General features: G+C 71.1%; 99 protein-coding genes, 1 tRNA gene and 5 pseudogenes (2 of these 105 cut by a window edge). 36 read left to right on the top strand and 69 right to left on the bottom strand.

Going from position 1 to position 115,343, the window contains the following annotated elements; all coding sequences use genetic code 11:
* Positions 1 to 387: the 5' portion of an ArsR/SmtB family transcription factor gene (locus EV384_RS06280; protein WP_130330982.1), read on the bottom strand. The gene continues 207 nt to the left of window position 1, outside the view; the window shows 387 of its 594 coding nt (coding positions 1-387); its start codon is at positions 385 to 387; its stop codon lies off the left edge, out of view.
* A gap of 65 nt (positions 388 to 452) precedes the next feature.
* On the opposite strand from EV384_RS06280, the gene EV384_RS06275 reads away from it, so the two are divergent.
* A complete protein-coding gene (locus EV384_RS06275) occupies positions 453 to 1,028 on the top strand; it encodes a dienelactone hydrolase family protein (protein WP_130330980.1) in 576 nt (191 codons plus the stop codon).
* Positions 1,029 to 1,135: 107 nt separating this feature from the next.
* Here the strand turns inward: EV384_RS06275 and EV384_RS06270 are convergent, their stop codons facing one another.
* On the bottom strand, positions 1,136 to 1,543 hold the full coding sequence (locus EV384_RS06270) for a DUF2267 domain-containing protein (protein ID WP_130330978.1): 408 nt from the start codon (positions 1,541 to 1,543) through the stop codon (positions 1,136 to 1,138).
* A gap of 109 nt (positions 1,544 to 1,652) precedes the next feature.
* Here EV384_RS06270 and EV384_RS34700 point away from each other — a divergent pair, with 109 nt between their 5' ends.
* The 5 genes from EV384_RS34700 (at position 1,653) to EV384_RS06250 (ending at position 5,314) form a co-directional block, all read left to right on the top strand.
* Positions 1,653 to 1,805 (top strand): hypothetical protein, encoded by a 153-nt coding sequence (locus tag EV384_RS34700; protein ID WP_165439882.1) that lies wholly within the window; start codon positions 1,653 to 1,655, stop codon positions 1,803 to 1,805.
* On the top strand, positions 1,802 to 2,497 hold the full coding sequence (locus EV384_RS06265; RefSeq protein ID WP_130330976.1) for a YdcF family protein: 696 nt from the start codon (positions 1,802 to 1,804) through the stop codon (positions 2,495 to 2,497). Before EV384_RS34700 ends, EV384_RS06265 begins: the two co-directional genes overlap by 4 nt.
* Before the next feature lie 275 nt (positions 2,498 to 2,772).
* A complete protein-coding gene (locus EV384_RS36675; protein ID WP_278045589.1) occupies positions 2,773 to 2,895 on the top strand; it encodes a hypothetical protein in 123 nt (40 codons plus the stop codon).
* Between the two features lie 1,106 nt (positions 2,896 to 4,001).
* Entirely contained in the window at positions 4,002 to 4,487 is a 486-nt protein-coding gene (locus tag EV384_RS06255) for a hypothetical protein (protein ID WP_130330974.1), read from the top strand.
* A gap of 518 nt (positions 4,488 to 5,005) precedes the next feature.
* Positions 5,006 to 5,314, top strand: a complete 309-nt coding sequence (locus EV384_RS06250) for a tyrosine-type recombinase/integrase (protein ID WP_130330972.1) — start codon at positions 5,006 to 5,008, stop codon at positions 5,312 to 5,314.
* A gap of 267 nt (positions 5,315 to 5,581) precedes the next feature.
* On the opposite strand, the gene EV384_RS06245 is transcribed toward EV384_RS06250, so the two are convergent.
* Entirely contained in the window at positions 5,582 to 6,475 is an 894-nt protein-coding gene (locus tag EV384_RS06245) for an IS982 family transposase (protein WP_130330970.1), read from the bottom strand.
* Between the two features lie 294 nt (positions 6,476 to 6,769).
* Between EV384_RS06245 and EV384_RS06240 the strand changes: the two genes are divergently transcribed.
* Positions 6,770 to 7,372: an SMI1/KNR4 family protein gene (locus EV384_RS06240; protein ID WP_130330968.1), complete on the top strand. Its 603-nt coding sequence runs from the start codon at positions 6,770 to 6,772 to the stop codon at positions 7,370 to 7,372.
* A gap of 185 nt (positions 7,373 to 7,557) precedes the next feature.
* Here EV384_RS06240 and EV384_RS06235 read toward each other — a convergent pair whose 3' ends face one another.
* From EV384_RS06235 to EV384_RS06210, 6 genes and pseudogenes are all read right to left on the bottom strand, one after another.
* The gene (locus EV384_RS06235) at positions 7,558 to 7,905 is read right to left on the bottom strand and encodes an Imm8 family immunity protein (protein ID WP_130330966.1); all 348 of its coding nucleotides are present in this window, start codon (positions 7,903 to 7,905) and stop codon (positions 7,558 to 7,560) included.
* A gap of 187 nt (positions 7,906 to 8,092) precedes the next feature.
* Positions 8,093 to 8,452: a hypothetical protein gene (locus tag EV384_RS06230; protein WP_130330964.1), complete on the bottom strand. Its 360-nt coding sequence runs from the start codon at positions 8,450 to 8,452 to the stop codon at positions 8,093 to 8,095.
* Positions 8,453 to 8,988: 536 nt separating this feature from the next.
* Complete coding sequence (locus tag EV384_RS06225; RefSeq protein ID WP_111135932.1) at positions 8,989 to 9,552, bottom strand: dihydrofolate reductase family protein; 564 nt, start codon at positions 9,550 to 9,552, stop codon at positions 8,989 to 8,991.
* Positions 9,553 to 9,696: 144 nt separating this feature from the next.
* A pseudogene (locus tag EV384_RS06220) lies at positions 9,697 to 9,993 on the bottom strand (IS110 family transposase); the annotation flags it as partial.
* Positions 9,994 to 10,190: 197 nt separating this feature from the next.
* Entirely contained in the window at positions 10,191 to 10,946 is a 756-nt protein-coding gene (locus tag EV384_RS06215) for an HAD family hydrolase (protein WP_130330962.1), read from the bottom strand.
* Positions 10,943 to 11,724, bottom strand: a pseudogene (locus EV384_RS06210) (GntR family transcriptional regulator); the annotation flags it as partial. The pseudogene EV384_RS06210 and the gene EV384_RS06215, both read right to left, overlap by 4 nt.
* A 64-nt stretch (positions 11,725 to 11,788) precedes the next feature.
* Between EV384_RS06210 and EV384_RS06205 the strand changes: the two are divergent.
* On the top strand, positions 11,789 to 12,007 hold the full coding sequence (locus EV384_RS06205) for a hypothetical protein (protein ID WP_130330960.1): 219 nt from the start codon (positions 11,789 to 11,791) through the stop codon (positions 12,005 to 12,007).
* A 480-nt stretch (positions 12,008 to 12,487) separates the two neighbouring features.
* Positions 12,488 to 12,700 (top strand): hypothetical protein, encoded by a 213-nt coding sequence (locus EV384_RS06200; RefSeq protein WP_130330958.1) that lies wholly within the window; start codon positions 12,488 to 12,490, stop codon positions 12,698 to 12,700.
* Positions 12,701 to 12,954: 254 nt separating this feature from the next.
* Here EV384_RS06200 and EV384_RS06195 read toward each other — a convergent pair.
* A tRNA-Thr gene (locus EV384_RS06195) sits at positions 12,955 to 13,031 on the bottom strand.
* A 134-nt stretch (positions 13,032 to 13,165) separates the two neighbouring features.
* Here EV384_RS06195 and EV384_RS06190 point away from each other — a divergent pair.
* Positions 13,166 to 14,902: a metallophosphoesterase family protein gene (locus EV384_RS06190; RefSeq protein ID WP_130330956.1), complete on the top strand. Its 1,737-nt coding sequence runs from the start codon at positions 13,166 to 13,168 to the stop codon at positions 14,900 to 14,902.
* Positions 14,903 to 14,993: 91 nt separating this feature from the next.
* Here the strand turns inward: EV384_RS06190 and EV384_RS06185 are convergent, their stop codons facing one another.
* The 6 genes and pseudogenes from EV384_RS06185 to tmk form a co-directional block, all read right to left on the bottom strand.
* Positions 14,994 to 15,833 (bottom strand): PSP1 domain-containing protein, encoded by an 840-nt coding sequence (locus EV384_RS06185; protein WP_130330954.1) that lies wholly within the window; start codon positions 15,831 to 15,833, stop codon positions 14,994 to 14,996.
* A gap of 305 nt (positions 15,834 to 16,138) precedes the next feature.
* Positions 16,139 to 16,807 carry a hypothetical protein gene (locus tag EV384_RS06180; protein WP_130330953.1) on the bottom strand — a complete coding sequence of 223 codons (669 nt, stop codon included), beginning with the start codon at positions 16,805 to 16,807 and terminating at the stop codon, positions 16,139 to 16,141.
* Positions 16,807 to 17,112: a type VII secretion target gene (locus EV384_RS06175; RefSeq protein WP_130330951.1), complete on the bottom strand. Its 306-nt coding sequence runs from the start codon at positions 17,110 to 17,112 to the stop codon at positions 16,807 to 16,809. The genes EV384_RS06180 and EV384_RS06175 overlap by 1 nt, the downstream gene beginning before the upstream one ends.
* Position 17,113: 1 nt before the next feature.
* Positions 17,114 to 17,443, bottom strand: a pseudogene (locus EV384_RS06170) (YbaB/EbfC family nucleoid-associated protein).
* A gap of 123 nt (positions 17,444 to 17,566) precedes the next feature.
* Entirely contained in the window at positions 17,567 to 18,838 is a 1,272-nt protein-coding gene (locus EV384_RS06165) for a DNA polymerase III subunit delta' (protein WP_130330949.1), read from the bottom strand.
* On the bottom strand, positions 18,838 to 20,991 hold the full coding sequence (gene tmk / locus EV384_RS06160; protein ID WP_278045588.1) for a dTMP kinase: 2,154 nt from the start codon (positions 20,989 to 20,991) through the stop codon (positions 18,838 to 18,840). Before tmk ends, EV384_RS06165 begins: the two co-directional genes overlap by 1 nt.
* A gap of 218 nt (positions 20,992 to 21,209) precedes the next feature.
* Between tmk and EV384_RS06155 the strand changes: the two genes are divergently transcribed.
* Positions 21,210 to 22,418 (top strand): amino acid deaminase/aldolase, encoded by a 1,209-nt coding sequence (locus EV384_RS06155; protein ID WP_130330947.1) that lies wholly within the window; start codon positions 21,210 to 21,212, stop codon positions 22,416 to 22,418.
* A 206-nt stretch (positions 22,419 to 22,624) separates the two neighbouring features.
* Here the strand turns inward: EV384_RS06155 and EV384_RS06150 are convergent, their stop codons facing one another.
* Positions 22,625 to 23,197: a TetR/AcrR family transcriptional regulator gene (locus EV384_RS06150; protein WP_130340285.1), complete on the bottom strand. Its 573-nt coding sequence runs from the start codon at positions 23,195 to 23,197 to the stop codon at positions 22,625 to 22,627.
* Positions 23,198 to 23,419: 222 nt separating this feature from the next.
* On the opposite strand from EV384_RS06150, the gene EV384_RS06145 reads away from it, so the two are divergent.
* Positions 23,420 to 24,727, top strand: coding sequence for a D-arabinono-1,4-lactone oxidase (locus EV384_RS06145; protein ID WP_130330946.1), 1,308 nt, complete (start codon positions 23,420 to 23,422; stop codon positions 24,725 to 24,727).
* A 66-nt stretch (positions 24,728 to 24,793) separates the two neighbouring features.
* On the opposite strand, the gene topA is transcribed toward EV384_RS06145, so the two are convergent.
* From topA to EV384_RS06115, 6 genes are all read right to left on the bottom strand, one after another.
* Complete coding sequence (gene topA / locus EV384_RS06140; protein ID WP_130340283.1) at positions 24,794 to 27,619, bottom strand: type I DNA topoisomerase; 2,826 nt, start codon at positions 27,617 to 27,619, stop codon at positions 24,794 to 24,796.
* 400 nt (positions 27,620 to 28,019) lie between these two features.
* On the bottom strand, positions 28,020 to 28,637 hold the full coding sequence (locus EV384_RS06135; protein ID WP_130330944.1) for a hypothetical protein: 618 nt from the start codon (positions 28,635 to 28,637) through the stop codon (positions 28,020 to 28,022).
* On the bottom strand, positions 28,628 to 29,167 hold the full coding sequence (locus tag EV384_RS06130; protein WP_130330942.1) for a hypothetical protein: 540 nt from the start codon (positions 29,165 to 29,167) through the stop codon (positions 28,628 to 28,630). Before EV384_RS06130 ends, EV384_RS06135 begins: the two co-directional genes overlap by 10 nt.
* A 119-nt stretch (positions 29,168 to 29,286) precedes the next feature.
* Entirely contained in the window at positions 29,287 to 31,647 is a 2,361-nt protein-coding gene (locus tag EV384_RS06125) for a sodium-translocating pyrophosphatase (RefSeq protein WP_130330940.1), read from the bottom strand.
* 317 nt (positions 31,648 to 31,964) lie between these two features.
* Positions 31,965 to 32,399 carry an ATP-binding protein gene (locus EV384_RS06120; RefSeq protein ID WP_130330938.1) on the bottom strand — a complete coding sequence of 145 codons (435 nt, stop codon included), beginning with the start codon at positions 32,397 to 32,399 and terminating at the stop codon, positions 31,965 to 31,967.
* Complete coding sequence (locus EV384_RS06115; protein WP_089011584.1) at positions 32,399 to 32,755, bottom strand: STAS domain-containing protein; 357 nt, start codon at positions 32,753 to 32,755, stop codon at positions 32,399 to 32,401. Before EV384_RS06115 ends, EV384_RS06120 begins: the two co-directional genes overlap by 1 nt.
* 135 nt (positions 32,756 to 32,890) lie before the next feature.
* On the opposite strand from EV384_RS06115, the gene EV384_RS06110 reads away from it, so the two are divergent.
* The gene (locus EV384_RS06110) at positions 32,891 to 35,356 is read left to right on the top strand and encodes a DEAD/DEAH box helicase (protein WP_242623956.1); all 2,466 of its coding nucleotides are present in this window, start codon (positions 32,891 to 32,893) and stop codon (positions 35,354 to 35,356) included.
* Positions 35,357 to 35,531: 175 nt separating this feature from the next.
* Positions 35,532 to 36,110 carry an LURP-one-related family protein gene (locus EV384_RS06100; RefSeq protein ID WP_130330934.1) on the top strand — a complete coding sequence of 193 codons (579 nt, stop codon included), beginning with the start codon at positions 35,532 to 35,534 and terminating at the stop codon, positions 36,108 to 36,110.
* A gap of 82 nt (positions 36,111 to 36,192) precedes the next feature.
* Here the strand turns inward: EV384_RS06100 and EV384_RS06095 are convergent, their stop codons facing one another.
* The 3 genes and pseudogenes from EV384_RS06095 to EV384_RS35810 form a co-directional block, all read right to left on the bottom strand.
* On the bottom strand, positions 36,193 to 36,579 hold the full coding sequence (locus EV384_RS06095) for an Rv3654c family TadE-like protein (protein WP_130330932.1): 387 nt from the start codon (positions 36,577 to 36,579) through the stop codon (positions 36,193 to 36,195).
* Between the two features lie 1,464 nt (positions 36,580 to 38,043).
* Positions 38,044 to 38,997, bottom strand: a complete 954-nt coding sequence (locus EV384_RS06080) for a hypothetical protein (RefSeq protein WP_130330930.1) — start codon at positions 38,995 to 38,997, stop codon at positions 38,044 to 38,046.
* A 188-nt stretch (positions 38,998 to 39,185) separates the two neighbouring features.
* Positions 39,186 to 39,464: pseudogene (locus EV384_RS35810) on the bottom strand (transposase); the annotation flags it as partial.
* Between the two features lie 238 nt (positions 39,465 to 39,702).
* Here EV384_RS35810 and EV384_RS06070 point away from each other — a divergent pair.
* The 3 genes from EV384_RS06070 to EV384_RS06060 all read left to right on the top strand — a co-directional run bounded on the left by EV384_RS06070 (position 39,703) and on the right by EV384_RS06060 (position 42,227).
* On the top strand, positions 39,703 to 40,095 hold the full coding sequence (locus tag EV384_RS06070; RefSeq protein WP_130330928.1) for a hypothetical protein: 393 nt from the start codon (positions 39,703 to 39,705) through the stop codon (positions 40,093 to 40,095).
* Complete coding sequence (locus EV384_RS06065) at positions 40,092 to 41,936, top strand: caspase family protein (RefSeq protein ID WP_130330926.1); 1,845 nt, start codon at positions 40,092 to 40,094, stop codon at positions 41,934 to 41,936. The genes EV384_RS06070 and EV384_RS06065 overlap by 4 nt, the downstream gene beginning before the upstream one ends.
* Before the next feature lie 96 nt (positions 41,937 to 42,032).
* Positions 42,033 to 42,227, top strand: a complete 195-nt coding sequence (locus tag EV384_RS06060) for a peptidoglycan-binding domain-containing protein (protein WP_207232241.1) — start codon at positions 42,033 to 42,035, stop codon at positions 42,225 to 42,227.
* Between the two features lie 329 nt (positions 42,228 to 42,556).
* Here EV384_RS06060 and EV384_RS06055 read toward each other — a convergent pair whose 3' ends face one another.
* On the bottom strand, positions 42,557 to 45,397 hold the full coding sequence (locus tag EV384_RS06055) for a tetratricopeptide repeat protein (protein ID WP_165439881.1): 2,841 nt from the start codon (positions 45,395 to 45,397) through the stop codon (positions 42,557 to 42,559).
* Positions 45,398 to 45,708: 311 nt separating this feature from the next.
* Complete coding sequence (locus EV384_RS35805; RefSeq protein WP_242624439.1) at positions 45,709 to 46,575, bottom strand: 5'-3' exonuclease H3TH domain-containing protein; 867 nt, start codon at positions 46,573 to 46,575, stop codon at positions 45,709 to 45,711.
* Positions 46,576 to 46,818: 243 nt separating this feature from the next.
* Between EV384_RS35805 and EV384_RS34690 the strand changes: the two genes are divergently transcribed.
* Positions 46,819 to 47,220, top strand: coding sequence for a hypothetical protein (locus tag EV384_RS34690; protein ID WP_165439829.1), 402 nt, complete (start codon positions 46,819 to 46,821; stop codon positions 47,218 to 47,220).
* 155 nt (positions 47,221 to 47,375) lie between these two features.
* On the opposite strand, the gene EV384_RS06040 is transcribed toward EV384_RS34690, so the two are convergent.
* Positions 47,376 to 48,476, bottom strand: a complete 1,101-nt coding sequence (locus tag EV384_RS06040) for a phospholipase D-like domain-containing protein (protein WP_130330918.1) — start codon at positions 48,474 to 48,476, stop codon at positions 47,376 to 47,378.
* A gap of 353 nt (positions 48,477 to 48,829) precedes the next feature.
* Between EV384_RS06040 and EV384_RS06035 the strand changes: the two genes are divergently transcribed.
* Positions 48,830 to 49,093, top strand: coding sequence for a DUF2188 domain-containing protein (locus EV384_RS06035; RefSeq protein WP_242623955.1), 264 nt, complete (start codon positions 48,830 to 48,832; stop codon positions 49,091 to 49,093).
* Between the two features lie 414 nt (positions 49,094 to 49,507).
* Here EV384_RS06035 and EV384_RS34685 read toward each other — a convergent pair whose 3' ends face one another.
* The 5 genes from EV384_RS34685 to EV384_RS06015 all read right to left on the bottom strand — a co-directional run bounded on the left by EV384_RS34685 (position 49,508) and on the right by EV384_RS06015 (position 54,356).
* Entirely contained in the window at positions 49,508 to 49,666 is a 159-nt protein-coding gene (locus EV384_RS34685; protein ID WP_165439880.1) for a hypothetical protein, read from the bottom strand.
* 209 nt (positions 49,667 to 49,875) lie between these two features.
* A complete protein-coding gene (locus EV384_RS06030) occupies positions 49,876 to 50,973 on the bottom strand; it encodes an alanine racemase (RefSeq protein WP_242623954.1) in 1,098 nt (365 codons plus the stop codon).
* Between the two features lie 391 nt (positions 50,974 to 51,364).
* Positions 51,365 to 51,874 carry an SRPBCC family protein gene (locus tag EV384_RS06025; protein WP_242624438.1) on the bottom strand — a complete coding sequence of 170 codons (510 nt, stop codon included), beginning with the start codon at positions 51,872 to 51,874 and terminating at the stop codon, positions 51,365 to 51,367.
* Between the two features lie 881 nt (positions 51,875 to 52,755).
* On the bottom strand, positions 52,756 to 53,847 hold the full coding sequence (locus tag EV384_RS06020) for an IS630 family transposase (protein WP_130328966.1): 1,092 nt from the start codon (positions 53,845 to 53,847) through the stop codon (positions 52,756 to 52,758).
* Between the two features lie 311 nt (positions 53,848 to 54,158).
* Positions 54,159 to 54,356 (bottom strand): hypothetical protein, encoded by a 198-nt coding sequence (locus EV384_RS06015; protein WP_130330914.1) that lies wholly within the window; start codon positions 54,354 to 54,356, stop codon positions 54,159 to 54,161.
* 246 nt (positions 54,357 to 54,602) lie between these two features.
* Between EV384_RS06015 and EV384_RS06010 the strand changes: the two genes are divergently transcribed.
* Positions 54,603 to 55,388 (top strand): zinc ribbon domain-containing protein, encoded by a 786-nt coding sequence (locus EV384_RS06010; protein WP_130330912.1) that lies wholly within the window; start codon positions 54,603 to 54,605, stop codon positions 55,386 to 55,388.
* Positions 55,389 to 55,414: 26 nt separating this feature from the next.
* Positions 55,415 to 55,864: a hypothetical protein gene (locus tag EV384_RS06005; RefSeq protein ID WP_130330910.1), complete on the top strand. Its 450-nt coding sequence runs from the start codon at positions 55,415 to 55,417 to the stop codon at positions 55,862 to 55,864.
* Positions 55,865 to 56,148: 284 nt separating this feature from the next.
* On the opposite strand, the gene EV384_RS06000 is transcribed toward EV384_RS06005, so the two are convergent.
* Both EV384_RS06000 and EV384_RS05995 read right to left on the bottom strand, forming a co-directional pair.
* The gene (locus EV384_RS06000; RefSeq protein ID WP_130330908.1) at positions 56,149 to 57,075 is read right to left on the bottom strand and encodes an IS3 family transposase; all 927 of its coding nucleotides are present in this window, start codon (positions 57,073 to 57,075) and stop codon (positions 56,149 to 56,151) included.
* Entirely contained in the window at positions 57,072 to 57,383 is a 312-nt protein-coding gene (locus EV384_RS05995) for a transposase (RefSeq protein ID WP_073836452.1), read from the bottom strand. The genes EV384_RS06000 and EV384_RS05995 overlap by 4 nt, the downstream gene beginning before the upstream one ends.
* 951 nt (positions 57,384 to 58,334) lie before the next feature.
* On the opposite strand from EV384_RS05995, the gene EV384_RS05985 reads away from it, so the two are divergent.
* Complete coding sequence (locus EV384_RS05985; RefSeq protein ID WP_130330902.1) at positions 58,335 to 59,138, top strand: HAD family hydrolase; 804 nt, start codon at positions 58,335 to 58,337, stop codon at positions 59,136 to 59,138.
* Positions 59,139 to 59,216: 78 nt separating this feature from the next.
* Here EV384_RS05985 and EV384_RS05980 read toward each other — a convergent pair whose 3' ends face one another.
* Positions 59,217 to 59,963 carry a Fic family protein gene (locus tag EV384_RS05980; RefSeq protein WP_130330900.1) on the bottom strand — a complete coding sequence of 249 codons (747 nt, stop codon included), beginning with the start codon at positions 59,961 to 59,963 and terminating at the stop codon, positions 59,217 to 59,219.
* A 306-nt stretch (positions 59,964 to 60,269) separates the two neighbouring features.
* Here EV384_RS05980 and acs point away from each other — a divergent pair, with 306 nt between their 5' ends.
* The 6 genes from acs to EV384_RS05950 all read left to right on the top strand — a co-directional run bounded on the left by acs (position 60,270) and on the right by EV384_RS05950 (position 72,350).
* Complete coding sequence (gene acs, locus EV384_RS05975; protein ID WP_130330898.1) at positions 60,270 to 62,234, top strand: acetate--CoA ligase; 1,965 nt, start codon at positions 60,270 to 60,272, stop codon at positions 62,232 to 62,234.
* Between the two features lie 321 nt (positions 62,235 to 62,555).
* Positions 62,556 to 65,342, top strand: a complete 2,787-nt coding sequence (locus tag EV384_RS05970) for an immune inhibitor A domain-containing protein (protein ID WP_130330896.1) — start codon at positions 62,556 to 62,558, stop codon at positions 65,340 to 65,342.
* A gap of 429 nt (positions 65,343 to 65,771) precedes the next feature.
* On the top strand, positions 65,772 to 68,045 hold the full coding sequence (locus EV384_RS05965; protein ID WP_242624436.1) for an immune inhibitor A domain-containing protein: 2,274 nt from the start codon (positions 65,772 to 65,774) through the stop codon (positions 68,043 to 68,045).
* A 374-nt stretch (positions 68,046 to 68,419) separates the two neighbouring features.
* The gene (locus tag EV384_RS05960; protein WP_130340277.1) at positions 68,420 to 70,918 is read left to right on the top strand and encodes an immune inhibitor A domain-containing protein; all 2,499 of its coding nucleotides are present in this window, start codon (positions 68,420 to 68,422) and stop codon (positions 70,916 to 70,918) included.
* Positions 70,919 to 71,132: 214 nt separating this feature from the next.
* Entirely contained in the window at positions 71,133 to 71,279 is a 147-nt protein-coding gene (locus EV384_RS35795; protein WP_242623953.1) for a hypothetical protein, read from the top strand.
* A 138-nt stretch (positions 71,280 to 71,417) separates the two neighbouring features.
* Positions 71,418 to 72,350, top strand: a complete 933-nt coding sequence (locus EV384_RS05950) for an alpha/beta fold hydrolase (protein WP_130330892.1) — start codon at positions 71,418 to 71,420, stop codon at positions 72,348 to 72,350.
* 1 nt (position 72,351) lies between these two features.
* Here the strand turns inward: EV384_RS05950 and EV384_RS05945 are convergent, their stop codons facing one another.
* A complete protein-coding gene (locus tag EV384_RS05945; RefSeq protein ID WP_130330890.1) occupies positions 72,352 to 72,717 on the bottom strand; it encodes a hypothetical protein in 366 nt (121 codons plus the stop codon).
* A complete protein-coding gene (locus EV384_RS05940; protein WP_130330888.1) occupies positions 72,714 to 75,902 on the bottom strand; it encodes an SseB family protein in 3,189 nt (1,062 codons plus the stop codon). The genes EV384_RS05945 and EV384_RS05940 overlap by 4 nt, the downstream gene beginning before the upstream one ends.
* Before the next feature lie 152 nt (positions 75,903 to 76,054).
* Between EV384_RS05940 and mycP the strand changes: the two genes are divergently transcribed.
* Positions 76,055 to 77,260 (top strand): type VII secretion-associated serine protease mycosin, encoded by a 1,206-nt coding sequence (mycP, locus tag EV384_RS05935; protein ID WP_130330885.1) that lies wholly within the window; start codon positions 76,055 to 76,057, stop codon positions 77,258 to 77,260.
* A gap of 110 nt (positions 77,261 to 77,370) precedes the next feature.
* Here the strand turns inward: mycP and EV384_RS05930 are convergent, their stop codons facing one another.
* Both EV384_RS05930 and EV384_RS05925 read right to left on the bottom strand, forming a co-directional pair.
* Complete coding sequence (locus EV384_RS05930) at positions 77,371 to 77,664, bottom strand: WXG100 family type VII secretion target (RefSeq protein WP_130330883.1); 294 nt, start codon at positions 77,662 to 77,664, stop codon at positions 77,371 to 77,373.
* 19 nt (positions 77,665 to 77,683) lie between these two features.
* Positions 77,684 to 78,001, bottom strand: coding sequence for a WXG100 family type VII secretion target (locus EV384_RS05925; RefSeq protein WP_109803084.1), 318 nt, complete (start codon positions 77,999 to 78,001; stop codon positions 77,684 to 77,686).
* A 205-nt stretch (positions 78,002 to 78,206) separates the two neighbouring features.
* Here EV384_RS05925 and eccE point away from each other — a divergent pair.
* The 4 genes and pseudogenes from eccE to rarD all read left to right on the top strand — a co-directional run.
* Positions 78,207 to 80,076: pseudogene (gene eccE, locus EV384_RS05920) on the top strand (type VII secretion protein EccE); the annotation flags it as partial.
* 77 nt (positions 80,077 to 80,153) lie between these two features.
* Positions 80,154 to 80,540, top strand: coding sequence for a phage holin family protein (locus tag EV384_RS05915; protein ID WP_130330881.1), 387 nt, complete (start codon positions 80,154 to 80,156; stop codon positions 80,538 to 80,540).
* Between the two features lie 92 nt (positions 80,541 to 80,632).
* Positions 80,633 to 81,121 carry a GNAT family N-acetyltransferase gene (locus EV384_RS05910; protein WP_130330879.1) on the top strand — a complete coding sequence of 163 codons (489 nt, stop codon included), beginning with the start codon at positions 80,633 to 80,635 and terminating at the stop codon, positions 81,119 to 81,121.
* Complete coding sequence (gene rarD, locus EV384_RS05905) at positions 81,118 to 82,050, top strand: EamA family transporter RarD (RefSeq protein ID WP_130330877.1); 933 nt, start codon at positions 81,118 to 81,120, stop codon at positions 82,048 to 82,050. The genes EV384_RS05910 and rarD overlap by 4 nt, the downstream gene beginning before the upstream one ends.
* A 104-nt stretch (positions 82,051 to 82,154) precedes the next feature.
* Here rarD and EV384_RS05900 read toward each other — a convergent pair whose 3' ends face one another.
* Positions 82,155 to 82,841 carry an anti-sigma factor family protein gene (locus EV384_RS05900; protein WP_130330875.1) on the bottom strand — a complete coding sequence of 229 codons (687 nt, stop codon included), beginning with the start codon at positions 82,839 to 82,841 and terminating at the stop codon, positions 82,155 to 82,157.
* Positions 82,838 to 83,332 (bottom strand): sigma-70 family RNA polymerase sigma factor, encoded by a 495-nt coding sequence (locus EV384_RS05895; RefSeq protein WP_130340273.1) that lies wholly within the window; start codon positions 83,330 to 83,332, stop codon positions 82,838 to 82,840. Before EV384_RS05895 ends, EV384_RS05900 begins: the two co-directional genes overlap by 4 nt.
* A 234-nt stretch (positions 83,333 to 83,566) precedes the next feature.
* Here EV384_RS05895 and EV384_RS05890 point away from each other — a divergent pair, with 234 nt between their 5' ends.
* Positions 83,567 to 85,687: a PhoX family protein gene (locus tag EV384_RS05890; RefSeq protein WP_130330873.1), complete on the top strand. Its 2,121-nt coding sequence runs from the start codon at positions 83,567 to 83,569 to the stop codon at positions 85,685 to 85,687.
* Between the two features lie 77 nt (positions 85,688 to 85,764).
* Here the strand turns inward: EV384_RS05890 and EV384_RS05885 are convergent, their stop codons facing one another.
* Positions 85,765 to 86,547, bottom strand: coding sequence for an IclR family transcriptional regulator (locus tag EV384_RS05885; protein WP_130330871.1), 783 nt, complete (start codon positions 86,545 to 86,547; stop codon positions 85,765 to 85,767).
* Positions 86,548 to 86,701: 154 nt separating this feature from the next.
* Between EV384_RS05885 and EV384_RS05880 the strand changes: the two genes are divergently transcribed.
* Entirely contained in the window at positions 86,702 to 87,880 is a 1,179-nt protein-coding gene (locus EV384_RS05880) for an MFS transporter (protein WP_130330869.1), read from the top strand.
* Between the two features lie 132 nt (positions 87,881 to 88,012).
* Here EV384_RS05880 and EV384_RS05875 read toward each other — a convergent pair whose 3' ends face one another.
* The 25 genes from EV384_RS05875 to paaA all read right to left on the bottom strand — a co-directional run bounded on the left by EV384_RS05875 (position 88,013) and on the right by paaA (position 114,713).
* Positions 88,013 to 89,098 (bottom strand): polyprenyl synthetase family protein, encoded by a 1,086-nt coding sequence (locus tag EV384_RS05875; RefSeq protein WP_130330867.1) that lies wholly within the window; start codon positions 89,096 to 89,098, stop codon positions 88,013 to 88,015.
* Between the two features lie 90 nt (positions 89,099 to 89,188).
* The gene (gene nuoN / locus EV384_RS05870; RefSeq protein ID WP_130330865.1) at positions 89,189 to 90,742 is read right to left on the bottom strand and encodes an NADH-quinone oxidoreductase subunit NuoN; all 1,554 of its coding nucleotides are present in this window, start codon (positions 90,740 to 90,742) and stop codon (positions 89,189 to 89,191) included.
* Positions 90,739 to 92,271, bottom strand: coding sequence for an NADH-quinone oxidoreductase subunit M (locus tag EV384_RS05865; RefSeq protein ID WP_130330863.1), 1,533 nt, complete (start codon positions 92,269 to 92,271; stop codon positions 90,739 to 90,741). Before EV384_RS05865 ends, nuoN begins: the two co-directional genes overlap by 4 nt.
* A 64-nt stretch (positions 92,272 to 92,335) precedes the next feature.
* Complete coding sequence (nuoL, locus tag EV384_RS05860; RefSeq protein ID WP_130330861.1) at positions 92,336 to 94,261, bottom strand: NADH-quinone oxidoreductase subunit L; 1,926 nt, start codon at positions 94,259 to 94,261, stop codon at positions 92,336 to 92,338.
* Positions 94,262 to 94,272: 11 nt separating this feature from the next.
* Positions 94,273 to 94,572: an NADH-quinone oxidoreductase subunit NuoK gene (gene nuoK / locus EV384_RS05855; RefSeq protein WP_130330859.1), complete on the bottom strand. Its 300-nt coding sequence runs from the start codon at positions 94,570 to 94,572 to the stop codon at positions 94,273 to 94,275.
* A 63-nt stretch (positions 94,573 to 94,635) separates the two neighbouring features.
* Positions 94,636 to 95,409 (bottom strand): NADH-quinone oxidoreductase subunit J, encoded by a 774-nt coding sequence (locus EV384_RS05850; RefSeq protein ID WP_130330857.1) that lies wholly within the window; start codon positions 95,407 to 95,409, stop codon positions 94,636 to 94,638.
* Positions 95,406 to 96,047 (bottom strand): NADH-quinone oxidoreductase subunit NuoI, encoded by a 642-nt coding sequence (gene nuoI, locus EV384_RS05845; protein WP_130330855.1) that lies wholly within the window; start codon positions 96,045 to 96,047, stop codon positions 95,406 to 95,408. The genes EV384_RS05850 and nuoI overlap by 4 nt, the downstream gene beginning before the upstream one ends.
* A gap of 1 nt (position 96,048) precedes the next feature.
* On the bottom strand, positions 96,049 to 97,404 hold the full coding sequence (gene nuoH, locus EV384_RS05840; RefSeq protein ID WP_130330853.1) for an NADH-quinone oxidoreductase subunit NuoH: 1,356 nt from the start codon (positions 97,402 to 97,404) through the stop codon (positions 96,049 to 96,051).
* Between the two features lie 61 nt (positions 97,405 to 97,465).
* Positions 97,466 to 99,946, bottom strand: coding sequence for an NADH-quinone oxidoreductase subunit G (locus EV384_RS05835; RefSeq protein ID WP_130330851.1), 2,481 nt, complete (start codon positions 99,944 to 99,946; stop codon positions 97,466 to 97,468).
* Positions 99,946 to 101,259: an NADH-quinone oxidoreductase subunit NuoF gene (gene nuoF / locus EV384_RS05830; protein WP_130330849.1), complete on the bottom strand. Its 1,314-nt coding sequence runs from the start codon at positions 101,257 to 101,259 to the stop codon at positions 99,946 to 99,948. Before nuoF ends, EV384_RS05835 begins: the two co-directional genes overlap by 1 nt.
* A complete protein-coding gene (gene nuoE, locus EV384_RS05825) occupies positions 101,256 to 102,353 on the bottom strand; it encodes an NADH-quinone oxidoreductase subunit NuoE (RefSeq protein WP_130330847.1) in 1,098 nt (365 codons plus the stop codon). The genes nuoF and nuoE overlap by 4 nt, the downstream gene beginning before the upstream one ends.
* Entirely contained in the window at positions 102,350 to 103,675 is a 1,326-nt protein-coding gene (locus EV384_RS05820; RefSeq protein WP_130330845.1) for an NADH-quinone oxidoreductase subunit D, read from the bottom strand. The genes nuoE and EV384_RS05820 overlap by 4 nt, the downstream gene beginning before the upstream one ends.
* The gene (locus EV384_RS05815) at positions 103,672 to 104,406 is read right to left on the bottom strand and encodes an NADH-quinone oxidoreductase subunit C (RefSeq protein ID WP_130330843.1); all 735 of its coding nucleotides are present in this window, start codon (positions 104,404 to 104,406) and stop codon (positions 103,672 to 103,674) included. Before EV384_RS05815 ends, EV384_RS05820 begins: the two co-directional genes overlap by 4 nt.
* Positions 104,403 to 105,083 (bottom strand): NuoB/complex I 20 kDa subunit family protein, encoded by a 681-nt coding sequence (locus EV384_RS05810; protein WP_089011625.1) that lies wholly within the window; start codon positions 105,081 to 105,083, stop codon positions 104,403 to 104,405. The genes EV384_RS05815 and EV384_RS05810 overlap by 4 nt, the downstream gene beginning before the upstream one ends.
* 14 nt (positions 105,084 to 105,097) lie before the next feature.
* Positions 105,098 to 105,463: an NADH-quinone oxidoreductase subunit A gene (locus tag EV384_RS05805; RefSeq protein WP_130330841.1), complete on the bottom strand. Its 366-nt coding sequence runs from the start codon at positions 105,461 to 105,463 to the stop codon at positions 105,098 to 105,100.
* A 135-nt stretch (positions 105,464 to 105,598) separates the two neighbouring features.
* Positions 105,599 to 106,876, bottom strand: coding sequence for a geranylgeranyl reductase family protein (locus EV384_RS05800; protein ID WP_130340271.1), 1,278 nt, complete (start codon positions 106,874 to 106,876; stop codon positions 105,599 to 105,601).
* 133 nt (positions 106,877 to 107,009) lie between these two features.
* Positions 107,010 to 107,240 carry a hypothetical protein gene (locus EV384_RS05795; protein WP_130330839.1) on the bottom strand — a complete coding sequence of 77 codons (231 nt, stop codon included), beginning with the start codon at positions 107,238 to 107,240 and terminating at the stop codon, positions 107,010 to 107,012.
* Between the two features lie 93 nt (positions 107,241 to 107,333).
* Positions 107,334 to 108,044, bottom strand: a complete 711-nt coding sequence (locus EV384_RS05790; protein ID WP_130330837.1) for a demethylmenaquinone methyltransferase — start codon at positions 108,042 to 108,044, stop codon at positions 107,334 to 107,336.
* 167 nt (positions 108,045 to 108,211) lie between these two features.
* Positions 108,212 to 109,432 carry a cell wall anchor protein gene (locus EV384_RS05785; protein WP_130330835.1) on the bottom strand — a complete coding sequence of 407 codons (1,221 nt, stop codon included), beginning with the start codon at positions 109,430 to 109,432 and terminating at the stop codon, positions 108,212 to 108,214.
* A 289-nt stretch (positions 109,433 to 109,721) separates the two neighbouring features.
* Complete coding sequence (gene mqnC, locus EV384_RS05780; RefSeq protein WP_130330833.1) at positions 109,722 to 110,912, bottom strand: cyclic dehypoxanthinyl futalosine synthase; 1,191 nt, start codon at positions 110,910 to 110,912, stop codon at positions 109,722 to 109,724.
* A gap of 88 nt (positions 110,913 to 111,000) precedes the next feature.
* Positions 111,001 to 112,137, bottom strand: coding sequence for a 1,2-phenylacetyl-CoA epoxidase subunit PaaE (paaE, locus tag EV384_RS05775; protein ID WP_130330831.1), 1,137 nt, complete (start codon positions 112,135 to 112,137; stop codon positions 111,001 to 111,003).
* Positions 112,134 to 112,610 carry a 1,2-phenylacetyl-CoA epoxidase subunit PaaD gene (gene paaD / locus EV384_RS05770; RefSeq protein WP_130330829.1) on the bottom strand — a complete coding sequence of 159 codons (477 nt, stop codon included), beginning with the start codon at positions 112,608 to 112,610 and terminating at the stop codon, positions 112,134 to 112,136. Before paaD ends, paaE begins: the two co-directional genes overlap by 4 nt.
* Positions 112,604 to 113,329 carry a 1,2-phenylacetyl-CoA epoxidase subunit PaaC gene (paaC, locus tag EV384_RS05765; RefSeq protein WP_130330827.1) on the bottom strand — a complete coding sequence of 242 codons (726 nt, stop codon included), beginning with the start codon at positions 113,327 to 113,329 and terminating at the stop codon, positions 112,604 to 112,606. Before paaC ends, paaD begins: the two co-directional genes overlap by 7 nt.
* Positions 113,326 to 113,646: a 1,2-phenylacetyl-CoA epoxidase subunit PaaB gene (gene paaB, locus EV384_RS05760; protein WP_130330825.1), complete on the bottom strand. Its 321-nt coding sequence runs from the start codon at positions 113,644 to 113,646 to the stop codon at positions 113,326 to 113,328. Before paaB ends, paaC begins: the two co-directional genes overlap by 4 nt.
* Positions 113,643 to 114,713, bottom strand: a complete 1,071-nt coding sequence (paaA, locus tag EV384_RS05755) for a 1,2-phenylacetyl-CoA epoxidase subunit PaaA (protein WP_130330823.1) — start codon at positions 114,711 to 114,713, stop codon at positions 113,643 to 113,645. The genes paaB and paaA overlap by 4 nt, the downstream gene beginning before the upstream one ends.
* Positions 114,714 to 115,080: 367 nt before the next feature.
* On the opposite strand from paaA, the gene EV384_RS05750 reads away from it, so the two are divergent.
* A protein-coding gene (locus EV384_RS05750; RefSeq protein ID WP_130330821.1) for a hypothetical protein crosses the window boundary here: on the top strand, positions 115,081 to 115,343 show its 5' portion. It continues 691 nt past the right edge of the window; 263 of the gene's 954 nt are visible here — the first part of the coding sequence; the start codon lies at positions 115,081 to 115,083; its stop codon lies off the right edge, out of view.

The following is a 115,343-nucleotide window of genomic DNA, read 5'->3' as shown; positions in this document are numbered from 1 at the left end:
CGCCTCGTGGGCCGGCACCGACTCGGCCGCCGCGACGGACAGGCCGTTGATGCACACGGGCGTCGTCGTGCCGCCCGGGCGCCGGACCACGCCGACGTGGATGGTGCGGCCTGTGCGTCCGTAGAACCGTTCGTCGATGGCGCGCACGCGCCGGGTGCGGACGACGCGGAGCATCCCGGCCTTGAGCAGCACGTTGACGTGGTGAGCGACCGTACTCTTTGGGCGGTCGACGGCCGTGGCCAGCTCGGCCACGGTGGCGGCCCGCTCGAGCACCAGGTCGAGGATCGTGGTCCGCAGCGGGTCGGCGATCGCGCGCAACTGCGCCGGTGTGGACACCTCGACGGTGTCGGGCAGGTCGTAATCCGGGATCTGGGTATTGCTCGACATTTGTCGAACAATCTAAGCTTTTGGAGTGTTCGCGGCAAGATCCCATCCGAGACCGGGGAGACCGCATGGCTGAGGTGTTGTTGTTCCATCACGCGCAGGGCCAGACGACGGGCGTCCTAGCCTTCGCCGACGAGCTTCGCCGAGCCGGGCACACCGTGCACACGGCGGACCTGTACGACGGCCGCACCTTCGAGACGTTGGACGACGGCCTGGCGTACGCCCGGGAGGTGGGCTTCGGCAACCTGCTCGAACGGGGCGTGCGTGCGGCGGACGGGCTGCCCAGCGAGCTCGTCTACGCGGGCTTCTCGCTCGGCGTGCTGCCGGCGCAGAAGCTCACGCAGACCCGGGCCGGCGCGCGCGGGGCGCTGCTGTTCGAGTCCTGCCTCCCCGTCTCGGAGTTCGGGACCGCCTGGCCGGTGGGCGTGCCGGTACAGATCCACGGCGCGGACGCCGATCCCTTTTTCGCCGGCGAGGGTGACATCGACGCCGCCCGGGCGCTCGTCGAGTCGGCCGAGAACGCGGAGCTGTTCGTCTATCCCAGCGATCGGCACCTGTTCGCCGATTCCAGCCTGCCGTCCTACGACGCGGACGCCGCCAAGCTGCTCACCCAGCGCGTGCTCGACTTCCTCGCCGCCCGCTGACAAGGCCCACCGACCACGGCACCCGTACGCCCTCGAAGGTCCTGTGGTCCTGGTCGTACTGCGCCAGCTCAGACAGCCGGTCCGCGACACCTAGCCATACCGCGGCCTTACCGGCGGACCCGTCGCCCGCCCGCATCGGTACCCACCAGTCCGACGACCCCCCGGAACTCGCTCGGGAGCTGGGCCGCCATGCCCTCGAACTCGTCACCCGGGACCGCCTCGCGCAGGGTGGTGAGCACCGCCGGGATCGCGGCCTTGGCGAGCACAACGTCGACACCGGCGCGCGCGCCTACCCGCTGTGCGAAATCTTCGACGCCGAACGGCTCGGCGTGTTCCCGAGGTTTCCGCAGGTGAGCGTCAAGCCCCTCAGGAAGCTGCTTGGCAAGATCCCTAGCCTCGCCTCCGCTGATCCGATCTGCCAATGTCTCCAACGTCGCGCGGGTGATCGCCGTCGCCTGATCGACCGGCACCCCCGACCGCCTGGCCACTGCATCGATGAAATCCTCGTAGCCCACCTGGATCTCCTCTCGGACCGGACCGTCGCCTACCCGCATGCCGATCACTCAAACCGCCCGCGCCCCAGCCGATAGCGACTGCCCGGCACGGATCGGAACGAGCATCCGAATGCCGAACACCGGCGGCCGCAGTTATGAGCCCCTGGCCCAAATTCTCGGCCGGGTTTCGGAGGTGGTCGGGTTCAGGACTGAAACCGGGGCTGGAAAGATGCTGGTTTTGCGCACCGACTTCAACGACGACACGGCCAGGGCGGTTCGATGAATCCCCACAGAGCGACCCCTCGGATCGTGAGGGAAGAGGATCTCGTCGGCTTCACAGCGGGCCAGTTCCTGGAGGTGATGAAAGCCCTCACGGTAATCCTGACCCTGCCCCAGTCAGCCGCCGACCACGTCGACGCACTCGTCATAGCCACCGGTCAGGGCGAAGACTGGCGTCTCACTCATGCGATCCGCACCTGGGAGGCCAACCCGGAGCTCCGCTACCTCCTAGTGGCGAACGGGAACCCGGCCGAAGAGACCTATGTCAAGATCACGCTCGACTACCTGCGGAGCCTCGGCCTCCGTCGCATCAATGGGGTCTACCTCCAAGCCGAGCCGGCCCCCAACACCGGCCTGCAGGCCGCATGGATCGTCCGTCAGGTCCAAGCTCGCGGCATCACAAGCCTCGCGCTCACCGTCTCCCCCTACCACCTGGCCCGCGTCTACCTCACGGTCCTCAAAGCATTCACCAGGAGGGGTATTCGCCTCCCCATCATCCCGCTCCCCGCGGCCGTCCCCCCTGACACACCCGTCCCGGAAACCAGAGCGACCGCCTACGACCTGGTACCCGGGGAAGTCAAACGCATCCTCACCTACATGGACAAAGGATGGGTTGCCACGCCCGAGGAACTACAGCAGTACCTGCAGTGGCTGTGGAGCCATCACACGGCCCTCCTCGTCAGAGCCCCGGTCTGAGGCTCGCAGCCCCCCATTCCATTAGGGCTTCGACTCCCGCTCGAGCTGCCTCGACCTGTCCGTTCACCCCGTTGGTACGTGAGGAGGGCCGGGGATCGGGGCGGAGCCGAGGTCTTCAGGGTCATGGTCGTCCGTCAGTGTGGCCGGCCGGCCCGGCCGATGCCGGCCGGAGGTCGCCAGCAGGCCGCAGCGGCGTCGGGTCAACGTGGCGGTGGCCTTCGCGGAGGCCGGCTGGGAGCTGGTCGAGGGGCCCGAAGAATCACCAGCGTCGGTCGGTGCCGATCCCTCGCTTCCACGTCGACGAGCTGGCCGCGCACGTCGCCGGCAAGGGTCGGGACGCGCTGGTGTTCACGGCGCCGAACGGTGGGCCGCCGCGTAATATCAACTTCCCGCCTTGACGTTGGCGCCCGGCTACGTACACGTCCAGCGTCATCGACCCCGAGGCACCTGGACGCGGTGGCCAATCGGCTGGACGAGGCGTTCGCGGCGCGGGATGCGGACTATTTGCGGACTGGCACCACGAGCGGCGGGATGATCGACCTCGGGAAACGGCGAAGCCCAGGCCGATGACCTGGGCTTCCGTACCGAGCCGCCTGACCGAATCGAACCGCCGACCTAGGCATTACGAGTCGGTTCCGGGGTGCTGGTCTACCGCTTGGTCCTCGCGCCCGCCGTCGTGCCCGGGTTCGCTGTCGTCCGCTCATGCTCGCCGGTTTGGCTGCTCGCTTGGCTGCTCGGCGCAACCGTGGCATCTCGCTAACAGGGCCTGGTCCGTCTGTGCCATGAGCCTCATTCCTCCGGCCAGGAGCGAGGTTCGATCACCCACGGCTGGCCTGGGTTCCTCCGATAGGCCGCGTGACCGAGCGGGAGGCCGGCGAGTTGAGCCACGGATGAGTTCTGCTCGACGACGTGCCTGATACATGTCACGACTACTGCGCCAGGCGTTCGGATCGTTAACGCCGTCGCCGACGATCCAGGAGTTGTCGTCGGTGTGGATCACCTCGCGCGCCGGCTCACTGCCCTCTAGCACCGTGCGTTGGACAACTGCCCCAAGGCTGTCAGGGAACTTGACAGGCCTCCGGCCTACCGCGACGTCTGGCTCTACAGGGGGACGGTGATCGCTAGCTGGGTACGGCCGCGAGAAGGCAGCGCCGAAGGCGGCCGCTAACTCACTTGGCAGCTACTTCTCCGGGGTGCCAGGACCAACCTCGCCACGCTTCAGGTGCTCGGCGTTGCGGTCGGCTTCGCTGTGTGCGTGTGCAGCCGCGGTGCCCGGGTCGGTGGTTCGGCGTCCTTCTGCGTCCTGATACACCTCGCCGCTCTCGAGCGCTTGCTCCTCCTGCCGCCGACTCTCGGGTGTTGTCATGACCACCCAATTACCCTGCCCTTGCACCAGCAAACAGCCGCACCGGCGACAACATCAGACTTGAGCGGCAACACCCGCAACAACATATTGAAGCGGGCGGTGTGGCTACCGGCAAGGCCGTGAGTAACCCTCCTGGCCGTGAGCTTCAACAGCGAAGCACGGAAGGTGCGGGATCCGTCGCTGCCGTACGGGCACCGCGTTCACGCACTCCGCTGCTGCGTGCAGCTCTATCGGCCGCTCGGCTTCCTCGCAATGGACTTCACCGCTGTACGGCGACCAGGTCGATGCGCGGCTCGCCTTGGCGGCGTCTGCGACATTGAGGGCATGGACAACCGTTTCCGCAAGCTGCCGCCGCGGATCGAACCTCGGTACGAGACACACGACGTCTCCGACCCGCCGCCGTTGCCCGACGTGCCCCAGACGATCGGGTTGACGCCGGCTGGCCAGGTCGCGGATTTGGAGCGGCTGGCCATTGCCATCGCCCGCCACCCCGGCCGGACCGGGCCGGCACCCCTCGTCCGCGACCCGGCGCAGCACGGACGGCGTCGCTGGGTGTTGGTCGCCCTCTTCGGCGCCCTTGCACTGGGGATGGTCGCCGTGGCGGTGATGAACCAGACCGGCTGATCGTTCCGGCTCGCTGCCTCACCCGATGTGCCCCACACTGCCAGGAGCGGCCGAGCTGGTTAGCCTCGCCCCGCGCTGCCCGGCCGTTCCGCTGACGTCCAGGGAAGTCCGGCCGAGTGCGGCGGGGTTGACTACTCGCTTGGCTACTCGGATGTCGGCGGCGTCGATACTTGCTGTCTACTCATCGACCTGGTCCTCATCGCCCACGCACGGCAGCAGGCTCCGAGCCCGCACGTGCGCGCTCTGCCTCGCCGGCATACCTTGTTGCGGCGCGGCTCGGAGTGCGAATCATGGACGCCTGCGAGGCAGAGGCGGGACGTAGGTACCCGCCGATCAGACGAGGCATCGCCTGAGTACCGGGGGTACATCCCTCCGAGCCGTGCTTTCGCACAGGGAACCAGCGGATTTGGTCTTCGTCGAGACGAAAACCGCGCGGGCCCGTCGGACATTGCCGCTGCCGCCCACCGTGTTGGCAGCCCTACGCCGCCATCAGGAGCGCCAGGCGGAAGAACGTCTCGATGCCGACAGTTGGGCCGACCCTGGCCTGGTCTTCGCGACCCGCGTCAGCACCCCGATCCATCCACGCAACGACTACCGCTCATTCCGAGATCATCCGGCAAGCCCGCCTCCGGCAGGTCCGGCTGCACGACCTACGGCACACGGCGGCCAGCGTCCTCCTCGCCCAAGGCGTGCCCGCCCGCGTGATCATGGAAATCCTCGGCCGCTCACAGATCAGCGTGACGCTCAACATCCACGCACATGTCGCCCCCGAGATCGCACGGGAAGCGGCGACACGGCTGGAGGGGGCGCTGTGGTCGAGTGAGTGAGGTGGCTGCTCGTTTGGCTGCTCGGCTCTTTAGCGCCATGGAAAAGGCCCAGGTCATGATCGGCGATCTAGCCGGTGACGTGGGCCTTCTCTAGCGCCGCCTGACGGAATCGAACCGTCGACCTACGCATTACGAGATCAAGTTGCCTACCTCGGTCTACCTGCCCAAACCCGGCGTGGCCTGCGGAAATCCCTCTCGGTATCTCTCAGCGTCGGTGGTCGGGGTCCGGCCTCTTGAGGACTAGACGAGTAAGTCCGAACTCCTTGGTTAGTGGTCGTAGGCGATCAGGGACCTGGTGACGGCTTGGCCGGTGGTGCGGTTGTGCCAGATTGCGGCGGTCATCGCGAGGAGGCGTTGCGCGACGCGGACGGCGACGCCTTCGATGCTGCGTCCGCCGTGTAGTTCGAGGTCGAGTTGGCCCTTGAGCGTGTCGTTGACCGACTCGATGAGTTGCCGGATCGGTTTCAGGAGGTGTTCGCCGGGTCGTGGTGTGCGGTTGCGGTAGGACGGGCGGAGCATCCGGACTCCGCGCTCAGCCAGCCAGCGGTCCAACTCGGCGGACACGTAGCCCTTGTCCGCGATGATCAGCAGCCCGGGACGTTGCGAGATCAGGTCCGGGTCGTCTTCAAGGATCGCGGTCAACACCTGCCGTTCATCGATTTTCGGGTTGGCCAGGGCCCAGGTGATCGGCAGGCCGGACGGGGTGCAGACCAGATGCAGGCGCAGGCCCCAGAAGAACCTCGAGTGCGAGGCGCAGTAGCCGTAGCCGGCCCACCCGGCCAGGCCCGAGCGTTTCACCGTCGGCCGGGACCGGCCGCACTCCACCGGGGTCGAGTCGACGACCCAGGCGCCGTCGGTCCACAGGTCGGTGTCCTCGGCGACGGCTCGGATGGCGCGTTTGAGTAGCGGCAGCGCGGCCCGGAGGCGTTTGTTGTACCCGGACTGGCCCGGCAGGTACGGAAACGCGCCAGGTAGGTGACCGGGGACGAACCGCAGCCAGCGGGCCTCGGAACGGACCCCGAGCAGGACCTGCGCCACTGCCAGGGTCAGCAGCTCAGCGTCGGACAACCGCGGTGGCCGTCCGGCCCGGGGCGGCCGTCCCAGCCAGTCATCGATCTTCACGTACAGTGCGGTCAGAAGGGTGTTGAGGTCGGTCGTCACAAACTGATCTTCAACACCCTTCGCCTGTCTGCACAGACCCGAAGGACTTCGGACTTACTCGTCTAGATGAGGACTGATGCCAGTGCGTGCCGCCATCTGATCCGTAGATTCTCAAGACCACTTCGCAGCCATTCGGCAGTGTTCGCGACGGCCTGGTCGCCGTGTGCGCGGGAACTGGATCGGTTCGATCTCGTCCGACCCCGTTCACCCCGGTGGCTCCCACCAGTGGCTCCCAACCCATGCCCTCTAGCAGGGGCCGGCGGAAGCGGGCTCCCTACGCTAGGTTGGTGAGCCATGCCGGGCTCGATCACTCTCCTATGGACGCAGATCGCCGAGTGGTTACGGAAAAGCGCGCCTCTCACGTTCGAAAAGCTCAACCCTCCCGCGGATGACCAGGCGCTGGCTGAGCTCGCCTCAGAATTGGGCACCGAGCTTCCACTTGATTTGGTGGAGCTGCTCCAGAACTTCAACGGTTCCGACGACGGACGAGGTGTCACCGGCATAATCCTGCTTCCGCCGGGCTACTACATGATGGATAGCTCGTGGATCGCTCGCGACACCCGACAGAGAGCGTCAATCTGGGGCGACGCCTGGCGCCCGACCTGGATCGCGTTCGGAAGCGATCTGTGCGGTGGCTGTCTTGTCCTCGATACTCAGCCGCAGCCACTGTATGGGCGGATATTCGAGTTCAACAAGGTCGAAGGCCCGTTCGGTTCGGCGTGGGCCAGCCTGAACGATCTGCTCACGGAGATGTTGGCTTTGCTGGAAGGACGAGCCGCCGGCTTGGCTCACCGAATCCCCTACAACTATCCCCGGGCGCCGGATCCCCTGAAGGCCGTTGTCCAAGACGGGGAATTGGAGTGGGAACGTGGGATAGGAGATTGGATACCGGGGTGAGACCGTGGTTGACGGCCCCACTCCTGATCAGGGCGGGACGGCCTCGGGTTTAGAAGAAGATCGCGGATGGCTGGTCAGGTGGCCTCGCCCCTGGTCAGCCCGTCTGCCGTTGTCGGGCAGCGTCGGCGCCAGCCGACGGTCTTGGCTGTACGGATGGCTGTACCGGTTGCAGGGCCAGCGGTCTGTTAGCCGCGGTAGTCCTCGAACTCCCATAGACCAATCCGGCCGACCTTCTCAGCGAGCTCGGTCCGGCTGGTCGCCTCGACGTTCCCGATCAGCTTGCGCAAGGCTGCCTCGACGGGCGCCGGCGAGAACTCTGCCACGAACAGCCAGTGCCGCCCCACCAGGAAGGGCTGTCGGACCAGTAGGTCGACCAGGGCGGCAGGGGTGCATGCACTCACCTGGTACTGCTCCTCACCTGGCTCCCCTACGACGCCGACGTACACCTCGACCAGTTGCAAGGTGTTCCGAGGATCGAAGGGTTGGTCGGATTCCATGTCCGGGAACCGGACGTGTCGCACTTCCGCACGCATGGAGGCAAGCTACCGCCCGGCCTCACCGACGACACGCGGATTATGAGATCAAGCTGCCCACCCGGACGACCTGGGCGCATGGGGTCCTAGCAGCGGAAAGACCTCTCGACATCTCACACCACTCACCCGCCGTCCGTCGACCTCTTGCGGACTGGATGCGGACCGCACGCCCAACTGACGGCCGGCGCTACTCCTCCGCCGGCAAGTCGTGAAACCACCGCCGAGACGATGCGGGCACCAGCAACAGACCGACGACGACTGACGCACCAACGATCTGCAGCAGGCCTGACCCTTCAGCCTTGGTGATCGCGACGACGCCGTACACAACGCTGGCGGTCGAGAAAACGGTTGTCCAGAACCGGGCCCGCCCGCTACCACGCCACAGGCCGTAAGCCAACGCCAGGAGAAGAAGCACCCCTATCAACCCGCTGGCCATGGATGGACCAGTCGTAAACATCATCGACGCCGGGAGCGCGGCCGCCACGAGCAAAATCACGGAGGCGGCGGCGACCGGCATAGGAACGCGTCGCTGACTTTGCTCGATCATCGGCTCATGGTAGGCGTCGTTCGCCCGGTCCACTAGAACACCGGCCGCCGGCTTCGACCAGGTGCTGGGTCACGTGCCAACAGAGGACCTGACCCGCCTCGGATTTGCCGGCTCTGCCGGCGGCAGCAGGGCTAGTGCGTTAGGGGCTTGGCGGATCTCCTCGTCGGGCAGTCGTAGACCGTCCAGCATCCCCGGACGGGGACAAGGTGGAGCGCCCTACCGGACGGACGACCTTGGCCCCGTCCGGGGAGGCTGGTAGCCCTTGTGGTGCCCGGCGAGGGGATCCGCGGCGGCATCTCTGAGGAGGGCCGGGGTTCGGGGCGGAGCCCCGAGGTCTTCAAAGGCCTTGTCATCCCTCAGCGTGGCCGGCCGGCCCGGCCGATGCCGGCCGGAGGTCGCCAGCAGGCCGGGGCCGGGCCGGCGCGGCCCGCTTGCGGGCCGCCTTGATCTGATAGAGCGGAATTCGGCAGTGTTCGGGCTTGCGCCAGCCCGTCCTTGGGCGGCCCGAAGCCCGGGCCGATCCGAGGTTGGGGTACTCAGCGCCTGGTCTCGTACCTGGTCAGGACCACGCCGTCAGGGAACGTCCGGGTCTCCACCAGGGTCAGGTTCACCCAGTTGTCCAGGGCCGCAAAGAACGGCGTGCCGCCACCTACCAGGACCGGATGGGTGACGATCGCGTACTCGTCGATCAGCCCGTCCCGCATGGCCACTGCGGCGAGTGTGGCGCCGCCGATATCCATGGGGCCGCCGTCCTCGGCCTTGAGCCGGGTGATCTCGGTGACCGCGTCGCCGGTGACCAGGCGGGTGTTCCAGTCGACCGTGCTGGTCGTCGAGGAGAACACCACCTTCGGCATGTCCCGCCAGCGGCGGGCGAACTCGATCTCCGCCGGTGTGGCACCCGGCTGCTGGTCGGCGGTCGGCCAGTGGGAGCTCATCGTCTCCCACAGTTTGCGCCCGTACAGCGCCATGCCTGTCGCCCTCACCCGGTCGGACCACCACTGGAACAGCTCGTCGCTCGGCACACTCCAGCCGAGGTCGTCGCCGGGCGCGGCGATGTAGCCGTCCAGGCTCAGGTTCATGCCGAAGGTCAGTTTTCGCATGGTGTCAGCCTCCCGTGAGTCGGTACTCGGCGTACAGACCAGCACGGCGCGGAAGAATCATCGGTCAGGCCACACCGAGGGTCGGTTCACCACCACGCCAGGACCCCGTAGCGCCAGGACGGCGATACGATCTCCGCACTTATCTCTGCGGGCCTTGCGGTCGGGTCGGTCGACCTCAACCACGGTGACGCCGGCCTGGCGCAACATCCGCGCCAACGCTGCCCCATAGGCGCCGGTGCCCTCGACACCGACCCGCTCCACCCGGCCGAAGCTACGCAGCCACGCCAACAACTGCCGATAGCCGGCCGGTGTGGTCGGGAACGAACGGTCGGCCAGCTGTCGGCCCACCTCGTCCAGCACAGCAGCGTGGTGGGTGTCGCCGTGGGTATCTACGCCGCCGATCGCGACCGGATGCTGCGCCGTGTCTCGTTGTTCGGTCATGCTTGGTTGTGCCGTCCTTTCCGCTCGCACCGGGTGGGCGGCACGCGCCGGTCGGGCGGGCGGACAAGACAGTGATGGGGCCTCTCGCACGGGCTCCTACGAGGTCACGGCGCCCGTCCGGCCGCGTGCACAACAACGGCGCCGAGCAGGCCGACAGATCGGATCCAGGACAGCCGAAGCGTCGGTCAAGCATCGAGTCAGACCCGCTCGGTGCCGCCGAACATATCCTCACTGTCAAGCATGTCCTGCGCTTCTTGGTCAACTAGCGCTCTCGCCAGGTCTGCCATGCCGGCAGTCCCTTCAACGGTCGCTTCCGCCCCTGCCGCAACCAGCAGGTCTCGCTTGCCCGGCTTGTTGGCAGAGCCGATCGACCTCACCCCAGCCGCTAGTGCTCCCTCTACGTCCGCTGGGGAATCCCCCACAAGCACGCACCCTGCCACCTCCGCATCCAAAGCTTGGACGGCCGGCAGAATCGGTGCTGGGTCCGGCCTCATACGGCTTGGGTTGGCGTGAGTTCGGCCAACGATGGTCGCGATGTACCGGGCGAGCCGGTGGGCGACGAGGTAACGCTCGATGGCGGCCGCTGAATTGTTGCTGACGATGGCGATCGGACGGCCAGCCTCGTACGCGGCGACAATGACCTCCCGTGCGTAGGGCGTCGGCTTGGCGCCATCGACCGCGGTTAGCTCAGCCCGGCACAACTCGTTTTCAACGCGCTCCACCAACCATGGCGTGCCGATGGTCGCGGTGAAGCGGAGCACTTCGAGCGGGTCGTCAACGGCTCGGATGTGCCCGGGGATCTCGACGGTGTGCGCGTCAATGACGCGACGCAGCTCGTCCGCGACGGTGAAGTCGGCGAGGGTGGCGAAGACGGCGCAGACCGGACCATCGAAGTCGAGCAGGATCGGCCCGGTGTCGCTGAGGACCTGGGCGACGGTGTATCGCGGGTTCATGGCATGTAGTCGCGAGCAATGGTCGACCACATGGAGTCAAACCACGTGCGGGCCTGGTCGACGTACTGGGACGCGTCGGAGGCATCGTCGTCGCTGACGGCCCGGTGGAAGAGCGTGGCGTCTTTGCCCATCGGGTCGTAGATAGCCACGGGCTGACCTTTGATCATGACGGTGTGCTCTACCACCGGGTAGAAGCCGAAGAAGACTTCGTCGCCGTTGAGGATGTAGAGCTTGAACAACGGCGCTGCTCGGTGTACTCGCACCTCTGCCACGGCGTCCTTGACCAAGCCAAGCTCTCCGAGTTCCCGGACCGCCTCGACAATGGCTTCGGTGTGCCGGCGGGTGATCCGCTCGGCGCGCTCGCGTACGCCGGGCTCGTCGGCCTGCGTCTCGGCCAGGCACGGCAGTGCCATCGGCTCCCTGGTGTCGGGGAGCAGGATGCGGACGGTAATGGACTCGGAGTCAGCCGCCCTGCGCGGATCTTGTCGAGTGGCTCGGTCAGCACTCCGTGCAGGGTCTCGCCGGAGAAGCCAGCGAAATCGATCGTGACGTGGGCAGACTCGAAGACCGCCTCGACATGCGGCCGCAGCCCTACCGGGCGCTCGGTTTGCGCGCGGACAAAAGCGCCGCTGCCCTGGCGGGTGACGATCAGGCGCTCGTCGCGCAGGATGCGCAGCGCGGTCTTGATCGTTTCACGGGCGACGTTGTAGCGCTCGGCCAGGTCGGATTGCGACGGGAGCCGCTCGCCGGGCTCGAACTTGCGTGTACGGATCGCAGCTCAGAACATTGGCGATCTCCCGAATGTCGGCGGATGGCCGGCGGGCAGAGCTGGAGGAAGCGCGATGGCAGTTCCCAACACGATCAAGGTTCCGGTTCCGTTCGATTACGTCTTCCCGCACGGTGCGCTGTGCCTGGGTGTGGAGGCGGTGACGGACTTCGACAAGCGCGGTCAGGGTGATGACCAGGCGGGTGACAAGGACACGGGCGAGCGGCTGTGGGTGGTCAAGGTCGCGGCACGGATGCGGACTATTTGCGGACTGGCACCACGGACGGCAGCGTGATCGACCTCGGGAAACGGCGAAGCCCAGGCCGATGACCTGGGCTTCTGTTCCGAGCCGCCTGACGGAATCGAACCGTCGACCTACGCATTACGAGTCGGCCCCCGGCTGCTGGTCCGCCGCCTGGTCCTCCCGTTCGACAAGGTGCCCCGATCCGTGAGCGTCCGCCGCTGTTCGCCGGTTTGGCTGCTCGCTTGGCTGCTCCGTGCGGTTCTGGGGCGTCACACCGCGTCGCCTCGATACATGTACAAGCTGAGCCGAGGTGGGCTGGCAACAGGGCAGACTGCTCCTGTACTGCTCCGCTTGGTCCAACAGTTACCAGAGGTGTGGCCATGGGTACCAGGCATGTTGGGCGGTACGACGGTAATCGGCATACAACTCACCGCCGGCGCGGCAGTCGCGCAGTGAGTAATTGCTGCCGCGACTACACGCAGCGCGGGGCCCAGCGGTTGCAGGCCTGCTCTCTTCGAAGGGATGACGGTCGTGGCCGATCACGAGGACGAGTGGAGGCGGATCATGGGTGCTCGGCCCGGCCCCGAGGACGGCAATCGCATCATCTTCGGCGGTGAGCTGAGGCTGATGGGCTGCTTCGCCTTTCTCGTGGCGGTCCTGATGCTGACCGGCCCTCGCCCTCCAGTGGGTCGCCCGGCACTGACAGCGGCGGGCGGCGGCATGATGGCGGAATGGCGGCTGTAGAAGCGTGGTTCCTGGGCGGACCGGTCGATGGGAGGCTGATGCCAGTGGAGGTCACGGCCGAAGATCAGCGTGACGCTCAACATCTACGCACATGTCGCCCCCGAGATCGCACGGGAAGCGGCGGCACGGCTGGAGGGGGCGCTGTGGTCGAGTGAGTGACATGTTGGCTGCTCGTTTGGCTGCTCGGCTCTTGAGTGCCATCGAAAAGGCCCAGGTCATGATCGGCGATCAAGCCGGTGACCTGGGCCTTCCTATGGAGCCGCCTGACGGAATCGAACCGTCGACCTACGCATTACGAGTGCGTCGCTCTAGCCGACTGAGCTAAGGCGGCAACGATCGTCAAGTGTACGGCACACCCCCGCCCCGGGCCGAACGGGATCCCCGGGGACCGGGATCCGGACATCGAGGAACGTTCGGTCGTTCGCCGGACAGCGCTCGCAGGCGGGCAGGACTACCCTGCGGCGGGTGAGCGACGATCACGTACCGGAGCAGCAGCCGATCCCCGAGGCGCACCCGGGCGAGCGGGCGGCGCGCCGGCCGCGCAGCAGCGATCCGCTGGAGCTGGGCTTCACTCCGCGCAAGCCGGTGCCGTGGCTGGCGCCGTTCCTGCTGATCAGCACCGGCATCCGTACGCTGCTGGCGATGCTCTTCGGGGCGTACCTGGACAAACGGGAGTTGCAGAACGCGTTCGGCGACGGGATCTTCCGCCAGGTCGGGCCGGACGGCGGGCTCTGGCTGGACTACGTGGCCGACCTGGGCGACGGCTTCGACGCGACCTATTCGGTCGCCTACCTGCTCGCTCAGCCGGAGCTGACGGTGGACGGGCACCGGCTGCCCCGGGCACAGACCCTGGTGATGGGTGGCGACCAGGTCTATCCGTCGGCGTCCTACGAGGCGTACGAGGACCGGTGCAAGGGGCCCTACCAGGCCGCGCTGCCGGTGTCGCCGCCCGAGCGGCCCACGCTCTTCGCGGTCCCCGGCAACCACGACTGGTACGACGGCCTGACCGCCTTCCTGCGGCTCTTCGTCCGCTCCCGGGACCGGCACTTCGCCGGCTGGGGCACCGGCCAGTCGCGGTCGTACTTCGCGGTGGAGCTGCCCGCCGGCTGGTGGCTGCTCGGCCTCGACGACCAGTCCGGGTCGTACCTGGACGACCCGCAGCTCACCTACTTCGACGAGGTGGCCCGCAAGCTCACGCCGCGGTCCCGGGTGATCCTGGCCGTGCCGGCGCCGACCTGGGTCAAGGCCGCGGACCATCCCACGGCGTACGACTCGATCGACTACTTCATCCGTACGATCATCGCCCCGACCGGGGCCCAGGTGCGGCTGCTGGTCTCCGGCGACCTGCACCACTACGCCCGCTACACCGGCCCGGACCGGCAGCTGATCACCTGCGGTGGCGGCGGCGCCTACCTCTACCCCACGCACAAGCTGCCGGAGCGGCTGGAGGCGCCGCCGCGGGACACGCTCGCCCGCCGCGCCAGCCCCACCCGGGAGTACGACCTGATGGCCCGCTACCCCGACAAGGACCGTTCCCGGCGCTACGGCTGGGGCATCTTCGCCCGGCTGCCGTTCCGCAACCCGGGGTTCACCACCCTGATCGGCACGCTGCACACGCTGCTGATGCTGGCCATGGCCGGGGTCACGGCGAACCGGGTGGGCACCACGGAGCAGCGGCTGCTCAGCGTACCGCTGGTGATCATGCTGGTGGTGACACTGCTGAGCGCGGCGTTCTTCGCCAAGCCGCCGAGCGCGGGCGGGAAGCGGCACGCCCGGCACTGGATCCTCGGCGTCGGCCACGGCCTGGCGCACGTCGCGTTGGCCGCCGCGGGCACCTGGGCCTGGTTGGAGCTGCCCCTGTACGACTGGCCGTGGCCGCTGCCCGCGGTCGCCGCGGCGGTCGTCTACGGTCCGGTGATCGGTCTGGTCTCCAGCCAGGTGGTGGCGCTGTACCTGCTGGTCGCGGGGGCGTTCGGGGTGAACGTCAACGAGCTCTTCGCCGGCCAGGGCATCGAGGACTCGAAGTCCTTCCTCCGGATGCGCATCGACCCCGACGGCACCCTCACGCTCTACCCCATCGCCCTGGACAAGGTCTCCCACACCTGGCAGCTCAACCAGGACCAGTCCCCCAGCGCCTCCTGGCTGACCCCCAGGACCCCCCTGACCCCCCACCTCGCCGAACCCCCCATCACCCTCACCTGACGCCCACTCGTGTCGACCAAGAGGTTGCGTCCGGAAGGCGGCCCCGGGCGACGCGAACTTCTTGATCAACCCGCCGAGGGAGCGGGCGGGGTCAGGGGGTGTAGTGCTGGTCGTGGGCCTGGCGGGGGGCGCAGACGGAGGCTCGGCTGCAGGAGCAACGGGAGCCGTCGGCGTCCAGGCGGACCGTGACCGAGTCGCGGGGGACGCTGTGGCCGACGACCTTGCCGTCCCCCTCCGGCGTGGTGACGCGGCTGCCGATCGCCGGCGCGGACTCCTGGAACCGCTGGTAGAGCGGGTGCTCGTACTTGAGGCAGCACATCAGCCGGCCGCACGCGCCGGAGATCCGGAGCGGGTTGAGCGGCAGGTCCTGGTCCTTGGCCATCCGGATGGTGACCGGCTCGAAGTCGTTGAGGAAGGTCGCGCAGCACAGGTCACGGCCGCAGGAACCGATCCCGCCCTGCACCCGCGCCGAGTCCCGGGCGGAGAGCTGCCGCAGCTCGACCCGGCAGCGCAGGGTCGCCCCGAGGTCGCGGACCAGCGAGCGGAAGTCGACCCGGTGCGGCGCGGTGAAGTAGACGGTGGTCCGGTCGCTGCCGGTGTCCGGCGCGCCCAGCACGTGGTCGATCGCCACCACCTTCATCGGCAGGCCGTGCTCCCGGATGAGCCGCTTCGCGGCGACCTTCGCCTCGGCCTTGCGCCGGCGCAGCAGCTCGTCGCGGCGCAGATCCTCCTCCTGAGCCAGCCCGGCCAGCTTGGGGAAGCCGTCGGTGTCCTCGGTGACCCACTGCGCGGCCCAGACGCACTCGGCCACCTCGGGCCCGTCGTCGGTGGGCACCAGCACCCGGTCGCCCACCTGCGGGCGCAGCTCGCCCGGGTCCAGGTAGTAGAGGCGCCCGTACCGGTTGAAGCTGACCGCGCAGAGCATGCCCATGCCCGTCACCCTACGACGCGGCAGGCGCGCCGGCCCGGCCGGGCGTCGCCGGACGGTCACGGTTCGCAGCGATCCACGATCGTCGACTCGACCGACGTACCCCCACCCCCTCGTGCCGTTGATCCTCGCCCGGACGGCTGAATCAGGACCGACACGGGGGACAAACCGCGGCTGAGGGCGTTGAGTGAAGGCAGACCTGCGGGGGGTGCAGGGGAAGGCCACGGCGTCGCCGCCGGAGCCCGGTCACGCCGGCCCGGTGCGCGACGCCGTGGCCCGTGCGCGCCCCGGCCGCCCGTCGACGCGGCTCAGCGCTCGATCCGGGTGGTCCCGCCGTACCGGGGCGCGGCGGCCGTAGGCTCCCGCCAGGTCGTCTCGGCCAGGCTCGGCGACCACTGCCGCAGCAGCGTCTCCGCGCCGTCGTACGCCACGCCGAGCACCGCCAGCACCCGGGTCGCGATCTCGGCCGCCGCGTACGCGCCGGCGGGGTCGGCGGCCCCGCCGGACCGGGTGGCCGCGAGCACGGTGAGCGCCTCGGCGGAGCGCAGCACGTCGGCCAGCGCCCGGGCGAGGGCGAGCCGGCTCCCCTCCACCCACTCGGCCAGCGCGTCGGCGTAACCGGCGGTCGACTCCAGCCGCCCCACCAGGCTCTCCGGCCCCTCGTCGAGGTGCCGGAGCAGGGCCCCGCGCGCCTCGTCGTACGCCGAGGCGGCCGGCCCGGACCAGGCGACCGGATCGGTGAGGGTGGCGCAGGCGTCGTCGTACGCCCGGACGAGCCGGCGCACCGCGTGGCCGGCGGTCGCCAGCGGCGCGGGATGCAGGTCGAGGAAGTCGCGCACGGCGTCGCCGGGGAGCACCTGCATGCGGCGCAGCAGCGGCCAGAGCCGGTGCCCCTCCGGCGCGCCGGCGGCGAGCAGCGCGTCCACCCGGGCGAGCAGGTCGAGGCCCGGTTCGGCGAGGCGGTCCAGGGCGTCCATCAGGCCTCCCCGGTCAGCCGCCGCCGGGCGGTGTCGTCGACGGCGGTGTACCGGTCGGCGGCGCTGCGCAGCGCGTCCGCGGCGGCGGCCAGCCGGGCGGCGGCGGCGCCGGCCTCCCGGGCCCGGTCGTCGGTGGCGGCGGTCCACCGCAGGTGCAGGGCACGGCCGATCTCGCCGGGCCGACCGGACGCCTGGGCACCGAAGGCCGGGTGGGCCGGATCGCTGGCGGTGACGGCGTGGGCGAGGCTGGCCAGGGTGGCGCTCGCCTCGTCCAGGCGGGCGGCCAGGGCGTGCAGGGTCTCCACGTCACGCCCCCGCGAGCGGCCGGTACGCCGCGAAGGTCTCGTTGTGCAGCTTCTCCCGGGCCCACTGCGCGGCGTCGGCGGCGGCGGTCACCGCGGACTGCACGGAGCCGGCGACGTCCCGTGGGTTGCGGGCGTGCAGCGGGCCGAGGAAACGCACGTCGGTGATCCGCCCGCCGGCGGTCACCACCACCTCGACCAGCCCGTCGGGCGAACGGACGGTGACCTCGACCGTCGCCACCGCCTGGTCGAACTCGGCCTACAGGGACTCGATGCGCCGATAGCGCCGCACCGCCTCCTCGATCCAGGCCTCGTCGATCTCCCCGCGTGGCATCGGCGGACTCCTCCCGGCAGACCCTCACTGAGCGTGCCGCCACCGTCACCACGGCACACCGGACCGTACCGCACACGAATCGCGACTGTCGATGCCCTGTGGACGACGGTCGGTGGGGGAGGATCAGCCCTTCCAGAGGGCGAGCATCATCGCCTCCACCGCGATCCGCGGCTTCACGTTCGCCTCGATCGCCGCCCGGCACTCCAGCACGGCCTCCAGCCGGCGCAGCGCCCCCTCGGCGTCCCACTTCTGCGCGCCCGCCCCGGCCAGCGCGGCGGTGTCGGTGTGCACCGGCGCGACCGGCGCCCGCAGCGCCATGGTGAGCGCGTCCCGGTAGAAACCGGCCAGGTCGACCAGGGCCCGGTCCAGGGCGTCCCGCTGGGCCCGGGTGGCCCGCGACTTCTGCCGCTTCTCCAGGTCCTTGAGCTGGCCGGCGGCGCCGCGCATCGCACCGGCCGCGCCGCGGCCGGTGCCGCCCGCGCCGAGCGCGGTCTGCAACGCCGACCGTTCCGCCTCGTCGATCTCGGTGACCGACGCCGCGGCCTCCGCCTCGGCCGCCTCGATCAGCGCGGAGGCGGCGTCGAATGCCGCGCCCACCCCGGTCAGCCGGCGCGGCACCGCGAGCACGGCGTCGCGGCGCTGCCGGGCCTCCGGATCGCGAGCCAGCCGCCGGGCCCGGCCCACGTGCCCCTGCGCGGCCGCCGCCGCCCACTCCGCCACGTCGGGCGCGATCCCGTCCCGGCGTACGAGCACCTCGGCGACCGCCGCCGCCGACGGCTGCCGCAGCGGTACGACCCGGCAGCGCGAGCGGATGGTCACCGAGATGTCGTCCGGGTGGATGGACGGGACGCAGAGCAGGAACACCGTCCGGGGTGGCGGCTCCTCGATCGCCTTGAGCAGCGCGTTGCCGGCCCTTTCGCCGAGCCGGTCGGCGTCCTCGATGATCACCACCTGCCACCGCCGGCCGGACGGGGTGCTGGCCGCCCGGAGCACCAGCGCCCGTATCTCCTTGACGCTGATGGAGAGCCCCTCCGGCACCACCAGGCGCACGTCGGCGTGGGTGCCGGTCAGCGTGGTGTGGCAGCCGGGGCAGGCGCCGCAGCCGGTGCCGTGCGCGCACTGCAACGCGGCGGCGAAGGCGCGGGCCGCCACCGACCGACCGGAGCCGGGCGGCCCCGTGAAGATCCACGCGTGGGTCATCCCGGCGCCGGGTTCCGGCCCGGCCGGACCGGCGGCCTCGTCGGCGTATCCGTCGAGGTCGTCGGGCGCGGACCGGACCGCCCCGGCGGGGGCCGAGGCGGAGGCGCGCAGCAGCGCGGCGGCCGAGGCAGCGGCGCGGCGCAGCGTCTCGACGGCCTCGTCCTGCCCGACCAGGTCGGCGAAGACGTCCGGCATCAGGTGGGGTGCTCCATGGTCACCATCTCCGCGTCGGATAACTCCGGCTGGACCGTGGTGTCCGGCCCGTGCGCCGGGCGCGGGTGCACGATGGCGGTCGGGTCGACCAGGAACTCCTCCACCCGCCGGGTCACCGCGTCGGCGATCTCCTCGACCGGGCGGGACGCGTCGAGCACCAGGTAGCGCTTGGGGTCGGCGGCGGCCAGGTCGAGGAAGGCGTACCGGACCCGCTCGTGGAAGGCGACCGACTCGGCCTCCAGCCGGTCGGCGGCCTGGCTGCGCGACTCGACCCGGGACAGGCCGGTGTGCGGGTCGACGTCGAGGAGCACCACCAGGTCGGGCTTGAGCCCGCCGGTGGCCCACGAGGAGAGCCAGGAGACCTCCTGCACCGGCAGCGTACGACCGGCGCCCTGGTACGCCAGGGACGAGTCGACGTACCGGTCGCTGATCACCACCGCGCCCCGGACCAGCGCCGGGCGGACCACGGTCGCGACGTGGTGGGCCCGGTCGGCGGCGTAGAGCAGCGCCTCGGCGCGCGGCGACGGCGCCTCCGCGCCGGCGGTGTCCAGCACCAGCGAGCGGATCCGCTCCCCCACGCCGGTGGCGCCCGGCTCCCGGGTCACCACCACGTCCCGGCCCTGCTCGCGCAGCCGCTCGGCGAGCGCGAGGAGCTGGGTGGACTTGCCGGCGCCCTCACCCCCCTCGAAGACCACGAAGAGGCCGCTGGAGACGAAGGGCTCGGCCGGCATCAGCGGACGACCCCGGATCGAACCCCAGAGGTCGGCCAGGACCGGCACGCCCTTCTTGTCGTCCATCTGACCGAAGGCGCTGATCCCGGCGAAGATGCCGGCGGCGCCGGCGGCGAGCAGCAGCAGCCGGGTCGAGGAGACGGAGACGCCCAGGTCGGCGATGGTCAGCTTGCGCGAGCCACCGACGCCCACCAGGAGACTGCTCAGCGCGATGGCCAGGATCAGCACCAGCCGGGTGCCGATCTGCACCACCGCGAAGACCCGGCCGCGCACCTCGTCGGCGACCTCGCCGCCGAGCAGCGTGGTGCCGGCGAGGAAGGCCATCCCGGCGCCCGCGCCGACCAGGATCGCGCCGAGGATCGCCATCGACAGGTGAATGGCGAAGGCGAGCACCAGCACGGAGGCGCTGGCCAGCACGATGCTCATGCCGAACCAGCGGCGCCGGGACATGTCCCGGACGATCATCGGGCCGATCCCGATGCCGACGGCCAGACCGATGAAGATGGCGCCGAAGAGCATGTAGAAGGCGGCGTCACCGGCGCCGAGCGAGGCGGCGAAGAACTTGGCCGTGCCGATGACGATGCCGCCGCCGGCGAACGCGCCGAAGATGCCGAGCACCAGGCCGCGGACCAGCGCGGTCTGCCTGATGAACTTCCAGCCCTCGGTGAACTGGCTCATCATGCTCTGCTCGGTGCGTTCCCGCTCGCCGGCCTGGGCCCGGCTGATCTCCTTGATGCCGAACGCCACCACCAGCGCGGTGGCCAGCCGGGAGAAGGCGTTGAACCAGAGCGCGAGCTGGGCCGGCTCGGCCCAGCCGGGGATCTCCCCGTCGGCGAGGCCCCGCACGCTGCGGTCGAGCACCGCCAGGCCGATCGCGGCGGCGATCGGGGTCAGGCCGTAGGTGGTGATCAGCGTGAGCTGGTTGGCGGTCTCCAGCCGGGCCCGCGGGATCAGGTTCGGAACCGCGGCCTCCTTGGCCGGGATCCAGAGGAGGGTGACCGTCTCGATCAGGAAGGTGGCGACCGCCGCCCAGCTGACCACCACCCCCCCGCTGGCGCCGGTGAGCGCGAGCAGCGGGATCGAGGCGAAGAGCAGGAAGCGCAGCACGTCGCAGATGACCATCGTCCAGCGCCGGTCGAACCGGTCGGCGAAGACGCCGGCCACCGGACCGAGCACCAGTGCCGGCAGCAGCCGGACGGCGATCAGGCTGCCGAAGGCGGCGCCCTTCGCGGTGCTGCCGGAGACCTGAGCGGCGGCGAAGACCGACGTGGCGAGCAGGCCGAGCCAGTCGCCGAAGGAGGCCGCGCCGAGCACGATCCAGAGCCGGCGGAACGGCCGGATGCGCAGCACCGAGCGGATCGCGGCGGCGCCGGACCGGTCGGTCTGGCTACCGGGCGACGACACGCCGGGCGACTCGCCGTTCTTCTGGCTTTCGATGGCCGTACCTCCACGTGCCGGCCCAGTGCTGGGCATCCCCGGTGGAACACTCTAGTCCCGGTGGGTAACGGCCCCACCCGCGACATTCGCCTGCTCGCCGAGCCTAGGCCGCTGCCACCACCGACCGCAGCCCGGACAGACGCGAGGGTATTTCGCATTGACGCCCAGACAGTTAGCGTGCAGACGTGGCCACCGAAAGTGACAAACTTCGCGATCGCCTGGATCGGGCGACCGCCCACCTCGACCCGCCGTACGCCGTGGTCGACCTCGCGGCCTTCGACGCCAACGCGACCGCGCTGGTCGACCGGGCCGGCGGCAAGCCGGTCCGGGTCGCCAGCAAGTCGGTCCGCTCCCGGGACCTGCTGACCCGGGCGCTGGACCGGCCCGGCTGGCGGGGGGTGATGGCGTTCACCCTGCCCGAGGCGATCTGGCTGGCCCGGACCGGCGTCTCGACCGACGTGCTGGTGGCGTACCCCACCGCGGACCGGGGCGGCCTCGCCGAGCTGGCCGCCGACCCGGCGCTCGCCGACGCGGTGACGCTGATGGTGGACGGCACCGAACAGCTCGACCTGGTCGACGCGGTGTGCCCACCCGGGCGCCGGCCGGCGCTGCGGGTCTGCCTCGACCTGGACGCCTCCTGGCGACCACTCGGCGGTCGGGTGCACGTCGGGGTCCGCCGTTCCCCGGTGCACAGCGCCCGGGCCGCCGGCGCCCTCGCCGCCGCCGTCGCCGGCCGGCCGGGCTTCCGGCTGGTCGGCCTGATGTCGTACGAGGCGCAGATCGCCGGCCTCGGCGACGCGCCGCCCGGTCAGGCCGTGCTGGGTACGGCGATCCGGGTCGCCCAGCGCGGGTCGTACCGCGAGCTGCTGGCCCGGCGCGCGGCGGCGGTCGCCGCGGTACGCGACCACGCCGACCTGCAGTTCGTCAACGGGGGCGGCACCGGCAGCGTGGCCGCGACCAGCGCCGATCCCGCGGTCACCGAGGTCACCGCGGGATCGGGCCTGTACGGGCCGACGCTCTTCGACGCGTACCGTGCCTGGCGGCCCACCCCGGCGGCCTTCTTCGCCTGCGCGGTGGTCCGCCGGCCGGCACCCGGCCTGGCGACGGTCCTCGGCGGCGGCTGGATCGCCTCCGGCCCCGCCGCCGAGAGCCGGCTACCCCGCCCGTGGCTGCCGGCGGGGCTGAAGCTGCTCGGCCCCGAGGGGGCCGGCGAGGTGCAGACCCCGCTGGCCGGCGTGGCGGCGGCCATCCTGCGGGTCGGCGACCGGGTCTGGTTCCGGCACGCCAAGGCCGGCGAGCTCTGCGAGCACGTCAACGAACTGCACCTGGTGGACGGCGACGTGGTGGTCGCCACCGCCCCCACGTACCGGGGCGAGGGTCGGGCGTTCCTCTGAGCTGCCACCCGACCCTCGGTGCCGGTCGTGCCGCCCGGCGCACCCCGGGCGGTTCCGTTGCTCTTCCCATCCCGGTCGCACCCCGGACGGGTTGTCGTCGCACCTCCCGGTCGCACCCGAAAGGATTTTCGTCGAACCACCCGGTCGCACCCCGGGCTCTGCGCTTCCTGCCACCGGCCGACGCACCACGGACGGCGGCGCCGCGCTCAGTTCGGCTGCGCGACCTCGGCCCGGGCGTCGACCTGGCGGTGCAGGTACTCCCGGATCAGCGCCTTGGCCTCGGCCAGCACCCGCTCGTCGCCCTCGGGCACCCGACGGAACGCCAGCTTGATCAGTGCGTCGGCGGCCTCCACCGCGACCTCCAGGTGGAACCGGAGATCGGGAGCGTCGAGGCCGAAGCGCTCGGTCAGCACCCGGGCCAACTGGTCGGCGATCACGCCGTTGTTGTCCCGCTGCTCATCGAGCAGGTGCAGGTCGACCACGTCGCCGAAGTGCAGGGTACGGAACCCGGGAACAGTGCGGTGCATCGTGATGTACTCGTCGATGCCCGCGTCGACGCCGTCCCACCAGTGGGTCAGGTCGTCGGAGGCGAACCGCTCGTCGAGCCGCTGGAGGTAGGACTCCATCGTGCGCAGGGTCAACGCCTGCACGATCGCCCGCTTGTCCGGAAAGAACTGGTAGACCGACCCGATCGCCACCTCGGCGCGCTCGGCGAGCAGGGTCGTGGTCAGTCCCTCGTACCCCACCTCGTCGACGAGCTCGGCACAGGCGTCCAGCATTCGCTGGACCCGCGCGACACTTCGACCCTGCACCGGTACGCGGCGCAGCGGCCCGGTCGTGGCGGCTGATGTGGACACTCGCCACCCCCCTTCGACGGATGAACATATCTGCACGTCACGAGACCGTGACTACCGGTACAACGAACGGGCCCCGCTTGCGGTATTTACCAGGTACAACGTTCCTGATATGAAGTCAGTTCATATTCATGTCGAGGAGCGTCCATGCCCGGTACGCCACCCGTCTGGTCCAACTGGGCCGGCAACCAGCACAGCACCCCCACCGCCATCCTGCGCCCCCGAAGTGTCGAGGAGGTCACCGAGGCCGTCCGGGCCGCGGCCGCGGCGGGCCGGCGGATCCGGGCGGTGGGCAGCGGGCACTCGTTCACCGGCGCCGCCCTCACCGAGGGGGACCGCCTCGAGCTGACCGAATTGGATAGCGGCGTCACCGTCGACACCGCCCGACGGCTGGTCACCGTGCCGGCCGGGATGACCCTGCACGCCCTCAACGACCTGCTCGCCCGGCACGGCCTGGCGCTGCCCAACCTCGGCGACATCGACGCCCAGACCGTCGCCGGGGCGCTCTCCACCGGCACCCACGGCACCGGCGCCCGCCTCGGCTGCCTCTCCACCTTCGTCACGGCGCTGACCCTGGTCACCGGCACCGGCGAGGTGCTGCGCTGCTCCGCCGACGAGCACCGGGACGTCTTCGCCGCCGCCCGGGTCGGCCTCGGCGCGGTCGGGGTGCTGGTCGAGGTCACCCTGCGCTGCGTCGACGCCTTCGTGCTCCGCGCGCACGAACGGCCGGCGCCGCTGGACGCGGTTCTCGCCGAACTGCCCTCGCTGATCGAGGGGCACGACCACGTCGAGTTCTACTGGTTCCCGTACACCTCCCGGGTGCAGGTCAAGACCAACGACCGGGTGCCGGCCGACGACCGGCCGCTGCCCCGGTGGCGCGGCTGGCTCGACGACGAGTTCCTGGCCAACACCGTCTTCGCCGGGGCCTGCCGGCTCGGCCGCGCCGTGCCGGCGCTGGCCCCCGGCATCAGCGCGGTCTCCGCCCGGGCGCTCACCGAACGCAGCTACACCGGCCGCTCCGACCGGGTCTTCTGCACGCCGCGCCGGGTCCGCTTCGTGGAGATGGAGTACGCCCTGCCCCGGGCCGTCCTGCCCACCGCGCTCGACGCGCTCCGGCGGATCGTCGACGGGCTCCCGTTCAAGGTGCTCTTCCCCGTCGAGGTCCGCTTCACCGCCGCCGACGACATCTGGCTGTCGCACGGGTACGGCCGCGACTCGGCGTACCTCGCCATCCACCAGTACGTCGGCGCGCCCTACGAGCCCTACTTCCGGGCGTTCGAGGAGGTGGCCACGGAGCTGGGCGGTCGGCCGCACTGGGGCAAGCTGCACTGGCGCGACGCGGCCAGCCTGGCCCCCGCCTACCCGAAGTTCCGGGACTTCCTCGTGGTCCGCGACCGCCTGGACCCCGACCGCCGCTTCGCCAACGACTACCTCGACCGGGTCCTCGGCTCCTGAGCGATCCTGGAAGGAAACGGGCCCTCCAGGGGTCATCTCCTTCCAGGATCTCGAACCGAGAGGCGATTACTCCGTGGTGGAGTTCGCCTTCCGGGGGGCGGCCTTCTTGGCCGGGGCCTTCTTCGCGGTGGTCGCCTTGGCGGTGGTCGTCTTCTTGGCGGCCGTCGACTTGGTGGCGGCGGCGGTCTTCTTGGCCGCCGTCTTCTTGGCCGGGGCGGCCTTCTTCGCCGCCGCCTTCTTCGGCGCCGGCCCCTTGGCCCGCTTCTCGGCGAGCATCTCGGAGGCCTCTTCCAGGGTCAGCGCCTCCGGGGTCTGGGCGCGCCGCAGGGAGGCGTTGGTCTCCCCGTCGGTGACGTACGGCCCGAACCGGCCGTCCTTGATGACCAGCGGCTTCTCGGTGAGCGGGTCGTTGCCCATCTCGCGCAGCGGGGGCGCGGCGGCCCGCCGCTGGCGGGCCTTCGGGGCGGCCAGCAGGGCGAGGGCCTCGTCCAGCGTGACGGTGAACATCTTGTCTTCGGAGTCCAGCGAGCGGAACTCGTCACCGCGCTTGACGTACGGGCCGTAGCGGCCGTTGTTGGCGAAGACCTCGACCCCGTCCGGGGCGACGCCGACCAGCCGGGGCAGGCTGAGCAGCTTCAGCGCCTCGTCGAAGGTGAGCGAGTCCGGCGTCTGCGAGCGCAGCAGCGACGACTTCCGCTCGCCGCTGGCCACGTACGGGCCGAACCGGCCGGACTTGAGCACGATCGGCTCGCCGGTCGCCGGGTCGTCGCCGAGCTTCCGCTCGCCCCCGCCGCCGAGGAAGAGCTCGTGCACCTTCTCCGGGGTCAGCTCGTCCGGGGCCACGCCCTCGGGGATCGGGGCCCGGTCGCCCTGGCCGCCGCCCTCCTCGCCCTCCGCCGGGGCCGCCGGCTGCTCGCCGGGCACCGCCCGCTGGAGGTACGGCCCGTACCGGCCGACCCGGACGACGACCTCGCGCCCCTCGTCGTCGGTGAAGAGCGGGATCGAGTTGACGCTGCGCGCGTCGATCTCGCTGACGTTCTCGGTGACCAGCTTCTTCAGCCCGCCGGCGTGGGCGATGGCCCGGTCGCCGGTGCCGTTGGTGCTGCCGAAGTAGAAGGAGGTGAGGAAGTCGACGGCGGCGTGTTCCCCGCCGGCGATCTCGTCCAGCTCGTTCTCCATGCTGGCCGTGAAGTCGTAGTCGATCAGGCGCGGGTAGTGCCGCTCCAGCAGCCCGATCACCGCGAACGCCAGGAAGGTGGGGATCATCGCCTGGCCGCGCTTGGTCACGTAGCCGCGGTCCTGGATGGTCTGCATGATCGACGCGTACGTCGACGGGCGGCCGATGCCCAGCTCTTCGAGGGCCTTGACCAGGGACGCCTCGGTGTAGCGCGACGGCGGCTGGGTGTGGTGCCCCTGCGCGGCCAGCTCGTCGGCGGTCAGCGGCTGGTCCTTGACCAGGGTGGGCAGCCGGCGCTCGGCGTCCTCGGCCTCGGCGTTCTCGTCGTCGCTGGACTCGACGTAGGCGCGGAGGAAGCCCGGGTCGGTGATGGTCTTGCCGGTCGCGCCGAAGTCGGCCTCCTCGCTCGACGAGGAGACCGCGCGGATCCGCACCGAGACGCTGGACCCGACCGCGTCGGTCATCTGCGAGGCGATGGTGCGCCGCCAGATCAGCTCGTAGAGCTTGAACTCCTCGCCCGACAGCTCCTTGGCCACGTCGCCCGGGGTGCGGAAGTTGTCCCCCGCCGGGCGGATCGCCTCGTGCGCCTCCTGCGCGTTCTTCACCTTGCCGGTGTAGCGGCGCGGCTCCGGCGGCACGCTGCGCTCGCCGTACAGCTCGACGATCTGCCGGCGGGCCGCCGCGATGGCGGTCTCCGACAGGTTCACCGAGTCGGTACGCATGTAGGTGATGTAGCCGTTCTCGTAGAGGCGCTGCGCGGTGCGCATCGTCTGCTGCGACGAGAAGCGCAGCTTGCGGGCCGCCTCCTGCTGCAGCGTGGAGGTGATGAACGGCGCGTACGGGCGGCGGCGGTAGGGCTTCTCCTCGACCCGGGTGACCGTGAACGGCCGCCCCTCCAGCCGGGCGGCGAGACCCCTGGCCCCGCCCTCGTCGAGGTGCACGACGCCGGCCCCGGCCCGCACCCGACCGGTGGTCGGCTCGAAGTCCTTGCCGGTGGCGATCCGGTCGCCGTTCAGCGCGATCAGGGTGGCGTTGAAGGTGCGCGGCCCCTCGCCGGCGCTCGCGACGGCCAGGGTGGCCAGGATGTCCCAGTACTCGGCGGTGCGGAAGGCCATCCGCTGGCGCTCCCGCTCGACCACGATCCGGGTCGCCACGGACTGCACCCGGCCCGCCGAGAGCTTCGGCATGACCTTCTTCCACAGCACCGGGGAGACCTCGTAGCCGTACAGCCGGTCGAGGATGCGCCGGGCCTCCTGGGCGTCGACCAGGTCCCGGTCGATCTCGCGCGGGTTGGCCACCGCGGCCTGGATCGCCGGCTTGGTGATCTCGTGGAAGACCATCCGCTTGACCGGCACCTTGGGCTTGAGGGTCTCCACCAGGTGCCAGGCGATCGCCTCGCCCTCGCGGTCCTCATCCGTCGCCAGGAAGATCTCGTCGACCTCCTTGGCCAGCTTCACCAGCTTGTTGATCTGCTGCTTGCGGTCGACGGAGACCACGTAGAGGGCCTGGAAGCCGTTGTCGACGTCCACCCCGAGCCGGGCCCAGGGCTCGCCCTTGTACTTGGCCGGCACGTCGGCGGCGTTGCGCGGGAGGTCCCGGACGTGGCCGAAGCTGGCCTCCACGACGTATCCCGGGCCGAGATAGCCCGAGATCGTCTTGGCCTTCGCCGGTGACTCGACGATGACCAGACGGGTGGTTCCAGCGTTGCTCGGCACGTCTCTCTCCGACCTCACTCCTGCTCCATGCCCCGTTTCGGGCCGTATTGCACCGGCCGGACCACTGGCGGCCCGGACGTCCAACGTAACGCGCCGGCCGCGTTTCGGGTTTCGCGGGCGGTAAACCGGTCGGTACGTGGCGGCCACCGGCCCGGCCGCGCGGACACTCCCGCCGGACGGCGCCACCGTACACCGCGGGTAGGCCACCGAGCGGGCCACTGTGACGATCACGGACCCTCGGCCGATAAGTCACCGGTCCGTTTTCCTGGACAAACCGCCACCCGGGCGGTGTCCGTGATCGGACAGCCGACGGGGGGTTGCGGGCCGGGGCGACGGCCACCGACCGCGCGGGCGGGCACGGGCGTGGAGGCCGCGCCGGGCTCAGGCGGGGGCGCCGGGCTCAGGCGGGGGCGCCGGGCCAGTCGGCCGCCGGCGCGGCGGGTGGGCGGTCACCCACCAGCTCGGCCAGCCGGGCCAGCCGGCGGCGCCCGCTGATCCGGTACGCCGGCCCGCCCGCCCCCGGGTCGAGGAATGCCCCGGGCAGGCCGACCGTGGCCAGCGCCGCCCGCACCTGCGGCCAGCAGGACTGGTCCCCGGCGCCGAGCCGGAGCAGGAAGCCGGGTGGGTCGGCGGCCCCGGCGGCGGCGAGCCAGAGCCGCAGCCGGCGACCGTTGAGGTGGAACCCGGCGGGCGGTCGCTTCACGGCGCCGCGCAGCCAGGCCACCGCGAGCGGGGCCAGGGTGCTGGCGTACGCGGTGCGGACCAGGTGCCGGCCGTCCTCGGTCGGCTCCCAGCTCGCCGGCACCCCGCGCGCGGCCAGCTCGGCCACCAGCACGTGCACCCGCCAGGCGGCGTCGACCACGACCGACAGCCGGGCCGTGCCGCCCATCCGGACCACCTCCCCCGGCCCGGCGAGCAGGCCGGCCAGGTCCGCCAGGGAAGGGTCGGCCGCCTCGGTGCCGAACAGCGAGAGCTGCCGGACCGGGTCGGGGGGTGAGTCTGGTGGCGTCAGCGACACTCCGGGACCTCGTCGAAGGCCTGTTTGAGTTCGGTGGAGCTGAGCTTGCCGGTGTCCAGCGCGCTCGCGTCGTACTCCTTGTTGAGCGTCTCCACCGCGGCCCGGACCCCGTTGTAGAAGGCGGTGGCCTCCCCGGTGTCCAGCCCGTCGATGGTGTCCCGGGCCCGACCGTAGGCGTCCCGCATCTTGCTCAGCGAGGCCCGGAAGCCGGCGGAGATCTCCTCGCCGTGGTCGGTCTCCGGCACCCCGGCCTGCTCGACCTTGCGGCGGGCGGTCTCGCTGGCCTGCTCGGCGCCGGCGAAGAGCCGGACCAGGTTCTCCTTCGCCTGGGCCGGGGTGGTCTGCGCGGTCATCTGCTGCTGGGTGCTGCTGGTCAGCTTGTTGATCTCGGCGCGCCAGGGGGTGAGCGACTCGCAGACCGAGGCCGCCCAGGCCCGGGGGCTGGGACCGCCGCAGCCGGCGAGGACGAGGGCGAGCGTGGCCAGGACCACCGTGAGCTTTCCGGCGGTTGCCGCCCGGCGCGTACGCATGCGAAGCAGCGTACGGCCTTCCGATGGAACTGCCACCGGTCAGGTTTCACCGATGGGACCGGAGAAGCGCGGTTCCCGGCCAGCGTCCGCCGACCGGGAACCGCCGCCCGTCAGGACCCTCAGGCGTTGACCGGCTCGGGACGCTCCTCCGGGCTGTCCGCGCCGGCGTCGGTGCCGGTGCCGGAGTCCGCCATCGCGACGCCCTTGCGCTTGCTGAACACCACCGCCGCGGCGATGATCAGCGCGGCGACCAGGGCGATCGTCACCCGCAGCGGGGTGTTCCGGTCGTCGCCCACGCTCCAGGCCACCACGGCCGGCGCGATCAGCAGCGAGACCAGGTTCATCACCTTGATCAGCGGGTTGATCGCCGGGCCGGCGGTGTCCTTGAACGGGTCGCCGACGGTGTCGCCGATGACCGTCGCGGCGTGCGAGTCGGAGCCCTTGCCGCCGTACGCGCCGTCCTCGACCAGCTTCTTCGCGTTGTCCCAGGCGCCACCGGAGTTGGCCAGGAAGACCGCCATCAGCGTGCCCGCACCGATCGCACCGGCCAGGTAGGACGCCAGCGCGCCCGGGCCGAGGCCGAAGCCGACCGCGATCGGCGCCAGGATGGCGAGCAGACCGGGGGTCATCAGCTCGCGCTGCGCGTCCCGGGTGCAGATGTCGACGACCTTGCCGTACTCGGGGCGCTGGGTGCGGTCCATGATCCCGGGCAGCTCGCGGAACTGCCGGCGGACCTCCATCACCACGGCGCCGGCCGAGCGGGAGACCGCGTTGATGGCCAGGCCGGAGAAGAGGAAGACCACCGCCGCGCCGATGATCAGGCCGACCAGGTTGCGCGGGTTGGCCACGTTCAGCGCGTTCAGGATCTCCGCCGCGGCGTCACCGACCCCGGCATCCTCGTACGAGCTGCGCAGCGTGTCGGTGTACGAGCCGAAGAGCGCGGTCGCGGCGAGCACCGCGGTGGCGATCGCGATGCCCTTGGTGATCGCCTTGGTGGTGTTGCCGACCGCGTCCAGTTCGGTGAGCGTACGGGCGCCGTGCTCGTCGATGTCCCCGGACATCTCCGCGATGCCCTGGGCGTTGTCGGAGATCGGGCCGAAGGTGTCCATCGCGACGATCACGCCGACGGTGGTGAGCAGGCCGGTGCCGGCCAGCGCGACCGCGAAGAGCGAGAGCGTGATGGAGCTGCCGCCGAGCAGGAACGCGCCGAAGACGCCGGCGCCGATCAGCAGCGCCGAGTAGACCGCCGACTCCAGGCCGACGCTGATGCCGGCGAGGATGACGGTGGCCGCCCCGGTCTGCGAGCTCTTGCCGATGTCCTGCACCGGGCGTCGGTTGGTCTCGGTGAAGTAGCCGGTCAGCGCCTGGATCGCGGCGGCCAGCACGATACCGATGATCACCGCGCCGATGGCCACCAGCCGCGGGTTGCGGTCGACGTCGGTCAGCCCCCCCTCCAGCTCGGCGAAGGTCGCCGGCAGGTAGGCGTAGGCGGCGATCGCCACCAGCACCGCGGAGAGCACCGCGGAGATGTAGAAGGCCCGGTTGATCGCGGTCAGACCGTTGCGGTCGGAGGCCCGCAGCCGGGTGATGAAGACGCCGACGATCGCGACGAGCACGCCGACGGTGGAGATGATCAGCGGGAAGACCAGGCCGTCCTCGCCGAACGCCGCCCGGCCCAGGATCAGGGCCGCGACCAGGGTGACCGCGTACGACTCGAAGAGGTCGGCGGCCATGCCGGCGCAGTCGCCGACGTTGTCGCCCACGTTGTCGGCGATGGTGGCGGCGTTGCGCGGGTCGTCCTCGGGGATGCCCTGCTCGACCTTGCCGACCAGATCGGCGCCGACGTCGGCGGCCTTGGTGAAGATGCCGCCGCCGACCCGCATGAACATGGCGAGCAGCGCGGCGCCGAAGCCGAAGCCCTCCAGCACGGTCGGGGCGTCGCCCCGGAAGAGGATGACGACCAGCGCCGCGCCGAAGAGGCCGAGGCCGACGGTGAGGAAGCCGACCACGCCACCGGTCCGGAAGGCGATCTTCATGGCGCCCTCGCGGCCGCCTTCACGCTCCCGGGCGGCGGCGGCGACCCGCAGGTTGGCGCGGGTGGCCAGCCACATGCCCGCGCCGCCGATGAACGCGCTGAACAGGGCGCCCACCACGAAGAAGGCCGACCGGCCGATCTTCACCAGGGTCTCGTTGCCGTCGGTGTCGTGCACCGGCAGCAGGAAGAGCAGCACGACGGCGATCACCACGAAGATCGCCAGCGTCCTGAACTGCCGCAGCAGGTACGCCGACGCGCCCTCCTGCACCGCCCCGGAGATCTCCTGCATGTTGGTGGTGCCCTTACCGGCTGCCAGCACGGCCTTGGTCAAGGCGGCGGCAAAGACGAGCGCCACCAGCGCGATGACCGCGGCGATGACGACGTACGTCGTGTTGGCTCCGGTAAGGGACAGTGCGCCGCCGTCGGCGGCCAAGGTCCCGGACATCTATGTCCTCCTGTACCGAACACTCGCGCCGGCCGTGGAGACGCACGGGCCGACGCCTGGATGCGAACTCGCCAGCGCGCCAACCCACCACCGCGGACCAGCGATGAACACCCATTCCCGCTGGCTGCGAGACGGGTCACTTGCTGACAACCCGGGTACTGTAGCCCTCCGCAGTGTTGGAGGTCACACCGAGGGGGCACCCTGTCTCGATGATCTTCGTCGCTGTGTTATGAGGAAAAATCTGATATATGGGCCGGCCAGCACGACGAGGCCGCGCTCCCGAGCGGGAACGCGGCCGGTGGGGACGAACTGTCAGGTCAGCGGCCGACCGGCCACACCATCCGGACCTCGGTACCGATGCCCTCCTCGACCGGACGGACCTGGAGATCCTCGACGAAGCCGGCGAGCAGGGCGAAGCCGACGCCGGTGGTCAGCGCGTCCTCGCTGAGCGACTCCTTGGCCAGCTCGTCCGGGGGCAGCGCGGCCAGGCCGATGCCGGCCTCGATCGGGGCGCGGTCCACCACCCGCACCGAGTAGGCCCCGGAGTCCGACATCTCCACCAGCACCGGATCGGCCAGGCCGTACTGCCGGTGCAGGGCCACCGCCCGCGTGCACGCCTCACCGATCGCCAGGCGCACCTCGTCGAGCAGGTCCTCGCGTACCCCGGCCCGGCGGGCCACCGCGACGCCGACCAGGCGGGCGGTGCGCACGTGCACCGGGGCGGGCGAGAAGGAGAGCTTGACGGTCGCCATCACGCGCCGGCGCCGGTCGGGTCGGCGCTGATCGCCGCGTCGACCGTGGGGTGCAGGGGAAAGACCTGGTCCAGCGCGGTGATCCGGAAGATCTTGAGCAGCGGCTCCTTGTCGCAGACCAGGGCGAACGAGCCACCGGCCGAGCGGAGCCGCTTGAGGGCGCCGACCAGCACGCCGAGACCGGTCGAGTCGAGGAAGTCCACCCGGCCCAGGTCCACCACCACCCGGCGGGCCCCGCCGTCGATCAACTCCAGGAGCCGTTCCCGCAGGCGCGGTGCGGTGTAGACGTCCACCTCACCGCCGACCTCGAGCACCGTGTGCTCCCCCACGGTGCGGGTCGCCAGCGACAGCTCCATCGGTCCTCCTCGTAGACTCTCCTGGGCATCTAACCATCCCGCCCCCGACCCCCTGGCGGGGTCACCGGCGGAGACTCCCCCAATACCCACCGCCCCGGGTTCCCAATTCCGAACACCAGTGCGAGAGTGCAGGACGTGACCTCCGCCGCCACCGTATCCGCAGGCACCGGCCCCGGGCGACCGCCGGCCGAGCTGCTGCGTCGGCTGCGCACCCGGCACACCGCCGACCCGGTCACCCACGTCGAGCGGGTGCCGGCCCGCGCCGGCGAGCCGGCGCCGTGGCCGGCGTGGACCCCGGAGGAGCTGCGGGCGGCGTTCGCCCGCCGCGGCGTCGTCGCCCCCTGGCGGCACCAGGCCGAGGCCGCCGAGCTGGCGTACGCCGGAGAGCACGTCGTGGTGGCCACCGGCACCGCGTCTGGCAAGTCGCTGGCGTACCAGCTCCCCGCGTTGAGCACGCTCCTCGCCGACCCGCGCGCCACCGTGCTCTACCTGGCGCCGACCAAGGCGCTCGCCGCCGACCAGTTGCGCGCCGTCGCCGGCCTGGAGCTCGACGGCGTACGCCCCGCCTGCTACGACGGGGACACCCCGCGCGCCGAGCGGGAGTGGATCCGCCGGCACTCCCGGTTCGTGCTGACCAACCCGGACATGCTGCACCACGGCATCCTGCCCGGGCACGCGCACTGGTCCGGCTTCCTGCGCCGGCTGGCGTACGTGGTGATCGACGAGTGCCACACCTACCGGGGCGTGTTCGGCTCGCACGTCGCGCACGTGCTGCGCCGGTTGCGCCGGCAGTGCGCCCGCTTCGGTCGTACCCCCGTCTTCGTGCTGGCCTCCGCGACGTCGGGCGACCCGGCGACGGCGGCCGGGCGGCTCACCGGCCTGCCGGTCGCCGCCGTCACGGAGGACACCTCGCCGCGCGGCGGGGTGACCTTCGCGCTCTGGGAGCCGCCGCTGCTCCCGGATTCTTCGGGGGAGGTCGCGGACCTCGCGCCGGTGCGCCGGTCGGCGCTGCGGGAGACGGCGGACCTGCTCGCCGACACGGTCGCCGAGGGGGTACGCACCCTCGCCTTCGTCCGCTCCCGCAAGGGCGCCGAGGTGGTCGCCGCGAACGCCCGGCGCGCCCTGGACGAGGCGGTCCCCGGGCTGGGTGACCGGGTGGCCGCCTACCGGGCCGGCTATCTGCGCGAGGAGCGACGCGAGCTGGAACGCGCGCTGCTCCACGGCGACCTGCTCGGCCTCGCCTCCACCAACGCCCTCGAACTCGGCGTCGACCTGGTCGGGCTGGACGCGGTGCTGATCTGCGGCTGGCCGGGCACCCGGGCGTCACTCTGGCAGCAGGCCGGCCGGGCCGGCCGCTCCGGCGACGAGGCCCTGGCCGTGCTGGTGGCCCGGGACGACCCGCTCGACACCTACCTGGTGCACCACCCGGAGGCGCTGTTCGGGCGGCCCGTCGAGGCGACCGTGCTCGACCCGGCCAACCCGTACGTGCTCGCCCCGCAGCTCGCCTGCGCCGCGGCCGAGGCCCCACTCACCCCGGCCGACCTGGAGCTCTTCGGCGACGGCGCGAAGGAGGCGGTCGACTCGCTCGTCGAGGCCGGCGCGCTGCGGCAGCGGCCGACCGGCTGGTACTGGCGGCACCGGGAACGCCCCGAGGTCGACCTGCGCGGCGAGGGCGGCGCACCGGTCTGCGTGGTGGAGGCGTCCACCGGGCGGCTGCTCGGCACCGTCGACGGCGGCTCGTCGCACTTCCTCATCCACTCCGGTGCGGTCTACCTGCACCAGGGCGTCTCGTTCGTGGTCGACTCGCTCGACCTGGCCGACGGCTGCGCGCTGGTGCACGCGGAGGAGCCGGACTGGTCCACCCACGCCCGGGACGTCACCTCGCTGTCCGTGGTGTCGGTCCGGTCGTACGTGGACGCCGGGCCGGTCGGGCTCTTCCTCGGCGAGGTCGACGTGACCAGCCAGGTCGTGTCGTACCAGCGGCGCCGGATCGCCTCAGGCGAGGTGATCGACACCCGGCCGCTGGACCTGCCGGCCCGTGAGCTGCGCACCGTCGCGGTCTGGTTCACCGTCTCGCCGGAGTCGCTGGCCTCCGCCGGGGTCGAGGTGGCGGACACCCCGGGGGCGCTGCACGCCGCCGAGCACGCCGCGATCGGCCTGCTGCCGCTGATGGCCACCTGCGACCGCTGGGACATCGGCGGCCTCTCCACCGCCGTGCACCCGGACACCGAGGCGCCCACCGTCTTCGTCTACGACGGGCACCCCGGCGGTGCGGGTTTCGCCGAGCGGGCGTACGGGACGGCGGCGGCCTGGCTGCGGGCCACCCGGGACGCGATCGCCGAGTGCGGCTGCGAGTCGGGCTGCCCCTCCTGCGTGCAGTCCCCGAAGTGCGGCAACGGCAACAACCCGCTGTCCAAGTCGGACGCGGTGAAGGTCCTCGACGTGGTCCTCGCCAACCTGCCGCCCGAGGCCGCCGCCCCGGCGGCCCCCGTCCTGCCGATGCCGCCTGCCGGCGACGCTCCCGCAGGCCCGGCCCCGGCCCTGCCGCGCCAGGACGAGCGGGTCCCGGACCACCCCGGCGCGGCGACCGACGCGCCCTGACTCGCTGGGCAGCGCTGGCCAGCCTGGCGCAGGCGGAACGCCGGGAGCAGATGAACGATCGACTCCGCGGCATCCACCAGCTGCTCAACGCCTGGGCGCTGCAGGCGACCATCGAGGGCGGACGCTGAGGGCTCGGCTGTGCGAGACTCCGGCGTTACCCCTCGAAGGAGATCGCATGCAGCTCGACGCCTTGCAGACCCAGCACCAGTTCTTCATCCGCCAGCGGATCCGCATGATGGTCAACCAGTACGAGGTCCGCGCGGTGGCGTCGGACGGTTCGGAGGGCGAGCTGCTCGCGTTCGCGCAGCAGAAGCGGCTCGCCTTCAAGGAGCAGGTGACCATCTACACCGACGACTCCAAGCAGTACCCGCTGCTCGGCTTCAAGGCCCGTCAGCGGCTCGATCTCGGCGCCACGTACGACGTGACCGACCACGCCGGCAACCCGATCGGGCTGTTCCGCAAGGATTTCGCCCAGTCGCTGCTGCGGTCGACGTGGCACGTCGAGCAGGCCGGCCTGCCGCAGATCACGGGCCAGGAGCGGAGCCTGCCGGTGGCGCTGCTGCGCCGCTTCGTCGACTCGCTGTCGTGGCTGCCGTACCACTTCGACTTCGTCGCCGGGGGCCAGCCCGTGTTCTCGGTCGTCAAGAAGTGGGGCCTGCGCGACCGGTACGTGGTGGAGATCCAGAACCCGCAGATCGACCGGCGACTCGTCATCGCCATGGCGGTCGGCCTGGACGCCCTCCAGGCCCGCTGAGCCGCCATCGGTCGGGGCGCGGCAGCTCATCGCGCCCCGACCGACCCGGCCAATAGCGGCCCCGCGGACCGACGCCGGAGGGTCAGCCTCGGATCGGGCCGGCCCGGGAGGTCGCGGTGGCGGTGCGGGTCAGCCAGGGCAGCGGCGTGACCGTGACCTCCGCCGTGACCAGCACGTCCAGCCCGTCGAGGCGGCAGGCGGAGAGCCGTGCGGCGTTGGCGCCGACCAGTTCTCCGGCCCTCCCGCAGGCCGCCGCCTCGCCGTCGAGCGCCCGACCGGCGCCGGCGAGCGCCCCGAAGTCCGCCGCGACCCGGGCCTGCTGCCGTGCCGTCCGGGCGGCGCCGATCGCCGCGCCGAAGAGACCGACCAGCACGAAGGCCAGCCCAACGGCGAGCAGGCAGACCGTGGCACCGCCCCGCTCCGTGGCCGCGCTGACCCGGTTCGCCCGCAGGCCGTCTCCCGCCGTCACGGTAGTGGTGCCGGGGCGCCGGGTTCGACGGCGGCGACCGCGGTGGCGGACACGGTGAGCCGGGGCAGCCGCGCCCCCAGAGTGCGGACCGGAACGTGGACCGTGGCGGTGACGCGGTCACCGGTGACGGTGACCGTCACGTGGGCGCCGGGTGGCGCGTACCGCGCGCCGGCTGTCGTTCCAGGCTCACCTCGGCCCCGTGGGTCAGCGCGCACACCATCGCTGGCAAGGTGGCGAGCCTCCGTCGTGCGGTTTGGCGGGCACTCGTCGACGGCGCCGACGAGGCCATGCACGTAGCGCTGTCACCGACCCAGCTCGCAGCGGCGATCGCAACAGCATCTGGACGACGTCCGGCGAACAGGGCCAACGTCCAGGCCTCCTTGAGATGGCTACAGGAGGCTGGACTGCTGAAGCTCGTCGACCACGGCAACGGCCAGCGCTGCAACACCTACCAACTCTGCATGCCAAAGCCAAGGGGATCAACCCGACCGCAGCGACCCGCGCAAGATCACCGGCTCCAAGCCTTCGACATCCGCGCCAAAGCATGGAGCCCGCAAAGACGCCGCACCTGGCGGGCTGTCTGGCAGGCGATCCTCGCGGCGGCCGACTCAGAGGGCCAATTCGTTGGAGACGTAGCAGAGCTTGCCGACGCGGCAAGCGACAGGCTCGGCATCGACATCGCCGACGAGACAGTTGCCAAGATCCTGCGATGGGGTGTCGCCACCCAGCTAACTGATCAAGCTCGCGGCGGACGCATTCCCCTGTATCGAATTAGGACACAACCTGCAGCGGGCGTACCGGCGCGCCGCCTGACGGCATGCCGTCCAGCGCGGTGACTGCCTATTAGTCCGCCGGAGCAGCCGCCAGGTCAGGTCGAGGCCCTCGTGAGTCGACCCACCTGGCGCGTGTCAGTGCTCAGGCGAAGTGGGCGCTTCTCAGTTGTCCTGGCCGTGGGTCGGGTCAGCTTCTCAGTGGCCGGCCTGGGTGACGTGGGCGATCGCTCGGCGAAGCGCGGACAGCGACACGGGCCGGTCGTTTCTAGTTCGTCAGGCCGAGCTCGATCCACTCGCGGATGAGGATGGATGCCTTGACCCCGGCGTTGTCCGCGGCGGCGTGTACCCGCTGGTCCAAGTCAACGGGCAGGCGTACCCCGCGCATCAGCACCTGGCCGAGCAACCGCTGGCCGCCGCCGTCCTCGCCGGCGGCGCGGCCGCCGTGTGGCGCGATGACACCTGTTCCACAACATCATCGGGCGCCGGTGTTGTGCTGACCGGCCGGCGCTGCCTGTTGGGGCTTCGGCCAGCAAGTACGGCTGGTCGGCCATCGCGTCCCGCACCGCTGTCGTGTACGCCGCCGCCATCGCGGGCGACGCCGCGTTCACCGGGCGCTGCCCGCCCTGTCGGAGGGCAATCAGCTCGTCTCCGCCGGCCTGCGCAGCCGTACCGGCCGCCGACCGCCCCACTGTCAGGGACTCACCACCGGTGGGGCGGTCAGGAACTCCAACTGCACGTGCGGGCAGACCACCCGGAAGTCGCCGGACTGGAAGTCCGCGAACCCGCCACCGTCGTACCCGCCCCACCCGGCCTGCACCCCGACCTCGAACACGGCCACCGCGCCGGCCGGCACCCGGAAGGTGTCGTACGCGAGGTGGGCGGCGCCGGCCACCGGCACACTCTCGTGTCGCCCGGGCCGGCCGAGAAGCTGCCACCCACCGCTGACCGACAGCGATTCCACGTCGTTGACCTGGTCGGGCTGCGGCAGGGGTCGGGTCGGCGGCTGCTCCCACCACTGCAACAGCTCCAGCCGCGCCTGGACGTATCCGGTGCTGTCTCCGATGGTGGTTATGCCCCAGAACGGCGTCCAGAAATACCCGGAGTCCGCCCAGGCGTGCAGGCTGCCGGTGAGCCGCAGCAGCGACCGGACGTCGACCACCACGTCGGTGCCTCCGTCGTTCTGCCACAGGAAGTAGAAATCGACCTCGTCATAGGTGAGGAAGGCGCCGTCGGCGTCGGTGTAGCCGGCCATGGTCGCCCAGCTGTTTCCGGCCTCGATGTGGCCGTCGTACGCCAGCCGGGAGCCCGGGCTGCCCAGCCCCCAGATCAGGAACGGCGTCTCCAGCAGCGTGGAGGTCGGCGTCAGCGGGGGTGGGGCGGTGGCGAGCACGTCCAGCGCCGCCCGGCGGTCCCGGACCCCGCGCCGGAAGGTCTCCTCGGCCTCGGCGAAGTACCGGGCCGCGTCCGGCATCTCGGTGCGGAACGCCCGCTCCAGCGCCTGCTGGTGGCGCGCCTCAAAGTCCGGTCCCGGCCGCACCCGCCGCAGCTCCCGGTTCACGGTCCGCAGCCGGCCGGCGTCGGCGGCGGCACGGGTCTTCTCCGCCGACAACACCCTCTTGAGCTGGTCCACGTCGATGTTCGCCATAGCGGCCCCCTGCCGCCGATGCTCCTCACCGGTGCGGGCGACGTCAATGTCGCCCGGTGCGGCCTCGCGCCGTACGCGAAAAGGCCGCCGGCCCCCTCGCGGGGTCGGCGGCCTTCGTCGTCAGACCGGGGCTCAGCGCTGGTCGGCGGGGACTTAGTCCCGCTCGGCGTAGCCGGTGTAGATCTGCCGCCGGCGTCGTTCCAATCCCGCAGCCTGCGCCAACAGGTCATTCCCGATCCGAAGCCGAGCTCCTGGGGCAGGTACTCCCACGGGATCGCCGTGTAGAGCACGAACAAGATCCCGCACAACACCTTGCGGTCATCCAGGGGCTTGCGGCCCGGGAACCGGTGCCTGCGCGGTGGACGGGGCGGCAGCAGCGGCTCGATCTCAGCCCACAGCTCGTCCGAGACGATCCACGGCCGCTGCTCACCCCTCCTCACGGCTGAGCACCCTAGTCGATCGTCCATCAAGACGAACCCCTAGATCATTCTCAGGAGTTCTCAATGCCGTTGCGATTGCTCTACGGCGGCCTGCGCGGCGGAGCGAGACTTGCCCGCGCCGGGGTCGCCCACCACCAGCAGCTTCCAACGCCGCCTCGTGGCTGTCAGGAATCCGCATCTCTTCAGTCCCTTTATCTGATTGCAGCCGCCACGTCCTGGGTGGACGCTTGCGAAGATATCCGACCGGATCGCAAGAGGTGGGCTGATGGATCGGCAGCTCAACCTTCGCCTGATCGAGGAGGGCGCGAGCGCGGAGCGGCTGGATGCCCTCACCAGCTATCTCCGTCAGGAGCTCCTGCAGCTTGATGTCGATGACGTGCGCCGCCCGTCGACCGCGGACGCACCGCCCGGCGCGCGGGCGATCGACGCGGTAGCACTCGGCGGCCTCGTGGTCACTCTTGGCCGTTCGGCCGCCGCCCTCGGGAACGTCGTCGCCGTGATTCGCAGCTGGCTGTCACGCGGCGACGGGGTCAAGCGCACGGTAAAGATCGAAATCGGTGGCGACACGCTGGAGCTGTCTGAGGTTTCGCAGGCCGAGCAGGACCGCCTGATCACCCTGTTCGTCGACCGGCACAGCACGGGCGGGGGTCGGCCGTGAACGGCCGGCGCAGGGCGCTGATCATCGCCAACGATCAGTACGAGAATGAGGGGCTGCGGCATCTTCTGTCTCCGGCCGCGGACGCCGACGCGCTGGGACGGGTGCTCGGCGATCCGCAAATTGGCGAATTTGACGTGCAAGTCGTACGCAACGAACCGGCGCACGTCATCGGCACGCACATCGAAGACCTGTTCTCCGACGGCCGTCCTGACGACGTTCTCTTGCTGCACTTCTCGTGTCACGGTCTGAAGAGCGAGTCCGGTGAATTGTTCTTCGCCGCGCGCAACACCCGCCCGAACCGGCTCGCGTCCACCGCGTTGTCGGCGGATTTCGTCCAGCGGTGCATGCGCGCCAGCCGGTCCCGCAGCATCGTGCTGCTGTTGGATTGCTGTTACGGCGGAGCCTTCAGTCAAGGCGTGTCGGTCCGGGCGGCCGGCGACGTCAATGTCCTCGACAGCTTTCCGGTTGGCAAGCTGGGCGGTGGTCGTGGTCGGGCAGTGATCAGCGCATCCAGCGCGATGGAGTATGCCTTCGAGGGTGACCAGCTCGCCGATGACCACAGCCCCCGGCCGTCGGTGTTCACCTCGGCTGTGGTGGAGGGCCTCGCCACCGGCGACGCGGACCGCGACCAGGACGGCTGGGTGTCGCTCAACGAACTTTACGACTACGTGTTCGACCGGGTTCGGGAACAGAACCCGCACCAGACTCCCAGCCGGGACGTGGAAATGCAGGGCGAGCTGTACCTGGCCCGGCGTCGCCGCCAGGTCTCCACACCCGCGCCGCTGCCGCCCGAGTTGCAGGAGGTGATAGAGCACCCCCTCGCCCACATCCGCGCTGGAGCGGTGCAGGAGCTGGCGCGCCTGCAGCGCGGCAGACACGCCGGGCAGGCGCTGGCCGCGAAACGCGCCCTGCAACGCCTCGCCGACGACGACAGCCGCGCGGTGGCGGCAGCCGCGGTAGCGGCTCTCGAAGCTGCTAACCAGGATCAGGCACCGGACCCGATTGGAATCTCTCCGAGCGTAGAGGCGGGATCCGCAACGACTGCTGCCGAACGGGCGCCACATCCCCACGAGCCCGACCGGGCCGGACCGGCAGACGTGGCGATCCTGGCACCGGGGACGTCTCCACCTTCCACTCAACCCGGCGTGGCGGGCGCGGTGGACGCCTCTAGCCGCCGTGTGGCCGGCGGCGGACAGCGCCAATTCATCGCCGGGTGGGGGTTTCTTGCGCTGCTTCGGCGCCGTCGTCCCATCTTCCTGGTCGCGGCTGCGATCTTGCTCGCTGCAGCTGCCGCAGCGGCCGCCTTGCTGATTCTGGATCGCAGCGACCACCCCCGAGTAACGGACACCAGACAACAGGACCGATTCAGCGCGACGGCGCCGTGGCGCCTGATCATCCGGGACACGATCTCCGACATGGACAATGGTTGCGACGTCACGGTGATCAACATTGACGGCGGGGAGCCGGTGGTGAAAGTAACCGACGTATACGTGGGAGGTTCGTTCCAGGTGCATGAGACAGGCCAGTTCCGGTGGGAAGCCAACGACCCGGAATGCCTGGTATTTCAGCGGTCCGGGCCCGGCAAGGCGGAACTACCCTTCGTCCCGGAGTACCGTGGCGAGACGGATGCCTTCGACACCACAGGCCCGGTCTCCGTTCAGGTCACAAACTTCAACGGCAACAGCGGATGCGACATCGCGCTGTACGACGCCACGAACGGCCGGAAGCTGGACTCCCGCGAAGCGCGCCAGGGCGGCGGGCCCGTGAGCCTCGACCCCGGGGGGCGGTCCAGCGTCTACGTCAGCAACCGGTACTGCGAAATACGCATATCCGCTGGATAGCCCGAGCCAAGTATGTGCATTGCTCGAGGATTATCTGAACCCGAGCAACGCACCCTCCTGGTCGCACCCCAGCGGGCGGAGCTACGCCCGCCTGTGATGCAGGGCGACGACGTGCGTACCTGGCAGCTCAAGATGAAGGAGCGCGGCTGGCGCATCCGCGCCGACGGGGAGTACGGCAACGAGTCCGAGCGCATCTGTGTGCAGTTCCAGCGCGAGAAGAACCTCGAGGTCGACGGCGTGATTGGTCCGCAGACCTGGCAGGCGACCTGGAACGCTCCGGTGACGCCGTGAACCGTGCCGTCCCGCATCGGCGCATGCATGAGGGGACGGGCAGGGGCCTTGTCCGCAGCCCGCGCCCGGTTCGCCGCCCCTGGTCGGTGACAGGTTGACTCCTGGCCGAGATCCGCGCAGACCAGTACTGCCTGCCGTGGATCCAAAGCTTCGTCCGCTACCAGAGCGATGGCTCCCTCGTCACATGTTGCGTCAACCGGGACGGCCGCAGCACCCCGCTGGGGCGGCACCATCGAACACGCTGACTATTTCTAGGTGACCGATCGCCTCGGTTCGGTCATCGGACTGGTCGGCACCGACGCCATCCCGCATATGCGTCGCCCAGCCCGTCAAACCCTGGGTTGAAGGTCCTCGGGCTCAAGCTTGCACTGCTCGACCCGAGTAGCCTCCTCCTCGCGGTCCTGCTCCCGTAGCAACGAGGCGAGCCTGTCGCGGGTGTCTGGGTCGCCGGCGGCGACCGCGTCCCGCCACACCTGCTCGACCTCCGCCTCCCGACCCTGCTCCCGCAGCAGGGAGGCGAGCCAGTCGCGGGCGTCGGGGGCTCCGGCGGCGATGCCTTCCCGCAACGCCTGCTCAGCCTCAGCCTCCCGACCCTGCTCCCGCAGCAGCCGGGCCAGCTGCACGTGTGCGTCGTGGTCGCCGGCGGTGACCGCGTCCCGCCACACCTGCTCGGCCTCCGCCTCCCGACCCTGCTCCCGCAGCAACGAGGCGAGCCAGTCGCGGGCGTCGGGGTCGCCCGCGACCACGACGCTGTCGCCGGCGTCGGGGTCGCCCGCGGCGATGCCTTCCCGCAACACCTGCTCAGCCTCAGCCTCCCGACCCTGCTGCCCCAACAGCCGGGCCAGCTGCACGTACACGTATGCGCCCCGGCCGCCGGCGGCAATCACGTCCCGCCACACCTGCTCGACCTCCGCCTCCCGACCCTGCTGCCCAAGCAGCCGGACGAGCGGGCCCCGGACGAACGGGTCCCCGACGGCGATGCCGTCGCGCAACACCTGCTCGACCTCCGCCTCCCGGCCCTGCTGCCGCAGTGCTGTGGCGAGCATCTCGCGGGCGAAGGGGTCGCCGGCGGCGATCGCGTCGCGCAACACCTGCTCGACCTCCGCTAGCCGGCCCTGCTCCCGTAGGAGCCGGGCGAGTTCCCAGTACCCGTGGCGGTCGCCGGCGGTGACCGCGTCCCGCCACACCTGCTCGGCGTCGGCCTCCCGGCCCTGCTCCCATAGGAGCCGGGCGAGCTCCCAGTACCCGTAGTGGTTGCTGGCGGCCAGCGCGTCCCGCCACACCTGCTCAGCGTCGGCCCGCCGACCCTGCTTCCACAGCAGGGAGGCGAGCCCGCGGCGGACGGTGGAGTCTCCGGCGGCGATGCCTTCCCGCAACGCCTGCTCAGCCTCCTCCTCGCGGTCCTGCTCCCGTAGCAACGAGGCGAGCCTGTCGCGGGCGTCTGGATCGCCGGCGGCGACCGCGTCCCGCCACAGCTGCTCGGCCTCCGCCTGCCGACCCGGCTCCGTCTCCAGCCGCCGGGCGAGCCACACACGGGCGCTAGTTTCGGGGTCACCGGCGGCTATCGCGTCCCGCAACACCTGCTCGGCCTCCGCCTCCCGACCCTGCCGCCCCAGCAGAAAATGGGCCAGGGTGTCGCGGGCGCCGGGGTCGCCGGCGGCGATGCGATCCCGCAACACCTGCTCCCTATCGGCCTCCCGGCCCTGCTCCCACAGCAGGTTGAAGAGCCCGTGGCTGGCGTCGGGGTCGCCGGCGGTGGCTGCGGCTCGGTACAGGGGTTCGGCGACCGAGCCAAGCCCTCGATTGTGGGCGCTGGTCCCGAGTCGGTTGAGATCGGCCGGGCTGCTGGCGTGCTGGGTCAGGGCCTGCCAAGTGGCGGCGGGTGGAACCACGGCGGCGCGGTGGCGGGTGAGGTGCTGCAGCAGGTAGTCGGCCAGCGTCCAGCCGAGGTTCCGGCGCCGGGCGGGGTCCGGGACGGGCAGCAGCGGCGCTAGCCCTCCACGGGATCGCCCGGCGAGCGCATCGCGGGCCGGCGGGTACCAGCGGTCGTCGGGTTCGATGTGATCCAGGTAGGTGCGGGCGGCGGCGCGCAGCAGGTCCTCTGACAGCGGCGGCAACACTCCCAGCCGCAGCGCGTCGGCAGCAGCATGCACAACAGCCCGCTGATCGGCGGTGGCCTGCTGGTAGCGGCGGATCACCTCCGGCGCGCCGGCGAGGACCTCGGTGACGCCGAACCACTGCTCGGCCACCGCGTCGGCCAGCCGCGGGTCGGACCCGGCGAGCCGGGCAGCACGCCGCCGCTCGTCCTGGTTGAAGCTGTGCACGTTGACCTCGTGGTGCCGGTTGCCGGCGAGCACATCGGCGGCGCCCGGGTAGCGGGGGCCGCGGCGCCCGGTGGCCGGATCGATGTCCTCGGCGCGCAGCTCCCGCACGTGCTCGGGCCACAGCGCCCCCACCAGCACCACCGGTGTCGGGGCGTCCAGTAGCTTGCGGACGGTCGCCGCCGACAGCCCAGCGGCGCCTGCGCTCAGGTACGGGCCGGGAAGGAACCGTTGCAGCTCGTCCAGCCACACCACCAGCCCCGTCCTGGGCAGTTTCACTGTGGCGTCGGCCAGGGTGTTCACCAGCCCGGCCCCGGCCCCCAGGTCGGGGGCCAGCACCGCCCAGTCGCCCAGCTGCTCGGCGAGCAGCTCATACAGCAGCCGGGTCTTGCCGGTGGAGGAGTCGCCAACCACCACCAGAAAGCCACCCTCCGCCGTGGCCCGGCCCAGCCACGACCGCACCTCCTCGGCGATATCCCGCTCCACCCAGGACGGCAGCCGGGAGTCAAGGCCGGTGACAGCGTCCGACGTCGTCGCCGGATCCGCGGGAAGGGCGATGGCCAGATGCACCCGCATCTCCAGCGGATCCATCTCAGACAGCAGCGGCAGCCGCGTCGACCAGCCCAGGTAGCGGCCCAGCTCACCCAGGGCGGCATGGTCCACGTCGGCCCGCGCGCGGCGGCGCGTCGCCCACGGCTGCACCATCCACGTGCCCACCGCCGCCAGCCCCGCGCCAGCGGCCGCCAGCAGCCACGGCGGGCACCACCCCAGCCAGCTCGGCGGCCTGCTCGCCGTCAACACCGCGCCCACGAAAGCCAGCACCGCCAGCGCTACCACCGGCGCGGCCATCAGCCAGCGGCCACGCGGCCTCCACCCGCCGCACATAGTGGAATCATCAACCCACACACCCGGCGGCGCGAAGATGCGGTCGCCTATCAGACCCGCACGCTTCCCGAGATTGCCGGGCCTCGCGAACCCGCGGTAATCGGGTGGCCTCATAGGCATGATCAACCGCGGATCAACGCCGGGTTAGCCATCGCCGAGCGTCGGCACCAACCTTTCAGCGCCCAGGTCAGCGCACCGAGCACTGAACTCTTCGCTGTCAACCGACAGTCGGTCTCCGCCGCCCGCCAGCATCGGTCCAAATCAGGGCAGGAAGCTCACGGCGCCTTCGGATCGCTTGGCAGTGGCGACACACGGTTTCGGGCCCCCACCGACGGCCACCCGCCGGGCGCCGGAGGGTGGCGGTCACACCGTGGCCCGCAGGCGTACATGCGAGCGGGCTCCCCGCAGCCCGGCACGGCGCACTCGAACGGGTACGTCTGGCAGTAGTGTGCGCGGCGGCGGTTGCCGGGCGGCAGGTAGTACTCCCCGACCTGGATGCGCCGCACCGCCCACACCCCGTCGACCAGGACCGCCAAGAGGTCCCCGACGGGGTGTTCGGCGTGGACTAAAATCTCCCCGCCGGTGAGCACCGGCCGCTGACTGTCGTCGAGCTGGGCAAACGGCAGCGCCGCTGCGGCCTCCCGACCGCAGCTGGGGCACACCGGCGACGGGTCGGCGCGCTCCAGCGCCGGCGCGGCGGGCTGGTCGCGCTGGGCCATCGGCAGCGGCCCGGCGTCCTCCGTCAACGGCTCAGGGACGACGGTCGACTGCTCGCGCCGGCGAGGCGGGGAGCTGGGCAGCGCGGGCCGGCACAGAGCAGCGGCGACCCGGTCGACTAACGACCGCAGGTGGCGGTCGCGCAGCACCGCGGCGACCGTGTCCGCGGTGACGGCCGGCTGGCAGGCGGCGGGGTCGACCGGCACGTCGCGGCGGATCGCCATGAGGTCGCGGTTGCGGTCGAGCGCGGCACGCGCCTCGGCGGTGGTCAGCTTCCCTGCGGCGGCCTTCCCGATGGCGGCCACTGCGGCGTGCGGGTCGGCCAGAGCGGCGTTCACGCTGCCCATCGCGGCGAGCAGCTTCGCGGCGGTCTTCTCACCGATTCCGTTCACGCCGCGGAGGTTGTCCGACTTATCGCCGACCAGTGCGGCGTAATCAAGGTACTGGCCGGGGGTGACCCGGCGAGTTCGACCTCGGTGCCACCCGCTGCGGCGAGTCGAAGCAGCTCGTCGAGCAGGTCGCCGTCGGCGGTGACCAGCAGGGGAAGGCGGCGGTGCGGTGGAAGCGGGGTACGGGGCGGCATGGCGGCCTCCAGCGGTCGGGCTCGGACGTGCTGCCGTCGAGCCTGCTGTCGGTCAGGCCGGCCCGCCGCTCCGCACCGGTCGCCTGTGGACAACTTCGGCCGCTGTGGACAACGCCCGGAACTGATCTGGATCTGCTACGGACCGGCCGCGCCGCCGCCGCCGACCACCGCCTTCTCCCCGGCGCCGGTCTCCCTGTCCACCCGCGCATCAATGCCCACCCGTCCGCCGAAACCGACTCCCCGCCCGACGCCCACCGGCAAACCGAAGCCGTCGCGAAGTTCGCCGAAGCCGCAGCCGACCCAGCCGCGGCCGCGAGAGGTGATGCCCCTGCCGCCGTCAAGGGAGCCGAGCCTGCGATCGGCCGGCGGCGGATCGGAGGCCTTCGTCGACTTCGCCAACACCCGCCCGGAGCCGGTCGTCGTGTTCTGGCTGGATTACGACGGCCAGCGCCAGCAGTACGCCGTGCTGCAGTCGGGCCAGTCGTAGCGGCAGCATGACGCACGTCGGCCATCCGTGGGTGGTCACCGGCGCCCCGGGCAACGGACTGGTCTGTTTCCTCCCCGTGGACCAGACGCTCCGGGCCGTGGTCAGGTAGGGGGCTGGAGCGCTTCGGCGCAACGGCGACCTTGGCCGGGGGATGCTCAGGCGACGGGGCGGGCGAGGGCGGTGATGATGCGCCGGATCTCGGCGACGGCGAACGCCGCGATGTCGCGTTGGGTGGCCTCGGCCTGCGGATCGGTCTCCTCAAGGTCGCCGAGGACGACGATGTTCTCGTCGTTGAGGGTGGTCGCGGGGCCGGTGTAGTTGAAGCTCCCGGCGATGACGATCCGCTCGTCGATCACCATCAGCTTGTGGTGCAGCTTGCGGACCGCGGTGCCGGGCTTGTTCTCCCACAACTGCACACCCGCGTCCCGCAACCCCGTGGTCGCCGCCCACTTCTGTGCCCCCTGCCCGCGGTCGAGCACACCACGGATCGGCAGGTCGGCACCGACGAGCCGGACCATGGTGTCGTCGATGCCGGAGGACTGCGCAAACGTGAACATGGCGAAATCGATGCTGGTCTCGGCCTTCAGCATCTGCTTCATGATCTCCATCTCGGGCCCGTGCCGAGGCGCGAAGAGCGGCTTTACCCGCACCCCGGCCAGGCGGAACTCCGCCGGCCTCGACTCATGACGTTCATGCAACTCGCCGAAGGTCCCGGCCCGCATCCGCAGGAACTCGGCACGGTACTGGCCGGCCGCCTTCTGCCCGTGCAGGACCAGGACGTGGTTGAGGTTGTTCCCGGCGCCCGGGCCGGCGCCGTCGTTGGTGCCGGTGTCCGTCCGGGTGAAGTTCGTCGACCCCGTCAGCACCGCCGCCGAGGGCTCGCCGTGGTCCCGGACGATGAATTTCTGATGGAAGATCGCCGGATTCAGGTCCGTGATGACGTCGATCCCGGCGCGCAGGAACGCCGAGTGGATGCTCCGGTTGGTCTCGTTCTCGCCACCGGCCGGCCACGGATCAGCCGGAGGTTTCTCCTCGCTCAGATAACCGCCTTCCAGGATGATCTGCACCCGCACCTTGCGGACCTTCGCCGCCAGGATCGCCCGAGCGATCGACTCGGAGTCGATCTCCTGCACGGCGATCAGCAGCGACTCGACGGCATCGTCGATGAAGGATCGGATGACCGCATCCAGGTCGTCCGGGCCGCCCAGCACCGTCGGCCCCGCATACAACTCAAGCCCACCGACCTGCACGCCCATGGCGAACCTTCCTGGAGCAACACGAATCCCGGCGTAGGACGAGTCTGACTGGTAGCGGCCCCGAAGTGAGTCGTCGAGGCGACGAATGCCGCTCCGAGCCCGGATCCGGACTCTGCCACTGCCCGCACTGCGCCGGCTACGAACCGAGGTCGGGAACCCGCACCAACGAACGCTGGGCGGGAGCGCTCCACCCGGAAAGGGGACGACCCCCGTCCGGGGGGAGGCGTAGCAACGCGCTCGCTGAGTTCCTGCTGACTGAGCCCGGCCGTCGATGCGTTCGCCTCTTCAACTGCTGTTGATGGCAGGGCGGTGTGGCGGATGTTTGGGGGATGAATCGGCTGGGGCAGATATTCGTGACTGACCACGCCGACAAGGGAGGCCACGACATGGCGAAGGGTGACATTGAGACGTACTCCGAGGACGGGCAGTGGAAGAACCGTCCTGAGGGCAACCAGCGGGCGAGCACGAGGCACGACACCAAGGCAGAAGCGGAAGCTGCGGGCCGGCAGATGGCCGTTGAGCGCGACGCCGAGCACGTGATCAAGAAAAAAGACGGCGCCATCGGCGAAAAGAACACCTACCCCCGTAGCCGTGACCCCCGCCAGATCAAAGGCTGAGTTGCTTGTTGCTGGCAGCAAGCTGCGATACCGGTCCGGCCAGGTAGGTCAGCCGCGACAGATCGGCCAAGCAGCGGGCGGACACCTCCTGAACCAGCACCGTGGGGACGCGCAAGTCCCTCATTCGGCTGTGCGCCCGCTGCCTGTCCCGCCTTGCGGCTAAGGGTCTGTGAGAGTCGTTCCCTGTTCCTCGCCGCAGTCAAGCCGGCATTCTTGCGTCGGCATCGCATGTCGCCAGGACATTTGGCGCGGTTCGGGTCGTGGTGATTGTGTTGGGCGATGTAGTCCCTACCGGAGCAGGCCACAGCCGGTTGAGCGACGCTGGGTGTTGCAGTTGTGGACGCGCGGCGGCTCGCCCGACCGGCCGTGACGGGTGCGGCTGGGAGCCCGTTACGGGTTCCGCTCTCGGCACCGTCAGCGGCCGCCGGACGGCCGGCCGGTCATCCGCTCCGCGAACTGCCGTAGCTTCTGCTGCGTGCTCGGCTTCGCCGCCTGACGTCGCCCCCGGTCGATCATCTTTCGCCCCTGCGGGCTGCCCAGGAGTCCCTTGATCCGTTGGCCGACCGATGTCATGACCTGCCCCTCTCCGTGCTCGTCGGCGATGCGGCGGCAGCGCCTCGTTGCCTCAGTCGTGTCCCCTGTAGGCGATTGGCTGCGGCACGGCCGGCTGGGTCGCGGGTCTTCACCGCGCCCGTGCCGCCCTGTGCATGTCTCTGGGAGGTCCGGGTACCCGCAGATGCCTTGTTTATCCGTCTTCCGGTGGACCGGTAGAGGAAAGGCGGTCAGGTGTTGGCGCCGCGAGCGGCGACCGCCCAGCGGTCGACTTCCCGGCCTCCGGAAACGATAACGAGCTCATCGGCGAGGTTGACCGCAGAACAGACGTGGTTGGGTGCCACCCGCACGATCTCTCCATGGCGGGGGGCGGGTCGGTCCTCGGGGAAGACGGCCGTGGCGTGGTGCTCGGACAGAGCCGTGATGTGAGCGTGGGGGTAATCGGGCAGCCGCCCGCCTCCGGTCGCCCAAGTCGGCTGATCCGCGCCGAGAACCTTGCTGCCGGCGTCGAGGATGATGCGTTGCCCGGATTTGCTGACGATCGTTGCCGCGGCCGTGAGCGCGACGTCGGGCCAGGCGCAGCTACCAAGTTCGACCTGCTGCGCGTCGCCGAATGCGTAAACGCCGGGACGTATCTCGGTCAAAGTGCCGGGGTCCGCCACGGAAGCCGTGGGTGTTGACCCGCCGCTACGCACCCGGGCGTCGACGCCTGCGGCGTCGAGCGCTGCCGCGGCCTGTTCGAGTGCCTCGGCCTCGTCGGCTGCCGCCTTGTCCCGACGGCCGGGCCCGTAGCCGTGGCCGGGAAAGGTGAACACGCCGCACACCTGCAGACCGTGCCGAGCCGCGGTAGCAGCCACCTCGCCCGCCGACCTCGGCTGCACCCCGCTGCGATGGTGTCCGCTGTCGATTTCAACGAGGACTTCAACGTCTGTCTTCCGCACGGCGTCAGCGAGGAGCCGTGCACCCTCGGTCGAGTCGACGCCGACCCGCAGCGAGACCTGCTCGGCGAGGGCGCGCAGCCGCCGGGCGCGGGCAGATGACGCCCAGACGGGGTAGGCGATGAACAGGTCCGTGAAGCCCGCCTCAGCGAACACCTCCGCCTCACTGATGGTCGCTACGGTCAGACCGACCGCGCCGCTCTCCATCTGACGACGTGCGACCTGCAAGCACTTGTGCGTCTTGGCGTGTGGCCGCAACGCGAGCCCACGTGCGGCAGCGCTCGCCGCCATCATCCGCAAGTTGCGATCGAGCACGTCCAGGTCAACGGCCAGATATGGCGTACTTACATCGGCGGGCAGCGGAGCCGCTACGTGCATGAGCGTGATCATGCCATGCCGAGGTCCACGCAGTTGCAGCCTTGCATTTCGCAGCCCGCGTCCTGGCCGCCTTCGACAGCTCTGTGCCTCTCTGCTGCCTCTCGCCGGGGCCCCGGAGAGCAGCCTCGACGGGGACGGAGAGGACCTGTGACCTGTGGCGGAGCGCTCAGCCAGAGAAGGGACGACCCCCGTCGGGGGGAGCCTGGTCGCGATTGTCGACCGGTGTCAGCGGGTGTCGTCCTATGTGCTCAAGCGCCCGCGCCACTCTTTCCGTCCCTCATGCGGCGTGTCGCAAGGCGTTTGGTGACTTGCTGCTGACGCGGCCGCCGGGTGGTGGGCGTGCGACATCTCGCTTACCGGCCGCTTCCGGCAGGAGTCGTCGCCTCCGCCGTCCCGGCCGTTTTTATGCATTGCGCGCAAATTTCCCGGCCACGGCATGCCTGGTGTGAGTCACCATTCCGTCTTCCATCAAATCCTTCAACCTTTGCAGATTCGACTGCACCTCGCCGGCCGGGGGTTTCCCGATCAGCGCGAGACCGACGCGGCCCAGCCTCCCGAAAGGTGTTTTCATCACCTCGCGAACCTCCGTCTGCCCAGCCTCAGATCCAGGTCTGAAATGGACTTCCCAGTAGGTCCTCAGTCCGGTCGGAGCTACCGTCTCGTAGCGAATCAACTCGTTCGCGCGCTCCTCGGTCAGCCTTATCGTCCACTTCACTCGAATGCCCATCGGGCCCTGTATCGTCCACCGAGAGGTCCCCGGCCCGATCTCCTCCACAATCATGACGTCTCCCAAGAAGCGAGGCAGATTCGTGAAATCTCGATAGAACCTGAAGGTGTCCTCTACGGTGCACTGAATCGTTATACAAGCCTCGACCGCATTGAGGTCCCGCGGTGGGCGCGAACTCCTTTGCATTGTGATCTCCGGTTGGTTTGGGTAACTCTGGTTTCTTGTGGGAGACGCGGTCTTCAATCATGCAGACTCTGCGGGCTGGATCGGATCCGAAGCTCACCGGACCCGTAACAGCGCCGTCGCGTCAACCCGGGCCGAGGGACCGCCGGTCATCGTGCTCCCAGCCGTCCTCGCGCCGTTAGTCTCCGTCATGGGTGTCGTGCTGATGGGGCGAGTACCCGACTCGCCGCTGTCGACCCTCCTGCTGCCCCGCCTTTCTCATCGGGCTCGTTACGGGGGTCGTCGCGGTGCGCTACGGCGTGGACGGGTGGCGGGCTCGTGTCGATCTCACGCAGTTCTCGGCGCCCGCCGGTCCCGTTCTCCCGCCACCTGGGTGACCCGGCCAAAGGCCGCACAGGGCGCGGTTGGGCCGCGGCCGGGTCGGGAAGGCTGGACCAGCGACCTACGCATTACGAGTCGGCCGCCGGTTGCTGCTCGTCGTGGCCTTGGTCCTGGTCAACTTGCCACTGCGGTCCGCCGGTGTCCGCCATCGTTCGTCGGCTTGGCTGCTCGGCTGGCTGCTCGCGATCAGCCGCCAGACCGGGATTCTCGGGCAGTAGGCGTGCCCCCGGCCGCGTCCCGCGAGGATCTGCTCATCCAACGATGGGTTGGTTGACCGAGAACCCGTGGTGGCCTGCTTTAGTTGCGTTGAACGCGGCGCCGATCCTTGCCATGGAGCCAACCGCGATGATGTCTGGACGCCGGGTGCGGTCGTTTCCAGCGGCGGGCAAGCTCACGTTTCCCAGGTCGCTTTCGTGTGGTGCGTTGTCGGTCGCTGACGATGCTGTCGCTGCCTTCTCGCTGCTCTGCACAGCGCCGCTGCGCTCAATGGCCTTGCGTGCTTGCTAGTGTGCTGCGCTAGAAATCCGCCTACAAAATCGTGCGAGTGATTCGAGAATCTCCTCGGCGGTCTTGGTCCAGGTGAAGGGCCTGGGGTTGGTGTTCCAGTCTGCGATCCAGGTGCGGATGTCGGCTTCCAGGCTGTGAACGCTCTTGTGGGCGCCGCGGCGGATCTTCTGCTCTGTGAGGTAGCCGAACCAGCGTTCGACCTGGTTGATCCAGGAGGAACCGGTCGGTGTGAAGTGCATGTGGAAGCGGGGATGGCGGGCCAGCCACGCCCGCACGGCGGGGGTCTTGTGGGTGCCGTAGTTGTCGCAGACCAGGTGCACGTCCAGATCGGCTGGCACGGCTTTGTCGATCGTGGCCAGGAACTTCTTGAACTCGGTCGCGCGGTGCTGGCGGTGCAGTTCGCCGATGACGGTGCCGTCGGCGATGTTGAACGCGGCGAACAGGCTGGTGATGCCGTTGCGGGCGTAGTCGTGGGTGCGGCGTTCGGGCATGCCGGGCATCATCGGCAGCACCGGCTGGGACCGGTCCAGGGCCTGGATCTGCGACTTCTCATCCACGCAGAGCACCACGGCCCGTTCGGGCGGGTTGTGGTAGAGCCCGACCACGTCGACGACCTTCTCGATGAACTGCGGATCCGTGGAGAGCTTGAACGTGTCGGCCAGATGCGGCTTGAGGCCGAAGTCCCGCCAGATCCGTCCGACGGTGGACTTCGACAGTCCGGACTTCTCCGCCATGGAGGTACGCGACCAGTGGGTGGCGTTACGTGGCGTCTGCTCCAAGGTGGCGACGACGACCTCTTCGACCCGGTCCAAACCGATGGACGGAGGACGACCCGGCCGCGGCTCGTCGATCAGTCCGTCCAGCCGCAGCTTCAAAAATCGGCGACGCCATTTGCCCACCGTGGACAGATGAACACCCAGTGCCGTTGCCACATCAGTGTTCGAGCCGCCATCGGCGCAGGCCAGAATGATCCGGGAGCGCATCGCGAGGACCTGCGCCGTCTTCGCCCGCCGCGACCATCGGGTCAATGTCGCACGTTCTTCATCGGTCAACGTCAGCGGCGGGGTGGGACGCCCAGTCCTCGGCATCCCACCACCATACCCACTTATCAGGCGAATTTCTGGCGCACCGCACTAGTGCCGTGTCCAAAAACGTTGGCCGGGTTGGTCGGGGTTGGGAAAATGTCGTACCGGTGGTGTTGTCTTCGGTTCGTGCCTCGTCGTCGGGATCCCGCCGCCCCGCGGGTCGTGCACCGCACCGCGCGCGTCGCGTTGCGGGTGACCGCCGGGCAGCGGCGGCGGTGTTTCGGGCTGCTGCGCTCGGCTGGTGACGTGTGGGCGTGCGTGTTGGAGGTCAACGCGTGGCGGCGCCGCCGCCGGGACGTACCCCTGTCCGGTTATCAGGAGTTGTGCCGGGAGTTGGCGACGTCCGGGCCGGGCACGTTCGGCGAACTGGATTCCGTCGGGGCCCGGTCGGTGTTGCGCCGGTTCTCGGACGCGTGGTTCGCAGCGGCGAAACGCCGCAGCGCCGGTGACGTGTCGGCGCGGTTCCCGCGTCGCCGGCGGGGGCTGGTGCCGTTGCGCTGGTACCACGGCACGTTCACCCTCGACGGACTTCGGGTCCGGATCCCCACCGCCAAAGGCAGTGCCCCGCTGTGGGTGCGCTTGGCGCGGGAGGTGCCGTATCCGGTCGAGCAGGTCCGCTCGGTCACGCTGCTGTGTGAGGGCGGCCGACTGTTTCTCGATGTCACCGCCGAGGTGCCGGTGGCGGTCTACCCGCCCGGTGAACAACCGGACCCGGCCCGCGTGGCCGGGGTGGACCTGGGATCATCCACCCGTACGCGGTGGCCGGCCCCGACGGGGAGGCACTGCTGGTGTCCGGCCGGGCGATCCGCGCCGAACACCGCATGCACCTGGCCGACACCAAGGCCCGCCGCCGCGGCGTGGCACGGCGGGCGCCGAAGCCGGGTGAGAAGGGGTCGCGGCGGTGGCGGCAGTACCGGCGTCGGGCACGACTGGTGGAGGGCCGGCACCGCCGGCGGGTGTGTCAGGCCCAGCATGAGGCCGCCCGCACGGTTGTTTCCTGGGCGGTGCGGCAGCGGGTGGGTGTGTTGCACGTCGGTGATCCCCGCGGGGTGTTGGACCTTTCTGCGGGGCGGCGGCACAACCTGCGGTTGCGGCAGTGGCAGATCGGCCGCTTGATCCAGATTCTCGTCGACAAGGCCACCCTGGCCGGTATCAGTGTTCGGCTGGTCGACGAACGCGGCACGTCGTCGACCTGCCCCGCCTGCCGAAGGCGGGTGCCGAAGCCTCGTGGACGCACCTTGTCGTGCCCGCACTGCGCATTCTCCGGCCACCGTGACCTGGTCGCGGCTGCCAGCATCGCCACCCGTGTTCCGGGCGGCGGATCCACCACCCCGGCAGCGGTTGTGCTGCCGGAGGTGGTCACGCACCGTCGAGCCGGCCGGCACCTGCCCGGTGCCGGGCGGTCCCGACGTGACCCCCGCCGCCCACCCCGGGCGGCGCAAGGATCAGTTGGCCCGCGGAGGCCCGCCCCACCACCCGGTGGGGAGTCGCTCGCCCCCAAGGCGAGGATCCACAACGCCCACCGCAAACCCGGTGAACGTTAGTGGACACCGCACTAGATACTTCCGGCATGGGCACGCCCTACACTCCTGCCGCCAGGTTCCGCCGCACGCAAGCTGAACGCGTAGATCAACTGCTGTCATGGAAGCGGTCGGACCAAGCGTTCTTCGCCGCTGGCGCATGCCATGTGCTCGCCTGGGTCGCCGTCGAGCGGTACGCCTCAGCCGGTTTCGGCGTCGCGGGATTACGTCAGCTCGGTGAGCCCTACGTCAGTCACGTGATCATCAGCAACGGCCGCTGGACCTTCGACCACGATGGCTGGACGCCCCTGCCCGAGCTGCTGCGCGCCAATGCGGAGTACGAACCAGACCCGGGCTGGGAGCTACTGCCAATCACATCAACACTTCGACACTTCTGCGCCGCTCACAAACACCGAGTGCCGGAGCAGTACGCGCACGACCCGCTGCCACGTGCCCGGAGGTACCTGCAACAGCGGCCCCGCCCACCGGAGGTAGTCTGAACCCTGGACGCCTGCCTTGCAAAGGCGGCTCGGTGCCGTCTTGGCTGCCGATCAATGTCGGCGACTGGCGGTGGAGCCAAGGGCTTTGCTGTCCTGTACCAGCGGTTGTCGGCTGTTGTCGCGCGTCTCGCTGACTTATTGCTGACGGACGGCACTCCCTGGTTGGCCTTGCACGGCCAAGCGACGACCTGACCTGCCTTCCCCGTCGTACTGGGACCGGGTCGCGATACTGGCAGGGTGGGGGCTGTGCTGTTTGAGTTCCCCCCGCTTTGATGGAGCGGTGGTTACCTGCTGCCGGCTGGTGCAGGGGTAGCGATGGTTGGCTCAGCTGGGTTGTGCTGGCGGGTGTGCCAGGCGGTTTCGTGCTCGTCGGGGCTGAGGTAGCCCAGTTCCTTTTGGATGCGGCGGGTGTTGTACCAGCCGTCGATGTAGGCGAATATCGCGTTCTCGGCCTCGTCGCGGGTGCGCCAGCTCGTGCGGTAGACGAGTTCGATCTTCAGCGTCGACCAGAAGTTCTCCATCAGTGCGTTGTCGTACGAGTCGCCGACGGAGCCCATCGAGGGCAGGATTCCGTTGTCCTGCAAGCGTTCAGCGAAGCGGAAGGACGTGTAGTTGGACCCCCTGTCGCTGTGGTGGATCAACTGGCCGTCGCGGACGTCGCGGGACCAGATGCCGTATTCGAGTGCGGCGAGGATGAGGTCGGTGTCGCAGCGGTCGGAGGTCTTCCATCCGACGATCCGGCGGGAGAAGGCGTCGCGGACCGCTGCCAGCCAGAACACGCCTTCGCCGCATGGGATGCGGGTGGCGTCGGCGACCCAGAGCCGGTTCGGCCCGGTTGCGGTGAACTGACGGTTGACCAGATCCGGCGCCGGCGTCGCCCGCGGGTCCTGCTTCGTGGAGCCGCCGCGCCAGCCGCGGCGCAGGAACGCGCCCCGCCAGCCCTGCTGCGCCATCAGCCGTTCCACCCGCTTGCGGCCCACGCGGATGCCGTCGCGGCGTAGCTGCCGGTGCACCCGGTCCGCGCCGTAGGTGTGCCCCGACGCGGTCCAGATCTCGTGAATGTTGGACAGCAACCCCAGGTCGACTACGTCACGGTCGCAGGGCTGTTCGACCTGCTTGACCCACGCGTAGTAGGTCGAGGCGCCGACGTTGAGGACCCGTAGCAGGAGCGCGACCGCGAACTGGTCACGGTGTTCATAAATGAACGTCATGACCGCCGCCGGGTCGGGTCGAGCTCCGCCGCGAAATACGCGCTCGCCGCTTTCAGGATCTCGTTCGCCCGCCGCAGCTCGGCGACTTCTTTGCGCAGCCGCCGGTTCTCCTCGGCCATCTCGCTGGTGGGCCGGTCGTGACGCTCACCCGCGTCGGCCTCGGCCTGCCTGATCCAGTTCCGCAACGCCTCGTGATGCACGCCGAGCTGCTCGGCCAGGCGCCGGATCACGGGCTTCGGGTCCGACTCGCGATACAAGCGCACAGCGCGCTGGCGTAGCTCGTCGGGGTACTTCTTCGGTGCTGCCACGGACGACTTCCTCCCCATGGCCATCAGACCATGATCAAGAAGCTCCATGAAAGCGGGGGTGGCTCAGTTCGACGTCGACGGAGTACTTCGTGACTCCTACGGCGGCAGCCACGTATCGGTGTGGCGGTCCTGGTGTCTGCAGCGAGGGCTGGATGACGGGCTGGTCGGTCTACGGACGTTCGGACGCCGCCCCCGAGACGTAATCGCCGAGGTGGCTCCTGAGCTCGAGGTGGACCGGGAGTGCGCGGTGCTGGGACTAGACACGCCGACAGCGGGAGGGATCGAACGTGTGTTCGAGTAGGCCGCTCGGGGTGGAGGTACGTGGTCGGTGGTGGAACGGGAGCTGGGGCCGCATGGCCCGGCGGGACATGTGGCTGCTCTCGGACGGCCGGCTCTACCTGGCTAGTCACGGACGGCGTCCCGATCAACCTGGCACAGCGGGTCATGGGCCACGAACAGGCGTCGACGACGCTGAATCGTCATACGCATGCTCCGGCCGACTAAGCCGCTCGGATCTTGGATGCCTTCACGCTGCCTGCTGACAATCTGCTGACTCCTGCGGCGGAGCCGCCCAGCGAGAGCCTGCCCGACAGCATGGGAGAGTCGCTGTGACCTGCGGCGCAGCGCCCACCCCAAAAGGGGACGACCCCCGTCGGGGGGAGACGGGGGTCGTCGGAGGTTCGGCTCCGGGGGGGTCGAGCCGAACCCACTCAGCGGTCACGGGGGGTGCAACCGCCGAGGGCTTCCGGGTGACGAGACGCAAGCTCTCGTCGCGAGCACAAGCATGCCGCAATGGACCGGTATACGTCGAGTGGCGTGCGTCCACCCGTCGCCAATTTGTGTTCGGAGAGTGTGACTGTCGTCACTCTCAGCAGAGGTGGGGGCGTCCCGACCGGCCGGGAGGCCCCGGGCACCCGCCAGCCGCGGACCGTCGGGCTAGACTTTCGCGCCGTGGGCCGAAGTGCCGCTTTCTTCGATCTGGACAAGACCGTCATCGCCAAGTCGAGCGCCCTGGCGTTCGGTCGGCCGTTCTACCGGGACGGGCTGATCACCCGGCGTGACGTGGTCAAGTCGGCGTACGCGCAGCTGATGTTCCGGCTGGGCGGCACCGACGAGCAGACCATGGCCCGGACCCGGGACTACCTGGCCACGCTCTGCAAGGGCTGGCAGGTGGAACAGGTCCGCCAGATCGTCGCGGAGACGCTCCACGAGCTGATCAATCCCTACGTGTACGCCGAGGCGGCCGCCCTCATCGAGGAGCACCAGGCCGCCGGGCGGGACGTCGTGCTGGTCTCCGCCTCCGGCGAGGAGATGGTCCGCCCGATCGGTGAGCTGCTCGGGGTGACCGACGTGATCGCCACCCGGATGGCGGTCGAGGACGGCCGGTACAGCGGCGAGGTCGAGTTCTACGCCGCCGGCGCGAGCAAGGTCGACGCGGTCGGTGAGCTGGCCACGGAGCGCGGCTACGACCTGGCCGACTCGTACGCCTACTCCGACTCGTACAGCGACCGGCCGCTGCTGGAGTGCGTCGGGCATCCCAGCGTCGTCAACCCGGACCGGGCGCTGCGCAAGCTGGCGGTGGAGAACTCGTGGCCGGTGCTGGAGTTCCGGCACCCGGTGCCGCTGGGCCGGCGGCTCCGGGATCGGCCTGCCGTGCCGGTCGCCGCGGCGGCGCTCGGCGTGGGCGTCGGGGTGGCCATCGGCATCGCCTGGTACGGCCGGCACCGCCGGGCCAAGGTCGCCCCGCTCGCCTGACCGCTCCGCGCGGATCGAGGCCCCGAGCAGCACGCGCCGCAGATCCTGCGGGCAACCGCGGCGGCGAGCGGTTCAGGATCAGGACGCGGCGAGCACCTCGTCGCCGATGAGCTCGATCTGGTCCGCGCCGATCTCCACGGCGCTCATGTAGTGGCGGAGCCAGGAGCGGAGCCCGTCCGGGGTGCCGGTGGCGAAGGCGCCGGCCGCACCCACGTACTCCGGTTCCCGCTCGTGGTGGCCGACGTCGACGGCGACCAGCCCGCGCGGGTCGAGGCCGCTGGCGAGCAGCACCAGCCGGGCGGCGGCCCGGGCCACCACCCCGGACGGCCCGGCGAAGGGGCGCAGGTTCAGCAGCTCGCCGTGCACAACGGCGGCCAGCACCAGCGGGGAGACCTTCGTGCCCCCGGCGACCAGGCCGGCCAGCCCGTCCAGGCGCGCCGCGACCACCGGGTCGGCCACCGGCCGGCCCAGCTCGGGCTCCGCCACGACGTCGCGGGCGGCGAGGACGTGCAGCTTGGCGAGGGCCTGGCGCGGCGCCTTCGGCCAGAGCTCGCTCAGCCCCGGCAGCGCCCCGGCGACCCGCAGCGCGCCCTGGAGCACGGGGTCGGTGACCGTGCCGGCCCGGACTGCCTCGCGCTCGTGCGTACGCCCCTCCAGTGCGGCGCTGGCCACCGCGGACCGGAGGCTGACCTCGGCCGCGACCTGGCCGCCGTGCCGGCGCAGCGCGCGGTGCCGGTGCGCCTGGTCGACCCGGTCGCGGGCGCGCTCGACGGCGGGCGCGATGTCGGCGAGCGCGAGCAGCGGGGCGAGCGGATCGATGGTCACCCCGCCACGCTAGCGACCCGCCCGGCCCGGCCGGCCGCCACCCGTCGACAGGGCGACCCGGACCACCCGCGGCCTCGCCCGGCCCGATGATCAAGCCGGCGTGCGGAATGTCGCGGTGATCAGCGGCCGAACACCGCAACGTGCCGAAAACCGGGCGACGACACGCCCGCGGACCGGGCGGGCCGCCGGGCGCGCGGTCCAGGCCGCTGGGCGCGCGAGCGGTCACCGGGCTCTCGCGGGCGCGCGGCGCCACGACTAACCTCAGCCGGGTAGGAGACGCAGGTCACGCGACGAAGGAGTCACCGCATGAGCGAGGCATTGGCCAACTTGTTGAACGAGACGCGCCAGTTCCCGCCGCCGGCCGAGCTCGCCGCGAACGCCAACGTCACCGCCGAGGCGTACGCCGAGGCGGCGGAGGACCGGCTCGGCTTCTGGGCGCGCCAGGCCGGGCGGCTGGCCTGGGCGAAGCAGTGGGACCAGGTGCTCGACTGGTCGAACCCGCCCTTCGCGAAGTGGTTCGTCGGCGGGCAGCTGAACGTGGCGTACAACTGCCTGGACCGGCACGTGGAGGCCGGTCGGGGCGACAAGGTGGCGATCCACTGGGAGGGCGAGCCGGGTGACACCCGCACCCTCACCTACGCCGACCTGCACAAGCTCACCTGCCAGGCGGCGAACGCGCTGACCGAGCTGGGCGTGCGGGCCGGCGACCGGGTGGCGATCTACCTGCCGATGATCCCGGAGGCGGCGGTCGCGATGCTGGCCTGCGCCCGGATCGGCGCCACGCACAGCGTGGTCTTCGGCGGCTTCTCCGCCGACGCGTTGACCAACCGGATCCAGGACGCCACCGCGAAGGTGGTGATCACCGCCGACGGCGGCTACCGGCGGGGCAAGCCGTCGGCGCTGAAGCCGACGGTGGACGAGGCCGTGGCGAACTGCCCGTCGGTGGAGCACGTGCTGGTGGTCCGCCGCACGGGCGAGGACGTCGCCTGGTCGGCGAAGGACCACTGGTGGCACGAGACGGTGGAGACCGCCGCGCCGGAGCACACCGCGCAGCCGTTCGACGCCGAGCACCCGCTGTTCATCCTCTACACCAGCGGCACCACGGCCCGTCCGAAGGGCATCCTGCACAGCACCGGCGGCTACCTCACCCAGACGTCGTACACCACGCACGCGGTCTTCGACCTGAAGCCGGAGACGGACGTCTACTGGTGCACCGCCGACATCGGCTGGGTGACCGGGCACTCCTATATCGTGTACGGCCCGCTCTCCAACGGCGCCACCCAGGTCATGTACGAGGGCACCCCGGACACCCCGCACAAGGGCCGGTTCTGGGAGATCGTCGACAAGTACAAGGTGACGATCCTCTACACCGCGCCGACGCTGATCCGCACCATGATGAAGTGGGGCGAGGACATCCCCGCCGGCTACGACCTCTCGTCGCTGCGGCTGCTCGGCAGCGTCGGCGAGCCGATCAACCCGGAGGCGTGGATCTGGTACCGCCAGCACGTCGGCCGAGGTGAGCTGCCGATCGTGGACACCTGGTGGCAGACCGAGACCGGCGCGATCATGATCTCGCCGCTGCCCGGCGTCACCGCGGCCAAGCCAGGCTCGGCGATGACCCCGCTGCCCGGCATCGTCGCCGACGTGGTGGACGACCAGGGCCAGTCGGTGCCGAACGGCGGCGGTGGCTACCTGGTGCTGCGCGAGCCGTGGCCGTCGATGCTGCGCACGATCTGGGGCGACGACAACCGGTTCATCGAGACCTACTGGAGCCGGTTCGCGGGCCTGTACTTCGCCGGCGACGGGGCGAAGAAGGACGACGACGGGCACATCTGGCTGCTCGGCCGGGTCGACGACGTGATGCTGGTGTCCGGGCACAACATCTCCACCACCGAGGTGGAGTCGGCCCTGGTCAGCCACCCGTCGGTGGCGGAGGCGGCGGTGGTCGGCGCGACCGACCCGACCACCGGGCAGGCGATCGTCGCGTTCGCCATCCCGCGTGGCACCGTGGACACCGCTGGCGAAGCCGGCGAGCAGCTCATCGCCGAGCTGCGCAACCACGTGGCGAAGACGCTCGGTCCGATCGCCAAGCCGCGGCAGATCATGCTGGTGCCGGAGCTGCCGAAGACCCGCTCCGGCAAGATCATGCGCCGGCTGCTGCGGGACGTCGCCGAGAACCGGTCGCTGGGCGACGTGACCACGCTCCAGGACTCCTCGGTGATGGAGCTGATCTCCTCGGGCATGGGTGGCGGCAAGTCCGACGAGGACTGAGGCCCGACTCTCGGGTCATCTCGTGGGCGGGGGCGGCACGGCGTGCCGTCCCCGCCCGCCTCTGTGTCTGCCCTGCCGTACGGAAGGGCTCCGGCGGGCCGTCGTCGCGCCCGATCGCATCGGGGTGACACATGTGATCGGCTCACGATTACGACCGATCGGTCGATCTCGACCCGCCCGGACGGATGGACCGTCGTCTCATTACTTGCTGATCGGCAATCTTTCTGTCTATGTTCGCCCGGATCGGGCCCGCTGTGGCGCTCGCCACTACATGGACCTTTCCGATCATCCCTCCCTCACGCCCCCAGGATTTGGAGCGGCATGAATACCACACCGCATCGGCGGCGACGCCTACTCGTCGCGCTGCCCGCCATCGCCCTCGCCGCCACGTCACTGACCGTGACGGGCAGCGCGGCCGCCCAGGAGTCCGGTCCCGCCCGCGCCACGGTCGGGTCGGACGAGTTCTACATCAACTACGCCGAGCCCGCGGTGCAGCCGGACACCAGCGGCCCGGAGGTCAAGGGCGCAGGGGGTGTCTACGCCCCGGCTCTGGACAAGGCCCGGGCCTACGACCGCAAGTACGCCACCGGTAACCCGGTGGCCGCACGGGAGCTGGCGAAGCTCGAGGCCAAGGCGATCAAGACCGGACAGAACCCGCGTCAGATCAAGGGAGCCAAGGGCACCCAGACCGCCAAGCTGCTGACCCTGCTGGTGGAGTTCAACGACCAGGCGAACGACGACTTCACCGACGTGATGGTCCCCAAGACGGTCTTCGAGGACCGGAGCTGCGTCCCCGGCACCGTGCAGAACGGACCGAAGCACAACGGCATCCCGGACCCGGCGACCCTGCCCCACGAGGACAACAACTCCATGTGGGTGCCGGACTTCTCGCCCGAGCACTTCGACAAGATGCTCTACACCAAGGAGGGCATCACCGAGCGGGTCCGCAAGGACCTGACCGGCCCGGACGGCAAGCCGGGCGTCAGCCTCGCCGGCCGGACGATGCACAACATGTACCTGGAGATGTCCAAGGGCGCGTACACGGTCGACGGGCAGGCCAGCCCGTGGATCACCGTGCCGCACTCGGAGGCCTGGTACGCCGCGTCCCGCTGCTTCAAGAACGACAAGGGCGAGTGGGTCGCCGGCGCGATGCAGTCGATGAACGGCCACCCGGACAACCCGCTCGGCGCGGGCCGGCTGGCCACGGACGCGGTCGACGCGCTGGCCAAGATGGACCCGAGCTTCCCGTGGGCCGACTACGACATCGAGGACCAGGGCGACGTCGACAGCGACGGCAACGTCAACGAGCCGGACGGCGTGATCGACCACCTGGTGCTGGTGCACGCCGGAATGGGCAAGTCCCGCGGCGGCGGCGACCAGGGCGTCTACGCGGTCTGGGCGCACTCGTCGGCGGTGGCCGGCGGCTACAGCATCCCCGGCACGAAGGTGAAGGTCTCGAACTACATCGTGCAGCCGGAGGACGCCGGGGTCGGCGTCTTCGCCCACGAGTTCGGCCACGACCTCGGCCTGCCGGACCTCTACGACACCTCCGGCACCCCCGGCTCCGACTCGGACGTCGACTTCTGGGACCTGATGGCGTCCGGCTCGCACACCGGCGAGATCTTCCAGGCGCTGCCGACCCACATGGGCCTCTGGGACAAGTGGGTGCTCGGCTGGGCCGACCCGCTGACCGTCACGCCGGGTTCCGACCCGCGTGACGTGCAGCTCGGCCAGACCTCGAACACCCCGGTCGGCACCAAGGACGGCATCAAGGTCAACCTGCCGAACAAGGTGATCACCCTGGCCACCCCGCACAGCGGCGCCAACATGTGGTACGGCGGCGCCGACCAGGACTGGGCCGACGTGAAGCTGTCCCGCCAGGTCGACGTGCCGGCCGCGGCCGACGCGAAGTTCTGGATGTGGAACAACTACGTCATCGAGGAGGACTGGGACTACGGCTTCGTCGAGGTCTCGACCGACGGCGGGACCAACTGGTCGGAGCTGAAGGTCTACGACGCCGCCGGCAACCTCGTCTCCACCGACGACGGCTACGCCGACCCGAACGGCCGGATGGGCGACTACGGCGGCAAGAAGTACGGCCTCACCGGTGACAGCCACGGCTGGCGTCACGACTACGTCGACCTGTCGGGGTACGCCGGCAAGACCGTGCAGCTGCGGCTGCGGCAGGCCACCGACGCCGGGTTCCTGGAGCGGGGCTGGTTCGCCGATGACTTCTCGGTCACCGGCGGCGGCGCCACCACCTGGAGCGACGACGTCGAGGGCGGCGCGAACGGCTGGACCCAGACCGGCGGGAGCTGGGCCGGCACCACCGGCGCGGGTTGGCACATCGACTCGGGCACCCAGGTCAAGGCGCACTACTACCTGGCCGAGTGGCGCAACTTCAACGGCTTCGACAAGGGCCTGAAGTACGCCTACGACACGGTCTACTCGCACGAGGCCTGGAAGGTCGACCGGATCTCGTACAACGCCCCGGGCATGCTGGTCTGGTACCGGGACACCGCGCTGGGCAACGTCAACCACGTCTCAGCGCAGCTCACCGCCCTGCCGAGCTACGGCGCCAAGGGCGGCCTGCTGATCGTCGACTCGCACAACCAGCCGCTGCGCCGGGCGGGTGAGGCGGCGGTCAAGGACACGTCGACGCTCGACAACGTGCCCAGCCGTCCGCAGTCCTCGAACGCGGCCTTCTCGCTCACCTCGACGTACCCCTTCCAGGAGTGCCTCGAGGCGACGGACGAGCCGTACAGCGAGTACTGCACCAGCTTCGGCGCCCAGGCGCCGGTGGCCGGCTTCAGCGACGCGAAGGGCTGGTACCCGGGGCTCGAGGTTCGCAGCGGGCGGCTCTTCGCCCGGGACAGCGACGCCTCGGTGGTCATCCCGTCGCGGAACGGCGTGCCGTACACCACCCGGATCACCAACCCGGACGGCACCCCGGCGACCGGCCTCTACGGCACCGACCTCGGGTTCACTGTGCTGGGTTCGGGCAACCCGGGTGACCAGAACGCCGCGTACGGCGTCTCCATCACCATCCTGAAGGCCGCGAAGGACAACTCGTACGCCACGGTGCACGTCACCGCGGCAACCAACTGATCTGAGCGGCCCGTCGACCGACGGGACACACGGCGGGGCCCGTCTGGAGCACACTGCTCCGGACGGGCCCCGTCTTTGTCTTACGCCACCCGGCATCCGGTCAACTTTTGGTGTGACATTCTTGCTGCCCCCAACGCTCCCCATTTGGGACCCCCATAATCGCGATTACGCTAGGTGATCGTGGCCGAAACGTAATGTGAACCGGCGCCAAACCAGTGCGCTCATTAGTCCGCTTTTGTCCGGAGAAGATGGGCAGCGCCTCAGGTGATTGACCGATGACAACGATGCAAACCTCTGTCATTGTGAGTGACGCATGACATGACAGTGATGGCCTTGGCTGTCTCTGTCATGTAACAGATCCACAAAGGAGGAGGACCTTTGAGGAGACGAGTCACGGCGGGCAGCTCCGCTGTCGTCGGGGCGGCCGGTGTGGCGTTGGCAGTCGCTGCTTTGCAGTTGCCGGCCGCCGCGGCGCCTGTCGCGAACGACGGCGCTACCCAGCGCCCGGCAAACGCCGCTGCCCACCGGCAGGACAACCGCCCCGGCCCGCTCACGAAGCAGTGGATCGAGAAGCGTAAGGGCGCGCTCGCGAAGGTCGCGAAGGGCGAGGCAGAGATCGACGAGCACGGCAACGTCACGGTCGACGCCGAGACGAACAACGTCGTTGAGGTCGCGTTCGAGAAGACCGACAAGATCTTCACCATTCTCGCCGAGTTCGGGACGCAGAGCGTGGGCCGCTACGGCACCGCTCCCGGTCCCCTGCACAACGAGATCCCCCAGCCCGACCGGTCGGTGGACAACTCCACCACCTGGGCCGCCGACTTCAACACCCCCCATTACGAGGAACTCTTCAACGGCTCCGGCGAGTCGATGAAGCGCTACTACGAGGATCTCTCCTCCGGCAAGTACTCGGTGACGAACACCGTCAGCGACTGGGTCCAGGTCCCCTACAACGAGTCCTACTACGGCGACAACGCTGTTGAGGACAACGGCGGCTCGTGGGCGTTCATCCAGGACAGCGGCAACGCCTGGTACCAGAACGCGCTCAAGACCATGACCGCGGCTGAGATCGACTCGTACCTGGCGCAGTTCGACGTCTGGGACCGTTACGACTTCGACAACGACGGCAACTACGACGAGTCGGACGGGTACATCGACCACTTCCAGGCGGTCCACGCCGGTGAAGGCGAGGACGCCGGCGGCGGCGCGCAGGGCGCCGACGCCATCTGGTCGCACCGCTGGTACGTCAACCAGAGCGACTACGGCCTGACCGGCCCGACCGTCGGCGACCAGGGGAACCTGTCCGGCGGTGCCCGGATCGGCAACTCGAAGTACTGGCTCGGCGACTACACCACCGAGCCGGAGAACGGCGGCCTCGGCGTCTTCGCCCACGAGTTCGGCCACGACCTCGGACTGCCGGACTACTACGACACCGCGGGAGGCGAGAACGGCACCGCGTTCTGGACGCTGATGAGCTCCGGCTCGTGGCTCGGCCACGGCGCCGACGCGAACGAGGGCATCGGCACGACGCCCGGGCTGATGGGCCCGGAGGAGAAGCTGTTCCTCGGCTGGCTCGACTACCGCGACGTCAACCTCGGCCAGAGCGGCACCGTCCAGCTCGACCCGGCCCAGGACGCCAACGCCGCCAACGCGCAGGCGATCAAGGTCAACCTGCCGTCCGCGACCACGTCGAAGACGTACACGACGCCCGCTTCGGGGCAGTACGCCTGGTGGACCGGTAGCGCCGACCACTTGAACGAGTCGCTCTCGCACGCCGTACCGGCCGCGTCCCGGGTCACCGTGACGGCGAAGGCGTGGTACGACATCGAGTCCGGCTACGACTACCTGTACGGCGAGTACTCGACCGACGGCGGCACGACCTGGACACGCACCGGCCAGCCGGTCACCGGGTCGTCCAGCGGACGCTGGACCACGCTGCGCTTCTCCTACGACGCCAACGGCGTGCCCACGCAGTTCCGGTTCCGGTACCAGACGGACGGCGGCGTCCACTTCGCCGGCGCGTTCCTCGACGACATCGTCGCCAAGTCCGGCGGCACGACGCTGTTCACCGACGACGTCGAGCAGACCGGTGGGTGGACCGCGACGGGCCTGTGGCAGCGCGCCACAGGCACGGTGTCGACCACGGCCGACCGGTACTACCTGCTCGAGAACCGGCAGTACGTCGGTTACGACGACACCCTGCGCACCGGTCCCTACCAGTTCAGCTACGCCTACACCGCGCCGAACAAGGTCGAGTTCTTCTCGTTCCGGCCCGGCCTGCTGGTCTGGTACGTCGACCACACGGTCGAGGACAACAACACCTCGGAGCACCCGGGTAGCGGCGCCGCGCTTCCGGTGGACGCCCGGCCCGCGCCGTTCACCTACCCCGACGGCACCCGGCCGAGCAACCGTCGCCAGCCGTTCGACGCGACCTTCGGGACCCAGTCGGTGCCGGAGATGTGCCTGCACAAGGAGGTGCTGGCGGGCAGCGGGAAGTCGCAGACCGTCCAGACCCTGGCGGCATGTGCTCCGGCCAACGCCGGTATCCCGACGTTCGACGACAGCAACCCGACGGCGTACTACAGCACTGCGAATCCGCAGAGCAGTGTCAAGGTGGCCGGCCACGGTGTGCAGGCCACGGTCACCGCGGAGTCGGGCAACATCCTGACCGTCAGCGTGGTCAACCCGCCGGCCGGCGGGTGAGCCGGTAGATCCTGCGGCACCACCCCGACCAGCGACATGGTCGTGAAGGTCACCAACTGATCGGGGAGCACGTCCGGAGGGGCCGGTGGCGGCGATGCCACCGGCCCCTTCCGCATGTCCAGCGAACGACAGATGTCACTCCACTTTGGCGTGACGCCGTTTCCCCTGCTCATCGACGTCGATGGCCGGATCCGGTTGTGGCGGTGAAAAGCATTCCCAACAAGAAGTTGCTACAAATCGACGGTCCTGTCTTCCCACCCGTAACGGGAATGTCTATCTTCACCATTGGTCCCACTCGTGGGACCACTTCACCGGCCCGTACCCCCGTTGGGCCGGTTCCCTCACACCGGAGGTACCACGTGCGCAAAGTCGCAGTGGGTCTGCTCGGGCTTTCACTGACGGCGACGGGGCTGGTGGCGGGCACGACCGCCAGCGCGTCACCGCAGCCCAAGGCACTGACGACCGCACCGTCAGTCGCCGAGCCCGCCCAGGTCGACCACGAGATGCCCAACCCGCTCGAGGAGAAGCGGCGGGCGCTGCGCCAGGAGGGTCTCAGCGAGGTCCTCTCCGGCAAGGCCAAGGCACAGAAGATCAACGGCAGCACGGTCGTCAAGGTCGGCAGGAGCGCCGCCGGCGCGGCCGGCGCAGTCGGCGCCGACGCCCGTTCGGCCCGCGCCGGCAACGGCCAGAAGGACCAGTACGTCGAGCTGCAGCGCGAAAAGTCGGACCGGATCTTCGTGATCCTGGCCGAGTTCGGCAACGAGCGGCACCCGTCCTACCCGGACAAGGACACCGACCCCGAAACCCCCGGGCCGACCCGGTTCGACGGTCCGCTGCACAACCAGATCCCGGCCCCCAACCGGGCGATGGACAACTCCACCGTCTGGCAGTCGAACTACAGCGCGGAGCACTTCCGCCAGCTGTACTTCGGCACCAAGCCGGGCGACGAGTCGCTCAAGCAGTACTACGAGGCCCAGTCGTCCGGCCGGTACACGGTCGACGGCGAGGTCACCGACTGGGTCAAGGTCAAGTACAACGAGGCCCGGTACGGCCGGTCGAACGACCCGGTGCCGGACCCGGACCCGAACGACCCGCCGAACCCGGACGACGACCCGGCGGTCTGCCAGGACACCACCTGCCCGAACACCTGGGCGCTGGTGCGGGACGCCGCCAACCAGTGGGTCGCCGACCAAAAGGCCAAGGGCCGATCCGACGCCGAGATCGCGGCCGACGTGAGGTCCTTCGACCAGTGGGACCGGTACGACGTCGACGGCGACGGCAACTTCAACGAGCCGGACGGCTACCTCGACCACTTCCAGATCGTCCACTCCGGCGGCGACCAGGCCGACGGTGACCCGCTGCAGGGTGAGGACGCCATCTGGAGCCACCGCTGGTACGCCTACGGCACGGACATCGGCGAGACCGGCCCGGCCGGCGCGCCGCTCGGCGGCACCCAGATCGGCGACACCGGCATCTGGATCGGCGACTACACGGTGCAGCCGGAGAACGGCGGCCGGAGCGTCTTCTACCACGAGTACGGCCACGACCTGGGCCTGCCGGACGACTACAACACCGGCGCCAGCGGCGACAACAGCCAGGAGCACTGGACCCTGATGGCCCAGAGCCGGGTCAGCGCCAAGAACGACGCCGGCATCGGCGAGCGCGGCGCCGACCTGGGCGCCTGGAACAAGCTGCAGCTCGGCTGGCTGGACTACGAGACCGTGGTCCCGGCCAAGCAGGACCCGCAGACGATCGACCTGGGCCGGGAGGAGTACAACTCCAAGAAGCCCCAGGCCGCGGTGGTGGTGCTCCCGAAGCGGACCTACACCTTCAACAACGGCAAGCCGGCCGAGGGCACCAGGCAGTACTTCTCCGGCAACGACGACAACCTGAACACCACGATGACCCGGACGTTCGACTTCACCGGGAAGTCCAGCGCGTCGCTGTCGATGAAGGCCCGCTACAACATCGAGAACAACTACGACTACCTGTACTTCGAGGCCTCGCTGGACGCCGGCAAGACCTGGACGGCCCTGCCGTTCAAGATCAACGGCACGCCGACCACCAGCAACGGCCGCAACGCCCTCACCGGTGACAGCGACACCAACGGCGACGACGAGGCCGACTGGGTCGACCTCACCGTCCCGATGGACCTGGCCGCGGGCAAGGTCGTGCAGTTCCGCTACCACTACATCACCGACGGCGGCGTCTCCACCGGCGGCTTCTACGGCGACGCGATCACCGTGACCGCCGACGGGCAGACCGTCCTCTCCGACGGCGCCGAGGCCGGCGCGAGCGACTGGGCCCTCAACGGCTTCAGCATCGTCGAGGAGACCTACACCCGCGACTTCGACAACTTCTACATCGCGGGCAACCGGTCGTACGTCTCGTACGACCAGTACCTGAAGACCGGTCCGTACTACTTCGGCTACGCCAACACGCGGCCGGACTACGTGGACCACTACGCGTACCAGACGGGTCTGCTGATCACCTACTGGAACCTCCGGTACGCGGACAACAACACCATGCCGTACGACAAGAAGTTCAACCCCGGCGGTCACCCGGGTGAGGGTCGGAACCTGAACATCGACTCGCGCCCGAAGCCGCTGTACAACCTGACCGGCAACGCCTGGCGGGCCCGCGTCCAGATCTACGACGCGCCGTTCAGCCTCAAGAAGGCCGACTCGTTCACCCTCCACGTGAACAGCCAGCCGCAGTACATCCGCGGCCAGGCCGCTGCCCCGCTGTTCGACGACAGCAAGCAGTACTGGTACCCGGAGCTGCCGAACCACGGTGTGAAGGTCCCGGTCAACGGGATCAAGATCCGGGTTCTCAAGCAGGATGGCACCTCGATGCGGATCCGCATCTCCTGATCGAGGTTTCACCAGCAGCACCCGATGCCCGGGCGGGTCACCCGCCCGGGCATCGCCCTGTCCGGCGGAACGGTCGCGCCCGCCGGGCGGCCCACCCCGCTCTCCGCCACCGTGCCGCCGACCCTTGCACGACCGACCGCACCCCGCGCAAGCCCACCGACAACCGCCCGCCGGCCGGATCACCCGCGGCGGCACCGGCCCCTGCTACGGGCTGGTGGACGAGAACGACCGCGAGTACGCGCTCTACGGCCCCGAGGCCGGCGAGCTGCGGGTGGGCAGCTTCGTGACGCTGCGGGTCGCGCCGCCGACCTCGTCGGTCGACTGCGGCCCGGGGACGCCGATGCGGATCGTCGCGGACTGAGACCCGCCGCTGAACTGCCGGCGCGCGCACACCGCGGGCGGCAACCCGACGCCGCGGGTGGTGCCGCGCCGAAGGGCCGCGGCCCGGCGGACGGCGGCCCGGGTCGGGGAGTGTGCCGCGGGGCCTAGGCTGTGCCCCGTGACCGAGCAGCGTGGCGGACCCGTCGACGAGTCCTGCGTCCTGCCCGAGGGGCCGTGGACGCACCGGTTCGTCGGCGCCAACGGCAGCCGCTTCCACGTCGTCGAGGCCGGCACCGGCCCGATGGTGCTCTTCCTGCACGGCTTCCCCGAGTACTGGCTGGCCTGGCGGGACCTGCTGCCGGCGGTGGCCGACGCGGGATTCCGGGCGGTCGCGGTCGACCTGCGCGGTTACGGCGCGAGCGACAAGCCACCCCGGGGGTACGACGGCTACACCCTCGCCGCCGACGTGGCCGGGCTGATCCGGGCGCTGGGCGAACGGTCGGCGACCCTGGTCGGCGCCGGGGCCGGCGGCCTGATCGCCTGGACGGTCGCCTCGTTCCACCCCACCCTGGTCCGGCGGCTGGTGGTGCTCGGCGCCCCGCACCCGCTCCGGCTGCGCGCCGCGATCTTCGCCGACCCGCGCGGCCAGTTCGCCGCCTCCACCCCGGCGCTGAAGTTCCAGCTTCCCCGGTACGAACACGTGCTCACCAGGGACAACGCCGCCGAGGTCGAGGCGATTCTGCGCCGCTGGGGCGGGCCACAGTGGGTGGACGGCCCGGACTTCGCGGCGTACGCCCGGTGCTGCCGCGAGGCGATGCAGATCCCGCAGGCCGCCTTCTGCGCGCTGGAGGGCTACCGCTGGGCGTTCCGGTCGGTGCTCCGGCTGCACGGCTACCGGTTCGTCCGGCTGATGCAGAAGCCGCTGGTCACGCCGACCCTGCAACTGCACGGCGCGCTGGACCCCGCCTCCCTGCCGCGCACCGCGCAGGGCTCCGGCCGGTACGTCACCGCCCCGTACGAGTGGCGGCTGCTCGACGGGGTCGGCCACTTCCCGCACGTGGAGGCGAAGGACCTGGTGCTCGGGGAGATCCTGCGCTGGACGAAGTCCTGACTCAGACCCGCTGCTCGCGCAGGTCGGCCACCTCGTTCGCCGGCGCCCACCCCTGGTAGACCCCGAAGTCGAAGGCCTCCAACCCCATCGCCCGGGCCACCGGCCAGCGTCCACCGCTGTACTCCACCCGCAGCCAGCCGTCGTGCTCGGCCAGCACGATGAACGGCTGCCCCTGCCAGGTGCAGGTGGTCCGGACGTACGCCAGGTCGTCGACCTCGGCGGCCGGGACCACCCGGACGTACCGGCCGGGGCGTACCTCCTCGAAGCCCTCGCCCGGCTCCGGCTGGTAGAGCCGGACGTCGTCGCCGTCCGGGCTGGCCTGGTACTCCCGGCCCTGCCAGCGGGCCACGTAGCCGTCGCGGGTCACGACTCGCCGACCCGTCGCCAGAGCAGCGCGTCGCCGTCCAGGATGGCGACGACCCGCTCGGTGCCGTCCGCGCCGATCCGCCAGAGCTGCGCGCCGTGCGGCAGGCGCGCGCTGTCCACCTTGAACTCGGCGACCACGTCGCTGCTCTCCCCGGGCGCGAACCCGTTGCCCCGGAACGGCGGCCGCTCGATCACCCAGCCCTCCATCGCCCGCATCGCGGCCTCGTTCTGCCCGCCGTACGGGATGCGGTAGAGGCTCGGCCGGTACGCCGGCCAGCGGAGCACGTAGACCTCCTCGGCGTCGCGGGAGAAGGGCGAGTCCGGGTGGCCGAGGCCGAGCGCGTCGTACAGCTGCGCCGGGGTGGTCAGGTGGGCCAGCTCGTTGGCCCGGTGCACGAAGCCGGACACCCGGTCGTAGCCCCGCTCCAGGTAGTAGGCGAGCTGACTCGCGGCGACCGCCTTCTGCATGGTCACCGGGCGGGTGGGGTCCTGCGCTTGCGGGGCGTACCGGGCCGAGGTCACCGGCGCCGGCGCGACGGGCTGCTCCGGCTCGCTCTCCAGGTCGTCGCCGAGCCCCACCTCGGCGGCCCAGTTGGCCAGCCCGAGGACCTGCTCGCCGGGGTACTTCGCCCCGACCGGGGTCCCGGGGTTGACCGCGAACGACCAGCTCTCGTCCGTCCAGCGGCGGATGAGCTGGACAAACTTGACCCGTACCGTCTCGACCGGCCCGTCGGCCCGGGCCGCGAGCCGCTCCGGAGAGGTGTAGACCACCACGTACGTCTCGCCGTCCAGCTCCTCGGTCCGCCAGACGAAGCCCGGGTCACCCGGACGGCTGCCCGGCGCCGAGTCCGGCGCGGCGGGCAGCAGCACCCGGGCCAGCAGCAGGGTGGAGAGGAAGGTGTCCGTGCTGCCGCTGCCCGCCGCGCCGAGCAGGTCCTCCTCGACGTCGTTCGCCGGCACGAAGTCGACCGGCGCCGGCTCCTCGCGCCGGGACGTGCCGGCCCCAGTGGGCTGGTCGACGAGCGGTCCGGCGCCCGCCGCGGCCACGGTCGACGCCGGCTCGACCGGTCGCCTGGTCGGGTTGGCGGTCTCGCCCGACCGCGCGTCCGGCTCACCGGGCGGGGTGGCCGGCTCGACGGTCCCGACCGAACGGTCGGTCGGCGCGAAGGGCGGGGTGGCCGGCTGCGCCGGCGACGGGGTGGGCCCGGGCAGCGGCGCGGTCCGCTGGGCCGCGGACGGGGTCGCCTCAAGCGGCGCGGTCCGTTCTGCGACGAACGTGGTCGCCTCAGCCGGTGGTGCGGCGGGTTCGGCCGGCGCGTACAGCGGCGCGGTCGGCTCAGCCGACGGCGCGGTCGGCGCGTACAGCGAGGCGGTCGGCTCGGTCGCGGGCGTGGTCGGTTCGGTCCGCGGCTCGACGGCGAACGAGACGGTGGGATCGGCGGGGCCGGCCCAGGAGGCGGCCGCCCGGTCCGCGTCGGCGGAGGCCACGGCAGCCGGGGCGGCGGGGACGCTCGGCACCTCGTACGGTTCCCGTCGTGCGGTCTCCGCCGGCTCGGTCCCGGCCGGACGGTGGTCGGCCCGCCCCGCCGGTTGACCGCCCGCCGGCTCGGTGAGGTCGCGGGCCTCGATGACGGTGCCCTCGATCACGATCGGCGAGAAGGCCCGTCGGGGCGCGGGCGGAGCCGAGACCGGCTCGGCGATCGACGGGGGCAGCTCCTCGGGCTCCGCCGGGGCGACGAACGGCGGGGTGGCCGGTCCGGGGCGGCCGGCGGGGGCGAGGATCGGCTGGGTCTGCTCGTCCGCCCCAGGGCCTCCGCCGGCCGTCGGAGGACGACGACGGGGCAGGGCAAGGGTGGGGTCCCCGCCGGCGGCCGGGTCGGCCGAACGGAACGCCATGGTCGGCTCCGCAGCGGGCGGCTCGGGCCGTGGGCGCGGAAGCTCCGGCGCCGGCTCGGCGGGGGCGTCGACCCGGAACGCGCGGGTCGCCTCCTCCGGCACCGGCTCGGCGAGGGGTCGGCGACGCGGGAACGGCTGGCCGCCCCGACCGAGGAGGGACGGCGGCACGGCCCGGTCACCCGTGCGGTGCGGCTGGTCCAGCGGCGACGACCGCCGGGACACCCGCCCGGACGCGGACTCGAAGAAGGACCGGGCGGGGGTGGGCGCCGGGTCGTGGCTCCCGCCGTTCACGGCCGCCGCCCCGGGCCGGCCGGAGGTCGGGCCGGGGCCGAACGGGTCCTGGTCGTCGGGGCGGCGACGGAGGTCGCTGAGCCAGCCGGAGAGGCCTTCGGCGCCATTCTCCGTCCCCGCCGCAGGCCGGGCGAGGTGGGAACGGTCGACCGGTTCGGTCGGCTCGGCGCCGTTCCGGCCGGTGGGTGCGCCGGCCCCGGGCCGGTCGCCGGAGCGCCGGTCACCGGTGTCGGTCGTGGAGCGGGCCGGCTCGCCGCCGATCCGCGCGGGCCGGGTAGGCGATGTCGGGTGGGCGGGCGCCGCGCGGGCGTCCGGTGCCGCCGGCTGCCGGGTCGCCGGGGGAACGCCGGGTGCGGCGGCCGCTGGCGGAACCGCGGGCCGGGCCGGCGCGGTCGGGATCGGCACGGTCGACGGCTCCGGCGCAGCGGACGGCGGCACGGGAGCAGACCCGCCGAAGGCCGGGGAGACCGGCGTGCCGGGAGCCGGGGAGACCGGCGTGCCGGGGGCCGGGGAGACCGGGGCGTCGCGGCCCGGCACGGTGGCGCTGGCCCGGGCGCGGCCGGCCGTCTCGACCCGTTCGAGGCGGGCCCGGGCGCCCATGGTCCGGCCGGGCAGCCGGACATCCCCCCGGGAGAGCTGCGCGACGAACCACGCGGGCAGATAGCCCTCGATCGGCAGCCCGGGGTTCACCGCCAGCCACCACTCGTGGTTCGGCCAGTCCGCCGCGAGATCGGCGTACGGGACGCGTCGGGTGGTGCCCGCGTTCTCGCCCAGGCAGGACCGCAGGGCGGTGGCCGACGTGAATGCCAGCACGTGCGTCCGGCCGCCGGTGGTCCAGGTCCCCCATCCCATCGGCGTCTGCCCGGCGAGCGCCTCCGCGGAGACCGGCAGCAGCAGGTCGACGCGGGTCAGAATACGGAAGTAGAGCTCCTGGTCCTGGGCGCGCAAGGCGTCCCGCATCGCCACCTCGGCCTCGGTAGCCGGTTCCCATCCGGTCACGGCCACCTCTCCTCCCGCGAACAGGCCATAGGTATCGCGTACAACCTACAAGGTAGTAACAAGATCACGATGGCTGGCCATCGTCGGTCCACCGGCCCGGCGCGGAGGCGTTAACATCGCGTTCCGGAGTCGCCACGATACGGAGGCGGTCGATGTCCCGGCCCATCGCGCGCCCGGCCCTGGCCGTCCTGGCGGCGGTCGTCACCGCCGTCCTGCCGGCCCCGCCGGCCGCCGCCCGGGCCGCGCCGGCCTGCTCCGCGCCGCCCGCGCCGGTCCGCCCGGTGGTCGACCAGCCGTGGCCCCAGCAACGGTACGCCCCGGACCGGCTCACCCCGTTGGCCACCGGCGCCGGCGTGGTGGTCGCGGTGGTCGACTCGGGGGTGGACCGGCGACACCCGCAGCTGGCCGGCCGGGTGCTCGACGGCGCCGACTTCCTCGACCCGGGCGGCGACGGCACCCGGGACTGCGCCGGCCACGGCACCGGGGTGGCGAGCATCGTCGCGGCGGCGCCCCGCCCGGGCGTGGCGTTCCGCGGGCTGGCGCCGGATGCCCGCATCCTGCCGGTGCGGGTCAGCGAGCAGCAGGTGGTCGACGGGCGGGAGTCGGGGCGGACGGTCGGCGCGGCCGACTTCGCCCGGGCGATCCGTTGGGCGGTCGACCACGACGCCGACGTGCTCAACCTCTCCGTCGTGCTCTACGCCGACGACCCGGCGGTCCGCTCGGCGATCGCGTACGCGGTCCGTCGGAACGTGGTCGTGGTGGCCGCCGCGGGCAACCTCCACGACAGCGGGGACCCCCGCCCCTACCCGGCCGCGTACGACGGGGTGCTCGGGGTGGGCGCGATCGGGGCGGACGGCGTGCGGTCGCCCTTCTCCCAGACCGGCCCGTACGTCGACCTGGTCGCGCCCGGCGGCGACGTGCTGATGGCCGCCCCCGGGCAGGGACACCACCCGGCGGAGGGGACGAGCTACGCGGCGCCGTTCGTGGCGGCCACCGCGGCGCTGCTCCGGCAGTACCGCCCCGAGCTGACCGGGAGCGAGGTGGCCCGCCGGATCGTCGGCAGCACCGACCCGGCCCCGGGGCGCGGCGACGGCTACGGCGCCGGAGTGCTGAATCCGTACCGGGCGGTCACCGAGACACCCGGGCCGGTGACGGGCCGGCCCGGACGGGCCGCCGCGCTCCCGGTGGGCGGCACCGATCCGGCCGCCGCGGCGCACCGGGCCCGGCGGGCGACGGCACGGCACCGGGCGCTGCTGGTGGCCGGCGTGGCCGGGGCGACGGCGACGGTGTTGGTGCTGCTGGCGGTGGTGCTGCCCCGGGGCGCCCGCCGCCGCTGGCGCCCGGCCGGCCCGGCCTGACCCTTCAGCGGAAGCAGAGCCGGAGCCGGTCGGGGACCTGGCAGAGCCGGCAGGCGACCCGGACGGCGGTGGGGTCGGGCGGGCTGCCCGACCCCACCGCCGCGCGGCCGTCACTGGAACAGGTTGACGTTCCGCTTCTCGGTGTCGAGATAGTCGGTGGCGGAGTCGTCCACCGCCAGCTTGATGTCGCGCAGCATCGCCTGCAGGTCCTGCGAGGCGGACCGCCACCTCGCCTGCCGCTGCTCGTACGCCTCCCGGGCCTCACCGTTCCAGCTCGCCACCAGCGGTGCGGCGTCCCGTTCGAGCTGCCCGAGCTGGCTGTCGAGCGTGTTCAGCGCCTTCTGGATGTCCGCGCCGGCCTGCTGCAACGCGGCGAAGTTGACGACCAGCACACCGTGGTCCATCGGATTTCCCTCCGGGTGGTCAGAGCGGCAACTGGATGCCGCGGTTGGTGCCGGCGACCCGGCTGGCGGCCTCGGTGTCCGAGACGTCGTACTGCTGGCCGGCGGTGCGGATCGCCGCGGCGGTCTCCCGCAGGGCCCGCTGCAGCGCCGCCTGGTCCTGCGACCACTGCTGCTTGACCTGCTCGAACGAACGCCCGCCGGCGCCCCGCCAGGCCTGCTGCAACACCTCCAGCTCGGCCATCAGGCCGCTCAGCATGGTCTGCAACGACTGGTCCACCTGCTCGAACTTCGCGGCGGTCTGCTGCATCACCGCGGCTTCTGCCTGGGTCTGGGACACCCGCACGTCACCTCGTCTCCTCCGGTCGTGGCTGGTCGCGGGAACGACCGCCGTGGACGATCCGTGGCGCGGGGCCGGCGTCGTGGGGCGGGACGGCTGCGCGCTCGACGGAACTCGTCGCTGACGGTAGCCGCCTGACTCCGGTTGTGCTACCCCCTCGGTATCCCCTGTGGACAACGGCCGTAACAGTGAACCCTTACGATGAGCCACGCCATCGTCACCCGAGGATCGGCGGAGGAGGAGCGGTGACGGCGACCAGGACCGCACCCCCGGCTCCGGCGACGGCCCGCCAGCCCCTGCCACCACAGTGGATGCCGGCCCGCGCGCGCCCGCTCTCCGGCCTGCGGGCCGGTCAGGTCGTAGCCGCGCAGCTGGCCGTGGCGGTGCTCGTCGCCGCCGTCGGCCGAGGGGTGGCCGTCACCGCCGCCGCCCTGCTGCTGGCCGCCCTGCTGCTGCCCGCCGCCTGGGTCCGGGTCCGCGGCCGCTGGCTCTTCGAGTGGCTGGTCGTCGGCCTGCCCCACCTCACCCGACGGCGCTCCCTGCCACCGGCCGCCGCCCCGGCCGCCCTGGTTGGCCTGGTGTCCCCCGGCGCCGAGGTGCGCTCCGCCGAACTGGCCGGCGGCCCGGCCGCCGTGGTCGACGACGCCGCCGGGCTGACCGCGCTGCTGGAGATCGGCGACCCGGCCGATCTGCTCGGCGACGGTCGGCGCACCCTGCCGCCGCCGCTGTCGCTGCTGCCGGCCCCGAGCGCGGAGAGCCCACCGGTGCGGATCCAGCTCCTGCTCTCCGCGTCGCCCGCGCCGGGACCGGCCACCGCTGCCGGCACCGCCGGCACGTCGTACCGGCAGCTCACCGACGGGCGGCTCGCCGCGCGAGACCGGGCCGTGCTCGCCGTCCGGGTGCTGCGCGTCGACGGCTGGTCGGACGAGGAGCTGCGCCGCGCGCTCTCCGGCACGGTCCGGCGGATCGTCCGCCGGCTCGGGCCGCTGACCGGTCGGCCGCTGGGCGGGCCGGCCGCGCTGCGCGTGCTCGCCGAGCTGGCCCACCATGATGCCGGCGCGCCCACCCGCGAGTCCTGGCAGACCGTGGCGGCCGGTGGGCTGCTGCAGGCCACGTTCCGGCTGCATCGGTGGCCGGATCCGCGTACCGACGCCGGGCGACGGCTGGTGTCCCGGCTGCTCGCGCTGCCGGCCACCGCCACCACCGTCTCGCTCTGCGTCGGCCCGCGCGCCGGCGCCGACCCCGCGCCGGTGCCGGCCGAGCTCACCGTACGCCTGGCCGCCTGGACGGCCGCGGAGCTGGCGGTCGCCGACCGGGCGCTGCATCGGCTCGTCGCCGACCTGGGCGGCGCGGTCCGCCGGCTCGACGGCGAGCAGCTGGGTGGGCTGGCCGGCACCCTGCCGCTGGCGTCGGCGCGAGCCGACGGCACGGTCGGCGGGGCGGCCCTGGACGCGCTGGAGCTGAGCCTCGGCGAGGCGGGGCTGATGGTGGGCGCGAACCGGCACGGCGGGGCGGTCACCGTCCGGCTGTTCCGTCCCGAGCCGACCCGGCTGCTGCTCGTCGGCGGGGTACGGGTCGCGCAGCTGCTCGTGCTGCGGGCGCTGGCCCTGGGCGCCCGGGTGGTCGTGCAGACCGCGCGACCGCGAGCCTGGGAGCCGTTCGTCCGGGGGGTCGGCGCGCCTGGCGGGGCGGTGCCGGTGATCCCGCCCGGGCGGCCGGTGGGCGGGGTGCCCGGATCGCCGTTGCAGCCGCTGCTGCTCGTGGTCGACGCCGGCGCGGCGCCGGACGGGGCCGGGCCCGGGGCGGCCTGGCAGTCCACCCTGGTCGTCCGGGACGGGCTCACCCCGGCGGACGTGGACGCACTGGCCCGGGCGGACCTGGCGATCCTGCAACCACTGGACCCGGAGGAGGCGACCCTGGCCGGCGTCGCCCTGGGGCTGGGTGGCTCGGCGGAGTGGCTGACCCGGATCCGGGACGACATGGTCGCGGTGGTCAACCGGCGGGCGCTGCGCTGGGCGCTGCTCTCCCCGACGCCGATCGAGTCGCAACTGGTCGGTCGTCCCGCCCGCCGCTGACGACCCGGCCGCCGAACGGCGGATTCGTCGATCTTCACGGGTTCCGCTGGTGGACGGTCCGTGGCACGATCCCCGCCATGGGTTTTCTGAAGGGTCTTCTGATCCGGCTGGGCTCGACGGCGGTGGCCTTCTGGCTGGCCACGCTGCTCATCCCGGGCATCTCGCTGAACTCCGACTCGGTCACCGAGACGGTCACCACCCTCGTGCTGGTCGCGGTGATCTTCGGGGTGGTCAACGCCGTACTCCAGCCGATCATCAAGACCGTCGGCTGCGGCTTCTACCTGTTCACCCTCGGCCTGATCGCCCTGGTCGTCAACGGGCTGCTCTTCCTGCTCACGAGCTGGATCGCCGACCAGGCCGGGCTGCCGTTCCACGTGGACGGCTTCTGGCCGGCCGCGGTGCTCGGCGCGCTCTTCGTCGGCATCGTCACCTGGATCCTCGGCGCCATCCTCGACCGCGACTGACCACCGACGCACCCGATTCCCGCCCGCCGGCCAGTCCAGCGGGCGGGAATTGGCTGGTGAGGAGCGGGTGGGCCGGGACTAGCGTCACCGGGGTGTTCACCCTGACCCGCCCTGACGGTTACCAGCTCAGCACCGACCCGGACCGGATCGACCTCGACCTCGTGCACCGGTGGCTCTCCACCGACGCGTACTGGGCGCTCGGGCGGGACCGGGAGACCGTCGCGCGCGCCTTCGCCGGCTCGGTCGGCTTCGGCGCCTACCGGCCCGGTGACGGGCGCCAGGTGGCGGTGGCCCGGGTGGTCACCGACCGGGCGACGTTCGCCTGGCTCTGCGACGTCTACGTCGACCCGGCGGAGCGCGGTCGCGGGCTGGGCACCTGGCTGGCCGGCGCGGCCCGCGACCACCTGGCCGGGCTGGGCGTACACCGGATCGTGCTGGCCACCGCCGACGCGCACGGGGTGTACGCCAAGGTCGGCTTCACCCCGGTCGAACCCGATCTCTGGATGAAGTGGGCACCGCCGGTGAGCCAGGTCACCGGAAAGGAGCAAAGCACCGCTTCGCCACTTACGGTGGAGGCGTGAACCCGATCCGCCTCGGCTACCTGTACGGGCTCGGCGCGTACCTGCTCTGGGGTTTCTTCCCGCTCTACCTGAAGCTGCTGCGCCCGGCCGGGCCGCTGGAGATCCTCGCCCACCGGATCGTCTGGTCCGTGGCCTTCGTGGCGCTGCTGCTCGCCGCGATGCGCAACATCGGCTTCCTGCGGGCGCTGCTGCGCCGGCCCCGGGCGCTGGCCGGCATCGCCGCCGCGGCCGCGCTGATCGCGGTCAACTGGGGCACCTACATCTACGGGGTGAACTCGGACCGGGTGGTGGAGACCGCCCTCGGCTACTTCATCAACCCGCTCGTCTCGGTGCTGCTCGGGGTCTTCGTGCTGCGCGAGCGGCTGCGGCCGGCGCAGTGGGCGGCACTCGGCGTCGGCGCGCTGGCGGTGGCCGTGCTCACCGTCGACTACGGCCGACTGCCCTACCTCGCGCTCACCCTGGCCTTCAGCTTCGCCTGCTACGGGTTCGTGAAGAAGCGGCTGGGGCTGCCGGCCGCGGAGGGCCTCTTCGTCGAGTCGGCGGTGCTGGCGCTGCCGGCACTGGCGTACCTTGGGTGGCTGAGCCTGCGCGGCGACTCTACGTTCGGACACGTTTCGGCCGGGCACACCGTGCTGCTGGTGCTGGCCGGGGCGGCGACCGCCATCCCGCTGCTGCTTTTCGCCGGCGCGGCGAACCGCTTGCCGCTGTCCCTGCTGGGCATGCTGCAGTACCTCGCGCCGGTCCTCCAGCTCGGCTGCGGGGTGCTGATCTTCCACGAGCCCATGCCGCCGGCCCGCCTCGCCGGCTTCGCCCTGGTCTGGCTCGCCCTGATCGTCTTCACCCTCGACGCCCTCCGCCAAGCCCACCAGACCCGCACCCGCACCCGCACCGACTCCCAACCCCCCATCCCCACCCCCACCGCCCCCTGAGCCCGCCGATCTTGCAGTTCGGGCCCGTCGAACGGACGGAATGCCCGGTTTGCCGAGGCGCCAACCGCAAGATCGCGGAAGCGGGGGTGGGGTGGGGGTGGGGGTTAGCGGGCGTCGTAGGCGAGGACGGGGGTGTCGTCGGCGCGGAGGAGTTCCAGGCGGACCAGCTCACCCTTGGTGAAGTGGGTGACGCCGGTGAGGCGGACGTCGTCGCCGGGGGCGGCGAGCCAGGAGCCGATCTGCTCCGTCGCCCCGTCCGGGCCGTGCGCCACCAGCCGGAAGGTGTACGCCTCGCGGTGCCCGGCCCGCCGGTCGTACCCGCAGTGCATGGTCACCTCGGTGCCCCAGTCGGTGCCGGTCAGCCCGATCTCGGCGTGCACCGGCACCGCTCCGGCGACCGGCCGCATCGCCACCAGCGGCGCCTGCGGCGGGGGCGGGTCGGCCGGCCGGACCAGGGTCACTCCGACGCCCGCGAGCACGGCGAGCACGGCGGCGGCGAGCACGGTCACCGCGTACCGCCGGCGGGTCCGGGACCGCTCGCGGCGCCGCCGCTCCCGCGCGGCGTCGAGCAGCGCGGGCATCCGGGAGGTCTCCGACGCGGACGGCAGGAACTGTTCCAGCCCGGCCGGGTCGAGCCGGCCGAGCAGCCCGGGCAGCACGGCGATCTCGGCCACCGCCTCCCGGCAGGCCGCGCAGCCGGCGAGGTGCCGCTCGTAGGCGGCCCGGTCGGCGGGGGCGAGGGCACCCAGCACGTACGCGCCGTCGTCGTGCGTGAACTCGCAGCGGGTCATCCGGTCACCCCCATCTCGGCCAGCACCAACCGTAGTGAGCGCAGCGCGTAGTGGGTGCGCGACTTCACCGTGCCCGGCGGCACGCCGAGGCGGGCGGCGGCCTCGGCCACCGACCGCCCCTGGTAGAAGCACTCGACCAGCACCTCCCGGTGGGTCGGGCTGAGCCGGTTCAGCGCCTCGGCCACGGTCCACGCCTCCACCGCGCGCTCCGCTTCGTCGACCGTCTCGGGGGGTTCGGGCAGCTCGTCGGTGTAGACCTCGCCGACCCGGGTGGACCGCCGCCGCCAGGCGTCGATGGCCAGGTTCCGCGCCGTGGTGAAGAGCCAGGCCCGGACCGAGCCGCGCCGCGGGTCCAGCGACTCGGGGTGCCGCCAGGCCCGCAGCAGCGTCTCCTGCACCAGGTCCTCGGCGCGCGTCCGATCGCCGTTGACCAGCCGGAGGGCGTGCGCGAAGAGCGCGTCGGCATGCTCGTCGTGCAGCGCGCGCAGCAGTTGGGCGTCGTGGTCGCTGATGGCGGTCACCTCGCTCTCGGCGAGTCCGGGCGGTGCGTTCGCCCGTGCATACGTGTGGTGACCCCGATCGGTTCAGTCGGATCGCCGCTGTGGGTGTTCACACCCGGTTCACGCCGGGGCCGACCAGCGCTCACCGGGCCCTGGCAGCGTCCGCCCGGTACGCGCGCGGGTGATCCCAGCGTGCCACCGACATCCTTCCAGGAGGCCCCTCCCATGAGCGACCGTCCCCGGCTGCTCCCGCTGCTGGGCGCCAACCGCCACGGCAGCCGCGACGCGATGACCTGCCTGTACCGCTGCGGCAACGCCTGCGACCACCCGGTACCGAACTCCTCCGACAACCCGTACTTCGGGGACCTGGTCAACGCCGAGGTCTCCCGGCGCGGCGTGGTCCGGGCCGGCGCCGTCGGCGCCCTGGTCCTCGGATTCGGGGGCGCGGCCGCGGGCGCGCTGGCCGGCGCGGCTCCGGCCGCCGCCGCCCCGACCGCGCCCGTCGCGCCCGAGGCGACCGAGCTGGCGGCCGGGCGGGGCGGCGTGGGCAGCGGCGCGCTGACCTTCAAGCCGATCCCGCCGAACAAGCTCGACACCCTGGTGGTGCCGAACGGGTACGACCACGCCGTCGTGATCAAGTGGGGCGACCCGGTGGTGCGCGGCGCGCCCGCGTTCGGCGTGCACGCGCAGACCGCCGCCGCGCAGGCGGAGCAGTTCGGCTACAACAACGACTTCGTCGGGGTGCTGCCGATCGACCGGAAGCGGGCGCTGCTCGTGGTGAACCACGAGTACACCAACGAGGACCTGATGTTCCCCGGCTTCACCGGGATCGACGCCCTCTCGGTCGAGCAGCTGCGGATCGCGATGGCCGCGCACGGCATGTCCGTGGTGGAGCTGGAGCGGGTCGACGGCACCGGGCGGTGGCGGCCGGTCGACCACGGCCGGCGGCCGTACAACCGGCGGGTCACCGCGCTGGCCACGAAGTTCGAGGTGACCGGCCCCGCCGCCGGCTCGGCCTGGCTGCGCACCGCCGCCGACCCGAAGGGTCGTACGGTGGTCGGCACGCTGAACAACTGCTCCGGCGGGGTCACCCCGTGGGGCACGATCCTCTCCGGCGAGGAGAACTTCAACCAGTACTTCGTCGGCGGCGACGGCGCGCCGGAGGAGCTGAAGCCGAAGCTGGCCCGATACGGCATCCCCACCGACGTGCGCTACCCGAGCGGCAGCCGCAAGTGGGACCGCGCCGACGAGCGCTTCGACCTGGTGAAGCACCCGAACGAGGCGCACCGGTTCGGCTGGGTCGTGGAGATCGACCCGTTCGACCCGGAGAGCCGGCCGCGCAAGCACACCGCGCTGGGCCGGTTCAAGCACGAGGGCGCCAACGTCATCGTGGCGCAGGACGGGCACGTGGTCGCGTACATGGGCGACGACGAGCGGTTCGACTACCTGTACAAGTTCGTCTCAGACAAGAAGTTCATGCCGGGCAGTTCCTCGGTGGCCCGGAGGCACAACCTGACCCTGCTGGAGTCGGGCACGCTCTACGTCGCCAGGCTGGCGGGGAACAGCGCCGCCGAGATCGACGGCTCCGGGAAGCTCCCGGCCGACGGGGCGTTCGACGGCCGCGGCGAGTGGATCAAGCTGGTCAGCGGCAACCGGTCGTACGTGGACGGGATGACCGCCGCCGACGTGCTCACCTTCACCCGGCTCGCCGCCGACAAGGTCGCCGCGACCAAGATGGACCGGCCGGAGGACGTCGAGCCGAGCCTGCTCACCGGCAAGGTGTATGTGGCGCTGACCAACAACACCGACCGGGGCAAGGCCGGCAAGGCGCCCGCCGACGAGGCGAACCCGCGCAACCTCAACAAGCACGGCCAGATCCTCGAGCTGGTCGAGGACCGGGGCGACAACACCGCCGAGACCTTCGCCTGGTCGCTGCCGATCGTCTGCGGCGACCCGACCGACCCGGCCACCCACTTCGCCGGGTACGACAAGTCGAAGGTCTCGCCGATCTCCTGCCCGGACAACGTCGCCTTCGACGCCACCGGCAACCTCTGGATCTCCACCGACGGCAACGCGCTGGGCAGCAACGACGGCCTCTTCGCCACCGCCGTCGAGGGTCCCGAGCGGGGGCACCTGAAGCAGTTCCTCACCGTGCCGCTCGGCGCCGAGACCTGCGGCCCGTTCATCACCAAGGACAACCGTTCGGTCTTCGTGGCCGTGCAGCACCCCGGTGAGATCACCGGCGCGTCGGTGGAGAAGCCGGCGTCCACCTGGCCCGACGGCGACTTCGCCAAGCCCGGCGTGGTGGTCACCTGGCGCCTCGACGGCGGGCCGATCGGCAGCTGACCTTCCCCGTGGCGGTCCGGCGCTGGACCGCCGCCCGAAGGGCCCCGCTCCCCGCCAGGGACGGGGCCCTTCGGCGGTCAGCTCTCCGCGGCGATGCCGTCGGCGACGGCCCGGGCGACGGTGAGCAGCTTGGCCCGGACCACCCGGGCGGAGGTCATCATCTCGCTGGCCGGCAGCGCGCAGGCCAGCACCACCCGGCGCTCGATGTCCTTGTCCGGGGTGACCAGCACGGCGGCGCAGGCCACGCCCTGCCGGAACTGCCCGAGCTCCAGCTGCATGCCGCGCCGGTCACCGGCGGCCAGGTCGGCCTCGAACGCCTCGATGCTGGTCAAAGTGGCGCTGGTGAACGGGCGCATGCCGTACTCGCGCAGGTAGCGGAAGCGCTGCTCGGCGGTGAGGGTGGCGAGCAGGCTCTTGCCGAGCGCGGTGGCGTGCGCGCCCTCGTCGAAGCCGGGCACCAGGTCCTCCAGGTACGGCGTGCGCAGCCCCTCGGCGACCGCCGTGACGGCCACCTGGCCGCCCACGAAGCGCCCGAGGTAGTGGCTGTACCCGGTGTCGGCGGCCGCCCGGCGGAGCGACTCACCGACGGCCGGCGGCCCGCGGAACGCGGTCACCAGCTCGCGGTAGCGGTCGGCCACCTCCAGACCCACGATGTACGTCCCGTCCTCGCGGCGGATCACGTAGCCCTCGTACGCCAGGGTGCGCACCAGGTGGTAGGTGGTGGCCACGGTCAGCTCGCAGCGGCGGGCGATCTGCTTGACGGTCAGGCCCCTCGGCGCACGGCCGACCGACTCGAGCACTCGAAGCGCGCGGGACACGCTTCGGATCAGGTCCGAAGGTTCCGCCAAGGGGTCGCGCACAACCACCTCCGCCGCCGGGGACTTACACCATATGAAAAACAGGCCGAGTGCGAAATGCCTGTTCGGATCGAGGATGCCAGATCACCGGGCACAGCCCGTGCACCGACAGACACGATCCGCTGCCAAAACGTGATCGGCGTAGGTTTGCCTGACCATGACCGACACCGTTCTCGACCCAGCGCCTCCCGCGCCGCGGCGGACCGTCCGGGCCAGCGCGGGCGCCATCGCCACCACCATCGCCTGCGTGCTGCCCGTCTTCCTGGTCGGCGGCCTCGCCGTGCAGATGGGCCACGACCTCCACTTCTCCCCCGCCGGGCTGGGCCTCGCCGTCTCGGTCTACTTCGGGATCAGCGCGCTCGCCTCCGTCCCCTCCGGGGCGCTGGTCGAGCGGTACGGCCCGGCCGTGGTCGCCCGCGCCGGCATCCTGCTCTCCGCCGGCTCGCTGCTGGCGGTGGCGACGCTGGTGCGGTCGTACCCGGTGCTGGTCGCCCTGCTCGGGCTCAGCGCCGCCGCGAACGCCCTCGGCCAGCTCGCCAGCAACGCCGCGCTGGCCCGGCACGTCCCGGTGCACCGGCAGGGGCTGTCGTTCGGCGTGAAGCAGGCCGCGATCCCGGTCTCCACGCTGCTGGCCGGCGCGGCGGTGCCCACCATCGCGCTGACCGCCGGCTGGCGCTGGGCGTTCGTGGCGGCGGCCGGGGCCGCGCTCGCCGCGCTGCCGGCCGTACCCCCGCAGGAGGGCGACCGGACCGCGCGGGCCGCCGCCGGCCGCGCCGGCCGGGCGACGTGGGCGCTGGTGGTGGTCGGGGTGGCGGCGACGCTGGCCGCGGCGGCGGCCAACGCCCTGGGCACCTTCGTGGTGGACTCCTCGGTCGGCCGCGGGCTGTCGCCCGGCCTGGCCGGCCTCACCCTGACCCTGGGCAGCGCCGTCTGCGTGGCGGCCCGGGTGGGCGCAGGCTGGCTCGCCGACCGCCGGGAGGGCGGCCACGTCGCGGTCATCGCCGGGATGCTGGTGGTCGGCGCCGGCGGGCTGGGCCTGCTCGCGCTGGCCGGCCCGGCGGCGCTGGTCGCCGGCGTGGTGCTGGGCTTCGGCCTCGGCTGGGCCTGGCCCGGGCTGATGAACTTCGCGGTGGTCAGGCTGCACCCGCAGGCCCCGGCCGCGGCCACCTCGATCACCCAGACCGGGGTGTACGCCGGCGGCTGCCTCGGCCCGCTCGCCCTCGGCGCCGTCGCCGCCCACCTCGGCTACCCCGTCATGTGGGCCGTCGCGGCGGCGTCGATGCTCGTCGCCGCCACCCTCATGCTCACCGGCAGCCGCCTCCTGACCCACCCCTGACGCCCCACCAAGGCCCGACAGGGTCCCGTTGACCATGAAGTTGTTGCCCTCCGACACGGCGTGTCGCGGCAACAACTTCATGGTCAACGCGGGAGTGCGGGGGGGCCGGCGCGGGGCCGGGGACCGGGTGGGTCAGCTGGTGCGGTCGGCGATGTAGTCGCAGAGGGACTCGAGGGCGCGGCGGGCCGGGCCTCCGGGAAGGGGGGCGAGCTGGGCCCGGGCGTCCTCGGCGTAGCTGCGGACGGTCTCCCGCGCGCGCTTGAGCGCCGGGGACTCGCGGAGCAGGCCGAGCGCCTCGGCGTGCAGCGCGTCGTCGACCAGCGGGCCGGTGGCCAGGATCTCCCGGAGCCGGACGGAGGCGGCGTCGGAGTCGTCCGCGGCGAGCGCGTAGAGCACCGGCAGGGTCGGTACGCCCTCGCGCAGGTCGGTGCCGGGCGTCTTGCCGGACTGGGTCGACTCGGAGGCGATGTCGAGCAGGTCGTCGGAGAGCTGGAAGGCCACCCCGATGATCTCGCCGTACCCGGCCAGCGCCTCGGTGTGCTCCGGGGACGCGCCGCCGAACAGGCCGCCGAAGCGGGCCGAGGTGGCGATCAGCGAACCGGTCTTCCCGGCGATGACGTTCAGGTAGTGGGCGACCGGGTCCTCGCCGTCCCGGGGGCCGACGGTCTCGGCGATCTGCCCGTGCACCAACCGGGCGAAGGTGCGCGCCTGGAGGCGGACCGCCTCGGGGCCCAGATCGGCCGCCAGGTCGGCGGCGCGGGCGAAGAGGTAGTCGCCGACCAGGATGGCCACCGAGTTGGCCCAGCGCGAGTTGGCGCTCGGGGCACCGCGACGCACGGCCGCCTCGTCCATCACGTCGTCGTGGTAAAGCGTCGCCAGGTGCGTGAGCTCCATCACCACGGCGGCCGGGACGACCTGCGGCTCGGTCGGATCGCCAAACTGCGCGCCCAACGCCACCAGCAGCGGGCGGAACCGCTTCCCGCCAGCCTCCATCAGGTGCCGCGCGGCCTCGGTGACGAGCGGGTCGGCGCTGGCCACGCTGGCCCGCAGCTCACCCTCGACGTCCTCCAGCAGGCCCAGCACGGAGGCCTCGACGCGGGGATCGGCGAGGTGCAGGCCGAGCGCGCCGAACTGACCCGTGCCCTCCGGACCCCGACGACCGCCGGAGCCGGTGGCACCTGAACGCTCGCCAGCCGGAATCACCACGTCTTCAACCATGCCACACCCGCTCGACCTGCCCCCGGACAGGGGGATACGGACCGGGGGCCGGTACGCGACGCGTACCGGCCCCCGGTGGAACGGCCTCGGTCATCGCACGAATTCGGCGGCACCGTTGGCCAGGTCGAGCAGCGGCGCCGGGGCGACCCCCAGGACCAGGGTGGCCAGCACGCCGATCACCAGGGCCGCCGAGGTGAGCGCGCCCGGCACGGTCACCGTCGGGGTGGCGTCGCCCGGCTCGGAGAGCCACATCATCACCACGACCCGCAAATACGGGAAGGCCAGCACCATGCTGGTCAGCACGCCGGCGATCACCAGCCAGGCCTGGTTGGCGTCCAGCGCCGGGGCGAAGACGGCGAACTTGCTGGTGAAGCCGCTGGTCAGCGGGATACCGGCGAAGGCGAGCAGGATGAAGGTGAAGATCGCCGCGAAGAACGGCGACCGCCGGCCCAGCCCGGCCCAGCGGGACAGGTGGGTGGCCTCCCCGTCCGCGTCCCGGACCAGGGTCACCACGGCGAACGCGGCGAGCACCGAGAAGCCGTACGCGACCAGGTAGAACATCGTGCCGGAGAGCCCGTCCCGGCTGGGCGCCAGCACGCCCACCAGCAGGTAGCCGGCGTTCGCGATCGACGAGTACGCCAGCAGCCGCTTGATGTCGGTCTGGGTGACCGCCAGCACCGCGCCGACCAGCATGGTCAGCACCGCCACCGCGCCGAGGACCGGGGTGAAGTCCCAGGCGGCCCCGGAGAACGCGACGTGGAAGACCCGGAGCAGGGCGCCGAACGCGGCGACCTTCGTGCAGGCAGCCATGAACCCGGTGACCGGCGTCGGGGCGCCCTGGTAGACGTCGGGCGTCCAGACGTGGAACGGCGCGGCGGCCGCCTTGAAGAGCAGGCCGATGGCGAGCAGCGCCATGCCGGCGAAGAGCAGCACCGGGCTGGCCGGGGAGTCGGTGACCGCGGCATGCACGGTGGCGAAGTCGACCCCGGCCACCCGGCCCGGGATGCCGGAGGTGAAGCCGTAGATCAGCGCCACGCCGAAGAGGAAGAACGCGGAGGCGTAGGCGCCGAGCATGAAGTACTTCATCGCCGCCTCCTGGCTGAGCAGCCGCCGGCGACGGGCCAGCGCGCAGAGCAGGTAGAGCGGCAGCGAGAAGACCTCGAGCGCGATGAACATCGTCAGCAGGTCGTTCGCCGCCACGAAGATCAGCATGCCGCCGATCGCGAAGGTGACCAGCGGGTACACCTCTGTTGTCCCGCCGACGCCGTCGGCCTGCCGCCGGTCGTCGGGCGACTCGGCGGTGACCGCGGCGTGGGCGACGAACGCCCCGCCCCGCTCGACCGAGCGCTCGCCGATGAGCAGCAGCGCCATCGCGGCGAGGATCAGGATCGCGCCCTGGAGGAAGAGCGTCGGCCCGTCCACCGCGATCGCCTGGCCGGCGGTGAGCAGCCGGTCGTCGGAGTTGAAGATGACCATGGTGAGGGCGCCGAGCACCGCCACCAGGGCGAGCGCGAGCTGCACCCCGTTGCGCAGGCGCCGGGGCACGAACGCCTCGACCAGGACGCCGACCAGGGCGGCGCCCAGCATGATCAGGATCGGAGCGAGCGCCGCGTAGTCGATCGACGGCAACTTGAGCTCGGTCACTTCGCGGCCTCCTGGACGCTGCCGACCTCAGGGGCGGGATCGGTCTTGCCGACGTCCTGCATGGTCGCCCGGACGGCGGGGTTGATGACATCGGTGACCGGCTTGGGGTAGAAGCCGAGCAGCACGATCAGCGCGATCAGCGGGGCGACCACGACCTTCTCGCGCAGGCTGAGGTCCCGGCGCATGCCGTCGACCTCGGTGAGAGCCGGGTTGAGGGTGCCCTGGGTGGTGCGCTGCACCATCCACAGCACGTACGCCGCCGCCAGGATGATGCCGACGGTGGCGATCACCGCGACCGGCTTGTTGGTGGTGAACGTGCCGATCAGCACCAGGAACTCGGAGACGAACGGCGCGGTGCCGGGCAGCGCCAGCGAGGCGAGACCGGCGAAGAAGAGCACCCCGGCCAGCAGCGGGACGAGCTTGCCCGCGCCGCCGAAGTCGCTGATCAGGGCCGAGCCGCGACGCGCGATCAGCATGCCCACCACCAGGAAGAGCAGGCCGGTGGCGAGGCCGTGGTTGAGCATGTAGAGCACCGCGCCGGTGCCCGCCTGGGTGGTGAAGGCGAAGATGCCCACCCCGATGAAGCCGAAGTGCGCAATCGAGGTGTACGACACCAGCCGCTTCAGGTCGTTCTGACCGACCGCCAGCAGCGCGGCGTAGATGATGCCGATCAGGCCCAGCGCCAGCGCCCACGGGGCGAACCACCGGGACGCCTCGGGGAAGAGCGGCAGGCAGTACCGCAGGATGCCGAAGGTGCCGACCTTGTCCAGCACGCCGACCAGCAGCGCCGCCGCGCCGGCCGGGGCCGCGCCACCGGCGTCCGGCAGCCAGGTGTGGAACGGGAAGAACGGCGCCTTGATCGCGAACGCGAGGAAGAAGCCGAGGAAGAGCCAGCGGGCGGTGCCGGTGGAGATGTCCACCTGGCTCAGCGCCTGCCAGTCGAAGGTCTTCCCGCCGACCACCCAGAGGCCGATCACCGCGGCGAGCATGAACAGACCGCCGACGAGCGAGTAGAGGAAGAACTTCACCGCCGCGTACTGCCGCTGGTGGCCGCCGTAGCTGCCGATGAGGAAGTACATCGGGACGAGCATGACCTCGAAGAACACGTAGAACAGGAAGACGTCGGCGGCGGCGAAGACGCCGATCATCGTGCACTCGAGGACGAGCAGCAGGGCGAAGTAGACCGGCACGGACCGCTTGGACGACTCGGCGTCGTGCCAGGACGCCAGGATCACCAGCGGCACCAGGATCGCGATCAGCATCAGCATGACCAGCGCGATGCCGTCGGCGGCGAAGGTGAAGTTGACGCCCCAGTTCGGGATCCAGGCGTACGACTCGCGGAACTGGAACCGGTCACCGTCGGCCTGGAAGGTGATCCACATGATCACCGACAGCACCAGCACCAGCAGCGACCAGCCGAACGCCACCTGCTTGGCCAGCTCGGGCGAGCGGCGCGGCAGCAGGGCCACGATCAGGGCGCCGACCAGCGGTGCCACGGTCAGCACCGAGAGGAACGGGAAGTTGGACATTATTCGGCCTTACCTCCGTCGTGACTGCGTGGCCCGCCGGCGGGGGCGGCCGGGAAGAGGTCGATCACGCCAGCCACCCCGCCTGCACTGCCAGGAACGCCGCCACCACGAGCAGCGCGCCGGTCAGGATCGAGGTCGCGTACGACCGCACGAAACCGGTCTGCAGCCGCCGGAGCCGGCCCGAGCCACCGCCCACCGCGGCGGCGAGGCCGTTCACCAGCCCGTCGACGCCCCGGTTGTCGAGGAAGACCAGCGCGCGGGTGAGGAAGATGCCCGGCTTCTCGAAGACCGCCTCGTTGACGGCGTCGGTGTAGAGGTTGCGGCGGGCGGCGGTGACCAGCACGCCGGCCGGCTGCGGCTCGGTGGCCGTGCCGTTGCGGAACAGCGCCCAGGCGAGCCCGGCGCCGAGCACGGTGACCAGCAGCGAGAGCGCGGTGATCAGCCAGTGCGCGAGGACCGCCTCGTGCCCCTTCTCCTGGCCGCCCAGCCCGGCGGTCGCCTCCAGCCAGTCCGGAACCGAGCTGGCCATCAGCGCGCCCGCGGCGACCGAGCCGATCGCCAGCAGGATCAGCGGGACGGTCATCAGCTTCGGCGACTCGTGCGGGTGCTCGATGTCCTCGGTCCACCGCTTCGGCCCGTGGAAGGTGAGCACGAAGAGCCGGGTCATGTAGAAGGCGGTGAGCCCCGCGCCGATCAGCGCGGCGCCGCCGAAGAGCCAGGCGGTCCAGCCCTCCCGCTCGAACGCGGCCACGATGATCGGCTCCTTGGAGAAGAAGCCGGAGAACGGGAACATGCCGATGATGGCGAGCCAGCCCATCATGAAGGTCAGCCAGGTGACCTTCATGTACTTCGACAGGTCGCCGAAGCGGCGGATGTCCACCTGGTCGTTCATTCCGTGCATGACCGAGCCGGCGCCGAGGAACATGTTGGCCTTGAAGAAGCCGTGCGCCAGCAGGTGCACGATGGCCAGCGCGTACGCCGCGCCGCCGAGCCCCACGCCGAGGAACATGTAGCCGATCTGGCTCACCGTCGACCAGGCCAGCACCCGCTTGATGTCGTCCTTGGCCGCGCCGATGACGCAGCCGAGCAGCAGGGTCAGCGCGCCGACGCTGACCACCACGAGCTGGAGAGTGGCGTTGGCCGAGAAGATCGGGTTGGAGCGGGCGATCAGGTAGACGCCCGCGGTGACCATGGTGGCGGCGTGGATGAGCGCCGACACCGGGGTCGGGCCCTCCATCGCGTCCGGCAGCCACGCCTGGAGCGGGAACTGGCCGGACTTGCCGGCCGCGCCGAGCAGCAGCAGCAGGCCGAGCACCAGCACCGTGGTACCGGTCAGCGCGCCCACGCCGTTGAAGACCTCGTCGTACTGGGTGGTGCCGAGGGTGGCGAACATGACGAAGATGCCGATGGCCAGGCCGGCGTCGCCGACCCGGTTCATCAGGAACGCCTTCTTGCCCGCGGTGGCCGCGCTCGGCCGCCCGTACCAGAAGGAGATCAGCAGGTACGACGCCAGGCCGACGCCCTCCCAGCCGAAGTAGAGCATCACGTAGTTGTTGCCGAGCACCAGCAGGAGCATCGCGGCGACGAAGAGGTTGAAGTACGCGAAGAACCGCCGGCGGCCCTCGTCGTGCGCCATGTACTCGACCGCGTAGAGGTGGATCAGGAAGCCCACCCCGGTGATCAGCAGCACGAAGACCGCGGCCAGCGGGTCGAAGAGCAGGCCGAAGTCCACCTTGAAGTCGCCGACCGAGATGAACTGCCAGAGGCTCTGCTCGACCGACTTGTTCTCCAGGCCGCGCAGCTGGAAGAAGTAGGTCAGGCCGAGCACGAAGGCGGCGCCGATGGCGGCCACCCCCAGCCAGTGCCCCCAGCGGTCGGCCCGCCGGCCGAGCAGCAGCAGGATCGCCGCGCTGACCAGCGGGATCGCCACCAGCAGCCAGACGCTGCCCAGCAAGCCCGTGGCCTCTGCGTACCGCACAGTCTCTTCCACTTGCTTGCCCCTTAGTACTTGAGCAGGTTGGCGTCGTCGACGCTCGTCGAGCGTCGAGTCCGGAAGATCGACATGATGATCGCGAGCCCGACCACGACCTCGGCCGCCGCCACCACCATCACGAAGAACGCCATGATCTGGCCGTTCAGGTCACCGTTGATCCGGCTGAAGGTGACCAGCGTCAGGTTGGCCGCGTTGAGCATCAGCTCCACGCACATGAACAGCACGATGGCGTTGCGCCGGACCAGCACCCCGACGGCGCCGATGGTGAACAGCACCGCGGCGAGGATCAGATAGTAATCAGGCGTCACGCTGTGCCTGCCTTTCGTTCGCGACTGCGGGGCTCACTCGCTTCGCTCGTTCACTCCTCGCGCTCACTTCTTGTCCGTCCCCTTCAGCGAGGTCTCCTCGGCGGTCAGCTCACGGACCGGCAGGATGTCCGGGGTGCTGCGCTCGGTCAGCCGGCCGTCGGGCAGGCGGGCCGGGGTGGCCACCGAGGAGGAGGTGGCGAAGACGCCCGGGCCGGGCTTCGGGCCGGGGTAGTTGCCGGGGCGGAACCGGGCCTTCATGGTGGCGACCTGGTCCATCTTGTCCTCCTTGCGCCGCTCCACGTGCGCCAGCACCATCGCGCCGACGGCCGCCGTGATCAGCAGCGCCGAGGTCAGCTCGAAGGCGAAGACGTACTTGGTGAAGAGCAGCCGGGCGATGCCCTGCACGTTGCCCTCGGCGTTGGCCTGTTCCAGGCCGACCGCACGGACGCCGTGGAGGGCCCGGTAGAGGCCGCTGCCGACCAGGCCGGCGAAGCCGAGTCCGAGCACCACCGCGGCGGTCCGCTGCCCGCGCAGCGTCTCGATCAGTGAGTCCGAGGCGTCCCGGCCGACCAGCATCAGCACGAACAGGAAGAGCATCATGATCGCGCCGGTGTAGACGATGATCTGCACCATGCCGATGAACGGGCCCGCCTGAAGCACGTAGAAGACGCCCAGGCAGAGCATGGTCAGCACCAGCCAGAGCGCGGAGTGCACCGCGTTGCGGGCCCAGACCATGCCGATCGCGCCGATCAGCGCCAGCGGGGCCAGGATCCAGAAGGTCACCGCCTCGCCGCCGGAGACCGAGGTCGCCTCGGCGAGCACCGTCTGCGTGATCATGCGCCGTCTCCCTTGCCTGCCGCTGCCCGCTGGGCCGCCTGCTCGGCGCCGGGGAAGGTCACGCCCGGGTGCTCCTCCACGTGGTACCGGCCGGGGCCCATCGGCGAGTGCTCGGCGCCGGCCGAGGTGCCCGGGTTGGTCAGCGAACCGATGTAGTAGTCCTTCTCGCTGTCGCCCAGTCGCATCGGGTGCGGCGGCTGCTCCATCCCCGGCAGCAGCGGCGCGAGCAGCTGCTCCTTCGTGAAGATCAGGTCCTGCCGGTTGTCCCGGGCCAGCTCGTACTCGTTGCTCATGGTGAGCGAACGGGTCGGGCAGGCCTCGATGCAGAGCCCGCAGAAGATGCACCGGGCGTAGTTGATCTGGTAGACGCTGGCGTACCGCTCACCCGGGGAGAAGCGCTGCTCCTCGGTGTTGTCGCCACCCTCCACGTAGATCGCGTCCGCCGGGCAGGCCCAGGCGCACAGCTCGCAGCCGATGCACTTCTCCAGCCCGTCCGGGTGCCGGTTCAGGATGTGCCGCCCGTGGTAGCGCGGCGCCGAGACCGGCGGCTTGAACGGGTAGTCGGTGGTGACGACCTTCCTGAACATGTGCGAGAAGGTGACACCGAATCCCTTGAACGTTCCGGTGATCGCGCCCACGTCACACCTCCCTGGAGTCCGAGCCGGCGGCGACGTTGGCCGGCTCCCGCTCGGCGACCACGCGCTTGGTGCGCGGGCTCGGTGGTACCTGCAGGTCCATCGGGGGCAGCGGGAAGCTGCCGTGCGGACGGCCGTTGGCCTGTTCCTGGAGCGTCGGCTTCGGCTCCCGCTTGCGGCTCGGCCAGAAGAGCGTGGCCAGCAGCAGCACGCCCGCGCCGATCGCGGTGGCGAGCAGCCGGTCCCGGGCCTGCCACTCCTCGATCGAGCGCAGCCCGGACAGGACCAGGATCCAGACCAGGTTGATCGGGAGCAGGACCTTCCAGCCGAAGCGCATGAACTGGTCGTAGCGGAGCCGGGGCAGCGTGCCCCGCAGCCAGACGAAGACGAAGACCAGGATCAGCACCTTGCCGAAGAACCAGAGCATCGGCCACCAACCGGAGTTGGCGCCGGCCCAGAAGGTGGTGATCGGCGCCGGCGCCCGCCACCCGCCGAGGAAGAGCGTGGTGGTGACCGCGGACATGGTCACCATCGAGACGTACTCGGAGAGCATGAAGAGCGCGAACTTCAGCGAGCTGTACTCGGTCATGAAGCCCGCGACCAGCTCCGACTCCGCCTCGGGCAGGTCGAACGGCGCCCGGTTGGTCTCACCGACGGTGGCGATGAAGAAGATGATGAAGCTGGGCAGCAGCAGGATCGCGTACCAGCCGGGTGCCGCGACCTCCCAGCCGCCGAGGCTCAAGCGCGTGCCGTGCGCCTGGGCGGCGACGATCCCGCTGGTGGACATCGTGCCGGCGGTCATGAACACCGCCACGATGCTCAGCCCCATCGCGACCTCGTACGAGATCATCTGGGCGCTGGAGCGGAGGCCACCGAGCAGCGGGTAAGTCGAGCCGGAGGCCCAACCGCCGAGCACGATGCCGTAGATGCCCATCGACGAGCAGGCGAGGATCACCAGCACCGCCACCGACACGTCGGTGACCTGCAGCGGCGTGTGGTGGCCGAAGATGCTGACCATCGGGCCGAACGGCACCACCGACAGCGCGGTGACCGCGCAGATCACCGAGATGGTCGGCGCGAAGAAGAAGACCACCTTGTCGGCCGTCCGCGGGAGGATGTCCTCCTTGAAGGCCATCTTCAGGCCGTCGGCCAGGGTCTGCAGCAGGCCGAACGGGCCGACCTGGTTGGGACCGGGCCGGACCTGCATGTAGCCGACGACCCGGCGCTCGAACCAGACGCCGAGCAGCGTGGCCAGCAGGCCGAAGACGAAGGCGAAGACGATCTTGCCGAGGACCAGCCACCACGGGTCCTTGCCGAAGTCGGCCAGCGTCGGGTCCTGCGCCGCGAGGTAGAGGTTCACTGCGCCCACCTTTCGTTCGCGCCTGCGGGGCTCACTCGCTGCGCTCGTTCACTCCTCGCGCTCACTGGACACTCCCGGTGTTGAGGAGCGGACCCGGCTGACCGGCCACGTCCGCGGCGGGCGCGCTGAGCCGTACGACCGTGCCGGACGTCGCGCCGAGGCTGCGCCGCACGGTCGAGCCGGGTGAGTTGGTCGGCAGCCAGACGACGCCATCCGGCATCTCGGTGATCGCCGCCGGCAGGGTGACCGCACCGCGGTCGGTGCCCACCGTCACCGGCTCACCGTCGGCGACGCCGATCGCCTCGGCGGTGCCCTTGCCCAGCCGGACCACCGGCGGGCGGGCGGTGCCGGCGAGGTGCTCGTCGCCGTCGGTCAGGCTGCCCAGGTCGATCAGCTGGTGCCAGGTGGCCAGCACCGCCTCGCCCGTGCCGGGCTGCGGCACGGTGGCCGGCTCGACGGACGGGGCGGCCGGGCGGTCCACCCGGGTCGGCGGCAGCGCACCCAGCTCCCGGCGGACGCTCATCACGTCGCCGGTGCCGAGCCGGACGTCGAGCTGCGCGGCGAGCGCGTCGAGCACCCGGCCGTCGGTCATCGCGGCGGTCTCCAGCACCGCCTCGAAGGGGCGCAGCCGGCCCTCCCAGTCCAGGAAGCTGCCGGCCTTCTCGACCACCGGGGCGACCGGGAAGACCACGTCGGCCCGGCGGGCCACCGCGCTCATCCGGAGCTCCAGGCTGACCAGGAACGGCACCGCGTCGAGGGCCTGCTCGGCCAGCCGCGGGTCGGCCAGGTCGGCCGGGTCGACGCCGGCCACCACCAGCGCGCCGAGCTGGCTGTTCGCGGCGGCGGTGAGGATGCCGTCGGTGTCCCGGCCGGCCTGGCTCGGGATCACCCCGGCCGCGATGTCCCACGCCTCGCCGAGCTCGGCCCGGGCGGCCGGCTCGGTGACCAGGCGGCCGCCGGGGAGCAGGTTGGGCAGGCAGCCCGCGTCGACCGCGCCGCGGTCACCCGCGCGCCGCGGCACCCAGGCCAGCTTCGCCCCGGTACGCCGGGCGACGCCCGCCGCGGCGGAGAGCCCGCCCGGCACCGCGCCCAGCCGCTCGCCGACGATCAGGATGGCGCCCGGCGTGCTCAGCGCCTCGGCGACCGTGGCGTGCTCGGCGAGCACGCTGGCCTCCTCGCCCGGCACCACCCGGGCCAGCTTGGCCCCGAGCTTCTCCAGGCCGCGGGTCGCGAACGGCGCGATCGCGTAGACCGTGAGCTTCTTCTTCAGGTACGCCTTGCGCAGCCGCAGGAAGAGGATCGGGCACTCCTCCTCCGGCTCCAGGCCGACCAGCACCACCGCGGGCGCGTTCTCCACGTCCGCGTAGGTGACGTCGGTGACCCCGGCGACGTTGCTGGCCAGGAAGTCGGCCTCCTCGCGGGAGACCGGCCGGGCCCGGAAGTCGATGTCGTTGGTGTTCAGCGCGACCCGGGCGAACTTCGCGTACGCGTAGGCGTCCTCGACGGTCAGCCGGCCGCCGGTGAGCACCGCCGTGCCCTGGCCGCCGTCCCGGGCGGCGCGCAGCCCCTCGGCGGCGCGGGTCAGCGCCTCGCTCCAGGAGGCCTCGCGCAGCTCACCGGTCCGCTCGTCGCGGACCATCGGGGTGGTGATCCGGTCGAAGGCGCGGGTGTACTGGAAGCTCCACCGCCCCTTGTCGCAGTTCCACTCCTCGTTCACCGCCGGGTCGTCGCCGGCCAGCCGGCGCAGCACCTTGCCGCGCCGCCAGTCGGTGCGCTGGGCGCACCCGGCGGAGCAGTGCTCGCAGACGCTGGGGCTGGAGACCAGGTCGAACGGGCGGGCCCGGAACCGGTACTGCGCGCCGGTCAGCGCGCCCACCGGGCAGATCTGCACCGTGTTCCCGGAGAAGTACGAGTTGAACGGCACGTCACCGCTGTCGTCCCCGGACTCCACGCCGTACGCGTCGTCCCGGTAGATGTTGATCTCCTCGGCGGACGACCGGCCCATCAGGTCGATGAACTTGTCGCCGGCGATCTCCTCGGAGAACCGGGTGCAGCGCTGGCAGAGCACGCAGCGCTCGCGGTCGAGCAGCACCTGGGTGCTGATCGCCATCGGCTTCTCGTACTCCCGCTTGTGCTCGTGGAAGCGCGAGTCGGTCCGGCCGGTGGACATCGCCTGGTTCTGCAGCGGGCACTCGCCGCCCTTGTCACACATCGGGCAGTCCAGGGGGTGGTTGAGGAGCAGCAGCTCCATCACCCCCTCCTGGGCCTTCTTCGCGACCGGGGAGGTGAGCTGGGTGCGGACCACCATGCCGTCGGCGACCGTCTGGGTGCAGGAGGCGACCGGCTTGCGCTGGCCCTCCACCTCCACCAGGCACTGCCGGCAGGCGCCGGCCGGGGCCAGCAGCGGGTGGTCGCAGAAGCGCGGGATCTCGGTGCCGAGCTGCTCGGCCACCCGGATCAGCAGCGCACCCTTGGGGGCGGTGACCTCGACGCCGTCGATGGTGAGGGTGACGGTCTCGGTCTGCTTTGCTACGTCCGTCATCAGTGGGCTCCAACCAGCTGCTTGTCGGAGAGCTTCGGCGCGGTACGTCCCTCGATGTAGTCGAGGTAGTCCTGCTTGAAGTACTTCAGCGACGAGGTCACCGAGCTGGTCGCACCGTCACCCAGGCCGCAGAACGAGCGGCCGAGGATGTTGTCGCAGGTGTCGAGCAGGGTGTCCAGGTCCTCGTGGGTGCCCTGGCCGGCGAGGATCCGCCGGTAGACCCGGACCATCCAGTAGTTGCCCTCGCGGCACGGGGTGCACTTGCCGCACGACTCGTGGTGGTAGAACTCCAGCCACCGGTAGGTCGCGTACACCGGGCAGTCCTGGTCGGAGAAGATCTGGGTGGCCGTGGTGCCCAGGATCGAGCCGGCCGCCGCCACCCCCTCGAAGTCCAGCGGGACGTCCAGGTGCTCGGCGGTGAGCAGCGGCGTCGACGACCCGCCCGGGGTCCAGAACTTCAGCTCGTGCCCGGGCTGCATGCCGCCGGCCAGCTCGATCAGCTCACGCAGCGTGATCCCCATCGAGCACTCGTACTGCCCGGGGTTGGCGATCCGGCCCGACAGCGAGTAGATCATCGGCCCGGAGGACTTCTCCGTGCCCATGGTCTTCCACCAGTCCGCGCCGCCCAGCACGATGTACGGCACGCTGGCGATGGTGCCGACGTTGTTGACCACGGTCGGGCTGGCGTACAGGCCGTGGGTCGCCGGGAACGGCGGGCGGAGCCGGGGCTGGCCCCGGAAGCCCTCCAGCGAGTCCAGCAGCGCGGTCTCCTCACCGCAGATGTACGCCCCGGCGCCGGAGTGCACGACCAGCTCCAGGTTGAACCCGCTGCCCTGGATGTTCCGGCCGAGGTAGCCCCTGGCGTACGCCTCCTGGACGGCGTTGCGCAGCCGGCGCGCGGCGTGCACCGCCTCGCCCCGGATGTAGATGTAGGCGCGGTTGGCCCGGATCGCGTACGACGCGATGATCACGCCCTCGACCAGCGAGTGCGGGTCGTGCGTCATCAGCGGCAGGTCCTTGCAGGTGCCCGGCTCGCCCTCGTCGGCGTTGACCACCAGGTAGTGCGGCTTGCCGTCGCCCTGCGGGATGAACCCCCACTTGAGACCGGTCGGGAAGCCGGCGCCGCCGCGACCGCGCAGCCCGGAGTCCTTGATCAGCTGGATCAGGTCGTCCGGGTGGGCCTTGAGCGCCTTGCGCAGGGCGGCGTAGCCGTCCAGCTTCTCGTAGGTGCCGATCCGCCAGGCGTCCGGCGACAGCCAGCGCTTGGTCAGCACCGGCGTCAGCTTGGCCAGCGTCTCCCGTCGAGGCGTCACTTCTGTGCCTCCGCTTCCTTGAGGTTGCGCTCCTGCGCACCCGCTTCGTCGCCGGCGGGCTTGCCGTCGCCGGCCGGCGGGTTGGCTGCCGCGCCGGCGGCCGCCGCCTTCTGCGCGTCGCGCGGCGCCGGCGGCGTGGTCTCCGCCGGGACCTTGGTGCCGGGAGCGTCCGGCACGGCGGTCCGCGCGTCCGGCTGCCGGGTCTCGGCGGTACGCACCTGCGGCGACTTGCCGTCCGGCGCCTTCACGTCCGGGGCGGTGCTGCCTGTCACCGCGGCGGCGGGAGCCGGCTCGCCGGTGCCCGCGTTACCGGCCGTACCCGTGGTGGGCCTGGCGCCGTTCGCGGCCTTCGCGGGCTCGGGCTTGGCGGCCTCCGCGGCCTTCGCCTTCGCCGCGGCCTGGTCGGCCTCGGCCTTGCTCCGGATCGGGGTGTTCGGGTCGAAGCCCGGCACCGCGATGCCGTGCTGCTCGGCCAGGCGCAGGCCGCGCAGGGTCGCCTCGCCCGGGCCGCCGTCGGCGACCGCGCCCTCGCGCTCGTCGGCGAAGCCGGCGAGCTGCACCGCCATCTCCTTCAGCGTGCAGAGCCGGGCGCCCCGGGTCGGCATCGGCCGGCCGCCGGCACGCAGCTCCTCGACCACGCCGAGTGCGCCCTGCGGGTCGACGCCGTCGAAGAAGTCATAGTTGACGGTCATCACCGGGCCGTAGTCGCACGCCGCCAGGCACTCGGCGTGCTCCAGGGTGATCTTCCCGTCGGCGGTGGTCTCGTCGTGCCCGACGCCGAGGTGCTCGGCGAGGGTGTCGTAGACCTCCTGGCCGCCCAGCACGTTGCACATCGTGTTGGTGCAGACGCTGACCAGGTAGTCACCGGTCGGCTTGCGCTTGTACATGGTGTAGAAGGTGGCCACCGCGCCGACCTGGGCCTTGTTCAGCCCGAGCACGTCGGCGCAGAACTCGACGCCGGCCGGGGAGACGTAGCCCTCCTCGGACTGGACCAGGTGCAGCAGCGGCAACAGCGCCGAGCGGGACCGGTCGGCCGGGTACCGGGCGATGATCTCCCGCGCCCGCTCCCGGGTCTCTTCGGTAAACACAGTCATCGGTCACAACCACCCATCACGGGGTCCAGCGAGGCGCCACCGGCGATCACGTCGGCGATCAGGCCGCCCTCGGCCATCGCCGGGAGGGCCTGGAGGTTGACGAAGCTCGGCTCCCGGTAGTGCACCCGGTAGGGCCGGGTGCCGCCGTCGGAGACCGCGTGCACGCCCAGCTCGCCGCGGGGCGACTCGATGCCGACGTACACCTGGCCCGGCGGGACCCGGAAGCCCTCGGTGACGAGCTTGAAGTGGTGGATCAGCGACTCCATCGACTGACCCATGATCTTGGCGACGTGCTCCAACGAGTTGCCCATGCCGTCGACGCCGATGGCGAGCTGCGCGGGCCAGGCGATCTTGCGGTCGGCCACCATCACCGGGCCCGGCTTCAACCGGTCGAGGGCCTGCTCGACCAGCTTCAGCGACTCCCGGATCTCGGCGAGCCGGACCAGGTAGCGGCCCCAGACGTCGCCGTCCGGGTGGGTCGGCACGTCGAACTCGTACGTCTCATAGCCGCAGTACGGCATGGTCTTGCGCAGGTCCCAGGCGAGACCGGCGGAGCGGAGCACCGGGCCGGTGACGCCGAGCGCCAGGCAGCCGGTCACGTCCAGCACCGCGACGCCCTTGGTCCGCTCGGTCCAGATCGGCTGGCCGGAGAGGAGGTCCTCGTACTCCTTGAGCTTCTTCGGCATCATCTTGAGGAAGTTCCGGATCTTGACGATCGCGTCGTCCGGCACGTCCTGCGCCACGCCGCCCGGCCGGACGTACGCGTGGTTCATCCGCAGGCCGGTGATGGTCTCGAAGATGTCGAGGATGTGCTCCCGCTCGCGGAAGCCGTACAGCATGATCGAGATCGCGCCCAGCTCCATGCCGGTGGTGGCCAGCCAAACCAGGTGCGAGGAGATCCGGTTCAGCTCCATCATCAGCACCCGGATGGTGTTCGCCCGCTCGGTCACCTCGTCGGTGATGCCGAGCAGCTTCTCCACCGCCAGCGCGTACGCCGTCTCGTTGAACAGCGGGGCGAGGTAGTCCATCCGGGTCACGAAGGTCGAACCCTGTACCCAGTTGCGGTACTCGAGGTTCTTCTCGATGCCGGTGTGCAGGTAGCCGACGACCGAGCGGGCCTCGCGGACCGTCTCGCCCTCCAGCTCCAGGATCAGCCGGAGCACACCGTGCGTGGACGGGTGCTGCGGACCCATGTTGACGACGATCCGCTCGTCGTTGATCGGGTCGGTGCCGGAGACGACCTGGTCCCAGTCCCCACCGGTGACGGTGAAGACCCTGCCCTCGGTGGTCTCGCGCTCGGTCGCGTAGTTCGACGTCGTCACTGGTAGGACCTCCTCCGGTCCGGCGGCGGAATCTCAGCGCCCTTGTACTCGACGGGGATGCCGCCGAGCGGGTAGTCCTTGCGCTGCGGGTGCCCCTCCCAGTCGTCCGGCATGAGGATCCGGGTCAGGTTGGGGTGGCCGTCGAAGACGATGCCGAACATGTCGTACGCCTCCCGCTCCTGCCAGTCGGCGGTCGGGTAGACGGCGGTGACGCTCGGCAGGTGCGGGTCCTCGACGGAGACCGCGGCCTCCAGCCGGACCCGGCGCCGGTAGGTCATCGAGGTGAGCTGGTAGACGACGTGCAGCCGGCGCTCGTCCGCGCCCAGGTAGTCCACCCCGGACACCGAGGAGCAGAGCTCGAAGCGGAGCGCCAGGTCGTCCCGCATCACCTGGCAGACCTCGGCGATCCGCTCGGGCCGGACGTGCAGGGTCAGCTCGCCGCGGTCGACGACGACCTTCTCGATCGCGTCGCCGAAGGCGGGGTACGCCTCCTCCAGCGCGTCGCGGACCTCGTCGAAGTAGCCGCCGTACGGCCGGGGGGTCTCCTCGACCGGCTGGCGCTGGCGGACCAGGCCGCCGTAGCCGGAGACGTCGCCGGTGCCGTGCATGCCGAACATGCCGCGCCCCGCCGGGCTGGCCGGCGGGAACTCGGCCGGGGCACCGCTGGTGGCGCCGGCCGGCGTGGTCGGCACCGGCACGCCGCCGTTCGCCTTGTTGTCTGGTGCGGTCACTTCTTCACGCCCTCGTGCGGGTGGAGGTGGTTCTGAGCGTTCATCCAGTTCTCGATCCGCAGCTGCTCCTCGCGCCCTTCGCGGACCGCCTTCGTCCATTCGGCACGCCGGGCCTTGTCGTTGCGGTACGACGACGGCATCGAGCCGTACGGCACGACGGGCACGTCACCGCGCTCCTTGCGGGCCTCCAGCATCTTGCGGCCGTTCGCGCCCAGCGGCTCGTACATGATCTTCTCGCGGAGCTTGAGGATCGCGTCGATGAGCATCTCCGGCCGGGGCGGGCAGCCCGGGAGGTACATGTCGACCGGCACCACGTGGTCGACGCCCTGGACGATGGCGTAGTTGTTGAACATGCCACCGCTGCTCGCGCAGACGCCCATGGAGAGCACCCAGCGGGGCTCGGCCATCTGGTCGTAGATCTGCCGCAGCACCGGGGCCATCTTCTGGCTCACCCGGCCGGCGACGATCATCAGGTCCGCCTGCCGGGGCGAGGCACGGAAGACCTCCATGCCCCAGCGACCCATGTCGTAGTGCGGACCACCGGCCGCCATCATCTCGATGGCGCAGCAGGCCAGGCCGAAGGTGGCGCCCCAGACGGACGACTTCCGCGACCAGTTGACCAGCTTCTCCACGGAGGTGAGCAGTACGCCGGCGGGAAGCTTCTCCTCGATACCCATCTGCCGTGCCTCCCTCAGTCCCAGTCCAGGCCGCCGCGCCGCCAGACGTAGGCGTAGGCGACGAAGACCGCGACGATGAACATGACCATCTCCACGAAGCCGAAAATCGGCAGGGCGTCGAAGGAGACCGCCCAGGGGTAGAGGAAGATGATCTCGATGTCGAAGACGATGAAGAGCATCGCCGTCAGGTAGAACTTGACCGGGAACCGGCCGCCGCCGACCGGCTGCGGGCTCGGCTCGATGCCGCACTCGTACGCCTCGAGCTTGGCCTTGTTGAAGCGCCGGGGACCGGCGAAGCGGGCGGCGGCCACGGAGAACAGCGAGAACCCCGCGGCGAGGGCGAACAGCCCGATGATCGGTGCGTAAGGCGAGAGCGACATCTTTTCTCCTGCTCGTCCTTCCCCTGCCCCTGGTGCTTGACGAAAATCACACTATTCACGTCCCCTCTGACGGCCGCCAGCGGGGGTCGATCTTTGTCCGCGTCCGGGCCCGTCGCCGACCCCGGACGTGACGGTCTAGACGGCTGGTGCCACCTTCGTCATCGCGTTGATGACCCGGTCCATCGAGTCGCCGCCGCGCGGGTCGGTGAGGTTCGCCAGCAGCTTGAGCACGAAGCGCATCAGCGTCGGGTGCGGCATGCCGTGCCTGGTGGCCATCCGCATGATCTCCGGACGGCCGATCAGCTTCACGAAGATCCCGCCGAGCCGGTAGTAGCCGCCGAAGCGGGCCTTCAGCTCCAGCGGGTACGCCATCAGGGCCCGCTCCCGCTCCGCGCCGGCCGGCCGGGCGAGCGCCTGGACCGCGACCTCGGCGGCCAGCTCGCCGGACTCCATCGCGTACGCGATGCCCTCGCCGTTGAACGGGTTGACCATGCCGCCGGAGTCACCGACCAGCATGACCCCGCGGGCGTAGTGCGGAACCCGGTTGAAGCCCATCGGCAGCGCGGCGCCGAGGATCGGCCCCTCCGCGTTCGCCTCGTCGGTCATCCCCCAGTCCTCGGGGGTGTTGGCCAGCCAGTCGGTGAGCAGCCGCCGGTAGTTGGTCTTGCCGAAGGCGGAGGAGGAGTTCAGCACGCCGAGGCCGACGTTGACCCGCCCGTCGCCCAGGCCGAAGATCCAGCCGTACCCGGGGAGCAGGTTGTCGCCGCTGTCCTTGCTGCGCAGCTCCAGCCACGACTCCAGGTAGTCGTCGTCGTGCTTCGCGGGCGAGCGGTAGTAGCGGCGGACGGCCACCCCGATCGGCCGGTCCTCCCGCTTGGCCAGCCCGAGGGCGAGCGGGAAGCGGCCGGAGACGCCGTCCGCGGCGACCACCAGCGGGGCGTGGAAGGCTGCCGGCTCCTTCTCCGGGCCGACCTCGGCCTGCACGCCGATCACCCGGTCGTCGGCGTCGAGCACCGGGCCGGTGACGTTCACGCTGGTCCGCAGCTTCGCCCCGGCCGAGACGGCACGCTGGGCGAGCAGGTCGTCGAAGTCGAGCCGGGTGCGGACCAGGCCGTAGTTGGGGAAGCTGGCCAGATCGGGCCAGTCCAGTTCGAGGCGTACCCCGCCGCCGATCACCCGCAGGCCCTTGTTGTGCAGCCAGCCGGCCTCGGGCGAGGTGTCCACGCCCATCCGGATGAGCTGCCGCACGGCGCGCGGGGTGAGCCCGTCGCCGCAGACCTTCTCCCGGGGGAACTCGGTCTTCTCGAGCAGCAGCACGCGCACGCCGTGCCGAGCCAGGTGGTACGCGGTTGCCGATCCTCCGGGACCGGCGCCCACGACGATCACGTCGGCGTCGTTCTCCACCGCGGTCATCCGCGCCTCCTCCCGCATGCTCGTGAAATCCTTCACAAGCCGATCGGGTTGGAGTCTATGACCGGCGTTACACCCCCGGCCGGTGAGGGGTACCTAACTTCCTGGAAACAGGCCGGTAGGGGTCCACTTCGACTCAGAGGCGGGTGCGGGCGGCGGCGTCCAGACCGGCATCCATCCGGATCGTCTCGGGGAGGTGGTCCCGCAGCGCGCCCCCGGCGGCGCGGTCGAGCGCGGCGAGCACCTCGGCGACCACCTGACGGACGTCGGCGGGGTCGGCGCCGGCCAGCTCCTTGAGCTGCGCGATGAGTTCCGCGGCGTCGTCGTCGGTGGCCGCCCGCGCGGCCGCCTGGTCTGGTCCCGTCATGGGGCGAGCCTACGGGGCAAAGTAGACTAAAAACGGATATTCACGAAACAGCCAGTTTGCGCGGTGGCGCGCGGCCTGCGACGCCGCGTCGGGTCAGTCGCGGATCGCGCGGTGCAGTGCCACCACGCCGCCGGTGAGGTTCCGCCAGGCCACCCGGCCCCAGCCGGCCGCGCCGATCCGCGCGGCGAGAGCCGCCTGGTCGGGCCAGGCCCGGATCGACTCGGCGAGATAGACGTACGCGTCGGGGTTGCTGGAGACCGCGCGCGCCACCGCCGGCAGGGACCGCATCAGGTACGACAGGTAGACGGTCCGGAAGGCCGGGTTGACCGGGGTGCTGAACTCGCAGACCACCAGCCGGCCGCCCGGCCTGGTCACCCGGGCCAGCTCGCGCAGCGCGGCGTCGGTGTCGTTGACGTTGCGCAGCGCGAAGGAGATGGTCACCGCGTCGAAGCTGGCGTCGGCGAAGGGCAGCTTGAGGGCGTCCCCGGCCAGCAGCGGCACCTGCGGACGGGTCCGCTTGCCGGCGTGCAGCATGCCCAGCGACAGGTCCGCGCCCACCGCGTACGCCCCGGAGTGGGCCAGCTCCTCGGTCGAGACGCCGGTGCCCGCGCCCACGTCCAGCACCCGCTCGCCGGGACGTAGGCCGAGCGCGGCCCGGGTGGCCCGCCGCCAGGACCGGTCCTGCCCGAAGGAGAGCACGGTGTTGGTCAGGTCGTAGCGGGCCGCCACGCCGTCGAACATCGCGGCGACCTCGTGCGGCTGCTTGTCCAGGCTGGCGCGCTGGCCCTGCGGGGTACGGCTCACCCCTCCACTCTGCCAGCCGGTCCCCGGCCCACGGTCGACGGGTGCCGGTCACCGGCCGCGGCGGACCTCGCCGTCGCGAGGAACAGCAGGGGCGGGATGGTGACCCATCCCGCCCCTGCTGCCGTGCGTTATGTGAACGGCCCTCGCGGGCCGATGGAGGACGATCGTCAGGCGGTCGGCTTCTCGTCGCCCGGGGTCACCAGGACCACCCGGCGCCGACGGGCGACCAGGAACATCGCCCCACCCGCGGCCAGCACCGCCACGCCGACGCCGCCGATCAGACCGGCCTTGGCGCCGGTCACCGGCAGGCCACCGTCGTCGTTACCGTCGCCGTTGCCACCGCCGGCGCCGCCCTCGGCGGCCACGACGACAGCGTAGCCGTCGGTGTTGTCGCTGGCGTCGATGTCGGCGGCGTTGACCGGGGTCATGTTCTCCGGCAGGTTCTTGATCTCGGTCGACTGGGCGGTGACGCCCTTGGCCGGCATGATCGGCTCGACGGAGACGGTGCCGCCGGTCAGCGCGCCGGCCTTCACGTCCTTGCCCACCGTCAGCAGGTGGTAGAAGCGGCCGCCCGAGACGATGTCGTCGCCGTCCTTCTCGTCCTGGTCCTGCGGGACGAACGGGGCGTCGGCGTAGGCGCAGACCAGCGAGGTCTTGTCCGCGTCGTACTCGCAGTCGTCCTCGGTCTCGGTGAAGGTCACGCCCTTGGGCAGCTTGACCGAGATCTTCAGACCGGCGGTGGCCAGGTCACCCTGGTTCCACGCGGTGTAGATGAGCTGCGCGGTGTCGCCCGCGTGCAGGTCGCCGGCGAGCTGGATCTTGCCGTTCTTGATCGTGACGGCGTTCTTCACGTCGTCCGCCAGGACGGCGAGGTCCGCGCCGCTCTCCTTGGTGAACTCCACCGTGGCGGACTTGGTGTTGTTGTCCTTGCTGGTGTCGTCCTTGGAGATGATCGTGAACGTCACCGGCGCGCTGTACGCCGTGTCCAGCGACTCCGCCATCTTGAAGACCACGACCGGCAGGTCGATGGTCTCACCCGGGCCCGGCAGGCCCGCCTCGTTGGCGTAGCAGGTGAAGGCGCCCGGGTTCTCGCCCTCGCTGTCGGGCTTGCAGTCGGGGTCCGGGAACACCACGACCTTGCTGAAGTCGACCTTGGAGACGTCGATGCGGACGGCCAGTTCGGACGGGGTGTTCTCGCCCTTGTTGGTCACCTTGGCGAAGGCGAGCTTGCCCACGGCGCCGTCGGCGACCCGGGTGCCCACCACATCGAGCGACAGGTCCGTCTCGGTGCCGGCGGCCTGGGCGGGCGCACCGAGCGCGGTGAACGCACCGGAGGCGAGCAGCGCAGCGGCGCCGAGCCGCACCAGCGGCCGGTTACGGAAGTTCATGGAAGAGCTCCCCGTTGGGGTGAAGGAACCTACGAGCGGGCACGTTAGCGGTAGGCGATCATCCTCGCCACCCCCCGCGCCACACCTTCACCACCTGCACGGCTAAGAGTCACTTAAGGATTGTCCGAATTGATGGTTCTTGTTGCGCGTGGCCCCGGACAGCCCTCCCACGAACGGCCACCAGGATCGACCGCTCCGCGCGCCAACCGTCGGCCGTTCGGCTAGCCGTCCGCGTCCCGCGATGTCACCGAGCGTGCGGCCCGACGTCGCGGGACGTCGATGGCAGGGGTCAGTTGACCTCGACGAGCGGGAGCGACTTCCCGGCCCCACCGCCCGGCAGGGCGATCGAGGAGAAGTGCGAGACCACCCGGTCGTCGCTCGGGTCGTCGGCCGGCGTCCGGTGCACGGCGAGCCGGTTGTAGAGGGTGTCCCGCTGCGCCGGGATCCGGTCGGCGGAGCGGATCATCCCGATCAGCTCGTGCAGGTTGGAGCGGTGCCGGGCGCCCGCTGAGGAGATGACGTTCTCCTCCAGCATGATCGAGCCGAGGTCGTCCACACCCATGTGCAGGGCGAGCTGGCCGACGTCCTTGCCCGTGGTCAGCCAGGAGGCCTGCAGGTGCGGCACCGTCTCGAAGAAGAGCCGGGCCACCGCGACCAGCCGTAGGTACTCCAGCGTGGTGGCCTGGGTGCGGCCCTTGAGGTGGTTGTTCTCCGGCTGGTACGTCCACGGGATGAAGGCCCGGAAGCCCTGGGTGCGGTCCTGCACGTCGCGGATCATCCGCAGGTGCTCGATCCGCTCGGCGTTGGTCTCGCCGGTGCCCATCATCATCGTCGCGGTGGACTCGACGCCCTGCCGGTGCGCCAGCTCCATCACCTCGAGCCAGCGCGCCCCGGACTCCTTCAGCGGGGCGATCGCCTTGCGCGGACGGTCCGGCAGCATCTCCGCGCCGGCCCCGGCGATCGAGTCCAGGCCGGCCGCCTTGATCCGGGCGATGGCCTCGTCCAGGCTCACCCGGGAGACCTTGGCCATGTGCAGGATCTCGCTCGGCCCGATGGAGTGGATGGCGAGCTGCGGGTACGCCTTCTTGACCGAGGAGAAGAGCTCCTCGTAGTACTCGACGCCGTAGTCCGGGTGGTGGCCACCCTGGAGCATCACCTGGGTGGCGCCCAGCTCGACCGCCTCGCCGCAGCGGCGCAGGATCTCCTCGGTCGGGTGGGTCCAGCCCTCCTTGTGCTTGGGGGCACGGTAGAAGGCGCAGAACTTGCACGCCGTCACGCAGACGTTGGTGTAGTTGATGTTGCGGTCGATCAGGTACGTGACGATGTTGTCGGGGTAGCGCCGCCGGCGTACCGCGTCCGCCGCCTCGCCGAGGGCGTGGAAGGGCGCCTCGGTGTAGAGCAGCAGGGCCTCCTCGGGCGTGATCCGCCCGCCGTCCGCGCCGCGCTGCAGGATGTCGTCGATCTCCCGGCTCACCGTCACGCCCCCGAGCCTACGTCGCCCCTGGAAGGTCCCCTCCGGGGTGCCCCGCCTCTGTTGTCCATTCCACCCCGTCACCGGGGACCGATGGTCACGCGTCGTAGTCGACCGTCAGCTTGTCGGTCACCGGGCTGGACTGGCAGGTGAGCACGTAGCCGGCCGCCACCTCGTCGGGCTCCAGGGCGTAGTTGCGGGCCATGGTCACCTCGCCCTCCACGACCTTGGCCTTGCAGGTCGAGCAGACGCCGCCCTTGCAGGCGTACGGCAGCTCGCCGCGGACCTTGAGCGCGGCGTCCAGCACCCGCTCGTCGCGGCCCATGGTGAAGCTCGACGAGCGGCCGTCCAGCATGATCGTCACCTCGGCGCCCGCGCCGGGCTCGTCTGCCGGGCGGCGCACCGGCTCCGGCGGCGCGTCGACGTGGAACAGCTCGGTGTGCACCGCCGACTCCGGCAGCCCCCGACCGGTCAGCACCGCCTTCGCGTCCACCACCATCTGGTACGGGCCGCAGAGGAACCACTCCTCGATCACGTCGCCCGGCACGATGGTGTCGAGCAGCCGGCCCAGCCGGTCGGCGTCGATCCGCCCCGACAGCAGCGGCGACTCGCCCTGCTCCCGGGAGAGCACGTGCACCAGGTGCAGCCGGGTCGGGTAGCGGTCCTTCAGGTCGGCCAGCTCCTCGGCGAACATCACCGTGTTCGCCGTGCGGTTGCCGTACACCAGGGTGAAGGTGCTGGCCGGCTCGACGGCCAGCGCGGTCGCGACCAGCGCGAGCACCGGGGTGACGCCGGAACCGGCGACCACCGCGCCGTAGTGGCGGACCCGGTCCGGCGCGAACGCCGTGGTGAAGTGCCCGAGCGGGGGCAGCACCTCGACGGTGTCGCCACCGCGCAGCGCCCCGCAGGCGAACGCGGAGAAGGCGCCGCCGGGGATCTCCCGCACGCCGATCCGCAGCCGGCCGTGCCGGGCCAGGTCGTCCGGGGTGGAGCAGATCGAGTACGACCGCCGCACGTCCTCGCCGTCCGCCCCGGCAGAGCCGGCGAGCCCGGCTCCGCCGGGACGACGCACGGTCAGGTGCTGGCCGGCGGAGAACGCGAAGGCCTCCCGCAGCTCCTCCGGCACGGCGAAGGTGATCGCGACGGCGTCGTCGGTGAGCCGGTCGACGGCGGCGACGGGCAGCGGGTGGAAGGCCGGCCGGCGACGGACCGGTCGGGTGATGGTGACAGTCACAGCGCCTTCAGGTGGTCGAAGGGTTCGGAGCAGGAGCGGCAGCGCCACAGCGCCTTGCACGCGGTGGAGCCGAAGCGGCTGACCTGCTCGGTCTCTGGAGAGCCGCAGCGGGGACAGCGGACGGCGAGGGTCAGCGGCACGACGGTGCCGGCCCGTACCGGCGCGGGCGGGGCGATGCCGGCGGCGGCGAGCTTCGCCCGGCCGCTGTCCGAGATCCAGTCGGTGCTCCAGGCCGGGCTGTAGACCGTGCGGACCTCGGCGTCCGGGTGGCCGGCGGCGGCGAGCGCCCGGCGGATGTCCGCCCGGATCACGTCCATCGCCGGGCAGCCGGTGTAGGTGGGGGTGATGGTGACGACGACCCGGCCGGTGGCCGGATCCTCCTCGACCGCCCGCAGGATGCCCAGCTCGTCGATGGTGATGACCCGGATCTCCGGGTCCACCACCGCCGCCGCGGCCTCCCTCGGATTCACCACTTCGCCCCCGGATGTGCCCGGTGCAGCACCTGCATCTCGGCGAGCAGGAAGGAGAGGTGCTCGGAGTGCATCCCGTCCCGCCCGCCGCCGGGCATCCAGCCGTCCGCCGGCCGGGTCAGCGTGGCCTCGTCGAGCACGGCGGAGACGGTGGCGTCGAAGTCGGCCCGCAGGGTGGCCGGGTCGACCGGCGCCGCCGGGTCCGCCGCGAAGAGCTCATGGGTGTACGGCCAGACCTCGTCGACCGCGGCCTGCATGCGACGGTGCGACTCCTCGGTGCCGTCGCCGAGCCGCTTCACCCAGAGCGAGGCGTGGTCCAGGTGGTACGCGGACTCCTTGCGCGCCTTGGCCCCGATCGCGGCCAGCCGCTCGTCGGCGCAGCCGGCCAGCGCGGTGTAGAGCGGAAGCTGGTACGCCGACAGGAAGAACAGCTTCGCCATGGTCACCGCGAAGTCGCCGTTGGGCAGCTCGACCAGGAGGCAGTTGTGGAACTCCCGGTCGTCGCGGAGGAACGCCAGCGCGTCCTCGTCCCGACCGGCGCCCTCCAGCTCACCCGCGTACGTCAGCAGCAGACGGGCCGCGCCGAGCTGGTCGAGGGCGATGTTGGCCAGCGCGATGTCCTCCTCCATCTCCGGCGCGCGGGAGGTCCACTCGCCGAGCCGCTGCGCCGCGATCAGCGCGTCGTCGCCGAGGGAGAGGACGAAGTCGAAGGGGCCGTTCACAGGTGGGCCACCCCGTCCGGCACCTCGTAGAAGGTGGGATGGCGGTAGACCTTGTCGGCCGCCGGGTCGAAGAAGGCGTCCTTCTCGTCCGGGCTGGACGCGGTGATCGCGCCCGCCGGCACCACCCAGATGGAGACGCCCTCCTGGCGGCGGGTGTAGAGGTCCCGCGCGTTGCGCAGGGCCAGCTCCGCGTCGGGGGCGTGCAGGCTGCCGACGTGGGTGTGCGCCAGCCCGCGCCGCGCCCGCACGAAGACCTCCCAAAGAGGCGAATGTTCCCTCGCGCCGGCCTTGCCGGTTCGCTCGCTGCGCTCGCTCACGCGGCCACCTTCTCCTTGTTCTTCTCCGCGCGCTTCGCGGCATACGCCGCGGCGGCCTCGCGTACCCAGGCGCCGTCGGCGTGGGCACGGCGGCGGTGTTCCATCCGCTGCCGGTTGCACGGCCCGTTGCCCTTGATCACCTGCAGCAGCTCGTCGTAGTCGGGCTGGGTGTAGTCGTACCCCTGGCGCTCGTCGTTCCAGCGCAGGTCCGGGTCGGGGATGCGCAGGCCCAGGATCTCGGCCTGCTGCACGCACATGTCCACGAAGCGCTGCCGCAGGTCGTCGTTGGAGAAGCGCTTGATCTTCCAGGCCATGGACTGCGCCGAGTGGGTGGAGTCGCCGTCCGGCGGGCCGAACATGGCCAGCGACGGGTACCACCAGCGGTCGATGGCGTCCTGGGCCATCGCCTTCTGCCCGGGGGTGCCGTGCGCCAGGGTGTGCAGGATCTCGTACCCCTGGCGCTGGTGGAACGACTCCTCCTTGCAGACCCGGATCATCGCCCGGGCGTACGGCCCGTAGGAGCAACGGCAGAGCGGGACCTGGTTGACGATCGCCGCGCCGTCCACCAGCCAGCCGATCGCCCCCACGTCGGCCCAGGTCAGCGTCGGGTAGTTGAAGATCGAGCTGTACTTCTGCCGGCCGCTGATCAGCAGCTCGACCAGCTCGTCCCGGCTGATCCCGAGGGTCTCCGCCGCGGCGTAGAGGTAGAGGCCGTGGCCGGCCTCGTCCTGCACCTTGGCCAGCAGGATCGCCTTGCGCTTCAGCGAGGGGGCGCGGCTGATCCAGTTCCCCTCCGGCTGCATGCCGATGATCTCGGAGTGCGCGTGCTGGGCGATCTGCCGGATCAGCGTCTTCCGGTACGCCTCGGGCATCCAGTCGCGCGGCTCGATCTTCTGATCGGCGTCGATCACGTCCGCGAAGTACGCCTCGAGGTCCTCGTCGGGGGCCGGGCCGCCGCGCCGGGCCCGGGCGGCGGCCTCCCGCAGCGCCGCCTCCGCCGCCTCGACCTCGCCGAGCAGGCCACCGCCGGGCGCGTCGTCCGGGGCGGAGAAGTCGTTGCCATACATGAGGCCAGTGTTACAGCTCGCGACCGAAGACACCAGAGGGTGTAACAGGAAACCGGCCACACCTTCCGTCACCGGTTGACCGCTTCGGGCGAACGTCGCTGACCTCGGCAAACCTGTGAGTTGGAACACTCCGGGAAGATGAATCCTCTCAAGCACGGCATAGCGGTCGATTGCCCCGCCTTCACGGCGAGTTGCCGGGCGTCGAGTTCTGGCGTCCGGCCTGTCCGTAAGTAGACTTCCCCCGGCACACCGATCGGCTGCTGACGATCGCCACCGGCTCACGGCCACTCCCCCGGCCTCGGCGATCAGGCCGTACCCATTCGGAAAAGCCGGTCCCCCCGGCCAGACATCTGGAGTTCACCCACTCATGCGACCTCGCGTGGCCATGGTGCTCGCCATCGTGGCGGTCCTCCTCGGTGGCGTCATGCTGGTGCCCGCCGCGTACGCCCGCCTCTCCGGCGGGGGCGCCCTCGCCAGCATCGGCGGCATCGGCGGCGGCGCGCAGAACGTGCCCGCGCCCGCCCCCACCACACCGCCCCCGCCGACCCTGGCCGCCGGCCCGGTCTCGGTGGACTTCAAGGGGAAGTTCTTCTCCTGGGCGCTGATGGACCGGGAGACCGGAGAGATCAG

It is taken from the genome of Micromonospora kangleipakensis (assembly GCF_004217615.1).
GTDB lineage: Bacteria > Actinomycetota > Actinomycetes > Mycobacteriales > Micromonosporaceae > Micromonospora > Micromonospora kangleipakensis.
Note: the sequence above shows the minus strand (reverse complement) of the source record. Positions and strands in the feature narration are given on the sequence as shown.

Bases quoted from the DNA above. Each gene is read 5' to 3' on its own strand.
- EV384_RS05875 (WP_130330867.1), bottom strand. From the start codon at position 89,098: ATGGTTGAAGACGTGGTGATTCCGGCTGGCGAGCGTTCAGGTGCCACC.
- paaA (WP_130330823.1), bottom strand. From the start codon at position 114,713: ATGTATGGCAACGACTTCTCCGCCCCGGACGACGCGCCCGGCGGTGGC.
- EV384_RS05915 (WP_130330881.1), top strand. From the start codon at position 80,154: ATGGGTTTTCTGAAGGGTCTTCTGATCCGGCTGGGCTCGACGGCGGTG.
- EV384_RS06235 (WP_130330966.1), bottom strand. From the start codon at position 7,905: ATGCGTGCGGAAGTGCGACACGTCCGGTTCCCGGACATGGAATCCGAC.
- EV384_RS06145 (WP_130330946.1), top strand. From the start codon at position 23,420: ATGCCCGGTACGCCACCCGTCTGGTCCAACTGGGCCGGCAACCAGCAC.
- EV384_RS06070 (WP_130330928.1), top strand. From the start codon at position 39,703: ATGGATCGGCAGCTCAACCTTCGCCTGATCGAGGAGGGCGCGAGCGCG.
- EV384_RS05785 (WP_130330835.1), bottom strand. From the start codon at position 109,432: ATGAACTTCCGTAACCGGCCGCTGGTGCGGCTCGGCGCCGCTGCGCTG.
- EV384_RS06055 (WP_165439881.1), bottom strand. From the start codon at position 45,397: ATGGCCGCGCCGGTGGTAGCGCTGGCGGTGCTGGCTTTCGTGGGCGCG.
- EV384_RS05865 (WP_130330863.1), bottom strand. From the start codon at position 92,271: ATGTCCAACTTCCCGTTCCTCTCGGTGCTGACCGTGGCACCGCTGGTC.
- EV384_RS06130 (WP_130330942.1), bottom strand. From the start codon at position 29,167: ATGCGTACGCGCCGGGCGGCAACCGCCGGAAAGCTCACGGTGGTCCTG.
- EV384_RS34685 (WP_165439880.1), bottom strand. From the start codon at position 49,666: ATGACATCGGTCGGCCAACGGATCAAGGGACTCCTGGGCAGCCCGCAG.
- EV384_RS06150 (WP_130340285.1), bottom strand. From the start codon at position 23,197: ATGCTGGACGCCTGTGCCGAGCTCGTCGACGAGGTGGGGTACGAGGGA.
- EV384_RS05880 (WP_130330869.1), top strand. From the start codon at position 86,702: ATGACCGACACCGTTCTCGACCCAGCGCCTCCCGCGCCGCGGCGGACC.
- EV384_RS06040 (WP_130330918.1), bottom strand. From the start codon at position 48,476: ATGGGCGTGCAGGTCGGTGGGCTTGAGTTGTATGCGGGGCCGACGGTG.
- EV384_RS06225 (WP_111135932.1), bottom strand. From the start codon at position 9,552: ATGCGAAAACTGACCTTCGGCATGAACCTGAGCCTGGACGGCTACATC.
- EV384_RS06185 (WP_130330954.1), bottom strand. From the start codon at position 15,833: ATGGGCATGCTCTGCGCGGTCAGCTTCAACCGGTACGGGCGCCTCTAC.
- EV384_RS06115 (WP_089011584.1), bottom strand. From the start codon at position 32,755: ATGGAGCTGTCGCTGGCGACCCGCACCGTGGGGGAGCACACGGTGCTC.
- EV384_RS05890 (WP_130330873.1), top strand. From the start codon at position 83,567: ATGAGCGACCGTCCCCGGCTGCTCCCGCTGCTGGGCGCCAACCGCCAC.
- EV384_RS05835 (WP_130330851.1), bottom strand. From the start codon at position 99,946: ATGACGGACGTAGCAAAGCAGACCGAGACCGTCACCCTCACCATCGAC.
- EV384_RS05930 (WP_130330883.1), bottom strand. From the start codon at position 77,664: ATGGACCACGGTGTGCTGGTCGTCAACTTCGCCGCGTTGCAGCAGGCC.
- EV384_RS06125 (WP_130330940.1), bottom strand. From the start codon at position 31,647: ATGTCCGGGACCTTGGCCGCCGACGGCGGCGCACTGTCCCTTACCGGA.
- EV384_RS05900 (WP_130330875.1), bottom strand. From the start codon at position 82,841: ATGACCCGCTGCGAGTTCACGCACGACGACGGCGCGTACGTGCTGGGT.
- EV384_RS06060 (WP_207232241.1), top strand. From the start codon at position 42,033: ATGCAGGGCGACGACGTGCGTACCTGGCAGCTCAAGATGAAGGAGCGC.
- EV384_RS06165 (WP_130330949.1), bottom strand. From the start codon at position 18,838: ATGCCGGACGTCTTCGCCGACCTGGTCGGGCAGGACGAGGCCGTCGAG.
- EV384_RS05970 (WP_130330896.1), top strand. From the start codon at position 62,556: ATGAATACCACACCGCATCGGCGGCGACGCCTACTCGTCGCGCTGCCC.
- acs (WP_130330898.1), top strand. From the start codon at position 60,270: ATGAGCGAGGCATTGGCCAACTTGTTGAACGAGACGCGCCAGTTCCCG.
- mycP (WP_130330885.1), top strand. From the start codon at position 76,055: ATGTCCCGGCCCATCGCGCGCCCGGCCCTGGCCGTCCTGGCGGCGGTC.
- EV384_RS06120 (WP_130330938.1), bottom strand. From the start codon at position 32,399: ATGGCGACCGTCAAGCTCTCCTTCTCGCCCGCCCCGGTGCACGTGCGC.
- EV384_RS06250 (WP_130330972.1), top strand. From the start codon at position 5,006: ATGCCGACAGTTGGGCCGACCCTGGCCTGGTCTTCGCGACCCGCGTCA.
- EV384_RS06180 (WP_130330953.1), bottom strand. From the start codon at position 16,807: ATGGACGCCCTGGACCGCCTCGCCGAACCGGGCCTCGACCTGCTCGCC.
- EV384_RS05800 (WP_130340271.1), bottom strand. From the start codon at position 106,876: ATGACCGCGGTGGAGAACGACGCCGACGTGATCGTCGTGGGCGCCGGT.
- EV384_RS06215 (WP_130330962.1), bottom strand. From the start codon at position 10,946: ATGAACCCGCGATACACCGTCGCCCAGGTCCTCAGCGACACCGGGCCG.
- EV384_RS06275 (WP_130330980.1), top strand. From the start codon at position 453: ATGGCTGAGGTGTTGTTGTTCCATCACGCGCAGGGCCAGACGACGGGC.
- EV384_RS06100 (WP_130330934.1), top strand. From the start codon at position 35,532: ATGCAGCTCGACGCCTTGCAGACCCAGCACCAGTTCTTCATCCGCCAG.
- EV384_RS05805 (WP_130330841.1), bottom strand. From the start codon at position 105,463: ATGTCGCTCTCGCCTTACGCACCGATCATCGGGCTGTTCGCCCTCGCC.
- EV384_RS34700 (WP_165439882.1), top strand. From the start codon at position 1,653: ATGCCGAACACCGGCGGCCGCAGTTATGAGCCCCTGGCCCAAATTCTC.
- EV384_RS06205 (WP_130330960.1), top strand. From the start codon at position 11,789: ATGGCAGTTCCCAACACGATCAAGGTTCCGGTTCCGTTCGATTACGTC.
- EV384_RS06240 (WP_130330968.1), top strand. From the start codon at position 6,770: ATGCCGGGCTCGATCACTCTCCTATGGACGCAGATCGCCGAGTGGTTA.
- EV384_RS06030 (WP_242623954.1), bottom strand. From the start codon at position 50,973: ATGATCACGCTCATGCACGTAGCGGCTCCGCTGCCCGCCGATGTAAGT.
- EV384_RS05850 (WP_130330857.1), bottom strand. From the start codon at position 95,409: ATGATCACGCAGACGGTGCTCGCCGAGGCGACCTCGGTCTCCGGCGGC.
- EV384_RS05810 (WP_089011625.1), bottom strand. From the start codon at position 105,083: ATGGGTATCGAGGAGAAGCTTCCCGCCGGCGTACTGCTCACCTCCGTG.
- EV384_RS06000 (WP_130330908.1), bottom strand. From the start codon at position 57,075: ATGACGTTCATTTATGAACACCGTGACCAGTTCGCGGTCGCGCTCCTG.
- EV384_RS06080 (WP_130330930.1), bottom strand. From the start codon at position 38,997: ATGGCGAACATCGACGTGGACCAGCTCAAGAGGGTGTTGTCGGCGGAG.
- EV384_RS06265 (WP_130330976.1), top strand. From the start codon at position 1,802: ATGAATCCCCACAGAGCGACCCCTCGGATCGTGAGGGAAGAGGATCTC.
- EV384_RS06005 (WP_130330910.1), top strand. From the start codon at position 55,415: ATGGGCACGCCCTACACTCCTGCCGCCAGGTTCCGCCGCACGCAAGCT.
- EV384_RS06020 (WP_130328966.1), bottom strand. From the start codon at position 53,847: ATGCCGAGGACTGGGCGTCCCACCCCGCCGCTGACGTTGACCGATGAA.
- EV384_RS06230 (WP_130330964.1), bottom strand. From the start codon at position 8,452: ATGATCGAGCAAAGTCAGCGACGCGTTCCTATGCCGGTCGCCGCCGCC.
- nuoE (WP_130330847.1), bottom strand. From the start codon at position 102,353: ATGACTGTGTTTACCGAAGAGACCCGGGAGCGGGCGCGGGAGATCATC.
- EV384_RS06025 (WP_242624438.1), bottom strand. From the start codon at position 51,874: ATGCAAAGGAGTTCGCGCCCACCGCGGGACCTCAATGCGGTCGAGGCT.
- EV384_RS05795 (WP_130330839.1), bottom strand. From the start codon at position 107,240: ATGACGGGACCAGACCAGGCGGCCGCGCGGGCGGCCACCGACGACGAC.